The 115,343-nt window shown below is 73.2% G+C and carries 99 protein-coding genes and 4 pseudogenes (1 of these 103 running past the window's edge); 39 read left to right on the top strand and 64 right to left on the bottom strand.

Annotated elements, in window-relative coordinates:
- Window positions 1-438, bottom strand: the 5' portion of a protein-coding gene (locus ACPPVO_RS29435; protein WP_426514375.1) for a hypothetical protein. Its footprint begins 18 nt before the window's first position; the window shows 438 of its 456 coding nt (coding positions 1-438); the start codon lies at window positions 436-438; its stop codon lies off the left edge, out of view.
- Between the two features lie 99 nt (window positions 439-537).
- Between ACPPVO_RS29435 and ACPPVO_RS29430 the strand changes: the two genes are divergently transcribed.
- Both ACPPVO_RS29430 and ACPPVO_RS29425 read left to right on the top strand, forming a co-directional pair.
- Complete coding sequence (locus ACPPVO_RS29430) at window positions 538-948, top strand: YciI family protein (RefSeq protein WP_426514374.1); 411 nt, start codon at window positions 538-540, stop codon at window positions 946-948.
- A gap of 6 nt (window positions 949-954) precedes the next feature.
- On the top strand, window positions 955-2,097 hold the full coding sequence (locus tag ACPPVO_RS29425; protein WP_426514373.1) for an RNA polymerase sigma factor: 1,143 nt from the start codon (window positions 955-957) through the stop codon (window positions 2,095-2,097).
- Here the strand turns inward: ACPPVO_RS29425 and ACPPVO_RS29420 are convergent.
- Both ACPPVO_RS29420 and ACPPVO_RS29415 read right to left on the bottom strand, forming a co-directional pair.
- Complete coding sequence (locus tag ACPPVO_RS29420; RefSeq protein WP_360371408.1) at window positions 2,094-2,645, bottom strand: LuxR family transcriptional regulator; 552 nt, start codon at window positions 2,643-2,645, stop codon at window positions 2,094-2,096. The genes ACPPVO_RS29425 and ACPPVO_RS29420 overlap by 4 nt on opposite strands.
- Before the next feature lie 224 nt (window positions 2,646-2,869).
- A complete protein-coding gene (locus ACPPVO_RS29415; RefSeq protein WP_426514372.1) occupies window positions 2,870-5,398 on the bottom strand; it encodes a helix-turn-helix domain-containing protein in 2,529 nt (842 codons plus the stop codon).
- A gap of 227 nt (window positions 5,399-5,625) precedes the next feature.
- Here ACPPVO_RS29415 and ACPPVO_RS29410 point away from each other — a divergent pair, with 227 nt between their 5' ends.
- From ACPPVO_RS29410 to ACPPVO_RS29395, 4 genes are read left to right on the top strand one after another with little or no spacing between them, the layout of a single operon-like run.
- The gene (locus ACPPVO_RS29410) at window positions 5,626-7,140 is read left to right on the top strand and encodes a dynamin family protein (protein WP_360371402.1); all 1,515 of its coding nucleotides are present in this window, start codon (window positions 5,626-5,628) and stop codon (window positions 7,138-7,140) included.
- Between the two features lie 49 nt (window positions 7,141-7,189).
- Complete coding sequence (grpE, locus tag ACPPVO_RS29405; RefSeq protein ID WP_426514371.1) at window positions 7,190-8,023, top strand: nucleotide exchange factor GrpE; 834 nt, start codon at window positions 7,190-7,192, stop codon at window positions 8,021-8,023.
- Window positions 8,020-9,939, top strand: coding sequence for a dynamin family protein (locus ACPPVO_RS29400; protein ID WP_426514370.1), 1,920 nt, complete (start codon window positions 8,020-8,022; stop codon window positions 9,937-9,939). The genes grpE and ACPPVO_RS29400 overlap by 4 nt, the downstream gene beginning before the upstream one ends.
- Before the next feature lie 11 nt (window positions 9,940-9,950).
- On the top strand, window positions 9,951-10,745 hold the full coding sequence (locus ACPPVO_RS29395; protein WP_426514369.1) for a hypothetical protein: 795 nt from the start codon (window positions 9,951-9,953) through the stop codon (window positions 10,743-10,745).
- A 64-nt stretch (window positions 10,746-10,809) separates the two neighbouring features.
- Here the strand turns inward: ACPPVO_RS29395 and ACPPVO_RS29390 are convergent, their stop codons facing one another.
- On the bottom strand, window positions 10,810-12,339 hold the full coding sequence (locus ACPPVO_RS29390) for an Hsp70 family protein (protein ID WP_426514368.1): 1,530 nt from the start codon (window positions 12,337-12,339) through the stop codon (window positions 10,810-10,812).
- 104 nt (window positions 12,340-12,443) lie between these two features.
- Between ACPPVO_RS29390 and ACPPVO_RS29385 the strand changes: the two genes are divergently transcribed.
- The 4 genes from ACPPVO_RS29385 to ACPPVO_RS29370 are packed head-to-tail and all read left to right on the top strand — an operon-like array spanning window position 12,444 to window position 18,350.
- Window positions 12,444-13,208 carry a glycerophosphodiester phosphodiesterase family protein gene (locus tag ACPPVO_RS29385; RefSeq protein ID WP_426514367.1) on the top strand — a complete coding sequence of 255 codons (765 nt, stop codon included), beginning with the start codon at window positions 12,444-12,446 and terminating at the stop codon, window positions 13,206-13,208.
- 12 nt (window positions 13,209-13,220) lie between these two features.
- Complete coding sequence (locus tag ACPPVO_RS29380; protein WP_426514366.1) at window positions 13,221-14,570, top strand: MFS transporter; 1,350 nt, start codon at window positions 13,221-13,223, stop codon at window positions 14,568-14,570.
- A gap of 55 nt (window positions 14,571-14,625) precedes the next feature.
- Window positions 14,626-17,628, top strand: coding sequence for an AfsR/SARP family transcriptional regulator (locus ACPPVO_RS29375; RefSeq protein WP_426514365.1), 3,003 nt, complete (start codon window positions 14,626-14,628; stop codon window positions 17,626-17,628).
- 11 nt (window positions 17,629-17,639) lie between these two features.
- On the top strand, window positions 17,640-18,350 hold the full coding sequence (locus tag ACPPVO_RS29370; protein ID WP_426514364.1) for a thymidine kinase: 711 nt from the start codon (window positions 17,640-17,642) through the stop codon (window positions 18,348-18,350).
- Between the two features lie 281 nt (window positions 18,351-18,631).
- Here ACPPVO_RS29370 and ACPPVO_RS29365 read toward each other — a convergent pair whose 3' ends face one another.
- The 4 genes from ACPPVO_RS29365 to ACPPVO_RS29350 form a co-directional block, all read right to left on the bottom strand.
- Window positions 18,632-19,189, bottom strand: coding sequence for a TetR/AcrR family transcriptional regulator (locus ACPPVO_RS29365; protein WP_426514363.1), 558 nt, complete (start codon window positions 19,187-19,189; stop codon window positions 18,632-18,634).
- Between the two features lie 330 nt (window positions 19,190-19,519).
- Window positions 19,520-19,840 carry a DMT family transporter gene (locus tag ACPPVO_RS29360; RefSeq protein ID WP_426514362.1) on the bottom strand — a complete coding sequence of 107 codons (321 nt, stop codon included), beginning with the start codon at window positions 19,838-19,840 and terminating at the stop codon, window positions 19,520-19,522.
- Between the two features lie 127 nt (window positions 19,841-19,967).
- A complete protein-coding gene (locus tag ACPPVO_RS29355; RefSeq protein ID WP_426514361.1) occupies window positions 19,968-21,881 on the bottom strand; it encodes a hypothetical protein in 1,914 nt (637 codons plus the stop codon).
- Window positions 21,882-22,608: 727 nt separating this feature from the next.
- Window positions 22,609-24,099, bottom strand: a complete 1,491-nt coding sequence (locus tag ACPPVO_RS29350; RefSeq protein ID WP_426514360.1) for an MFS transporter — start codon at window positions 24,097-24,099, stop codon at window positions 22,609-22,611.
- Window positions 24,100-24,156: 57 nt separating this feature from the next.
- Here ACPPVO_RS29350 and ACPPVO_RS29345 point away from each other — a divergent pair, with 57 nt between their 5' ends.
- Entirely contained in the window at window positions 24,157-24,666 is a 510-nt protein-coding gene (locus ACPPVO_RS29345) for a DUF664 domain-containing protein (protein ID WP_426514359.1), read from the top strand.
- Window positions 24,667-24,792: 126 nt separating this feature from the next.
- Here ACPPVO_RS29345 and ACPPVO_RS29340 read toward each other — a convergent pair whose 3' ends face one another.
- A complete protein-coding gene (locus tag ACPPVO_RS29340; RefSeq protein WP_426514358.1) occupies window positions 24,793-25,257 on the bottom strand; it encodes a MarR family winged helix-turn-helix transcriptional regulator in 465 nt (154 codons plus the stop codon).
- A 341-nt stretch (window positions 25,258-25,598) separates the two neighbouring features.
- Between ACPPVO_RS29340 and ACPPVO_RS29335 the strand changes: the two genes are divergently transcribed.
- Window positions 25,599-27,938: a HelD family protein gene (locus ACPPVO_RS29335; RefSeq protein ID WP_426514357.1), complete on the top strand. Its 2,340-nt coding sequence runs from the start codon at window positions 25,599-25,601 to the stop codon at window positions 27,936-27,938.
- Window positions 27,939-28,005: 67 nt separating this feature from the next.
- On the opposite strand, the gene ACPPVO_RS29330 is transcribed toward ACPPVO_RS29335, so the two are convergent.
- Both ACPPVO_RS29330 and ACPPVO_RS29325 read right to left on the bottom strand, forming a co-directional pair.
- Window positions 28,006-28,674 carry a hypothetical protein gene (locus ACPPVO_RS29330; RefSeq protein WP_426514356.1) on the bottom strand — a complete coding sequence of 223 codons (669 nt, stop codon included), beginning with the start codon at window positions 28,672-28,674 and terminating at the stop codon, window positions 28,006-28,008.
- A complete protein-coding gene (locus ACPPVO_RS29325) occupies window positions 28,671-28,970 on the bottom strand; it encodes a hypothetical protein (protein ID WP_426514355.1) in 300 nt (99 codons plus the stop codon). Before ACPPVO_RS29325 ends, ACPPVO_RS29330 begins: the two co-directional genes overlap by 4 nt.
- Before the next feature lie 246 nt (window positions 28,971-29,216).
- On the opposite strand from ACPPVO_RS29325, the gene ACPPVO_RS29320 reads away from it, so the two are divergent.
- Window positions 29,217-29,852 (top strand): class I SAM-dependent methyltransferase, encoded by a 636-nt coding sequence (locus ACPPVO_RS29320; RefSeq protein ID WP_360371347.1) that lies wholly within the window; start codon window positions 29,217-29,219, stop codon window positions 29,850-29,852.
- Window positions 29,853-29,854: 2 nt separating this feature from the next.
- A complete protein-coding gene (locus tag ACPPVO_RS29315; RefSeq protein WP_426514354.1) occupies window positions 29,855-30,820 on the top strand; it encodes a tyrosine-type recombinase/integrase in 966 nt (321 codons plus the stop codon).
- 105 nt (window positions 30,821-30,925) lie between these two features.
- On the opposite strand, the gene ACPPVO_RS29310 is transcribed toward ACPPVO_RS29315, so the two are convergent.
- The 3 genes from ACPPVO_RS29310 to ACPPVO_RS29300 all read right to left on the bottom strand — a co-directional run bounded on the left by ACPPVO_RS29310 (window position 30,926) and on the right by ACPPVO_RS29300 (window position 33,865).
- On the bottom strand, window positions 30,926-31,666 hold the full coding sequence (locus ACPPVO_RS29310; protein WP_426514353.1) for a VOC family protein: 741 nt from the start codon (window positions 31,664-31,666) through the stop codon (window positions 30,926-30,928).
- Entirely contained in the window at window positions 31,666-32,592 is a 927-nt protein-coding gene (locus ACPPVO_RS29305; RefSeq protein ID WP_426514352.1) for an endonuclease/exonuclease/phosphatase family protein, read from the bottom strand. Before ACPPVO_RS29305 ends, ACPPVO_RS29310 begins: the two co-directional genes overlap by 1 nt.
- An 88-nt stretch (window positions 32,593-32,680) precedes the next feature.
- Complete coding sequence (locus tag ACPPVO_RS29300) at window positions 32,681-33,865, bottom strand: winged helix DNA-binding domain-containing protein (protein WP_426514351.1); 1,185 nt, start codon at window positions 33,863-33,865, stop codon at window positions 32,681-32,683.
- 43 nt (window positions 33,866-33,908) lie between these two features.
- On the opposite strand from ACPPVO_RS29300, the gene ACPPVO_RS29295 reads away from it, so the two are divergent.
- Window positions 33,909-35,594 (top strand): acyl-CoA dehydrogenase family protein, encoded by a 1,686-nt coding sequence (locus tag ACPPVO_RS29295; protein ID WP_426514350.1) that lies wholly within the window; start codon window positions 33,909-33,911, stop codon window positions 35,592-35,594.
- A 4-nt stretch (window positions 35,595-35,598) separates the two neighbouring features.
- Here ACPPVO_RS29295 and ACPPVO_RS29290 read toward each other — a convergent pair whose 3' ends face one another.
- The 5 genes from ACPPVO_RS29290 to ACPPVO_RS29270 all read right to left on the bottom strand — a co-directional run bounded on the left by ACPPVO_RS29290 (window position 35,599) and on the right by ACPPVO_RS29270 (window position 41,222).
- On the bottom strand, window positions 35,599-36,510 hold the full coding sequence (locus ACPPVO_RS29290) for an RNA polymerase sigma-70 factor (protein WP_426514349.1): 912 nt from the start codon (window positions 36,508-36,510) through the stop codon (window positions 35,599-35,601).
- A gap of 1 nt (window position 36,511) precedes the next feature.
- A complete protein-coding gene (locus tag ACPPVO_RS29285; protein ID WP_426514348.1) occupies window positions 36,512-36,859 on the bottom strand; it encodes a DoxX family protein in 348 nt (115 codons plus the stop codon).
- A 38-nt stretch (window positions 36,860-36,897) separates the two neighbouring features.
- Window positions 36,898-38,949 carry a 3-hydroxyacyl-CoA dehydrogenase NAD-binding domain-containing protein gene (locus tag ACPPVO_RS29280; protein WP_426514716.1) on the bottom strand — a complete coding sequence of 684 codons (2,052 nt, stop codon included), beginning with the start codon at window positions 38,947-38,949 and terminating at the stop codon, window positions 36,898-36,900.
- A gap of 65 nt (window positions 38,950-39,014) precedes the next feature.
- Window positions 39,015-40,226: an acetyl-CoA C-acetyltransferase gene (locus ACPPVO_RS29275; protein ID WP_426514347.1), complete on the bottom strand. Its 1,212-nt coding sequence runs from the start codon at window positions 40,224-40,226 to the stop codon at window positions 39,015-39,017.
- Between the two features lie 186 nt (window positions 40,227-40,412).
- On the bottom strand, window positions 40,413-41,222 hold the full coding sequence (locus ACPPVO_RS29270) for a class I SAM-dependent methyltransferase (RefSeq protein WP_426514346.1): 810 nt from the start codon (window positions 41,220-41,222) through the stop codon (window positions 40,413-40,415).
- 118 nt (window positions 41,223-41,340) lie between these two features.
- Here ACPPVO_RS29270 and ACPPVO_RS29265 point away from each other — a divergent pair, with 118 nt between their 5' ends.
- The gene (locus ACPPVO_RS29265) at window positions 41,341-42,033 is read left to right on the top strand and encodes a winged helix-turn-helix transcriptional regulator (protein ID WP_426514345.1); all 693 of its coding nucleotides are present in this window, start codon (window positions 41,341-41,343) and stop codon (window positions 42,031-42,033) included.
- Window positions 42,034-42,315: 282 nt separating this feature from the next.
- Here the strand turns inward: ACPPVO_RS29265 and ACPPVO_RS29260 are convergent, their stop codons facing one another.
- A complete protein-coding gene (locus tag ACPPVO_RS29260) occupies window positions 42,316-43,446 on the bottom strand; it encodes an acyltransferase family protein (RefSeq protein ID WP_426514344.1) in 1,131 nt (376 codons plus the stop codon).
- An 84-nt stretch (window positions 43,447-43,530) separates the two neighbouring features.
- On the opposite strand from ACPPVO_RS29260, the gene ACPPVO_RS29255 reads away from it, so the two are divergent.
- On the top strand, window positions 43,531-44,370 hold the full coding sequence (locus tag ACPPVO_RS29255) for an SDR family oxidoreductase (RefSeq protein WP_426514343.1): 840 nt from the start codon (window positions 43,531-43,533) through the stop codon (window positions 44,368-44,370).
- Between the two features lie 24 nt (window positions 44,371-44,394).
- Window positions 44,395-46,152, top strand: coding sequence for a cation:proton antiporter (locus ACPPVO_RS29250; protein ID WP_426514342.1), 1,758 nt, complete (start codon window positions 44,395-44,397; stop codon window positions 46,150-46,152).
- A gap of 57 nt (window positions 46,153-46,209) precedes the next feature.
- On the opposite strand, the pseudogene ACPPVO_RS29245 reads toward ACPPVO_RS29250, so the two are convergent.
- Window positions 46,210-46,572 (bottom strand): annotated as a pseudogene (locus ACPPVO_RS29245) (zinc-binding dehydrogenase); the annotation flags it as partial.
- A gap of 432 nt (window positions 46,573-47,004) precedes the next feature.
- On the opposite strand from ACPPVO_RS29245, the gene ACPPVO_RS29240 reads away from it, so the two are divergent.
- From ACPPVO_RS29240 to ACPPVO_RS29225, 4 genes and pseudogenes are all read left to right on the top strand, one after another.
- Window positions 47,005-47,433 carry a MarR family winged helix-turn-helix transcriptional regulator gene (locus ACPPVO_RS29240; RefSeq protein ID WP_426514341.1) on the top strand — a complete coding sequence of 143 codons (429 nt, stop codon included), beginning with the start codon at window positions 47,005-47,007 and terminating at the stop codon, window positions 47,431-47,433.
- A gap of 283 nt (window positions 47,434-47,716) precedes the next feature.
- Complete coding sequence (locus ACPPVO_RS29235) at window positions 47,717-48,472, top strand: SAM-dependent methyltransferase (RefSeq protein ID WP_426514340.1); 756 nt, start codon at window positions 47,717-47,719, stop codon at window positions 48,470-48,472.
- Window positions 48,473-48,693: 221 nt separating this feature from the next.
- Window positions 48,694-49,750: pseudogene (locus tag ACPPVO_RS29230) on the top strand (CaiB/BaiF CoA transferase family protein); the annotation flags it as partial.
- Between the two features lie 319 nt (window positions 49,751-50,069).
- Window positions 50,070-51,824: a hypothetical protein gene (locus ACPPVO_RS29225; protein WP_426514974.1), complete on the top strand. Its 1,755-nt coding sequence runs from the start codon at window positions 50,070-50,072 to the stop codon at window positions 51,822-51,824.
- Window positions 51,825-52,021: 197 nt separating this feature from the next.
- Here ACPPVO_RS29225 and ACPPVO_RS29220 read toward each other — a convergent pair whose 3' ends face one another.
- Entirely contained in the window at window positions 52,022-52,984 is a 963-nt protein-coding gene (locus ACPPVO_RS29220; RefSeq protein ID WP_426514339.1) for a LysR family transcriptional regulator, read from the bottom strand.
- Window positions 52,985-52,999: 15 nt separating this feature from the next.
- On the opposite strand from ACPPVO_RS29220, the gene ACPPVO_RS29215 reads away from it, so the two are divergent.
- Entirely contained in the window at window positions 53,000-54,418 is a 1,419-nt protein-coding gene (locus tag ACPPVO_RS29215; protein ID WP_426514338.1) for an MFS transporter, read from the top strand.
- Window positions 54,419-54,473: 55 nt separating this feature from the next.
- Here the strand turns inward: ACPPVO_RS29215 and ACPPVO_RS29210 are convergent, their stop codons facing one another.
- Window positions 54,474-55,070: a VanZ family protein gene (locus ACPPVO_RS29210; protein ID WP_426514337.1), complete on the bottom strand. Its 597-nt coding sequence runs from the start codon at window positions 55,068-55,070 to the stop codon at window positions 54,474-54,476.
- Between the two features lie 65 nt (window positions 55,071-55,135).
- Window positions 55,136-56,089, bottom strand: a complete 954-nt coding sequence (locus tag ACPPVO_RS29205; protein ID WP_426514715.1) for an NAD(P)-dependent alcohol dehydrogenase — start codon at window positions 56,087-56,089, stop codon at window positions 55,136-55,138.
- 482 nt (window positions 56,090-56,571) lie between these two features.
- Between ACPPVO_RS29205 and ACPPVO_RS29200 the strand changes: the two genes are divergently transcribed.
- From ACPPVO_RS29200 to ACPPVO_RS29190, 3 genes are all read left to right on the top strand, one after another.
- Window positions 56,572-57,987: a hypothetical protein gene (locus ACPPVO_RS29200; RefSeq protein ID WP_426514336.1), complete on the top strand. Its 1,416-nt coding sequence runs from the start codon at window positions 56,572-56,574 to the stop codon at window positions 57,985-57,987.
- A gap of 236 nt (window positions 57,988-58,223) precedes the next feature.
- The gene (locus ACPPVO_RS29195) at window positions 58,224-58,568 is read left to right on the top strand and encodes an RNA polymerase-binding protein RbpA (protein WP_360371282.1); all 345 of its coding nucleotides are present in this window, start codon (window positions 58,224-58,226) and stop codon (window positions 58,566-58,568) included.
- A 226-nt stretch (window positions 58,569-58,794) separates the two neighbouring features.
- On the top strand, window positions 58,795-59,913 hold the full coding sequence (locus ACPPVO_RS29190; RefSeq protein WP_426514335.1) for a pentapeptide repeat-containing protein: 1,119 nt from the start codon (window positions 58,795-58,797) through the stop codon (window positions 59,911-59,913).
- A 483-nt stretch (window positions 59,914-60,396) separates the two neighbouring features.
- Here ACPPVO_RS29190 and ACPPVO_RS29185 read toward each other — a convergent pair whose 3' ends face one another.
- The gene (locus tag ACPPVO_RS29185) at window positions 60,397-60,741 is read right to left on the bottom strand and encodes an STAS domain-containing protein (RefSeq protein ID WP_426514334.1); all 345 of its coding nucleotides are present in this window, start codon (window positions 60,739-60,741) and stop codon (window positions 60,397-60,399) included.
- 65 nt (window positions 60,742-60,806) lie between these two features.
- Here ACPPVO_RS29185 and ACPPVO_RS29180 point away from each other — a divergent pair, with 65 nt between their 5' ends.
- Window positions 60,807-62,519 carry an MFS transporter gene (locus ACPPVO_RS29180; RefSeq protein WP_426514333.1) on the top strand — a complete coding sequence of 571 codons (1,713 nt, stop codon included), beginning with the start codon at window positions 60,807-60,809 and terminating at the stop codon, window positions 62,517-62,519.
- A 522-nt stretch (window positions 62,520-63,041) separates the two neighbouring features.
- Here the strand turns inward: ACPPVO_RS29180 and ACPPVO_RS29175 are convergent.
- The 6 genes from ACPPVO_RS29175 to lnt form a co-directional block, all read right to left on the bottom strand.
- On the bottom strand, window positions 63,042-63,512 hold the full coding sequence (locus ACPPVO_RS29175; protein ID WP_426514332.1) for a GNAT family N-acetyltransferase: 471 nt from the start codon (window positions 63,510-63,512) through the stop codon (window positions 63,042-63,044).
- A gap of 56 nt (window positions 63,513-63,568) precedes the next feature.
- Complete coding sequence (locus ACPPVO_RS29170; RefSeq protein ID WP_360371269.1) at window positions 63,569-64,126, bottom strand: hypothetical protein; 558 nt, start codon at window positions 64,124-64,126, stop codon at window positions 63,569-63,571.
- A gap of 65 nt (window positions 64,127-64,191) precedes the next feature.
- A complete protein-coding gene (locus tag ACPPVO_RS29165) occupies window positions 64,192-64,821 on the bottom strand; it encodes a uridine kinase (RefSeq protein ID WP_426514331.1) in 630 nt (209 codons plus the stop codon).
- Window positions 64,818-65,324 (bottom strand): FxsA family protein, encoded by a 507-nt coding sequence (locus ACPPVO_RS29160; RefSeq protein ID WP_360371263.1) that lies wholly within the window; start codon window positions 65,322-65,324, stop codon window positions 64,818-64,820. Before ACPPVO_RS29160 ends, ACPPVO_RS29165 begins: the two co-directional genes overlap by 4 nt.
- A gap of 16 nt (window positions 65,325-65,340) precedes the next feature.
- Window positions 65,341-66,144 carry a polyprenol monophosphomannose synthase gene (locus ACPPVO_RS29155; protein WP_426514330.1) on the bottom strand — a complete coding sequence of 268 codons (804 nt, stop codon included), beginning with the start codon at window positions 66,142-66,144 and terminating at the stop codon, window positions 65,341-65,343.
- Window positions 66,141-67,724, bottom strand: a complete 1,584-nt coding sequence (gene lnt, locus ACPPVO_RS29150) for an apolipoprotein N-acyltransferase (protein WP_426514714.1) — start codon at window positions 67,722-67,724, stop codon at window positions 66,141-66,143. Before lnt ends, ACPPVO_RS29155 begins: the two co-directional genes overlap by 4 nt.
- A gap of 250 nt (window positions 67,725-67,974) precedes the next feature.
- On the opposite strand from lnt, the gene ACPPVO_RS29145 reads away from it, so the two are divergent.
- On the top strand, window positions 67,975-68,109 hold the full coding sequence (locus ACPPVO_RS29145; protein ID WP_426514329.1) for a hypothetical protein: 135 nt from the start codon (window positions 67,975-67,977) through the stop codon (window positions 68,107-68,109).
- A gap of 543 nt (window positions 68,110-68,652) precedes the next feature.
- Here the strand turns inward: ACPPVO_RS29145 and ACPPVO_RS29140 are convergent.
- From ACPPVO_RS29140 to ACPPVO_RS29100, 9 genes and pseudogenes are all read right to left on the bottom strand, one after another.
- Window positions 68,653-69,855 carry a glutamate mutase L gene (locus tag ACPPVO_RS29140; RefSeq protein ID WP_426514328.1) on the bottom strand — a complete coding sequence of 401 codons (1,203 nt, stop codon included), beginning with the start codon at window positions 69,853-69,855 and terminating at the stop codon, window positions 68,653-68,655.
- Window positions 69,852-70,232, bottom strand: a complete 381-nt coding sequence (locus ACPPVO_RS29135; RefSeq protein WP_360371252.1) for a hotdog domain-containing protein — start codon at window positions 70,230-70,232, stop codon at window positions 69,852-69,854. The genes ACPPVO_RS29140 and ACPPVO_RS29135 overlap by 4 nt, the downstream gene beginning before the upstream one ends.
- A 1-nt stretch (window position 70,233) precedes the next feature.
- On the bottom strand, window positions 70,234-70,926 hold the full coding sequence (locus ACPPVO_RS29130) for an OAM dimerization domain-containing protein (RefSeq protein WP_426514713.1): 693 nt from the start codon (window positions 70,924-70,926) through the stop codon (window positions 70,234-70,236).
- A 32-nt stretch (window positions 70,927-70,958) separates the two neighbouring features.
- The gene (locus ACPPVO_RS29125; protein ID WP_426514327.1) at window positions 70,959-72,500 is read right to left on the bottom strand and encodes a lysine 5,6-aminomutase subunit alpha TIM-barrel domain-containing protein; all 1,542 of its coding nucleotides are present in this window, start codon (window positions 72,498-72,500) and stop codon (window positions 70,959-70,961) included.
- A gap of 17 nt (window positions 72,501-72,517) precedes the next feature.
- Entirely contained in the window at window positions 72,518-74,023 is a 1,506-nt protein-coding gene (locus ACPPVO_RS29120) for an amidohydrolase (RefSeq protein WP_426514326.1), read from the bottom strand.
- Window positions 74,020-75,012 (bottom strand): hypothetical protein, encoded by a 993-nt coding sequence (locus ACPPVO_RS29115; protein ID WP_426514712.1) that lies wholly within the window; start codon window positions 75,010-75,012, stop codon window positions 74,020-74,022. Before ACPPVO_RS29115 ends, ACPPVO_RS29120 begins: the two co-directional genes overlap by 4 nt.
- 79 nt (window positions 75,013-75,091) lie before the next feature.
- Window positions 75,092-75,382, bottom strand: a pseudogene (locus tag ACPPVO_RS29110) (GTP-binding protein); the annotation flags it as partial.
- A gap of 124 nt (window positions 75,383-75,506) precedes the next feature.
- Window positions 75,507-75,743: pseudogene (locus tag ACPPVO_RS29105) on the bottom strand (ATP-binding protein); the annotation flags it as partial.
- Window positions 75,744-75,952: 209 nt separating this feature from the next.
- Window positions 75,953-76,198, bottom strand: a complete 246-nt coding sequence (locus ACPPVO_RS29100) for a nitrate- and nitrite sensing domain-containing protein (RefSeq protein ID WP_426514325.1) — start codon at window positions 76,196-76,198, stop codon at window positions 75,953-75,955.
- 209 nt (window positions 76,199-76,407) lie between these two features.
- Between ACPPVO_RS29100 and ACPPVO_RS29095 the strand changes: the two genes are divergently transcribed.
- On the top strand, window positions 76,408-77,781 hold the full coding sequence (locus ACPPVO_RS29095) for a KamA family radical SAM protein (RefSeq protein ID WP_426514711.1): 1,374 nt from the start codon (window positions 76,408-76,410) through the stop codon (window positions 77,779-77,781).
- Window positions 77,782-78,732: 951 nt separating this feature from the next.
- Here the strand turns inward: ACPPVO_RS29095 and ACPPVO_RS29090 are convergent.
- From ACPPVO_RS29090 to ACPPVO_RS29045, 10 genes are all read right to left on the bottom strand, one after another.
- Complete coding sequence (locus ACPPVO_RS29090) at window positions 78,733-79,032, bottom strand: cation:proton antiporter regulatory subunit (protein ID WP_426514324.1); 300 nt, start codon at window positions 79,030-79,032, stop codon at window positions 78,733-78,735.
- 495 nt (window positions 79,033-79,527) lie between these two features.
- Window positions 79,528-80,718: a DNA polymerase IV gene (dinB, locus tag ACPPVO_RS29085; RefSeq protein ID WP_426514323.1), complete on the bottom strand. Its 1,191-nt coding sequence runs from the start codon at window positions 80,716-80,718 to the stop codon at window positions 79,528-79,530.
- Window positions 80,719-80,758: 40 nt separating this feature from the next.
- A complete protein-coding gene (locus ACPPVO_RS29080) occupies window positions 80,759-82,153 on the bottom strand; it encodes a GH1 family beta-glucosidase (protein WP_426514322.1) in 1,395 nt (464 codons plus the stop codon).
- 46 nt (window positions 82,154-82,199) lie between these two features.
- Window positions 82,200-83,213: an ABC transporter ATP-binding protein gene (locus tag ACPPVO_RS29075; protein ID WP_426514321.1), complete on the bottom strand. Its 1,014-nt coding sequence runs from the start codon at window positions 83,211-83,213 to the stop codon at window positions 82,200-82,202.
- Window positions 83,210-84,253 (bottom strand): ABC transporter permease, encoded by a 1,044-nt coding sequence (locus tag ACPPVO_RS29070; protein WP_426514320.1) that lies wholly within the window; start codon window positions 84,251-84,253, stop codon window positions 83,210-83,212. Before ACPPVO_RS29070 ends, ACPPVO_RS29075 begins: the two co-directional genes overlap by 4 nt.
- 1 nt (window position 84,254) lies before the next feature.
- A complete protein-coding gene (locus ACPPVO_RS29065; protein ID WP_426514319.1) occupies window positions 84,255-85,235 on the bottom strand; it encodes an ABC transporter permease in 981 nt (326 codons plus the stop codon).
- On the bottom strand, window positions 85,232-86,359 hold the full coding sequence (locus tag ACPPVO_RS29060) for an ABC transporter ATP-binding protein (protein WP_426514318.1): 1,128 nt from the start codon (window positions 86,357-86,359) through the stop codon (window positions 85,232-85,234). Before ACPPVO_RS29060 ends, ACPPVO_RS29065 begins: the two co-directional genes overlap by 4 nt.
- A 102-nt stretch (window positions 86,360-86,461) precedes the next feature.
- Window positions 86,462-88,117, bottom strand: a complete 1,656-nt coding sequence (locus tag ACPPVO_RS29055) for an ABC transporter substrate-binding protein (RefSeq protein ID WP_426514710.1) — start codon at window positions 88,115-88,117, stop codon at window positions 86,462-86,464.
- A gap of 137 nt (window positions 88,118-88,254) precedes the next feature.
- Window positions 88,255-89,274, bottom strand: coding sequence for a LacI family DNA-binding transcriptional regulator (locus tag ACPPVO_RS29050; protein WP_426514317.1), 1,020 nt, complete (start codon window positions 89,272-89,274; stop codon window positions 88,255-88,257).
- 262 nt (window positions 89,275-89,536) lie between these two features.
- A complete protein-coding gene (locus tag ACPPVO_RS29045; RefSeq protein ID WP_426514316.1) occupies window positions 89,537-91,108 on the bottom strand; it encodes a serine/threonine-protein kinase in 1,572 nt (523 codons plus the stop codon).
- Window positions 91,109-91,184: 76 nt separating this feature from the next.
- On the opposite strand from ACPPVO_RS29045, the gene ACPPVO_RS29040 reads away from it, so the two are divergent.
- Complete coding sequence (locus tag ACPPVO_RS29040) at window positions 91,185-91,316, top strand: hypothetical protein (protein WP_426514315.1); 132 nt, start codon at window positions 91,185-91,187, stop codon at window positions 91,314-91,316.
- On the opposite strand, the gene ppgK is transcribed toward ACPPVO_RS29040, so the two are convergent.
- From ppgK to ACPPVO_RS28995, 9 genes are all read right to left on the bottom strand, one after another.
- Complete coding sequence (gene ppgK / locus ACPPVO_RS29035; RefSeq protein WP_426514314.1) at window positions 91,284-92,045, bottom strand: polyphosphate--glucose phosphotransferase; 762 nt, start codon at window positions 92,043-92,045, stop codon at window positions 91,284-91,286. The genes ACPPVO_RS29040 and ppgK overlap by 33 nt on opposite strands.
- Window positions 92,046-92,132: 87 nt before the next feature.
- The gene (locus ACPPVO_RS29030; protein ID WP_426514313.1) at window positions 92,133-92,393 is read right to left on the bottom strand and encodes a Prokaryotic metallothionein; all 261 of its coding nucleotides are present in this window, start codon (window positions 92,391-92,393) and stop codon (window positions 92,133-92,135) included.
- Window positions 92,394-92,460: 67 nt separating this feature from the next.
- Window positions 92,461-94,038 (bottom strand): SpoIIE family protein phosphatase, encoded by a 1,578-nt coding sequence (locus ACPPVO_RS29025; RefSeq protein WP_426514312.1) that lies wholly within the window; start codon window positions 94,036-94,038, stop codon window positions 92,461-92,463.
- Window positions 94,035-95,741, bottom strand: coding sequence for an ATP-binding response regulator (locus tag ACPPVO_RS29020; RefSeq protein ID WP_426514311.1), 1,707 nt, complete (start codon window positions 95,739-95,741; stop codon window positions 94,035-94,037). Before ACPPVO_RS29020 ends, ACPPVO_RS29025 begins: the two co-directional genes overlap by 4 nt.
- 31 nt (window positions 95,742-95,772) lie before the next feature.
- Complete coding sequence (locus tag ACPPVO_RS29015) at window positions 95,773-96,813, bottom strand: ATP-binding protein (protein ID WP_426514310.1); 1,041 nt, start codon at window positions 96,811-96,813, stop codon at window positions 95,773-95,775.
- Entirely contained in the window at window positions 96,801-97,220 is a 420-nt protein-coding gene (locus tag ACPPVO_RS29010) for an ATP-binding protein (protein ID WP_426514309.1), read from the bottom strand. The genes ACPPVO_RS29015 and ACPPVO_RS29010 overlap by 13 nt, the downstream gene beginning before the upstream one ends.
- On the bottom strand, window positions 97,213-97,614 hold the full coding sequence (locus ACPPVO_RS29005) for an STAS domain-containing protein (protein WP_426514308.1): 402 nt from the start codon (window positions 97,612-97,614) through the stop codon (window positions 97,213-97,215). Before ACPPVO_RS29005 ends, ACPPVO_RS29010 begins: the two co-directional genes overlap by 8 nt.
- A complete protein-coding gene (locus tag ACPPVO_RS29000) occupies window positions 97,614-98,471 on the bottom strand; it encodes an STAS domain-containing protein (RefSeq protein WP_426514307.1) in 858 nt (285 codons plus the stop codon). Before ACPPVO_RS29000 ends, ACPPVO_RS29005 begins: the two co-directional genes overlap by 1 nt.
- 261 nt (window positions 98,472-98,732) lie before the next feature.
- Window positions 98,733-98,978, bottom strand: a complete 246-nt coding sequence (locus tag ACPPVO_RS28995; RefSeq protein ID WP_426514306.1) for a hypothetical protein — start codon at window positions 98,976-98,978, stop codon at window positions 98,733-98,735.
- Window positions 98,979-99,013: 35 nt separating this feature from the next.
- On the opposite strand from ACPPVO_RS28995, the gene ACPPVO_RS28990 reads away from it, so the two are divergent.
- The 3 genes from ACPPVO_RS28990 (at window position 99,014) to nth (ending at window position 101,629) form a co-directional block, all read left to right on the top strand.
- A complete protein-coding gene (locus ACPPVO_RS28990; protein WP_426514305.1) occupies window positions 99,014-99,802 on the top strand; it encodes a class I SAM-dependent methyltransferase in 789 nt (262 codons plus the stop codon).
- Between the two features lie 69 nt (window positions 99,803-99,871).
- Entirely contained in the window at window positions 99,872-100,861 is a 990-nt protein-coding gene (locus ACPPVO_RS28985; protein ID WP_426514304.1) for a malate dehydrogenase, read from the top strand.
- 72 nt (window positions 100,862-100,933) lie between these two features.
- Window positions 100,934-101,629: an endonuclease III gene (nth, locus tag ACPPVO_RS28980; protein ID WP_426514303.1), complete on the top strand. Its 696-nt coding sequence runs from the start codon at window positions 100,934-100,936 to the stop codon at window positions 101,627-101,629.
- A gap of 2 nt (window positions 101,630-101,631) precedes the next feature.
- Here nth and ACPPVO_RS28975 read toward each other — a convergent pair whose 3' ends face one another.
- From ACPPVO_RS28975 to ACPPVO_RS28965, 3 genes are all read right to left on the bottom strand, one after another.
- Window positions 101,632-102,711: a DNA glycosylase AlkZ-like family protein gene (locus tag ACPPVO_RS28975; RefSeq protein ID WP_426514302.1), complete on the bottom strand. Its 1,080-nt coding sequence runs from the start codon at window positions 102,709-102,711 to the stop codon at window positions 101,632-101,634.
- A gap of 486 nt (window positions 102,712-103,197) precedes the next feature.
- Window positions 103,198-105,558: an endopeptidase La gene (gene lon / locus ACPPVO_RS28970; protein WP_426514301.1), complete on the bottom strand. Its 2,361-nt coding sequence runs from the start codon at window positions 105,556-105,558 to the stop codon at window positions 103,198-103,200.
- A 439-nt stretch (window positions 105,559-105,997) separates the two neighbouring features.
- Window positions 105,998-107,182 carry an FAD-dependent monooxygenase gene (locus tag ACPPVO_RS28965; protein WP_426514300.1) on the bottom strand — a complete coding sequence of 395 codons (1,185 nt, stop codon included), beginning with the start codon at window positions 107,180-107,182 and terminating at the stop codon, window positions 105,998-106,000.
- 90 nt (window positions 107,183-107,272) lie between these two features.
- On the opposite strand from ACPPVO_RS28965, the gene ACPPVO_RS28960 reads away from it, so the two are divergent.
- Both ACPPVO_RS28960 and ACPPVO_RS28955 read left to right on the top strand, forming a co-directional pair.
- Window positions 107,273-107,845: a TetR/AcrR family transcriptional regulator gene (locus tag ACPPVO_RS28960; protein ID WP_426514299.1), complete on the top strand. Its 573-nt coding sequence runs from the start codon at window positions 107,273-107,275 to the stop codon at window positions 107,843-107,845.
- A gap of 3 nt (window positions 107,846-107,848) precedes the next feature.
- Window positions 107,849-109,078, top strand: coding sequence for a CynX/NimT family MFS transporter (locus ACPPVO_RS28955; protein WP_426514298.1), 1,230 nt, complete (start codon window positions 107,849-107,851; stop codon window positions 109,076-109,078).
- A gap of 360 nt (window positions 109,079-109,438) precedes the next feature.
- Here ACPPVO_RS28955 and ACPPVO_RS28950 read toward each other — a convergent pair whose 3' ends face one another.
- Both ACPPVO_RS28950 and ACPPVO_RS28945 read right to left on the bottom strand, forming a co-directional pair.
- Window positions 109,439-110,194: a PP2C family protein-serine/threonine phosphatase gene (locus tag ACPPVO_RS28950; protein WP_426514297.1), complete on the bottom strand. Its 756-nt coding sequence runs from the start codon at window positions 110,192-110,194 to the stop codon at window positions 109,439-109,441.
- A gap of 87 nt (window positions 110,195-110,281) precedes the next feature.
- The gene (locus ACPPVO_RS28945) at window positions 110,282-110,578 is read right to left on the bottom strand and encodes a hypothetical protein (RefSeq protein ID WP_360371158.1); all 297 of its coding nucleotides are present in this window, start codon (window positions 110,576-110,578) and stop codon (window positions 110,282-110,284) included.
- Between the two features lie 49 nt (window positions 110,579-110,627).
- On the opposite strand from ACPPVO_RS28945, the gene ACPPVO_RS28940 reads away from it, so the two are divergent.
- The 4 genes from ACPPVO_RS28940 (at window position 110,628) to ACPPVO_RS28925 (ending at window position 114,836) form a co-directional block, all read left to right on the top strand.
- Window positions 110,628-112,736, top strand: a complete 2,109-nt coding sequence (locus tag ACPPVO_RS28940) for an ATP-binding protein (protein WP_426514296.1) — start codon at window positions 110,628-110,630, stop codon at window positions 112,734-112,736.
- Window positions 112,737-113,287: 551 nt separating this feature from the next.
- Entirely contained in the window at window positions 113,288-113,557 is a 270-nt protein-coding gene (locus ACPPVO_RS28935) for a hypothetical protein (RefSeq protein WP_426514295.1), read from the top strand.
- A 21-nt stretch (window positions 113,558-113,578) separates the two neighbouring features.
- Entirely contained in the window at window positions 113,579-114,082 is a 504-nt protein-coding gene (locus ACPPVO_RS28930; RefSeq protein ID WP_426514294.1) for a hypothetical protein, read from the top strand.
- An 82-nt stretch (window positions 114,083-114,164) separates the two neighbouring features.
- The gene (locus ACPPVO_RS28925; protein WP_426514293.1) at window positions 114,165-114,836 is read left to right on the top strand and encodes a CAP domain-containing protein; all 672 of its coding nucleotides are present in this window, start codon (window positions 114,165-114,167) and stop codon (window positions 114,834-114,836) included.
- Window positions 114,837-115,343 lie beyond the last annotated feature (507 nt).

The raw sequence follows: 115,343 nt of genomic DNA, 5'->3' as shown, positions 1-115,343 counted from the left end.
CCGGGGGTCCTGCATGGCCCGGGCGATCGCCGCCAGCAGGCCGCTGTCGCACAGGCGCGGCGCGCCGATCAGGAACTCCTCCCGGTCGTACCACTCGACCAGGTCCACCCCGGGCTGCGCGGCGATCGACCGGTCCAGGGGCAGTTCGGCGTCGTCGGCGTAGCAGCCGTAGATCTCGTCGGCCGCCCCCATCTGCCAGTGGATCGGGCCGAGGCGCGACTCGTGACCGTGCTCGTCGAACACGGGCATGAACCGTTCCTTCGGGTTGATCGGCCGGACCCCGAGGGACCCCGTGGCCAGCAGGTCCTCGAAGGTGGGGTCCTCGTCCCAGTCCTCGCTCGGGATGACCAGGGCCTGGACGTCCTCGAGGTGTTCGCGGCAGGCGCAGTCGGGGCGTTGCGGCGGCTGCCAGTCGTCGTCCGGGGCGGGGAACGTCATGCGGCGATCCTAGAGCCAGAGCAAACGGACGAGAATGTCGAGAACCGGGCGCCGGTTACGTCCCCGGGGCACGCGACGGCTGACGAAGGGGAACTGACCGTGAAGTACCTGCTGCTCAAGCATTATCGGGGCGGTCCGGCGCCGGTCGGGGGCGCCGAGCCGATGGACGAGTGGATTCCCGCGGAGGTCGACGCGCACGCGCAGTTCATGCGTGACTTCGCGGAGCGGCTGCAGGAGTCCGGGGAGTTCGTCGACACGCAGGCGCTGGCGGCGGGGGGTGCTTTCGTGCGGTACGACGGCGAAGGGAAACCGCCGGTGACGGACGGGCCGTTCGCGGAGACGAAGGACCTGATCGCCGGGTGGATGATGATCGACGTGGAGTCGTGGGAGCGGGCTCTGCAGCTGGCGGCGGAGCTGTCGTCGGCGCCGGGGGCGGGCGGGAAGCCGTTGTACGAGTGGCTCGAGGTGCGGCCGTTGCTGGCCGGGCACGTCGAGTGTGTCGCGGACTGAACCGGGGTGTGGGAGCGGGAGGGGCTGCTGCGGGAGCTGGTGCCGGCGGTGATCGGCGTGCTCGTGCGGCGCGGCGCCGACTTCGCCGATGCCGAGGACGCGGTGCAGGAGGCGCTGGTCCGGGCGTTGGGGACGTGGCCGGACGACCCGCCGCGGGACCCGAAGGGGTGGCTGGTGACGGTGGCGTGGCACCGGTTCCTCGACGCGGCGCGGGCCGAGGCGTCCCGCAGCCGGCGGGAGGCGGCGGTGGATGCGGAGCCGGCGGCCGGGCCGGTGCCGGGCACCGATGACACGCTGCGGCTGTACTTCCTGTGTGCGCACCCGTCGCTGCCGGCGGCCTCGGCGGTGGCGCTGACGCTGCGGGCGGTGGGCGGGCTGACGACGCGGCAGATCGCGGCGGCGTACCTGGTGCCGGAGGCGACGATGGCGCAGCGGATCAGCCGGGCCAAGCGGCGGCTGGCCGGGCTGGCGCTGGACCGGCCCGGGGACCCGGCGACGGTGTTGCGGGTGCTGTATCTGGTGTTCAACGAGGGGTACGGCGGGGACGTCGACCTGGCCGCGGAGGCGATCCGGCTGACCCGGCAGCTCGCGGCGCTGACGGACGAGCCGGAGGTGGCGGGGCTGCTGGCGCTGATGCTGCTGCATCACGCGCGGCGGGCCTCGCGGACGGGTCCGGGCGGGCGGCTGGTGCCGCTGGCGGAGCAGGACCGGTCGCGGTGGGACACGGCGCTGATCGGTGAGGGGGTGGCGGTGCTGCAGCGGGCGCTGGCCCGGGATCGGCTCGGGGAGTATCAGGCGCAGGCGGCGATCGCGGCGCTGCATGCGGACGCGCCGAGCGCGGCGGAGACGGACTGGGTGCAGATCGTGGAGTGGTACGACGAGCTGCTGGCGTTGCACGACAGTCCGGTGGTGCGGCTGAACCGGGCGGTGGCGGTCGGGGCGGCGGACGGGGCGCGGGCCGGGCTCAAGGCTCTCGACGGGGTCGACCCGCAGGTGCCGCGGTATACGGCGGTGCTGGCGTTTCTGCACGAGCGGGCCGGGGACCGGGATCGGGCCGCGCAGTTGTACGCGGCGGCGGCCCGGGAGGCGGTCAGTGTGCCGGAGCGGGACCATCTGACCCGCGAGGCGGCGCGGATGCGGGCCGGTTAGGCGCCTTCGCGGCGCATCCGCAGGTACGCCAGGACGGCCTCGCGGGTGGTGCGGACGCCGAGGACCTCGCGGGCCTCGGCGATGCGCCGGTTCGCGGTGCGCAGCGACAGGAACTCGGCCGCGGCGGCGGCGGCGATCGTCTCGCCGCCGGCGAGGCGTTCCAGCAGGGCCCGCTGTTCGGGGGCGAGGACGGGTCCGCCGCCGTCGTCGGCGGGGTCGGGGCCGAGCTCGGCGTCGGGGTCGGTGGTGACGGGGCCGATCCGGCCGAGGTCGGCGAGCAGGGCGCGGCCGATCTCGGCGGCGGTGTCGCTGATCGCGACGATCCCGGCGCCGCGGGCGGCGGCGAGGAGGGCGAGTTCGGCGGTGTCGTCGTCGGTGACCCGGCCGAACAGGGCGAGGCGGGCGTCGGAGACGTCCCAGGCCTGGTCGGTCAGGGCGAAGCCTTCGCGGGTGGTCCAGCCGGCCCGGGCGAGGCGGCGCAGCACGGCGGTGGCGTCGGCGCCGGATGCGACGACGTACCGGGGGGCGAGAGCCGGATCCCCCGCCATCAGCGGCCCGCGCCGGAAGCCGTGGACAAACCCGCCGAAGCGGCCACGGACCGGCCCGCAACGGAAGCCGCACGCCGGCCCGCAGGGATAGCCATGCGCCCACCATGCGATGAAGGGGCACTCCCGCACAAGACCACGACGTTACTCATCCACGTTCCTCGATGGCTGGAAGCCGGGGATCCACAATGCCCGCAATCGAGGCCCGTCAAACACACCCACGGGGCTCACTGGCCGAGCTCCTCGATGGCGAGGGCGGCGGCCTCGGTACGCGTGCGGGCGCCCAGCTTGCGCATGCCCGAGCGGATGTGCGTCTCCACCGTCTCGCGGGAGATGCCCAGCTGCCCGGCGATGCGGCGGGTCGGCTCGCCGTTGGCCACCAGCCGCAGCACGTCGCGCTCGCGGTCGGTGAGCTCGTCGCCGGCCCGGCGGCCGCGGGTGTCGCGGCGGATCGAGTGCCGCCGCAGCGCCCGGCGGGCCCGGCCCAGCAGCACCACGAGGCCGGCCTCCTCCGCCAGGCGCTCCGCCTCGAGCAGTGGCGGTACCGCCAGATCGGCGCCCTCCTCGAGCAACCCCTGGGCGAGCAGGCAGCGGACCTCCTCGCGGCGGGCGAGCTCGTGCCAGGCCGCGGCGGCCTCGGTGAAACGGACCGGGGCCTTCCACGCCTCCAGCGTCACCTGGACCGGGGCGAGGGGCATCGTGTCGTCGGCGGTGCTGAACGAGGCGCCGGCGTCGTAGGCGGCCCAGCGGGCGGTGATGCGGCGCAGCCCGTCGACGAGCGGGGTCGACACGGCCGCGTCGGCCGGTTCGAACGCCTGGTCGGGGCGGCCGTCGAGCCAGGCCGCCTCGCGGGTGACCCAGTCCAGGACGGGCCCGGCCGACGCGGGCCGGTTCTGCAGCGCCTCCAGCCGGGCCCGGGCCGGGGCGAGCAGGCCGCCGTCGGCCTCGGCGAGGCTCGCCGCGGCGACCGCGTAGCCGCGGGCCAGGGCGGGCAGGGTCCGGTCGGCGAGGTCCCCGGCGCGGCGCACGACCTCGTCGATGGCGTCGCCGCGCAGCACGTCACACCACAGCTGGGCGGCCAGGAACCGGGTTTGCCAGCTGTAGGCGAGGTCCCCGGCGCAGGCGGCGGCCGCTGCGGCGGCGGCCTGGGCGGCCTCGGCGAGGCGGGCGTCGGCGGTGAGGGTCTCCACGAGCAGCCACGCCGACCAGCGGGCGGCGAGGACGTCGCCGGCCTGCCCGGCGGCGGACGCGGCGGAGGCGAGGCCGTACTCCCAGCCGGGCTGGCGCGTCCCGGCCCGCACGGCGGCGATCGCGGCGCGCAGCCCCGGGTGGGCGGGCGCCTCCCCGTGGACCTGCAGCAACTCCTCGGCCCGGGCCAGGGCGCCGCCGGGGTCGGTGGTGAGCATGGACAGCAGCCGGATGCGGTCCCGGCCGCCGAGAACCTCGGCCGGGGCGTCGTCGCCGACCGCGGTGACGGCCGCGGCGGCGGGCACCGGGCTGCCCTGCTGCAGCAGGGCCTCGCCGCGCAGCACGGCCGCGACCGGGTCGGTGGTGGCCGCGTCGATGACCCGCAGGCACGAGCCGGGCCGGCCGGCGGCCAGAGCGGCCCGGGCCGCGGCGATGCGCACCTGCGGCTCGGCGTCGACGCCGGGCAGGTCGCAGGCGAGCAGCAGCAGCTCGGCGCGGTCGCCGGAGGACTCGGCGGCCGCGGCGGCGGTCACCGCGACCTGGTAGGCCTCCGCGCCGGCGCCGGCCGCGGCCAGGTGGCGGGCCGCCTCCCGGGGCGGCACGAGCGTGGCCAGGCGCCGGTGCAGGGCGGCGCGTTCGGTCGCGTCGAGCAGGCCCGCGGCGACCTCGGCGGTGTACGGGGAGACGGGCGCGGCGACACCGTCGGTGAGCTCGACCAGGCCGGTCTCGACCAGCTCGGTGAGGCCCTCGCCGAGGACGGTCGCGGTGACGGGCCGGCCGAGCAGGCCCAGCGCCGCCATCGCGGTGCGGGCCGGGCGGGACAGGTCGGCGAGGGCGCCGGCGACGGTGTAGGCGAGGCCCTTGTCGAGGCCGTCGCGGGGGGTGCCGCCCTGGGCGACGTGCTTGGCCAGGGCGACGACGGCGAGCGGGACGCCGCCGGCGCGGCGCACGAGGTCGGTCACGACCGCGGCCGACGCGGACGGGGCCAGCTGCCGCACGAGCGCGGCGGCGGCGTCGGCGGGCATCGGCGGCATCGACAGCCACGCCCCGGACTTCGCGGCCGCGGCCCGCAGTGCCCGTTCGGCGTCGCCCGGCAGGCGGTGCGGCGTGCGGAGGGTGACAACTATCCGACAGTGCTCGGCGATGGCCGGCAGCGCCGCGATCGTGAGCGGATCCGCCCACTGGAGGTCGTCGAGCAGCAACAGGCCGTGACGGACGCGGGAGCGGACGGCCTCGGCGAGCAGCGGCGCCTCATGTGACGGGAGTCGCACCCGGACCGCCCGCGACAGCGGCAGGGCCGGCACGCCGCGCAGCATCGCCAGGGCGCCCCCGCTGAACACGGCCCCGCGGAAGGACTCGGCGAGCCGCTTCAGGACCCCGGTGCGCCCGGTGCCGGCCGCCCCGGCGATGACGACCAGACCCGGGTTGTGCAGGGCTTCCACGGCCGTGGCGAGCAGGTCGGCGGGCGGCCACACGGCAGGAACGCTCGCCCGGCCCACGACCGCCGACACCAACGCCGGCCCGGCCGCCGGGCCGGCGACGGGCTCATCAGTCGGTGCCTCAGGCACGGGAAGCCTCCATTCCTGGCACGAACATGGGATCCTGCGCGCGCAGGATATTCGTAATGTGTGTGCCGTACGTGCGTGACATGACGGTACTGATTGCACCCAGGAGCGAATAATGAGCGAGGTCCACCCCTTGGACACCCGAGGGTACGTCGGCATTGTGGCTGAACCCACCGGCCTCGCGCAGTCGGTGATCAGTCTGTGCCCGACGTCGAAGCGGGGCTGACCCCGTGGCTCCAGGACCCCTGAGCTCCCGCGTGGGTGACCTGTGCGGCGAGGTCGGCAACCGGCTCGGCGGGGCCGCCCAGGCCCAGGTGGTCGACGTGCGCCGGCGGCTGGGCGAGCCGCTGCGCGTGGCGATCGCCGGCCGCCTGAAGTCCGGCAAGTCCACGCTCGTCAACGCGCTCATCGGCCGGCGGGTCGCGCCCACCGAGGTCGGCGAGTGCACCCGCATCGTCACGCAGTTCCGCTACGGCACCTCCGACCGGGTCGACGTCGTCAAGCGCAACGGGGCCCGGGTCAGCCTCCCCCTCGACGAGGCCGGCATGATCCCGCAGCGGCTCGGCGTGGCCCGCCACGAGGTCGCCTACGTCGACGTCACCCTCACCAGCGACCACCTGCGTGACCTGACCGTCGTCGACACGCCCGGCCTGTCCAGCGCCAACACGTCCGTGTCGGACCAGGCCCGCCGGTTCCTGTTCTCCGAGGCCCCGATCGACGACGACCTCGACTCCGACTCCGCCGGGGCGCTGTCCGGCGCCGAGGCGATCATCTACGTGTTCACGCAGTCCGTCCGCGAGGACGACGTGCAGGCGCTGGAGGCGTTCCGGTCCATCTCCGCCCGGCTGTCGAGCAACCCGATCAACTCGCTCGGGCTGTTCAACAAGGTGGACAAGCTCGCCGGCGGCGGGCAGGACCCGTGGCCGATCGTCGCGCCCCTCGCCAACGACCAGTCGAAGGTCCTGCGCCGGGTCGTTTCGGATGTGGTACCCGTCGTGGGCCTCCTCGCCGAGACGACCGAGGCCGGCCGGCTCACCGCCGCCGACTGCGAGGCCCTGCGCCAGCTCGCCGCCCTGCCCCAGGGCGAGCGGACCGTGCTGCTGGCCTCCGTCGACCTGTTCACCACCCGCGAGTGCCCGGTCACCCGGGAGTCGCGGGAACGGCTGCTGCGCCTGCTCGACCTGTACGGCATCAGCTTCGCCATCGCCCAGCTGGTCGCCAAGCCGACGCTGGCCACCGGCGAGCTCGTCCGGATGCTGTTCCAGGCCTCGGGCTTCCCGCGGCTGCGGCAGACCCTGGACCACGCGTTCCGGTGGCGCACCGACGCCATCAAGGCCGGTTGGGCGCTGTCGAGCCTCGAGAAGATCGCCAGCCACGCCGAGCGGCCGCACGACCGGGAGCTGCTGCGTGACGCCATCGAACGGGTACTGCAGCAGCCCGAGTCGCACCGGCTGCGCCTGCTGGAGGTCGCTCAGCTCGTCACGACCGGCGCGGTCGACCTGCCCGACCAGATGGAGGGCGAGCTGACCCGCCTGGCGCTGTCCAACGACCCGGGCTGGATTCTCAACCTGCCCAGCGCCGACCGCGACTCGATGGTCCGGGCCGCGCTGGACGCCGCGACCCGCTGGCGCGCCTACGCCGTCGCCGGCGCGAGCCCGTCGCAGTCGCGGGTTGCGCTCGTCGCGCACCGTGGCTTCTACCTGCTCTCCCAGCGCATCCGCGGTGGAGGGGCAAATGTCCGATAATCACCTTCGTACAGCCAATAGCCGAGGCCCCCACCCCCAGGAGCCGAGAATGTCCTCCAACAGCCTGCGTCTCGTCGCGGTCGCCGTCGCGCTCGTCATCGCGGTGCTCACCGGCGTGGCGACCGGCCTGCTCGGCGGCGCCCCGAACTGCCCCGCGCAGACGGTCAGCGCCTCCGCCCCGCCCGTCGAGGGCGGCGCCGCGGTCAGCGGCGCGGTCAAGGCCGGCGGCACCCCGGAGCAGCCGGACAACGCCGGCACGCAGGCCCAGACCGTTCAGGCGCAGAGCAAGGCCTGCACCGCCCAGGACTCCTTCGGCGTGAAGCCGGCCCTGGTGGCGTTCGTCGGCACCCTGTTCGTCGGCGCGGCCCTGCTGCTCCTGCTGCTGCTGGCCGCCCGCGGCGCCGGACGCGGCGCGACCGCCCCGGTGTCGGCGCCGCCCGGCCGCGGCGGGCAGTCCGACGCCGACCGGCGCGCGCTCGTGCAGGCCTCGATCTACGTGCGGGACCGGGTCACCAGCAAGGCCCTCGGCGACCGGCTCGCCGCCGCCCTGCACGAGGCCGGGGTCACCACCCTCGAACCGGCCGGGGTGCGCTTCGACCCGGCCCACCACGAGGCCGGCGGCACCACCCCGACCAACGACCCGAACCTCAACGGGCAGATCTCCGGCGTCGAGGTCCCCGGCTACGTCGACCGCGACGGGCGGGTCCTGCGGGCCCCGATCGTCACCGTGTTCCAGGCGGCCCGCAGCGCCGGCGGCGCCACCGGCGCCCACCCGACGGTCCAGCGCCCGGCCCAGCCCGGCGGGCCGACCGGCGCGCACCCGACCGTCCAGCCGCCCAGCCAGCACACCACGCAGCAGCCGCGCAGAGAGCAGCCACGATGACCACGACCCCCAACGCGCCCGCGGGAGCGGCGCCGAAGAAGCCCGCCGACGCCACCGCGGCGCTGGGCAAGCTGCTCAAGGCCGGCGTCGAGGGCAGCCTCGCCTACCTGCGCAAGATCGACCCGGACGCGGCGTCCGACATCGACACCGAGCGCCGCCGCGACGTCCAGCGGCCCAGCATCGTCGTGGTCGGCGAGACCAAGCGCGGCAAGAGCTCGCTGACGAACATGCTCATCGGCGTGCCGAACCTGTCGCCGGTCGACGCCGCCGTGGCCACCGCGTCGTACCTGGAGTTCAAGCACAACCCGCAGCACGGCGCCCGCGCCTACATCCCCGGCCGGGAGGACCCGGTCCCGATCGGGCTCGGCGACCTGCGCGACTGGGGCACCGTGCTGGGCCGGATCCCCGACGGGATGCGCCCGCCGCGGCGGATCGAGATCCACCACTCGGCGCCGCTGCTGCAGTACCTGACCCTCATCGACACGCCCGGCACCGGCGGCCTCGACTCGATGCACGCCGAGGTCGCCATGGACGCGGTCGAGAAGGCCACCGCGCTGCTGTTCGTCGTCGACGCCTCCAGCCCGTTCTCCAAGCCGGAGATGAACTTCCTCATCGAGGCCAGCAAGAAGGTCAACTTCGTGCTGTTCGCGCTGACGAAGGTCGACGCCTACCCGGGCTGGCGCAAGATCCTCGACGACAACAAGGGCCAGCTGCAGACCCACGCGCCCCGGTTCGCGTCCGCACCCTGGTACCCGGTGTCGGCCCGGCTCGCCGAGCTGGCCATGCAGATGCCCAAGGACGCCGCCGGGGAGCTGATCCGCGAGTCGCGGATCGCCGAGCTGCAGCACGCCCTCATCGACCTGGCCTCCAAGGGCCACCTGCTGCAGCAGGCCAACGTGCTGCGCAGCGTGCGGTCGGAGTACATCCGCGTCGACCAGGAGCTCGGCGACCGGATGAAGGCGACCGACCCGGACCCGGCCGACTTCGAGCGGGCCAAGGAGGAGCGCGCGCAGGTCGCCACCCGCAAGCGCACCGAGTCCCGGCAGTGGTCCCTGGCCCTGTCCACGGAGACCCAGCGGGCCCGCGTCGAGGCCACCTCCCGGCTGCGCAACTACATCACGCAGCTGCAGGAACAGTTCATGGAGAAGATCGACAAGGGCGGCCGCGGCGACATGCAGGAGCTGCCGGCCGAGCTGGACAAGGCGCTGTACGCGCTGAGCGTCCGGCTGTCGCACGACCTCGAGTTCCGCTTCCGCAAGGTCGGCGAGCGGGTCCTGGCCCAGGTGTTCCACCCCAACGAGCTGCAGCACGTGCTGCGCGGGCTCAACGCCCGGCTCCGCCACGCCCTGGGCACCAAGCCGCGCCGCGAGCAGGGCGGCGAGGGCGCGATGGTCGTCATGTCCTCGGCCGGTATGGCGATGATGGCCGCCCGCGTCCCCGGCATGATCGGCGGCGCGAGCGCGCTCGGCGCGATCGGCCTGGCCGGCGCCGGGCTCGTCCTGCCCGTCGTCGGGGTCGGCCTCGGCCTCGCCGCCGGCGCCTACATGATCTTCAAGCGCAAGAGCATGGCCGACAAGGTCCAGGCCCGCACCTGGCTGCGGGAGGTCCTCGGCGAGGCCCGCGCCGCCCTGTCGGACGAGATCATGAACCGGTTCACCGACCTGCAGTACGCGCTGACCCTGGCCCTCGACGAGGCGATCGAGCGGCGGCTCAAGCAGCTCGACGCCCACATCGCCAACATCGACAAGTCGCTGGCCGAGGACAAGGCCGAGCGCGGCAAGCGCAAGGCCGCGCTGAGCACCGAACGGGAAGGCCTCCGGTCCCGCATCAAGCAGGTCGACGAGGTGCTTGTGCGCATCCGCGCGCTCACCCCGTCCGCACCGGCCGATGCGGGCGCCGAGGCCGCCGAGGCGTAGGGGGCTGACCGATGGACGGGCACTGGGAATGGTCCGAGGGCGGCGACGACGCCGACACCGCTGACCTGGGCGGCGACGCCGGGCACGACCTGCACGGCGGGTACGGCGAGGACGGCGGCGCCGGGCACGGCGGGTACGGCGAGGACGGCGGCGCCGGGCACGACGACTACGCCGAGGACTACGGCGCCGGGCACGACTTCGGCTCGGGCGACGCCGGGCACGACTTCGGCGAGCCCGGCCAGCACCTCAGCGACGGCCACCTCGGCGCGGGCGGGCACGACGACCTCGAGGAGCCGCTCGGCACCGAACACGCCACGGCCGAGTACGACGAGTCCCTCCACGACGGCGACGCGGTCCACCACGACGGCGACACCGAGGGCCACGACGACGGCGGACAGGCCGGCCACGAGGACGACGGCGGGCAGCTCCACCTCAGCGACGGCCACATCGACGGGGCCGGCGACGACGGCCACGAGAGCACCTTCGGCACCGACCCCGACGTCGACGCCTCCGCCGACGACCCGGGCTGGCACGACGTGCAGTTCCCCGAGGAGCTGCACCTGCAGGACCCGCCCGAGCCCGCCGGCGGCTTCCCGTGGACCGACGCCGACGTGCTCGGCGGCCCGGACCACAGCCTGTCCGCGGCGTTCGACCCGGCCCTGGAGCACCACGGCCCGGCCGAGCCCGCCGGGCTGGCCGACTACGAGCACCTCGAGGTGCCGCCCGGCGCCGACCCGTGGAGCCTGCTGCTGGGCTCCGACGACCCGGCGACGAGCAGCCTGGCCACCTACTGGGCGCCGCAGTAGACGCCACGAACGCGACAAGGCCCGCACGGGTGCACCGTGCGGGCCTTTGTCGTGGTTCCGGCCGCTAGCTGAGCGCCGTCACGAGCAGGATCACGAACAGGACCGCCACCAGGACCAGCACCACCACGATCACGGCGATCCAGTTGCGCTCGGCCGCCTCCCCCTGCTGGGCCGGGGCCTGCCGGGCCGCCTGCGGCGGGAACGGGCCCGGGCGCTGCTGCACCACCGGCTGTTGCACGACCGGCTGCGGTGCGGGCTGCGGGCGGAACACCGGCGCCGGCGTCACCGGCTGCTGGATCACCGGCGGTCGCTGCACGACCGGCTGCGGCGCGACCACCGGCGGGCGCTGCTGCACCTGCGGTACCACCGGCGGGCGCTGCACGGCCGGCGACACCGGCACGCCCGACATCGGCGCGGCCGAGACCGGGGCGTGCTGCACCGGCGGCATCGGGCGCTGCTGGACCGGCGCCGGGCGCTGCTGCGGCGGCGGGGTCACCGTGCGCGGGGTGCCGGACGCGCGGACCGGGGTGACGGCGGCGCCGATGCACAGCGCGCCCTCCACCACGACAGTCTCCGGCTGCTCCAGGGTCGTCGGGGCCACCCCGAGCTCGGTGTGGATGAGGTGCGCCGCGAGGGGGATGCGGGAGGAGCCGCCGACGAGGAAGATGCCGACGAGGTCCTTGGGCTGCAGCCGCGCCGACTCGATGGCCCGGCGCAGGCACGCGACGGTGCGCTCCAGGTACGGCCGGACGAGGGTCTCGAGCTCCTCGCGGGTCAGGTGCGCGTCGATCTCCATCGACGGCAGGTGGATGTCGGTCGAGGCGGTCCGCGACAGCATCTCCTTCGCGCCGCGCACGTCCTCGTAGAGCATCCGCCGCAGCCGCCGGTCCGAGGCGTCGGTCGGGTTGGCCAGCGCCGCCCACTTCTCGGCGTGGCTCTCCTGGTAGGTCTTGCCCAGGTGCTCGACGATCGCGTGGTCGAAGTCGAGGCCGCCGACGTCGGCCAGGCCGTCCTCGGCGAGCACCTCGAACCCGGACTGGGTGCGGCGTACCACCGTCGCGTCGAACGTGCCGCCGCCGAGGTCGTAGATGGCCAGGCTGCGCCCGACCGGCACCGCCGAGCCGAGCACGGCGGTGAAGTACGACGCCGCGCCGACCGGCTCCGCGATCAGCCGGGGGTTGCCGAGGCCCGAGATCCGGCACGCCTCCATCAGCAGCGACCGGCGCCGCTCGCCCCACCGGGCCGGGTGGGTCAGGCGCACCTCCTCCGGGGCCCCGCCCAGCTGCCGGCGCGCCTCCGCGTTCACCTGCGACAACACGTGCGCGAACAGGCGCGGCACGGGCATCGACGTGTCGCCGATGAACACCTCGCCGTCGTCGATGCGCCGCTTCGGGTTGGGCTCGAAGCGGGCCGGGTCGAGCCGCGCATTGCGCTCGGCGTCCCGGCCGACGAGGACCTTCCCGTCGGTGTTGAAGTACAGGGCAGAGGGCAGCAAGGGGGAACCGTCGAACAGCAGCGGTCGCATCCGCGCGTCCGGAGTGCGGACCATCGCGACCGTGTTCGACGTGCCGAAGTCGATGCCGAGCACGCGCATGTGCGTCACCCTACCTTTGCCGTTCCGCGCTCTGCGTCGGCCGTCAAGCCTGCCGTAACCCGCCGTTGCACGAAGTTGACCCGAGATCGCTGCATACTGGCCGCGTGAAGCAGGTGCCCTACCTCGACGCCCCAGGACCGCTGGGCTTCGCCCACCGTGGCGGGGCGGCAGCCGGTGACGAGAACACGACAGCGGCGTTCGCCCGTGCCGTCGATCTCGGATACCGGTACATCGAGACCGACACGCACGCCACCGCCGACGGGGTCGCGGTCGTGTTCCACGATGACACGCTGCAGCGGCTCCTGGGGCGCCCGGGTCGGATGATCGACTTACGGTTCGCGGACCTGCAGAGCGAGCGCGTCGGCGGCGCGGCCGCGGTGCCCCGCCTCGACGAGGTGCTCGACGCCTACCCGGACATCCGGTTCAACATCGACGCGAAGACCGACCACGCGGTACAGCCGACGCTGGAGGTCGTGGAGCGGCTCAAGGCCCACGACCGGGTGCTGCTCGCCTCGTTCTCCTCGGCCCGGCTGCGGCGGATGCGGCGGCTCGCCGGGCCGGGCGTGGCCACGTCCATGGGCATGCGCGAGGTCGCCGGGCTGTTCGCCGCCTACCAGGTCGGGCGCCGCTACACCCCGGCCGGGAGCGTGGTGGCGGTGCAGATCCCGCCGCGGTACGGCCGCATCGCCCTGGCCACCGCCAAGTTCGTCGGCTACTGCCACCGCATGGGGCTGCAGGTGCACCTGTGGACGATCGACGAACCCGCCGAGATGGCCCACTTCCTCGACCTCGGCGTAGATGGCATCATGACCGATCACATCGAGGTGCTGCGCGACGTGTACCAGGAGCGCGGCATCTGGCCGGTCTAGAAAGGGTCCACAGTGGAGTACAGCTCTCGTCGTGAGCGCGTCGGCTGGTACTTCTACGACTGGGCCAACTCGGCGTTCCCGACCACCGTCGTGACCGTCTTCCTCGGCCCCTACCTGACGTCGATCGCCGAGACGGCGGCCAACTGCCCCGACGCCGGCTGCCCCGACGATGCCGCCATCCACCCGCTCGGCATCGCGATCGCCCCCGGCTCGCTGTTTCCGTACACGGTGTCGCTGTCGGTGTTCCTGACGGTGTTCGTGCTGCCGGTGGTAGGCGCGATCGCCGACCGGTCGCCGCGCAAGAAGCAGCTGATGGCGCTGTTCGCCTACATCGGCGCCACGGCCACGGTCGGGATGCTGTTCCTGACCGGCGACCGGTACCTGCTCGGCGCCGGGCTGTTCCTGCTGGCGAACATCACGTTCGGCGCGTCCGTGGTCGTGTACAACTCGTTCCTGCCGCAGATCGCCGACGAGCAGGACCGGGACAAGGTCTCCAGCTTCGGGTGGGCGTGGGGGTACCTCGGCGGCGGCACCCTGCTGCTGCTCAACGTGGCCGCGGTGCTGATGAAGGACTCGCTCGGGATGAGTACCGGGGAGGTGGCGCGGTACAGCCTCGTCTCCGCCGGTCTCTGGTGGGCCGGGTTCACCACCATCCCGCTGCTCACGCTGCGCAACCGGCCCGTCGCCGCCCTGGACGTCACCCAGCGCGGGAACCTGGTGACGGACGGGTTCCGGCAGCTGTGGAGCACGCTGAAGGGCCTGCGGGCGTTCCCGCTGACGCTGCTGTTCCTGGTCGCGTACCTCATCTACAACGACGGCATCCAGACCGTCATCTCCCTCGCGAGCCAGTACGGCACCGAGGAGCTGCAGCTCTCCGACGACGTGCTGGTGCCCACGATCCTGATGGTGCAGTTCCTGGCCTTCGCCGGGGCGCTGCTGCTGGGCCGGCTCGCCAAGTCCATCGGCGCCTGGAAGACGGTCCTGGTCAGCCTGGTGCTGTGGACCGTCGTCATCATCGTGGCGTTCTTCATGCCGGCCAAGCAGGCGGTGCTGTTCGTCATCCTCGGCGGCGGCATCGGCCTCGTCCTCGGCGGCAGCCAGGCCCTGTCCCGGTCGCTGTTCTCCCAGCTGATTCCCAAGGGCAAGGAGGGCGAGTACTTCGGGCTGTACGAGATCTCCGACAAGGGCACCAGCTGGCTCGGCCCGCTCGCGTTCGGCCTCGCCTACGACCTGACCCGCAGCTACCGCGTCGCGATCATCGTCCTGGTCGTGTTCTTCATTGCCGGGTTCGTCCTGCTGCTGTTCGTGCCGATGCGCCGCGCGATCGAGGCGGCCGGCAACACACCACCGGCCAAGCTCTGACGGGCTTGTGACTGGCGGGTGTCGTGTACGTGACACCCTGCGTTACTGTTCGGTCGTGCGTTACCGGCTGCTCGGTCCGCTGGAGGTCGACGTCGCCGGCCGGCGGCTGGAGATCTCCGCGACCCGCGACCGGGTCCTGCTGGTCATGCTGCTCCTCCAGCCCAACCGGGTGGTCACGCTCCCCCGCCTCGTCGACGCCGTGTGGGGCGACGCCGCCCCCGCCACCGCCCGCGCCCAGCTGCACACCTGCGTCTCCCGGCTGCGCCGCCAGCTGCCGGGCGCGATCCAGACCGACACCGCCGGGTACCGGGCCGTCGTCGCCGGCGACGAGCTCGACACGCTCGTCTTCGCGCAGCTCGTCGCCGACGGGCGGGCCGCGATGGCCGCCGGGGAGCTGCACACCGCCCGTAAGCACCTGCGCGACGCGCTGGACCTGTGGCGCGGCCCGGCCCTCGCCGGCGTCGACAGCCCCGGCGTCCAGGCCGCCGCCGTCGCCCTCGAGGAGCGGCACAACAGCGCCCTCGAGGACTGCCTCGACGTCGAGCTGCAGCTGGGCCTGCAGGCCGAACTGATCAGCCAGCTGACCGGCCTCGCCGAGCAGCACCCGCTGCGGGAGCGCCTGCACGGGCAGCTCATGACCGCCCTCGCGCGGGTCGGGCGCACCGCCGACGCGATCGCCGTCTACCTGCGCCTGGCCGAGGCCCTCGACGAGCAGCTGGGGCTCGCCCCAAGTGCGGCACTGCAGGAGTTGTACCGCGGGCTGCTGCAACCCCCGCCGCCGGCCGCCTCGTCGCCGCGGGCGGGTCCGCCGGCGATGCTCGGCATGGCCTCCGGCGCCCCGGCGGCCCGCGCGCTGCCGGTCCCGACCCCGTGGACGCTGCCCCGCGACATCGCCGACTTCTCCGGCCGCGACGACCTCGTCGCCCGCCTGGTCGCCGCGGCCCGGCCCGGCCGCGACGGCGTCCCGGTCGTGCTCACCGTCGACGGCATGGCCGGCGTCGGCAAGACCAGCCTCGCCGTGCACGTCGCGCACCTCGTCGCCGACCGCTACCCCGACGGGCGGCTCTTCGTCGACCTGCGCGCCCACGGCGAGCGGCCGCCGCTGGCCGCCCACGATGCCGTCGGGCTGCTGCTGCGCCACCTCGGCCTCGACCCGGAGCGGATCCCGGCCGACCCCGACGAGCGGGTCGCCCGCTGGCGCAGCGAGCTCGCCCAGCGGCGGATGCTCGTCGTGCTCGACAACGCCGCCGACCCGGCCCAGGTGACCCCGCTCTTACCCGGCGCGTCGGCGAGCCTGGTGCTCATCACCAGCCGCCGGCGCCTCGGCGGGCTCGACGGCGCGCACAGTGTCTCCCTGGACGTGCTCGACCACGACGACGCCGTCCGGTTCGTCACCACCGTCATCGGCGCGCGCGCCGATGACGACCCGCGGGCCGTCGCCGACGTCGTGCGCCTGTGCGGCGGGCTGCCCCTCGCGCTGCGGCTGGCCGCGGCCCGGCTCGCGCACCGCCCGTCGTGGAGCGTCGCCGACCTCGCCGACCGGCTGCGCCAGGCCAACCCGGCCCCGATCGACCTGACCGTCGACGGGCGGTCGCCGCACGCGGCGTTCGAGCTGTCGTACCGGGCCCTGGACGACTCGGCCCGCCGGCTGTTCCGCCTCACCGGCCTGCACCCGTCGGGCGAGTTCGCGGTCCGGGTCGCCGCGGCCCTGACCGACCTGCCGATCCGCGACGCCGACGAGCTCCTCGGCCGCCTCGTCGACGCGCACCTGCTCATCGAGCCCGTCGCCGGCCGGTTCCGGCTGCACGACCTGCTGCGGGAGTACGCCGCGCAGCTCGCCGCCGACGACCCGGAGCGGGACGCGGCCATTGACCGGATGCTCGACTTCTACCTGCAGGCCGCGGCCGCGGCGACCCGCTCCTGGGAGGGCGGCCGGGCCCGCGGCGCGATCGACGTCGGCGAGGTCCAGCCGTGGGTGCCGCGCTTCGCCGACCTCGCCGCCACCCGCCGCTGGCTCGACCTGGAGATCGGCAACGTGGTCGGCGTCACCCAGCTCGCCGACCGCCTCGGCCGGCACCGGCACACGTGCCTGCTGCCGAGGGCGGTGTGGGGGTACCTCTTCCGCAACTCGATGAACGACCTCTCCATCGACCTGCACCGCCGCGCCCTGGCCGCGGCCGAGGCGCTCGCCGACGACGACCTCGTCGCAATGACCCACAACTACCTCGCCTCCGCCTACGCCCGCGAGGGCGACCAGGGCAACGCGGCCCGGCACCTCAACGTCATCGCCGAGCACCCGAAGTGGGGCGGCCGGGCCCGTTCCAACCTCGCCGCCGTGTACCAGTTCGCCGGCCGCCTCACCGAGGCCCTCGAGCTGCTGGAGCAGTCGCTGCAGGCGATCTACCCGGCCGAGGTCACCGTGTACGGCGGGCAGTGGACCTGCCTCACCACGATCCTGCGGCTGCGGGGCCGCACCGGCGAGGCGCTCATCGCCGCCCGGCGCACCCTGGCCGCCGGCCGGGCCACCGGGGCGCAGCTGGCCATCAACGGCGCCATCGAGCTCGCCGTCATCCGCCAGACCCTCGGCCAGCACCGCCACGCCGAGCTGCTGCTGCGCTGGACCGTCGGGCGGATCCCGCCGGAGGCCGGGATGGCGGTGATCTGCGAGGCCCGCAGCTACCTCGGGATGAGCCTCGTCGCCCTCGGCCGCACCGGGGAGGGCCTGGCGCTGCTGGAGGTCGCCGCCCGCGACTCCGCGCACCTCGACCCGCACATCGCCTGCCTGGCCGCGAGCAACCACGGCGGCGGGCTGCTTGCCGCCGGCCGGCTCGACGAGGCCAAGGCCGAGTACGCGCGCGCCCTGGAACGCGCGATGCGGGCCGGGTACCGCTACGAGCAGGCCCGCGCCTACCACGGCCTGGGCCTGTGCACGAGCGACCCGCGCCTGTCGCGGCAGCGGCTGCAGACCGCCGCGGACCTGTACGAGGCGATGGGCGTCACGGAACACGCCGAGGTCAGCGCCCTCCTGCGGAGCATCGACGAGCAGGCCGCCAAGTAGGCTTCTGCGCCGTGACCCCAACCGACGACGACCCAACGGCGTGCGTGGCCGCCGGTGACTCCCGCACACGACGCGGGGGCCGGCTGAAGTTCTTCTACGGCCCGATGGACTGCGGCAAATCCACCCTCGCGCTGCAGATGGACTACAACCACGCCCGGCAGGGCCGCCACGGCGTGGTCCTGACCACCATCGACCGCGCCGGCCCGGGCCGCCTCTCCACGCGCATCGGCCTGGGCAAGGACGCCGTGGACGTGGCCGGGCTGGACCTGCGCGCCCTGGTCCGCGATCGCTGGGCCCGCGGCATCCGAGTCGACTACCTCATCTGCGACGAGGCCAGCTTCTACACGGTCGCGCAGATCGAGCAGCTGGCGGACCTCGTCGACAACTCCGACGTCGACGTGTACGCGTTCGGCCTCGCCACCGACTTCCGCACCGCCCTGTTCCCGGCCGCGCAACGCCTCTTCGAACTCGCCGACGAGGTCACGCGCGTGCAGGTCGAGGTGCTGTGCTGGTGCGGCCGGGCGGGCCTGCTCAACGCGCGCGTGGTCAACGGCGTGATCGCCCGCGAGGGCCTGCAGGTCGTGATCGGCGACACCACGGCGGACGGAGCGGACGAGCCGGCCCCGGCGGACGTGCACTACCAGGTACTGTGCCGCCGCCACCACCGCACGGGCGACTTGGGCCCGGCCGCGCGCGCCGAGGGCCAGCTGCGCCTGGTCTGACGCGCTTGCGTCGGCGGTGGCCCGCTTCGCCGGTTTCGCCCTGACCCACGGCGCGGGTCTTACCCATGGCCTATGGCGACCGGTTCCGCCCTGACCCACGGCGCGGGTCATGCCCGTGTCCCGCGGCGGCCGGTTCCTTCCCCCAAGGCGGCCAGCTCTTCGGGTCCTCGACGGCTGGTCCTTTGGGTCCACGGCGGCTGGTTCTTGGGTCCACGGCGGCCGGTCTCGCTTCGGTCTTACAGCGGGCCGGCTCATCCGTTCCCTTGCCGGCCTGTCACTCGTCAGCCCCCAAGCTGCCGGATAGCAACGGCAAGCGCCTCCCGCGGAACCGCTTCCCCGGTGACAACAGCCTGCAGCATCACCCCGTCGATCAGACCACTGATCGCCCGAGCAGCCGCCTCCCCGGTACGCGGCGCCAACATCAGATGCACCCCATCAAGCCAGGCCCGGGCCAGCGGCCGAAGCGCCGGCACCCGAGCAGCCGCCAGGTACAGCTCGTACTCGAGCAACGCCTTCGGCTGATCCGCCACATAATCGGCCACGAGCCGGCTCAACACCTCGGCCAGCTTGTCCGGCTCCCGCTCAACAGCGACCCGCCACCGCTCGAGCTCAACGCCAACCGAATCACTGACCAAAGCCAGCCCAGCCGCAACGAGATCCGCAAGCGTAGGAAAGTAGTACGTCGTGGCCCCGAGCGGCACCCCGGCCCGCCGAGCCACCATCCGATGCGTGGTCCGCCCAACCCCAACCTCGGCCACGACCTCGACAACGGCCTGGGCGAGCGCACGCTTACGCCCTTCAGGATCACGGCGTGCATTCATTGTCCGCAACTCCCCCACAGCCGAACCTCATCACGCCGCGCATCGACCGTCCATAGCGTCCGACCAACCGCCCGCACTGTCCACCGCACACCTCCCCACAGCCGCGCCTCCCCACAGCCGCGCCTCCCGACAGCCGCGCCTCCCCACAGCCGCACCTCCCGCCGCCCGCGCCTCCCCCAAAGCCGCACCTCCCACCGTCCGCAACCCCCACATCGCGGCCACCTCCCGCCGCCCGCGCCTCCCCAAAGCCGCACCTCCCACCGTCCGCAACCCCCACATCGCGGCCACCTCCCGCCGCCCACAACTCCAACTCCCACCGAGGCACCGCCGCACCGCCGCACCGCCGGTTCAGTGCGCCCCGCCGAGGTTCAGCACCACAACCCCGGCAATCACCAGCCCGACCCCAACCACCTTGATCAGGCTGAGCGGCTCCCCGAGGAACACCGCCCCGACCGCAACGATGGCGGCCGTCCCGAGCCCCGACCACATCGCGTACGCGACCCCAACCGGCACCACCTTCACCGCCTGCGCCATGAACAGAAACGCCAGCGCATACGCAACGAGCACACCCGTCGTGGGCCAGAGCTTCGTGAACCCCTCGGTGGCCTTGAGCAAGCTGGTACCGACCACTTCAACCGCGATGGCGAGCATCAGCATCACGTACGCCACGGCAACCCTCCCCGATCCCGAACTAGTACGATCGTACAAGTTCGCGGGAAGGTGCCTATCGCAGCCGACTTTGGGGATTGCCGAATTAATGGATTACCGGTAATCGCAATACCGTTAATCCCCGCCTTCAGGCCGACCCGGGACCCTCCGAGCCGCCCTGCTGGGGACGCTTCGACGACTTCCTGGCCTTGGCCGCCTTCGAAGGTACCGACGAACCGGCCCCCCTGGTCTGCGCCGGAGCCTGCGCCTCCTCGGCCGCCGGCCCACTACCGCGCTGCGCGCGAGCCGGGGCAGGCACGACGTCACCGACCGGAACGGCGGAATCCGACGCCCGAGCACCGGCGGTCACGTTCGGCGACGACTCGCCGCGGACCGACGCCTGCTCCTTGATCGACGGCCCGCCGACCGGTGACGCCACACCGCTCACGGGCGCCGGCACGGGCTCGGCGCCGGCTGGTGCGGCTCCCCCTACGCTCGGCGAGCCCGACGACGGCGCATCGAGGGACGGACCGTCCGAGCCGCGTGCCGCCGACGATGGCCCGCCGGAAGACCGTCCGTCCGACCCGGAGGCGTCGGAGAACTGCCGGCCCGCGACGGGACCACCCGAGGTCGGCGTGGCGGAGCCGGGCGACGCGGAGGAAGGTTCGCCGCCGGCCGGAAAGTCAGAGATCGGACCACCCGAGTTCCGCGCGTCCGAAGTGGATTCATCGGAACTCGACGCACCGGAATCCTGTGCGTCAGAGACTGGTGCACCGGACGTCGGCGCCCCGGACGTTGGCGCCCCGGAAGTAGACGCGCTCCCCGTCGCGGCGGCACCACCGACGAGCAACGCTCGACGACGCCGACGCGACCGGATAACCGCGAACACTCCGACGGCGATCATCAGCACGCCCACCAGCCCGAACCCGATAACGATCCGCGTCAGGTCCTGCAGCGACAAGCTGTCCAGGAACGACCGGTCAGCATTCTTCGGCGCCTGGGCCTGCACCGCCGGCGACGCGGACGGCGCGACCGCCGGGTGATACGGGGTGTACCGCAGGATCGGGCTCGCCTTCGGCTGATCCGACGTGGTCACGAACTCGGTGCCATCGCGGGTGTACGCGATGCCCTCGCCCTGCGGCTCGCTCGGCAGCGGCGTGATCCGCGGCGTCGACCCGCCCGTGATCGCATCGACGACGCTACCGTCCGTGACATCGAACTCGTACGCATCCGCCATCGTCCGCACCACCGCGCGCTTGCCGTCCGGGCTCAGCGCGGCGCCGGTGACGACCGAAGTGCCCAGGATGCCGTACGGGTTCGTGGTCCCCGTCGCCTGCGGCCGGAACCAGCCGGCCCGGGTCAGCGGCGCCGGATTGGCGTTGTTGGCCGGCAGCGGCTGCGTCATCGTGTAGACCTCACCGACCGGGTCCTTGGTGATGATCACCGGGTGGCCGTTGCCGTCGATGATCAGCGCCTCGGCGTCGCGGGCCTTGCCGTCCGGGTACGCCAGGCGGTGGATCACCGGCGTGTTCGCCCCCGGCGCCAGGCTCCACAGCGCGATCGACGAGCGCCGGTTGCCCGACCCGCCGGTCAGCGTCGTGTTATCCCCGACATCGGCGACCCACAGCGTCCCGTCCTTGGCAACCGCAAGGTCTTCCGGGTCAAAGGCGCTGCTGGGGTACCCCACGTTGCGCGTCACCCGGCATTGATCGTCCAGGAGGAAGATCTTCTCCCGCGACCGCTCCACGTTACTGTCGTTGATGACCGCGTAACCGTCCGCAGTCGCGACGATCCCCGAGATCTCGGTCAGCACCGGGTCACTCATCGTGCACACATTGCTACCCGGGATCGACGGGCCGAGGTTCGCGTTCGCGGAGCCAGTCGCGCTCGGCGTGGGACTCGGCGCCTTCTGCAGCAACGGCGACGTGAGCGGCGGCGCCAGCACGGGCCCGGTGAGCACCGACGATCCGAACGCCGCGGCCGGACTACCGAGCGCCACCACCAGCGGCGCGACCACCAACAACACGGACGCCCCGATCGCGCCCCCGACCCGCTGCAGCATGCGCGACAGTGTCGCAGACACCGCTGAGAAACCGGCCACAGCCCGCCCCGAATCCGATCATGCCCACCCGCCGCGTCACTCCCGGCGACGGTGCCCGCCAACGTCGTCCTGAGAGAGACGAGCCACGCGACCCCGGACGTTGCAGTTCGAACGGCAGCGATGCGTGGTAGTCGCAACTTCACTGGTGGTACGCGCCGATCCGCGCGCCGCGAACAGCGGATTCTCCATCGGAGCGTGACGCCTTGGGCACTGCCTGCCGAGCCCGCCCGCTGCCACGCGCCGGCCACACAGCACATCGGGCGAGGCGGTCCTCGACGCACGGAGGTTCTCCAGGCTCCATCGACCACGGAAGGACGGGAGTCGATCCGTCGACGGTCGTCCCGCCATGGCCGGCGCCTCAACCGGGGTGGCCAGAGCGGCCTCCCGCTCGGCGTCGATGACGGGGTGGCCAGAGCGGCCTCCCGCTCGGCGTCGATGACGGGGCGGCCAGAGCGGCCTCCCGCTCGGCGTCGATGACGGGGCGGCCAGAGCGGCCTCCCGCTCGGCGTCGATGACGGGGCGGCCAGAGCGGCCTCCCGCTCGGCGTCGATGACGGGGCGGACGCCTGGACGGGAGCCGGTGCCGGCGAGGGATGCGCCGCCCGGCGATGACGCACTGACGGACCCCGTCGGCCCCGGAGGATGGGGCCGCGGGGTCCGCGTGGCGATGCATCGAAGGCGGCTACGCCCTACGAAGACGCGGTGACTGACGGTGTCGCGCTGACGGACCCCTCGGAGCCGGAAGCCGCGGCAACGGAGGGTGACTCACCGCTCACGGCTGCGCTGGTGGAGGGCTCCTGCGGTACCGCCGCAGAAACGGAACGCAGCAGCAGCGCGGCGCCGACGATGGACAGGGCCAGCAAGGCGGCGCCGATGGTGAAGGCCAGCCGGTAGCCGTCGGTGAGGGCGGCCGCCTCCGAAGCGCCGGCGCGCAGGTGGGCGTCGGTGCGGGCGGCGGCCACAGTGGACAGTGCGGCCACGCCGAGCGCCATGCCGAGCTGCTGCGTCGTGTTGAACAGGCCCGACGCCAGGCCCGCGTCGTCCGGCCGGGCGCCCGACATGCCGAGGCCCGTGATCGCGGGCAGCACCAGTCCCCCGCCGGCGATCAGCACCATGACGGGAAGAAGATCCGTCGTGTACCGCGCGTCGACCGGCAGCCTCGTCAGCCACCCGAGCGCGACGGTGAGCAGGGCCAGGCCCGCGATCAGGATCGTGCGCTCGCCGAACCGGTGGATGAGCCGGGCCGACACGCCGAGTGACACGGCGGCGATGGCGAGCGCTGCCGGGAGCATCGCCAGGCCGGTCTGCAGCGCCGTGTAGTGGAGGACTCGCTGCATGTACAGGGCCATGAGAATCTGGAACGAGAACATCGCGCCGATCATGAGGATCTGCAGCGCGTTGGCCCCGGCGACCTGGCGGGAGCGCAGCACGCGCAGCGGCATCAGCGGGGTACGCGCCCGGGCCTGCCGCAGGACGAACGCCGCCAGGAGCAGCACGGCGACACCACCGGTCACGAAGCGGTTACCGCTCGTCTGGACCACGGCGTAGATGGCGGTCATGAGGCCGCCGGTCACGAAGAGTGCACCGAGCACATCCGCTCCGGCGCGCAGGCCGAGGCCGCGGTCGTTCGGCAGGTACGGCACGGCCAGCGCCAGCGTCGCCACGCCGATCGGCACGTTGATGAGGAAGATCCAGTGCCAGCTCAGGGCGTCGGTGAGCACGCCGCCGAGCACCTGGCCGATCGATGCGCCGGCCGCGCCGGTGAACGAGAACACGCCGATCGCGCGGGCCCGATCGCGCTGCTCGGGGAAGAGCGTGACGAGGATGCCGAGGCTGACGGCGCTGGCCATCGCGCTGCCGATGCCCTGCAGGAAGCGTGCCGCGATCAGCATGGCCGGGCTGGTGGCCAGGCCGGCGAGCACCGAGGCGACGACGAAGACCGCGGTGCCGGCGAGCAGTACCCGCTTGCGGCCGAGCAGGTCACCGATCCGGCCCGCGAGCAGCAGGAAACTGCCGAATGCGATGAGGTACGCGTTGACCACCCACGTCAGGCCCTCGGGCGTGAAGCCGAGATCGCGCTGCATGACGGGCATGGCGACCGTGACGATGCTGCCGTCCAGGATGACCATGAGCATGCCGGTCGCGAGTACCGCGAGTGCGAGCCATCGGTTCTGTTTCATAAGCCCGACCGTAACAGATGGTCTGCTACGGAACTATCTTCGACGGGATGAATAACTGTGACGAGGTTCCCAGAAGCCACCGAGCCGGCCGCCGACCGCGCCGAGGTGTTCCTGCGCTACCTGGACTTCTTCCGCAGCACCTTGCTGGAGCGCATCGCGTCGCTGCCCGCCGAGGCCGTCGGCCGCAGCGTTCTCCCATCCGGCTGGACGCCCCTCGGTCTGCTCAAGCATCTGCGGTACGTCGAGCTGCGCTGGCTCGTCTGGGGCTTCGAGGGCGGCGATGTCGCCGAACCATGGGGCGACCGCGGCGACGACGGCGCCTGGCACGTGGCTCCGGGCGAGTCCCGCGAGACGCTCAGTGACGACCTCCGTCACCAGGGCGAGACCACCCGCGCCATCATCCTGCGTAACGACCTCAACACCGTAGGTGTACCGGGCCCGAGGTGGGACGGAGCGGAGCCCGCGTCGCTCGAGCGGGTGCTCTTCCATCTGGTGCAGGAGTACGCCCGGCACGTCGGCCACCTCGACATCGTCGCCGAGCTCGAGGGCGGCGCCCGCGGCGAGTGACAGCCCCTGCGGCCCTCAAGGCCAGCAGCGGCCGCCGGCCTCCGGAGCGACGGGATGGCCGCGTCATCGACGCGGCGCAGCCGCACCCCTGCGCTTCGATGGATGCGGCGAGAGGACCCCCGGGCGTCACTGACGGGCGCGGCGAACGCCCTGGGCCTCGACGGGCGTGGCGAGATGACCCTGGGTCAGGCGGGTCAGGGCGCGGATCAGCACCGCGCGCTCGTCGTCCGGCAGGAAGTCGAGGACCGCGGCGTGCACCGAGTCGGCGATCTCCTGGCTGCGGGCCGCCATCTCGGCACCCTCCGGAGTGACGGCGATGATCCGGGCGCGCCGGTCGGTGCTCGACGGGCGGCGCTGGGCGTAGCCGGCCTTCTCCAGCGCGTCGACCGTTACCACCATCGTGGTCTTGTCCATGCCGCCGATCTCGGCCAGCTGGATCTGGGTGCGCTCTTCACCCAGCGCATGTGTGAGCACGCAGTGCATCCGCGGGGTCAGGCCGATCTCCGCGAGCGCCGCCGTCATCTGCGTGCGCAGCACGTGACTGGTGTGATCCAGCAGGAACGACAGATCAGGCGTGAGCGTGGCGGCCATGCCACCAAGCATAGATACCTCGTCCGCGTACCTCTTCCGGTCGATGACCTGACCGGCCGCTACGTCGTAGGGTGCGCGCATGATCACTGTCGGGTACCGCCTCGGCATCGACTACGGCAAGCGCGCTCGATCCGGGCACCGGAGACCGGGCCGAGGTCGAGATCTACCGTGAGCGCGGCGGGCACGGGAACACGCATCATCATGGGGTACGACCGCGAGCGGTTCCTGCAAACGATGATGTGCGGCGAAGCCGAGCAAAGGGCTAGACTACAGCGTTCACGCAACAAAAAAGACGCCGCAAGGGCGTCGAATGCTGCAATGATAGCCGACTGGAGAGCGGATTGTCAAACCCGTCCGACACAGCCGACATCGTCGAGGAACAGGGGCGCCTCGACACGCTCTACGAGCACCTGGACCGCCTGCGCGACGAGGCGTCGCAGCAACTGACGAACACGCTGCTGCAGACCGGGGGCACGCCCGCGGACCGCTCGCACCGCGACTCGCAGACCGCCCTGTACTCGGACCGGATCGCGCAGTACAGCGCGGTCGAGAACGGGCTGTGCTTCGGCCGGCTCGACTTCACCGGTGACGAGGTGCGCTACATCGGGCGGATCGGGATCTTCGACGAGGAGAACGACTACGAGCCGCTGCTGATCGACTGGCGGGCGCCGGCCAGCCGCCCGTTCTACCTGGCCACCGCGGCCGCGCCGGACGGGGTGCGCCGGCGCCGGCACATCCGGACCCAGCGGCGCACCGTCACCGGGCTCGACGACGAGGTGCTGGACCTCACCGAGGCCCACGCGACCGGGCGCGGCGCCCACGACGGGGTGACCGGCGAGGCGGCGCTGCTGTCCGCGCTCAACGCCACCCGTACCGGCCGCATGCGCGACATCGTCGAGACGATCCAGGCCGAGCAGGACCATGTCATCCGGGCCGACCTCGGCGGGGTGCTCGTGGTGCAGGGCGGCCCCGGCACCGGCAAGACCGCGGTGGCGCTGCACCGGGCCGCGTACCTGCTGTACACGCACCGCCAGATGCTGTCCTCCCGCGTCGTGCTCATCATCGGGCCCAACCCCACCTTCCTGCGGTACATCTCCCAGGTTCTGCCGTCGCTGGCCGAGACCGGCGTGCTACTGGGCACCATGGGTGACCTGTTCCCCGGGATCGTGGCGGACCGCGAGGAGCCGGCCGAGATCGCCGCGGTCAAGGGCCGCGCGGAGATGGCCGAGGTGCTGGCCGCGGCCGTGCGCGACCGGCAGCGGGTGCCCGACGAGCCGGTCACGCTGCACCTCGACCTGCTCGACGGCGGGCCGATCGTGCTCGACCCGGCCGTGATCGAGGACGCGCGCGACCGGGCGCGGCAGTCCGGCAAGCTGCACAACCTGGCCCGGCCGACGTTCGACACCGAGATCATCCACGCGTTGTCGCTGCTGGTGGCCGACACGATCGGCATCGACCCGTACGCCGACGACCCGCTCGGCGGCGACGACGCCCCCGGCGACCCGCAGCTGCTGGACGAGGCCGACCTGGCCGAGATCCGCCGCGAGCTGCGCGGCGAGGCCGAGGTGCTCGGCGCGCTGGACTGGCTGTGGCCGATCCTGACGCCGCAGCAGCTGCTCGCCGCGCTGTTCGCCTCCGACCAGCGACTGGCCGCGGCCGGGGCCGACCCGCGGCTCAAGCGCGCCCCGCGCCAGGGGTGGACGCCGGCCGACGTGCCGCTGCTGGACGAGGCCGCGGAGCTGCTCGGCGAGGACGAGACCGTCCTGGAGATCCTGGCCGACCGGCGCCGGCGGCAGCAGGTCGCGTACGCCGAGGGCGCCCTCGAGATCGCGTTCGGCTCGCGCTCGATCGACGTCGAGGACGAGGACGACCCCGAGCTGCTCTCGGTCACCGACCTGCTGGAGGCCGACCGGCTCGCCGAGCGGCAGGACGAGGGCGAGGCCCTCACCCCGGCCGAGCGGGCCGCCGCCGACCGCAAGTGGGCGTTCGGGCACGTGATCGTCGACGAGGCCCAGGAGCTCTCGGCGATGGCGTGGCGGCTGCTCATGCGCCGCTGCCCGAGCCGCTCGATGACGGTCGTCGGCGACGTGGCGCAGACCGGCGACCTCGGCGGCGCGTCGGCGTGGGGCGACGCGCTCGTGCCGTACGTCGGCGACCGCTGGCGGCTGCGCGAGCTCACCGTCAACTACCGCACCCCGGCCGAGATCATGTCGGTCGCGGCCGGTGTCCTCGCCGGCATCGACCCGGACCTCCGCCCGCCGCGCTCGGTGCGCGAGGCCGGCGTGGAGCCCTGGGTGCGCGGGGTCGCCGCGGCCCGCCTGGGCGACGCGCTCGCCGAGGCGGTCGAGCAGGAGGCCGAGGCGGCCGCGGAGGGCCGCCTGGGGGTCATCCTGCCGCAGGGGATTTTCGAGGATCTGGTACCGCACGTGCGCAAGGCGGCCCCCGACGCCGCCCTCGGCGAGGAGCCGGACCTCACCACGCGGGTCGTGGTGCTGACGGTCAAGCAGGCCAAGGGTCTGGAGTTCGACGGGGTGATCGTGGTCGACCCGGAGCGGATCGTGGAGGAGTCGCCGCGCGGCGCCAACGACCTCTACGTGGCGTTGACACGGGCCACCCAGCGGCTCGGCATCCTGCACCCGGGGTCGTTGCCGGACTCGCTGCACGCCGTGGTCGGCATGTAGTCGGAGCAGGGAAAAGTCGGGAGCGTGATGGGTCGGACTCCAGCACGCTCACCGAACCGACGTGAGCCTAGCAACCCCTTTCGGCGAGCTGCGCGAGGGTGGCCTGCTGGGCGCCGCGGAGCCGGTCGGCCTCCAGGGTCAGCGCCCGCATGAGGCCGGCCGACACGGTCAGGAACTGCTCGAGTGCGGCCAGGGCGGCCGCGGCGCCCGCGGCCGCGGTGGCCGGGTCGGCGGCCGCGGCAGCCGCGAGGCCGAGGTTGCCGGCGAGGGCGGACAGGGCCGAGCCGAGCGCGGTCCAGTACGCGACCAGGGCCGCGCCCGCCTCGCGCAGCGCGGCCGCCGTGCCGGTCGCGGCGGTCTCCAGCCGGTGCAGCGTCTCCTGCTGGGGGCCGGCGGTCGCCAGGTACGCCTCCGCGGCCGGCCCCTGCCAGTGGCTGTTGGACCGGGCGAGGCCGGCGGCGGCCGAGCGGGCCGGGGCCGCGATCGCGTCGCTCCAGCGGTTGGCGGCCTGCCACAGGGCGAGCGGGTCGGCGGGCCGGTCGAACATGGGGCGGACCTGGGCGTAGGCGTCGGCCGCGGCCCGTGCCACGGCGGCGATGAGCGGGCCGGTGAGGCCGGTGGCCGGGCCGATGACGCGGGCCCAGTGCCGGGTGTCGGCGACGACCGCGTCGGCGTGCCCGGCGGCCGTGTCGAGCAGGCGCTCCGCCACGTCGAGCAGGTGTCCGAAATCGTTCACCAGCGGTCACCGCGCTCGTAGGCGTCGGCGGCCTCGTCCAGGGCGGCGGCCGTGGTGGCGCCGGCGCGGGCCGCCCCGGCGAGCAGGTCCGCGGCGCGGGCGCGGACCTCGCCGTAGACCCGGGTGAGGCCGGCCAGCTCGGCCGCGGCGGACATCCGGCCCGCGTCGAGGGTCAGGCCGGCGGCGGCGTCGGCGGCCGTGCTCATCGCCGCGGCGGCGGCGAGCCAGGTGGCGGCGTCGGCGCGCAGGGCGTCGAGGGTGGCCGCGATGCCCGGTGGCAGGGGTGGAGGCACCATGTGCCCAAGCCCACCACGCCCGCCCGGCGGCGGGAAGCGGCGGTCCGCGCCTGTGGATAACTCAGGCGTCGTCCTTGCGGCGCCAGGAGTCGACGTACAGCGCGATCAGGACCAGCACGACCACCGACAGGCCGAGCATGATCCAGACGAATACGGCATCTCCCCCCATGCAGCGACGGTACCGGGGGCGGCCCGCGCGGGGCGTCGCACGCACGAGTGACAGCGAGCTTGGTACCGTCCGCAGCGATGATGGCGCAATTCGTGCTCGACAACACCCGCCTCGCCCCGGTCCCGCTCACCCCCGAGGTCCGGCTGCGGCTCGCCGACGAGGCCATCGAGCTCTGGGAGCGGACCGAAACCGATCAGGGCGGGCAGATGCCGCCGCCGTTCTGGGCGTTCGCGTGGGCGGGCGGTCAGGCGCTCGCGCGGTACACCCTCGACCACCCGGAGCTGCTCACCGGCCGGACCGTGCTCGACCTCGCGGCCGGCTCGGGGCTGGTCGCCATCGCCGCGATGAAGGCGGGCGCGGCCCGGGTCACCGCGGTCGAGATCGACGAGCTCGCGGTGGCCGCGATCGGGATCAACGCCGAGGCCAACGGGGTCGCGGTCACGCCGCTGCTCGCCGACGTGCTCGAGCAGGAGCCGGACGCCGACGTCGTGCTGGCCGGCGACGTGTTCTACAGCCGGGAGATGACCCGGCGGATGCTGGACTACCTGCGCCGGGCCGCGCGCGGCGGGTCGACCGTGCTCGTCGGCGACCCGGGCCGGGCCTACCTGCCGCGCGAGCACCTGACGCTGCTGGCCGAGTACGACGTGCCGGTACCGCAGACGCTGGAAGACGCCCCGGTCAAGCGCACCACCGTGTGGTCGGTCAACCCGTAGCCATGACCACCCCTGAGCGCCTCACCCCGCCCGGCCTGCCCGCGCCCGCCGACGGCTCGGCCGACTTCACCGAGGCGTGGCTGGCCAACCGGCGCCTGTCCGCGCACACCCGGGCCGCGTACCGCCGCGACGTCCACCAGTACCTGGCCTGGTGCGCGCAGCGCGGCCTGGACCCGTTGCGCGCCTCGTTCCTGCACGTCAACGCGTACGCGCGGGACCTCGAGTCGACGGTCGACGAGCGCAGCGGCCGCGTGCTGGCCCCGGCGAGCGTCGCCCGGAAGCTCTCGGCGCTGTCGAGCTGGTACGCGTTCCTGCTGCGGCTGGAGGCGGTCAAGGCCAACCCGGTCGGCGGCGCGGACCGGCCGCGGGTGAACCGGGACGTGTCCGCGACCGTCGGGCTGGCCGCGGCCGAGGTCGACGCGATGCTCGCCGCCGCCGAGCGGCTCGACGGCCCGACCGCGGCCCGCGACCGCGCGGTCCTGGCCCTGCTCGCCGACCTGGGCCTGCGCGTCGGCGAGGTCGTCGCCCTGGACGTCGAGGACCTGGGCGCCGAGCGCGGGCACCGCACCGTGCGGTTCACCGGCAAGGGCGGCAAGCCGCGCCGCCGCGCGCTGACGCCGGGCGTGGTGCGGGCCATCGACGAGTACCTGCCGCAGCGCGGCGAGACCCCGGGCCCGCTGTTCGCGACCGCGACGGGCGGGCGGGTCGACCGGCACGCCGTGTTCCGGCTGGTGCGGCGCCTGGCCCGGGACGCGGCCGTGCCCGCGTGGGAGCGGCTGAGCCCGCACTCGCTGCGGCACGCGTTCGCGACGACGGCCCGCGACGAGGGCGTGCCGCTCGAAGACGTGCAGGACGCCATGGGCCACGCGGATCCGCGCACGACGCGGCGGTACGACCGCGACCGCTACAACCTGGACCGCGACCCGGCCCACACCCTCGCCGCGGCGCGCGCGAGGAGAAGGGCGTAAAGGCGATGGCTCGGGTCCGCGGCACTTGCGGACCGTGCCTCCCGCGAGGCACCGTTCGGGCCTGGCGGCCCTCTCTGTCAGGCCCGTGGTGCCAAGAACAAAAGCTCAGCCCGGGGCGAGCACGCAGAAGTCGTTGCCCTCCGGGTCGGCCAGGACCACCCACGGGACGTCACCCGGATCGGCGTCGGAGGGCGTGACGCCGAGGGCCCGCAGCCGGGCCACCTCCGCCGCCTGCTCGTCCCCGGCGCACGGCACCACGTCGAGATGGGCCCGGTGCCACACGGTCGCCCCGCCGGGCGCCCGGATGAACTCCAGGAACGGCCCGTTCCCGGACGCCGAACGCAGCCGCGCGAAATCGCCGGTCACCTCGTGCGAGATCCAGCCCAGCGCCGGCCCCCAGAACCCGGCCAGGCCCCGCGGGTCCGCGCAGTCGACGACCACCGCGGCGATCGGCCCCGTGTCCCGGTACACCTCCCGCGGCTCCAGCACGCAGAACAGGTTGCCCTCCGGATCGGCCAGCACCGTCCACGGCACGTCGCCCTGCCCGATGTCGGCGGCCGTCGCCCCGAGCGACAGCAGCCGCGCGACCAGCTCCGCCTGATGCGCCGCCGAGGTGGTGGCCAGGTCGATGTGCATGCGGTACCGCACCGTTTCCGGGTCCGGCACGGCGATCACGTCGACGCAGACCGGGGCGTCGGGATCGGTCCAGTCGAAGCCGACCGGGGCCACGGGGGTCGCGCCGCGGCCCGACCCGGACGCGGTCCAGCCGAGCGCCGCCGCCCAGAACCGGCCCAGCGCCACGTCGTCGCGGGCCTTGAGGTTCACCTGCACCAGCCGCACCGCCATCAGGTTGCCGGCAGGACAAGCTCGGCGACGACCGGCCGGTGGTCGCTCTCCCCCGCCGCCCGGACCCCGAACTCCCGCACCCCGACGCGGCGGTCGACCAGCACGTGGTCGAGGGTGATCGGCGGCGTCCAGAAGGGCAGGGTCTCGGTCCGGCACGGCCAGGTCGGCAGCAGCCCCCGGCCCCGTTCGGCGGCGGCGTCGCGGTACCCGGCCCGCAGCAGCCGGCGCAGCGCGGCGTGGTCGAGGGTGGCGTTGAAGTCGCCGAGCAGGACCCGCGGCGGCCCGCCGGCGGCCGGTACGGCCTGCGTGGCGATCTGGTCCCGCCAGATCCGCACGCGGCGCTGCCGCGGCGGGTACGGGTGCGCGGACTCGACGAGCACCGGCCCGGCGCCGGGCACGTGGACCGTCGCCGCCGTCTGCCACATCGGGATCGCCTCGAGCGTGCGCGACACCGGCGCCGAGATCGGGTGGCGGCTGAACAGGCCCGAGCCGCCGCCGCCCGGGGCCGGGGCCACGACCCGGTACGGCAGCAGGGCGTCGATCCCGGCCTCGTCCAGCGCGGCCAGCCCGTCGGCGGTGAGCTCCTGCACCGCGAGCACATCGATGTCGTCGACCTTGAGCTGCTCGATGAACCCCGGGGTGGCGTTGCGCCCGTACAGCAGGTTCGCGCACATCACCCGCAGCCGCACCCCTTCCCGCGGCATCCGGCCCGGCACCAGCCGCGGTGCGACCAGCGCGGCCAGCACCAGCCCGGACGCGATGAGCACCAGCCCGGCCGGCGCCGAGACGAACAGGACCCCGCCGCCCGCGAGGAGCGAGCCCACGGCCGCGTACGGCGTGTAGGTGATCAGCTGCACCAGCGGCGTCCCGCGTTCGGCTCCGCACGCACGCACCAGCGTGTACAGCGCCGCCAGATACGCGAGCACCCAGCACACCGCCGTCACGCGGCCGCCTCCGGCTCGGCGGCCAGGCAGAACGGGTGACCCGCGGGGCCGAAGAAGCGTGCAACCACCGTCATGCGACGACCGTACCGGCGGCGTCGGACAATTTTCGCTCGAGTGGCGCCCGGAACCTGGGAGTCACCCGGGCGTCGCCCAGCCAACCCGCGAGTTCATCCGCCGCTCGCCGGACCGCGTTGCGCACGGCCGCGGGGACCTCCTCGACCAGTTCGGTCGCGACCCGGCCCGAGGCCTGCTGCGCCCATCCGCCGACGATCCGCCCGTCCGACCAGATCGTCGGCCCGGCGTTGCCGGTGCGGTCGAACAGCGCCGGCGCGTGCGGCCCGAGGTACCACTGCCGGCTCTGGAACCCCATGACCGTCGGGTCCAGTCCGGGCAGTAGCGCCACCCAGGGGCCGGGGTCGTCGACCGGTTCGGTGTCGCCGGGCAGGACGAAGCCGGTCTCGCCGCCGTCCAGCCCCACCTCGACGGCCTCCAGCGTGCGCAGGGCGGCGCGGGTCTGCGTCATCGTCCAGCCCGTCCACCACTTGAGATCGGCGGCGGTACCGGGGCCGAAGCGCGCCAGCCACGCCCGCGCGAGCTCGGCCCGCGCGTGGGCCGGGTCCAGGTCGGCCAGCGGCTCGGGCAGCCAGTCGGGCAGGCACGACCACGCGTACTGGCTGCTGATCCACGTGCCGAGCGGCCGCCCCCGCACGATCCGCCCGTCCGCGGCCAGCAGCAGCAGGACGCGGCTGGTCACGTACTGGTTGCCCTGCGGGAACACCATGAGGCTGCGCAGGCGCGGCTCGTCGGCGGCCAGCTGGGCGGCGGTCGCGCGGCCGCGGCGGCGCAGCGCCTCGTAGGTGGACTCGGCGACGTCCTCGAGCCAGGCCGCGTCGCCGACCCCGGTCTCGGTCAGGTGCTTGACGAGCAGCCGCCGCTGCTCGGCGGCGACCGCGCGGGCGGCGCCGGCCTGCACGACCGCGGCGAAGGCGGACGGGACCACGAACATCGTGCGGCGCATGCCGAGCATCCGCAGCAGCGTGCGCCGCTCGTACAGGGCGTCCTCGAGCGTCGCGACGAGGGGCCGGTGCAGGCGGGCGGCGACGGACAGGTGCACGGTCGCCGGGTCGGTGGCGTGCAGCGCGACGAGGTCGGCGGCGACGTCCTCGGGGGTCTTCCCGGCCGGTACCGCTCCGGCGAGCCCGTGCCGCACGGCGAGGCGGGCGCGGCGCTGGGCCGTGTCGATGTGCAGGGTCACGGCACCCAGTATCACCACCGTACCCGGCGGTAACCTGTGAGCCATGACGCGATTCGTGCAGACCGGGCCGTCGCTGCGTGACCCGTACACCGCCGACCCCCAGCTGCGCGGCTGGCTCGACCGGCTGCTGGGCGAGGACGGGCACGCCGCCGCCAAGCAGCGCCTGTCGGACCTGTCCGCCGAGGTCATCGGCCCGCTGCGGGCGGCGCACCACGACGCCGAGACCCACCCGCCGGCGCTGACCCGCTTCGACGCGTGGGGCGAGCGGATCGAGCGCGTCGACACGTCCGCCGGGTGGCAGGCCCAGCGCGCGGCGGCGGCCCGGCACGGCGTCGTCGCCCTGCCGTACCTGCCCGAGGCCCGCGACACCTGGGGCCCCGGCGCGCGGGTCGTGCAGCAGGCGCTGCTGCACCTGTGGGGCCCGGAGTCGGCGACGTTCTCGTGCCCGGTCGCGATGGCCGACGGCGCGGCCGCGCTGCTCACCCAGACCGGCGCGCAGCCCGGGTGGCTGGCCCGGCTCGTCGCCACCGACCCGGCGGTCGCGATCACGTCCGGGCAGTGGATGACCGAGTCGCAGGGCGGCTCCGACATCGGCCGCTCGACGACCGCGGCCCACCCCGACGGCGCCGGCGGCTGGGCGCTGACCGGCGACAAGTGGTTCTGCTCGGCGATCGACTCGGCGATGGCGGTGGCTCTGGCCCGGCCCGAGGGCGCCGGGCCGGGCAGCCGCCACCTGGTGCCGTTCCTCGTGCCGCGCTACGGCGCCGACGGCCGCTCGCCCGCGCCGGGCCTGCAGGTGCTGCGGCTCAAGGACAAGCTCGGCACCCGCGCGGTCCCGACGGGCGAGGTCCGCCTCGACGGGGTCCCCGCGTTCCCGCTCACCGACCCGGGGCAGCCCGGCCTGGCCGCGATGATGACGCTGGTCGTCGTCACGCGCCTGCACAACGCGGCCGCGGCCGCGGGCGGGATGCGCCGCGGCCTGGAGTACGCGCTCGCCTACGCGGCCGAGCGCACCGTCGCCGGCGGCCTGCTCGCCGACAACCCGCTGCACCGCGCCACCCTCGGCGCTCTCGCGGTCGACGCGGCCGGCGCGTTCGCGCTCGCCGCGCACTCGTTCGCGCTGCTGGGCCGGGCCGAGCACGGCGACGCCGCCGCGGCCGCGGAGCTGCGCCTGGCCGCGCCGCTGGCCAAGCTGACGACGGGCCGGCTGGCGGTCGCGTCGGCGAGCGAGTACCTGGAGTGCTTCGGCGGCGCCGGCTACGTCGAGGACACCGGCATCCCGCGGCTGCTGCGCGACGCCCAGGTGCTGCCGATCTGGGAGGGCACCACGAACGTGCTCTCCGTCGACGTCCTGCGCGCCCTCGGCTCCGGCGACGGCGCCCGGCCGCTGCTGCTGCGCCTCACCGCGGCCGCCGACGCGGCCACGCACCGGCTCCCGGGCGTCGCCGAGGCCCTGGCCGCCGCGACCGCCCGGCTCGCGGCCGACATCGCCACCGCGGCCGCCGACCCCCGTGACCCGCGGGTCGCGGCCGGCGCGCGGGAGCTGGCCCTGCGCCTGGGCCACGCGCTGACGGCGGCGCTGCTGCTGGAGCACGCGGCGTGGGCGGCCGAGCGCGGCGACGAACGGCCGGCGCTGCTGGCGTCGCTGTGGATTCTGCGCCGCCTGGGCCACGCGGACATCTCGGCCGACCTGCACGCCGGCTTCGACCAGCTCATCAACGCCGCGTAGGGGCCTACCGGTCGCGGCGCAGCTCCTCGTTGAGGGCCCACGCGTCCGCGACCGGCCCCACGTGCCGGAGCTTGTCGGGGTTGATGACGACCCGGATGGTCTGGACGCGGCCGTCGAGGATGTCGAGGGCCATCGTGTGCAGGACCCGGCCGTCGCGGTCCCGGGCGATCGCCCCCGGTTCGCCGTTGACCTCGTGCGGCTGCAGGGTCACGGCGGCCCGGGCCATCCGCGGGAACAGCGCGCCCAGCAGCCGGGCGATGTTGACGGCCCCGGCGATCGGCCGGGCCAGCTGCGGCGCCTTCCCGCCGCCGTCGCCGACCACTGTCGCGTCGGCGGCGAGCATCGACTGCAGCCCGGCGACGTCGCCTTCGCGCAGGGCGCCGAAGAAGCGGGCGGCGAGGGCCTCGCGTTCGCGGCGGTCGGCGGCGAACCGGGGCCGCCCCTCGGCCATGTGCCGGCGGGCCCGGACGACGAGCTGCCGGCACGCCGCCTCGGACCGCCCGACGGCCGCGGCGACCTCGGGGAAGCCGAAGTCGAACACCTCGCGCAGCACGAACACGGCCCGTTCCAGGGGGCTGAGCCGCTCCAGGAGCAGCAGCGCCGCCGTGGACACCGAGTCGGCGAGCTCCGCGGCCCGCGCCGGGTCCTCGTACGGGTCCGAGAGCAGCGGCTCGGGGATCCACGGCCCGACGTACGACTCCCGCCGCACCCGCGCCGAGCGCAGCACGTCGATCGCGATCCGGGTGACGGTCGTGGCCAGGAACGCGCGGACGTTGCGCGGTTCGGCGGGCGTCGCGGCGTACCGCAGCCAGGTCTCCTGCACCGCGTCCTCGGCCTCGCCGACGCTGCCGAGCACGCGGTACGCGATCGAGAACAGCAGCGGCCGCAGCGCCTCGAACTCCTCGCCGCGCCCCATGTCAGGCGACCCGCCCGGCGAGCACGAACGCGGCGAGGGCGAGGTACACGACGTTGACCGCCGCGAGCCAGCCCTCGCCGCGCCGCGCGTGCGTAACCGCCGCCCCGACCATGAGCAGGATCCAACACCCGGCGGTGACCGCCGCGAGCACCGGCGCGACGAGAAACCCGACGGCGGCGGCGACTTCGAGCACACCGAGCGTACGCACGAATCCGGCCCGGGCGTCGCGGGTCCACCCGGCGCCCCGCAGCCGGGTGAGCTTCTCCATGGGCACGAACGTTTTGGTGACGCCGCCGGCGAACGCGATGAGGGCGAGCACACCGGTGGCGATCCACAGCGCAAGGTTCATGCCCCTGGGACGAGACAGCCCGCCGCCCAGTGACACCGCTACACGAAGCTCGCGCCCTCCGCGGCCTTGGCGCGCAGCAGCGGCGGCGGGGTGAAGCGCTCGCCGTAGCGTTCGGCCAGCTCCTCGGCGCGGGCGATGAAGCCCGGAAGGCCGCCGTCGTACTGGTTGACGTACTGCAGCACACCGCCCGTCCAGGCCGGGAAGCCGATGCCCAGGATCGAGCCCACGTTCGCGTCGGCGACCGACGTGAGGACGCCCTCGTCGAGGCACTTGACGGACTCGAGCGCCTCGGCGAACAGCATCCGCTCCTGCATGTCCGCGAACGGCACCGCCGCCGCGGCGGACGCGAAGTGCTCGCGCAGGCCGGGCCACAGGCCGGTGCGCTTGCCGTCCGTGTACTCGTAGAAGCCCGCCCCGCCCGAGCGTCCCGGCCGGCCGAACTCGTCGACCATCCGGTCGATGAGCGCGTCGGCGGGGCTCGGCGTCCATGTGCCGCCTTCGGCGACGATCGCGGCCGCGGTCGTGTTGCGGATCTTCTGGGGCAGGGTGAGGGTGAGCTCGTCCATCAGCTGCAGTACCGGCGCGGGGTATCCGGCCTGGAGACTGGCCTGCTCGATCGACGGGGCCGGCACGCCCTCGGCGAGCATCCGCAGCCCCTCCATCGTGAACGTGCCGATGACGCGGCTGGTGAAGAAGCCGCGGCTGTCGTTGACGACGATCGGCGTCTTCTTCAGCAGCCGTACCACCGCCAGCGCCTTGTCCAGCGCGGCGTCGGACGTCTCGGCGCCGCGGATGACCTCGACGAGCGGCATCTTGTCGACGGGTGAGAAGAAGTGCAGGCCGATGAAGTCGGCGCGGCGGCGGACGCCCTCGGCGAGCAGGGAGATCGGCAGCGTCGAGGTGTTGGAGCACAGCAGCGCGTCGGGCGCGACGACGCCCTCGATCTCCGCGAACACCTTGTGCTTCAGGCCCGGGTCCTCGAACACGGCCTCGATGACGAGGTCGGCGCCGGCGAGGTCGGCGACGTCCGCGGTCGGGGTGATCCGGTCCAGGAGCGCCTGGTCGTGGCGGCGGCTCTCGGCGTACGCCTTGCCCTTCCGCGCCCCTTCGAGGGTGACGTCCTTCAGGACCACGTCGAGGCCCGACTTCGCGCACACGTACGCGATCGCGGCGCCCATCATCCCGGCCCCGAGGACGGCGACCTTGCGGAAGGCGACCTTGCCGCTGCCGCGCGAGTTCGCGGCCTGGAGGTCGAAGAACAGCGCCTTGATCATGTTCTTGGCGATCTGGCCGGTGGCGAGCTCGACGAAGTACCGGCCCTCGATCACGAACGCGGTGTCGAGGTCCACCTGGGCGCCCTCGACCGCGGCGGACAGGATGTTGCGCGGGGCCGGGTACGGAGCGCCCTTGAGCTCCTTGCGCAGCGTGGCCGGGAAGGCGGGGAGGTTCGCGGCGAACTTGGGGTTGCTGGGAGTGCCGCCCGGGATCTTGTACCCCGCGACGTCCCACGGCTGCACGGCGCCCGGGTTGGCGGCGATCCACGCCCGGGCCCGGTCGACGACGGCGTCGGCGGGCACGACCTCGTCGGCGAGCCCGACCTGCAGGGCCTTGGCCGGACGGTGCCGCTGCCCCTTCAGCAGTACCTGCATGAGCGCTTCGGTGATCCCGAGCATCCGCACCGTGCGGACCACGCCGCCGGCGCCGGGCAGCAGGCCCAGCGTCACCTCGGGGAACCCGATCTCGATGCGGGCGTCGTCGGCCACGATCCGCCGGTGGCAGGCGAGGGCCAGCTCCAGGCCGCCGCCGAGCGCGGAGCCGTTGATCGCGGCGACCACGGGCCGGCCGAGCTGCTCGAGCCGGCGCAGCAGGCTCTTCAGGTGCGTGGTCGACGCCATGATCTCGGCCGCCTGCTCGGGGCCGAGGCGGCCCAGCAGGTCCAGGTCGCCGCCCGCGAACCAGGTCTTCTTGGCCGAGGTCAGGATGACGCCGGTGATCTCGGCCCGCTCCGCGTACAGCCGTTCGACCACGGCGGTGAGGGCCGCGGTGAACGCGGCGTTCATGGTGTTCGCGGATCGGGCCGGGTCGTCCATCGTGAGCAGCACGACGCCGTCCTCGCCGCGCTCGTAACGGATGATCTCCACGTCGCTCCCCCGGTTCACAGTCGCTCGACGATCGTCGCGATGCCCATGCCGCCACCGACGCACATCGTGGCCAGTCCGTACCGCTCGCCGCGGCGCTCGAGCTCGTCGACGAGCGTGCCGAGCAGCATGCCACCGGTCGCGCCCAGGGGGTGACCCATCGCGATCGCCCCGCCGTTGACGTTGACCTGGTCCAGCGCGAAGCCCATGTCCTGGGCGAAGTGCATCACGACGGCGGCGAAGGCCTCGTTCATCTCGACCAGGGCGATGTCGTCGACGGTGAGCCCGGCCTTGGCCAGGGCCTTGCGGCTGGCCGGGGCGGGCCCGGTGAGCATGATGAGCGGGTCGGCGCCGCTCACGGCGGCCGAGACGATCCGCGCCCGCGGCGTGAGCCCGTGCTCGCGGCCCGCGGCCTCGCTGCCGACCAGCACCAGCGACGCCCCGTCGACGATCCCGGAGGAGTTGCCGGCGGTGTGCACGTGCTCGATGCGCTCCACCCAGTGGTACTTCTGCAGCGCCACGGCGTCGAACCCGCCCAGTTCGCCGATGGTCCCGAACGACGCGGGCAGCGCGCCGAGCCCGTCCATGGTCGAGGCGCGGATGTGCTCGTCACGGTCGAGCACGACGAGCCCGTTGCGGTCACGCACGGGCACGACGGAGCGCGCGAAGTACCCGCCGGCCCACGCCTTCGCGGCGCGGGTCTGCGACTCCAGCGCGTAGGCGTCGACGTCCTCGCGGCTGTAGCCGTCCATGGTCGCGATGAGGTCGGCGCCGATGCCCTGCGGGACGAACCCGGTGGCCAGGTTGGTCTCGGGGTCCATCGCCCACGCGCCGCCGTCGGAGCCCATGGCCACGCGGGACATCGACTCGACCCCGCCGGCGAGGACGATGTCCTCCCAGCCGGCCCGCACCTTCTGGGCGGCGATGTTCACCGCTTCCAGGCCGGAGGCGCAGAACCGGTTCAGCTGTACCCCGGCCGCGGTCTCCCCGAGCCCGGCCGCGATCGCGGCGATGCGGGCGATGTCGGACCCCTGGTCGCCGATGGGCGAGACGACCCCGAGCACGACGTCGTCGATGCGTTCGGGATCGAGCCCCGGATTGCGGCGGCGCACCTCGTCTATCAGCCCGACGACGAGCGAGATGGGTTTGACACCATGCAGCGAGCCGTTCTTCTTGCCCCGGCCGCGGGGTGTGCGAATGGCATCGAAAACGAAAGCCTCAGTGCTCACCTACCGAAGAGTAACTAACGCGCCGGGCAACACACCAGTGCATCCGGCCCCGGGCCCGCGCCAACCACCGGGCATGCCGCGCTCGCGGAGCATCCCCGGCGGTCAGGAGCCGGTTTTGCGGTACCGCACCCACACGGCGCCGCGGCGGCCCCCTCACCTTCCCGGCCACCCGCCGCCTGATGCCGCTCACGCTTCGACGCGGCCGGCGGTCAGCAGCAGGTACTCCCATTCCATCGAGCCGTCGGACGCCCGGAACCTGGCGGCGAGCGCGTCCAGGGCGGCATCCAGCTCGGCGGTGCGGGCAGGGTCCGCGGCCAGCGTCTGGTAGACCGCGAGCGTCGGCCCGTAGTTGCGCTTGAAGTACTCCCGGAACGCGTCCGGCTCGGCGAACACCTCGACCCGCACCGTCCGGATCTCGGCCCGTACGGACGTGACCCGGTCCCCGAGCAGGGCGCGGACGTGGCTCTCGTCGCCCCACAGCGGCGGCGGCTGCGCCCCGGCCGGCGGCGGCGCGGCGAACGGCTTCATCGCCCCGAACAGCTGCCCGACGAACCCGCCGGGCGTCCAGCTGATCAGCCCGATCGTCCCGCCGGGCCGGCAGACCCGGACCAGCTCGTCGGCGGCCGCCTGATGGAACGGCGCGAACATGACGCCGACGCAGGAGATCACGCAGTCGTACTCCCCGTCCCTGAACGGCAACGCCTCGGCGTCGGCCTCGGCCCAGGTCAGCTTGAGCCCCTGCTCCTCGGCCAGCCGCTGCCCGGTCTCCAGCAGCCGCGGCGTGAGATCGCTGGCCGTGACGTCGGCCCCGGCGAGCGCGGCGGGAACGGCGGCGTTGCCGGTACCGGCCGCGACATCGAGCACCCGCTGGCCGGGCCCGATGCCGCACGCCTCGACGAGTAACGGCCCCAGACTCGCAATGATGTCCGCGGCGACGGCCGCGTAGTCGCCGGAACCCCAAATCGCGCGGTGCTTGGCCTTCAAGGGAGTGGTCATGACGGCACGCTAAGTGCCCCCTCCCGGCCGCAACTAGTACACGATCTGTACCTCACCCGCTGCGACACCTTGAAGACAGACCGGCGGCCCGACGACCACACGGGCCTACGCTGCGGGCATGGGCGCCGGCTACTACCAGTTCTGCCCCGTCGCCAAGGCGATGGAGCTGCTCGACGAGCGCTGGACCATGCTCGTCCTGCGCGAGCTCATGACGGGCAGCGAGCGCTTCAGCGACCTGCGCCGCGGCCTGCCCCGGATTTCGCCGGCGCTGCTGTCGAAGCGGCTGCACAGCCTCGCCGTGGCCAGCCTGATCCGCCACGAGGACGGCCGGTACGTGCTCACCGACGCCGGCCTCGAGCTGGTCCCGATCGTGCAGGCGATCGCGGTGTGGGGCGTGCGCTGGATCGGCGAGCTCGGCGACGCCGACCTGGACCCGAAGCTGCTGCTGTGGGACATGCACCGCCAGGTCGACCACGACGCCGTGCCGCACGGCCGCTCGGTGGTGCACTTCGAGTTCACCGACGTGCCGGGCACGCTGCGGTACTGGTGGATGGTGATCGCCTCCCGCGAGGCCGACGTGTGCGACTACGACCCCGGCTTCCCCGTGACCGTGACCGTGGCCGGCTCCCTGCGCCGCCTGACCGAGGTGTGGCGCGGCGACGTGTCGTGGCAGCACGCCCAGCGCGACGGGGCCCTGCAGGTGCTGGGCCCGGAGCACGTACGCCGCGCGCTGCCGGCCTGGTTCACCCTCAACGCCTGGGCGACGGTGGCCCGCGCCCACGGCCCCGGAGTCACCACCGCCACGGATTGAGCCGATCCGACCGACGCTCCCGGACCTCGGGCCCGCGTCGTGTACCACCGTCCCGGCTGCCCGCCGATCGAGGGCGCCGGCGTGTTCGCCGCCGCACACTGAGCCGGCGTGTTCGCCGCCGCACACTGAGCCGGCGCGTTCGCCGCCGCACACTGAGCCGGCGCGTTCACCGCCGCACACTGAGCCGGCGCGACTCGCGGCTCACCGATGCCGGCCCATTTCGAGGCGGTGCTGAGCCGCATCGGCCAGCGCGGTGGCCTCCTCCGAAGTCGCGGGCCGGGCTCACCGGACCTGCGCCAGCTCCTCCTCCGCCGCCGTTGCCGGCGCGGCCGGGGACGCGGCCACGGAGCGCTGCCGCTCGTACCGATGGAACAGCCCCCAGCAGCCGGCCAGCACGAGCGCGAACCCGGGCAGCCACAGCACGCGCGCGAACAGCCACGACGCATCCGAGGGCGCGGTCTGCAGCCCGGCCCGCGGGCCCGGCACGAGCAGCGAGACCGCGAGCAGCGAGGTCTGGTGCCACAGGAAGATCGTCATCGCGGAGCGGTTCACCGCGCTCACCGTCCGCCACGGCCCGTCGTGCCGCATGACGCGGCGCAGGGCCGGCAGCAGCAGCAGCGCAAGGCCACACTGGGCGACACCGAACGTGACGGCCGCGAGGGTCGGCGGGTTCAGGTTGGAGATGCGCTGACCGGGCACGCCGACCATCGACACCGGGTACCCGAACCAGCGCACCAGCACCACGGTCGCGCCCGCGCCGCCGGCCAGCAGCGCCCAGGCGACGCCCCGGGACCGGAATGCGCCCCGGGACCAGGCCGCGCCCAGGCAGAACGGCACCAGCCAGCCGGCGGCCAGGTTGATCCAGCCGGTCCAGGCCGGCGCGCCGAGCGCGAACCGCCCGAGGTCCACGGCGGCGACGACGGCGAGCGGCCACCCGGGGTGCAGCCGCCCGACGAGCGGCTTGGCCATGGTGAGCGCGGCGAACACGAGCAGGAACCACAGCGGCGACGCGACAAGCTTCAGCACGGTGTGTGACCGCAGCGCGGTGGCGAGCCCGCCCGGCTCGACGTACGCCCAGAGTGTCGCCGCGATCACGATCGCGCTCCACACGGCGACGAGCACGATGACCGGCCGGAAGAGCCGCTGCAGCCGCGCCGAGACCCACTGCCGGTGCGCGGGCCGCCGGGCCGCGGAGGGCCGGCTGGCGACGAGGCCGCCGACGAAGAAGAACAGCGCCAGGGTCTGGAACAGCCACGACGCCGGGGCGAGGCCGGGCACGGCGCGCAGCGGACTGGCGACCCGGACCGCGTCGCCGTCCACGACCAGGGCGGTGACGAGCCAGTGGCCGAGCACCACCCCGAGGATGGCGACGACACGCAAGGCGTCGACGGCACGGTCACGTTCGGTTGTCATGGCGGGACCGTACGGGCGCGACACGACCCGTCACGTCGCGCCACGGAGCGATCTACGAGTAGCTCTCCGGTACTACTTATGCCCATGGCGCGAATCCTGATCACCGGCGCGACGGGCTCCCTCGGCCGCCGGGTCGCGGCCCTGGCCGTCGCCGCGGGCCACACCGTGCTCGGCACCCACGTCCGGCCATGGATCGAGGCGGTGGGCGGCGGCGTGAGCCCCGCGATCAGCCCGGTGCGGCTCGACATCCGCGACCGGGAGGCGGTGCAGGACGTGGTGGACGCCGCCGCGCCGGACCTGGTGATCCACGCGGCGGCCGGGCGGGACCGCAACGACTGGGTGACGAACGCGGACGGCGCCGCGAACGTGGCCCTGGCCTGCGGCGAACGCGTTCGTCTGGTGCACGTGTCCAGCGACGCGGTCTTCTCCGGCCGCGCCGGGCGCGAGTACACGGAGGCCGACCGGCCGGACCCGATCTACCCGTACGGCGCGGCGAAGGCGGCGGCCGAGACGGCGGTGCGGGCGATCGCGCCCGGGGCCGTGGTCGTGCGCACGTCGCTGATCCTCGGCGACGGCAACGGCGGCCACGAGCACCTCACGCACGACCTGGTGGCGGGGCGGGCCGACGGGGCGCTGTTCACGGACGAGATCCGCCGGCCGGTGCACGTCGACGATCTCGCCGACGCGCTGCTGGAGCTGGGGGCCGGCGACTTCCGCGGCGTCATCAACGTGGCCGGGGCCGACCCGGTCAGCCGGTACGACCTGGGCGTCCTCGTCGCCGAGCGCGACGGCCTCGACGTGGGGAAACTCCGCTCCGCCAGCGGCTCGGGACGCCCCGGTGACATCCGCCTCGATGTCGGTCTGGCGTCGGGGCTGCTGCACACCCGGTTGCGCGGCGCCTACGAGTTCATGCGTGCCGGCTGACGTACCACACTAGGGTGATCTTCCGTGAACGGTGTCCAGCTGCTGCTCATCATCGTCGGGGGCATCGCGGTGTCCGCGCTCGCGCACCGCAGGGGCGTGCAGCCGGGCCTGGTCGTGGTGATCCTGGCCGCGGCGGCGTCGTTCCTGCCCGGGGTACCGCGGCTGGAACTGGACAGTGAACTGATTCTGGCGGTCGTCGTCCCGCCGCTGCTCTACTCCGCGACCCGCAACGCATCGTTCTCGGGGTTCACGCAGAATCTGCGGCCGATCCTCACCCTGGGCGTGACCCTCGTCGTGCTCACCGCGGGCGTGGTCGGGCTGGTCGGGAACTGGTTGATGCCGGCGCTGGGGCTGCCGGCGGCGCTGCTGCTGGGGGCGGTGCTCGCGCCGCCGGACACGATCACCACGGTTTCGCACGGTGACGAGCTCGGCCTGCCGCGGCGGGTGTCGGCGATCCTGACCGGCGAGAGCCTGGTCAACGACGCGACGGCGCTGACGCTGTTCGGGCTCGCGGCGGCCGCGGCCGGGGCCGGGGAGACGCTGTTCGACAATGCGTTCGGCCTGTTCGCGTACACCGCGGTGACCGGCCTGATCATCGGCGGGCTGTTCGCGGCGCTCGCGCTGTGGCTGCGGCCGCGGCTGCACAACACGGTGCTGGAGACGTCGCTGGTCCTGCTGCTGCCGTTCACCGCGTTCCTGACCGCCGAGCAGATCCACGCCTCCGGCATCCTCGCCGTCGTGTGCTGCGCGTTTCTGTTCAGCGCGAACACGACCCTGGACCCGCAGCACCAGTACCCGGGCGCGTTCCGCACCCGCCTGCAGGAGGACGCGGTCTGGCCGGTGCTGGACTTCCTGCTGGAGACGTTCGTGTTCGCCTACATCGGGCTGCAGCTGCGGTTCGTCATCGCCGACCTCGCGCACGCCGCGGCGAAGCCGGGCCTGACGATCACGCTGGTCGCCACGGTGGTGCTGCTGGTGACCGTCATCGTGTTCCGGCTCGCCGCGGTGTGGGCGTCGTTCACGTGGTGGGACATGCGCCGCCGCGCGTTCGTGCGGCGGATGGAGACCGATGCGCGGTTCCGGGAGCGGGTCACCCGCCGTGCGCAGGCCCGGACGCAGGGTCGCCGCCGGGGCCAGTCGATGGGCGAGTGGCAGGGGCCGCTGGGCGCGCCGACGCCCCGGGAGTCGCTGATCGTCGGCTGGACCGGCATGCGCGGCATCCTGACCCTGGCCGCGGCGGCCGCGGTCCCGCACACCCTGCACAACGGCGAGGAGTTCCCGGGCCGCGACGCGATTCAGGCGATCGCCCTGTTCGTCACGCTCGGCACGCTGCTCATCCAGGGCACCACGATCCGGGCGCTGGCCCGCCGCCTGAAGATCGACACGCACGGTGAGCGCGAGCGCGCCGACGCGCTCCTGGAGCGCGGCCAGGCGATCATCTGGACAACGGTGACTCCGGGCGCCGAACCCACCACCGAGGGCTTCGACGCGCAGCGGTCGGCCGTGGTGAACGCGGTGATGCGCGGCGAGCTCGACGACGACACCGCGCGGATGCTGGTACACGAGATCGATCTGCACCAGGCGGCGGAGACGAACCTGTTCCGCCGGGAGGCCGCGGCCTCAGGGGACGAGCACGATGCGCCGGCCGGGCTCGACGGGCGCGGCCCAGGCGGCGGTGACGTCGGCGAGCGGGACGGCGACCGGGTTCACCGCGAACGCCCCGGCCGCGATCTGCGCCGCCAGCGCCGGCAGTTCGGCCACGATGCCGGCCGTGGGCACTGAGCCCTGCCCGCTGCCCATGATCGAGACGTTGGCCGCGCGGAGCAGGTACGACGGCAGCGCGACATCCGGCCCGGCGACCGACCCGATCTGCACCCAGGCGAGCGCCTTGGAGCGGTCGTCGCGGGCGGTGAGCAGGGCGGGCAGGGCGTGCTCGGCCGGCGGACCCCACAGGTAGTCGAGGACCACGTCGACGTCCGCGGCCTTGGCCACCTCGTCGAGGCCGATCGCCGCGTCGGCGCCGAGCGACGGCAGCAGGGCCAGCCGCCGTGGGTCCCGGCCGGCCCCGGTGACGTGCGCCGCACCGAGGTGCTTGGCCACCTGCACCGCGAGCAGGCCCGCATTCCCGGTGGCCCCGAACACGAGGACGTCCTTGCCGGCGACGTCGAAGCCGCGCCGGCGCAGGCCGATCCAGGAGGACATGCCGGGGTTCATCGCCGCCGCGACGGCCACCGGGTCGGTGCCGTCCGGAAGCGTCACGGTACGTCGGCGATCCGCCACAGCCCGCTCGGCCATCGAGCCCAGTGCCGTGTCGGGCCGGACGAAGTACAACAGCTCACCCTCCGCGGTGCGACCGACACCGTCGATGCCCGGAACGAGCGGCAGGGTGCCGTCGGACGTGTAGTGACTGCCGTCGGCGGAGGAGCGCACGCGCGGGTGCAGCCCCGCGGCTTCGACGGTGACGAGCACGTCGTGCGGCCCGCCCGGTTCCGGCGTCGCGAAGTCCCCGTAGGCGGGTGGGGTTCCGAAGGAGCGGACGACAGCGGCCTTCACGGCACACCTCCAAAGAAGTTCGTGTCACGTACTATCTCGAAGATAGTTTGTGCCACGTACTACGTCAAGTACGCTGTGCCGGTGGCCACCTCGCTGAACACCGTCGACGCCCTCGTGCAGCTGTCGTTCCAGATCCAGCGCATCCTGGCCGCGGTCGGCGCCCCGTACGACCTGTCGATCGTGCAGATCCGGCTCCTCGGCATCCTGCGGGACCGGCAGGCGGGGATGGTCGAGCTGGGCGGGCACCTCGGGCTCGACAAGTCCTCGATGACCGGGCTGGTGAGCCGCGCGGAGAAACGGGGCCTGGTGCAGCGCACACCGTCGCCGTACGACGGGCGGGCCGTCCTCGTCTCACTCACCGACGAGGGCCGGCGCGTGGCGGCGGAGGGCGGGGCGGAGATCGGCCGGCGCGTTCTGGCGCTGACGGAGCACCTGAGCCCGCAGGCCCGCGCGACGCTCACCGAACTGGCCGCGTCGCTGATCCACCCCCCGTCCGCCGACGACGCATAATGCGCTCTTCCTCGGCCCGGCCGCCCCATCCGCGCCGCCAACCCGTCCGCCGACGACGCATAATGCGCTCTTCCTCGGCCCGGCCGCCCCACCCGTGCCGCGTCGCCAACCCGCCCGCTGACGGCCGGAGCTGCACGTCCCGCACATCCCCGACTACCCACCGCTATCGGCGCCGGGAGCCCGTCGTCCAGCGCAGCCCATCACAGATCGTGCCCTCGTCGTTTCGGACGAGCTGGTAAAAACCCATGGACATCGGGTGTACCGTGCTGCAACGGTCACGCTCATGAATGTGCTGAACATGCACGAGATCGCCGAGGCCGGGCACCGGATCCTCAACCCGCTGACCGAGGACAAGCTGATGCTCCTCGGCGACATCTGCCGGCTGCGACCTGGGCTGCGAATGCTGGACCTGGCCAGCGGCAAGGGCGAGATGCTGTGCCGGTGGGCGGACGTGTACGGCATCGAGGGCCACGGCGTCGACGTCAGCACCGTGTTCGTTCCGGTCGCCCGCGAACGCGCGGCGGAGCTCGGCGTCGCCGACCGGGTCACGTTCGAGCTCAGCGACGCCGCGGACGCTGTGAAGTCGGGTGAGCACAGTGGGTACGACATCGTGGCCTGCATTGGTGCGACCTGGATCGGCGGCGGGCTGGCCGGGACCGCGGACCTGATGCTCCGGGCTCTTCGCCCCGGCGGCCTGGTGCTCATCGGCGAGCCGTACTGGGTCGACGACACCCCGGACGAGGCGTACGACGCGCTGCACACGCCGCGTGACGCCTTCACCACGCTCATCGGCACGCACGATCGCCTGGAGGCCGCGGGCCTGGAGCTGCTCGAGATGGTGCTTGCGGACGGTGACAGCTGGGACCGGTACGTGGCCGCGCAGTGGTGGACGGTGTCGGACTGGCTGCGCGGTAACGGTTCGCATCCGGACGCTGACGCAATGCGCGCCTACCTCGCCGATGCGCGGCGGACGCATCTGCAGTACCAGCGGCGGTACATGGGATGGGGCGTCTTCGTGTGCCGCGTCGCGGAGGACTGACACCGCCGCAATCCGGCCTGTTCGCCGCGCCGGAGGCCCACCCGGCGATCGGCGACAGCGGGGTTCACCGCGCCACGGAGTTCCTCGACACTGTGCGCATCAGGATCATAACGCGTAGTGACCGTGATGGTGGTGCGACCCGGGCCGTTCGTCGCGTTACGGAGCGCGATGACGTCGTGGCGCCCGCTCCGGCCGGATGATCGACCGGTACCTTGCTCGGCATGAGCGATGGACCGCTGCGGGACGTGCGGGTGGTCGAGCTGGCGGGGATCGGCCCCGGCCCGTTCGCCGCGATGCTGCTGGCCGATCTGGGCGCCGACGTCGTGCGCGTCGACCGGCTCGGACCGGTGTCGCCGATCGCCCCGCCGGCGGCCGGCGACCTCATCAACCGCGGGAAACGGTCGGTGGCCGCGGATCTGAAGACGGCCGAGGGTGTCGAGCTGGTCCTGGCGCTGGCCGAGCGGGCGCAGGTGCTCATCGAGGGTTTCCGGCCGGGGGTCGCCGAGCGGCTCGGGGTCGGCCCGGAGCAGGTCATGGCCCGCAACCCGGCGCTGGTGTACGGCCGGATGACCGGCTGGGGCCAGGACGGCCCGCTGGCCGCGTCGGCCGGCCACGACATCACGTACCTGGCGCGGACGGGCGCCCTGCACGCCATCGGCCGGGCCGGCGGGCCGCCGCAGGTGCCCGCGAACCTGCTCGGCGACTATGGCGGCGGCGCGCTGTACCTGGTCGTCGGCGTGCTGGCCGCCCTGCACGCCGCATCGTCGACGGGCCGCGGCCAGGTCGTGGACGCCGCGATCGTCGACGGCGCCGCACATCTGAGCACGATCCTGCACAGCCTCCTGGCCGCCGGCCTGTGGCGCGACCACCGCGGCGTGAACCTGCTCGACACCGGCGCCCCGTTCTACGACGTGTACGAGACCGCCGACGCGCGGCACGTCGCCGTCGGCGCCCTGGAGCCGCAGTTCTTCGCCGAGCTCATCGCCCGTCTGGGCCTGACCGACGCGCCGGACCAGTTCGACGTGGCCCGCTGGCCGGAGCTGCGCACGCTCCTGACGAACACGTTCGCGGAGAAGACCCGCGACGAGTGGGCCGCCGTGTTCGACGGCACCGACGCGTGTGTGGCCCCGGTCCTGTCCCTGTCGGAGGCCCCGGCGGACCCGCACCTGGCCGCGCGCGGCACGTTCATCGCGGTGGACGGCGTAACCCAGCCGGCGGCGGCCCCGCGCTTCACCTCACCCGCGGGCGAGCCACTTCCGTCATCGCCCATCCCCACATCACCAGCACCGGCGTCGCCGGCAGCGGCGTCGGAAGCACCCGCGTCGCCGGCAGCGGCGTCGGAAGCACCCGCGTTGCCGGCAGCGGCGTCGCCAACCGCAACAACGCCGGCCCCCGCACCGGCCTCTTCCACCTCGTCGCCGCCCCCGGATCTCCCCCGGTCCACAGCGCCATCCCCGCCGGCGCCATCCCCGCCGGCGCCATCCCCGCCGGCGCCATCCCCGCCGGCGCCATCCCCGCCGCCGGCATCCACGGCGCCGTCCGCCCCGCCGCTGCCGGGCCAGCACACCACCGAGGTGCTCCACGACTGGGGCATCGCGTGAGGTTGCGCCGCTGGTGGCCGCTGCTGGGAATCGTCCCCGCATTGGCCCTGTTCCTGGCGTACCTGCGGATGGCCCGCGCCGTGACGGTCAACAGCGACGGGGCGAGCAACGCCTTGCAGGCCTGGGACCTGTTCCACGGCAACGTCCTGCTGCGGGGCTGGACCCTGTCCGATGTCTCCTTCTTTCCGACGGAGCTCATCCAGTACGGCCTGATCCAGCTCGTCACCGGCGTGACCACGGATCAGATCCACATCGCCGCCGCGCTGTCCTGGACCCTGGTCGTCGCCCTGACCGCATGGCTCGCACGATCCGTCACCGTCACATCGCTGAACGCATCCAACTCAGCCCAACCCCTGCCCACCCCGACCGGAACCCACTCAGCCACCACCACATCACCAGCCGTCACGGACTCCGACGACCCGGACCATGACCCCTCGACCGCCACGGCGTCTCCGACCGCCGCACCACGCCGGAACCTCGCGGCAACGCTGACGCATGGCGGTTGGCTGGCCGCGGCCATCGCGGTCGCGATCGTCCTGGTCCCCGCGCCCGGCTACAGCTACCAGACCCTGCTGTCATCGCCGAACCACACCGGTTCGGCGGTCCCCCTCCTGATCGCGTGGCTGCTCATCGACCGGGCCCGTGACCGCAGGTGGCTGCCGTTCGCCGTCGCGCTCGTCCTGGCCTGGGGCGCCATGGGCGACCCCTTGATCACGTTCGTCGGCGCGGTCCCGCTGATCGTGGTCTGCGCCTACCGCGCGCTGCTCGCCCGCTCGGTGCGCGGCCTCGACGCCCGCCTGGCCTTGGCCGGCATCGCTTCGATCATCGTTTCGCACGGCGCCCTGTGGCTGATCGGGCGCGCCGGCGGCTTCCGCGCCCCGAAGCCGCCGATCGAGTTCTCGCCCACGTCGGCGTGGGCGGACCGCGCCCACGCCGTCACGCACATGATCGGCATCCTGTTCGGCACTGCCCGCCCCGGCATCCAGTCGCCCTGGGTGGAGACGACGCTACAACTGGTACGGCTTCCCGGTCTGCTGCTGGCGATCGCCGCCCTGCTACTCACGGCGATCGCCGCGCTGCGCGGCACCGCCGACCGTGTCGACGCGATCCTCGCCGCTGCCATCGTCTGCGACATCGCCGCCGAGATCGTCTCGAGCCTGCCGAGCGACCTCATGGCCACCCGCGAGGTGGTGCCGGCCCTGCCGATGGCCGCGGTTCTCGCCGCCCGGGTCGTCACTCGCTGGCTGCGCGACCCGACACCGGGTCCGCGGCGCAGTCCAGCCGGGGCGCAGCTCCGCACACGACTGGCCGTGCCGGTGCAGTCGCTGTTCGCCGTCGTACTGGTTGTGCTGCTGACTGCCCTCGCGGGATACGCGCCACCGCGGGCGGCCCCGGTCGAGGGCCAGGAGGCCGCGGACTGGCTCCGCAGCCGCGGACTGCGCTACGGCCTCGGCTCGTACTGGGTGTCGAACAACATCACCGTCGGCACCTCACGAAACGTGACGGTGGTTCCAACCCTGAGCGGCGACGGCCGGCTGCTGGGCATGTGCTGGCAGACGCACACCGACATGTACGACCCCGCGAAACACGACGCCCGGTTCGTCCTGCTGGAAAAGCAGCGTCCTTTCTACGGAACTCCCGCCGACGTGACGACCCAGTACGGCCAGCCGGTCGAACGCAAAGACTTCCCGCTGTACGTGATCCTCGTATACGACAAGAACCTCCTCGACGGCTTCGCCACGACCTGCTGACCCATACACCCGTGACACCGGAAGAGCCTGCGACCTGCGCCGACGCCGTCAACTGGCTCGTCTTTCCACACCGGCGGCGGCCGGCCCCGGCAACAAGTCGCGTACGCAGACTCATCGAACCCGCTCCAAATTATTGCTTTTCCTCCCTAAAAATCTAAATGCTTTTCGCTTTTGCCTTTTCGGCATTTGCAGCGTGCTCAAGGACGCGCGGCCGCGTACAGGATCTCGCGCATCCCGGGCTGCTGCTCCTGATCCTCACGCCAGACAAGCCGCAGGCTGAGCGCAGGCACCTCGAGCGGCAGCCGGACCAGGGTTCCGGCGGCAAGACTGTCGGTGACGGCGAACTCGGGCAGCAGCGTCACGCCGAGACCACGTTCGGCCCAGGCGCGCATGACCGGCACCCCACCGGCCTTCACCCGTTGCGGTGCGTCACCAAGCAGTCGCTGCCCGGCCAGCCAGAACGAACACGCGGGCACGTTGACCAGCAGTTTCCACCCCGACAGGTCAGCGCCGGCGATCCGGTCACGCCCGGCGAGCGGATGCCCCGGCGCGGCGACCAGAGCCAGCGGCACGGGTTCGAGGTCCAGGTACGTCAACGGCCCGACCGGCGCCGGGAACCCGAGCCCGCCGACGAAGTCCCCCGCGTCGAGCAGCAGCGCCGCGTCCAGTTGCCCTTCGAGCACCCCGCGTAACAGCCCGTCACGAGCCTGGTCCGCGTGCACCTCGACCTCGACGCCGGGCCGGAACCGCGCGAACCGCTCCAGCACACCCGGCACGTACACGGCGGCGAGCGTCTCGAGCGCCCCGAGCCGCAGCAGCCGCCGTTCGTCCCGTACGTCCCGTATCGCCGCGTCGGCCTGTTCGAGCAGCGTCCGCGCCCAGCCCTGCAGCCGTTTCCCGGCCGCGGTGAGCTCCATGCCCCGGGCCCCGCGCGCGAACAACGCCACCCCGAGCGCCGCCTCAAGGGTCCGGATCTGCTGCGACACCGACGACGGCGCCAGCCCGAGCGCGATCGCCGCGTCGGTGACGGTCCGATGCTGAATGACGGCTTCAAAGGTCCGCAGCTGGCGCAGTTCCACCGCCCCATTGTTCCGCGGCGCATTCGGTTTCCCCGAACGCTCCGTGCGTTCTTCCCGGTGGAGCTGTACCCGCCTCAGCACGCAGAGTAGCTCCCCATGACCACGGCAACGCTTCCCCGACCCCGCACACGTTCGGTACTGGCCGGCATCTCCCTCGGCTACTTCATGGTCCTGCTCGACATGACGGTCCTCGCGGTCGCGGAGCCGGACCTGGCCACGTCCCTGCACGCGTCGACGGCGGGCCTGCAGTGGGCGACCACGGCGTACACGGTCGTCTTCGCCGCGCTCCTCCTTTCCTCCGGTGCCCTGACCGACCGGTACGGCGCGTCCAGGCTCTTCCGTACCGGCGTCGCCGCCTTCACCGTCGCGTCACTGCTGAGCACCCTGGCCCCATCCCTGTCGGTGTTGATCGCACTACGAGCAGTCATGGGCATCGCGGCGGCGGCGTGCGTACCGGCTTCCATGGCCCTGATCGCCGCCCTGTACCCGGCCCCGGCCGCCCGAGCGAGAGCCATCGCAACCTGGGCCGCCACGAGCGGCGCCGCCGTCGCGACGGGCCCGATCGCCGGCGGCGCCCTGGTGGGCATCGCCGGCTGGCGCGCCGTCTTCCTGATCAACGTCCCGATCGGCCTGTTCGTGCTGTTCCTGACCCGCACCGCGGCCCTCTCACGGGCAACGACCACGGCGGCGACCCGCGGCCACGTTCCCGCCACCGCTGCCGAGCACCGCGACCGCAGCCCGGCACCGGCCCGTGACCGCGATTCGGCGCCGACCCGGATCGACTGGCCCGCACAACTGGCAGCCGCAGCGGTCCTGGCCTTCGCCACCGACGCGCTCATCGCCGCGGGCGCCAGCCAGTGGCACCACACCATCGCCGCCACGGCAGCGACCGCAGCCTCACTCACGGTGTTCATCGTCATCGAGCGCCGCAGCACCGCACCGGTCCTCAACCGAGCGCTCCTGCGCGTACGCAGGGTGCAGTCGGCCTTGCTGGCCGGCGCGGCCATCAACTTCGCCCTGTCCGGGCTGCTGTTCGTCCTGCCGCTGTATCTGCAGCGCCAGCACCACCTGACCGCCCTGCAGACCGGCCTGGCGTTTCTGCCGCTGACGATCCCGTTCGTCGCGAACCCGCCGCTCACCGGCCGCATCGTCGTGCGGTCCGGCCCACATCGCCCGATCGTCCTCGGCCTGACCCTGCTCGTCGCCGGCGGCGCCGGCCTGGCCGCCACCACGCACGCCGGCTCGAGCTACGCGTGGCTGGGCCTGGCCCTGCTCATCACCGGTCTCGGCGTCTCGTTCGCGCTGCCCGCCCTGGCCGCGGCGATCGTGGCCGCCGCCCCGCCCGGCACGACGGGCGCGGCGGCAGGTGTCCTGAACGCGGTCCGTCAGGCCGGGGCGACGGCCGGTGTCGCCGTGATGGGCGCGGCCATGTCCGGCGGCATCGGCTGGTCGCTGCTCCTGGTGTCCGCCGTGTCCGTCGTAGCCCTCGCCGTCGTCCTGCGAGCGGCACGCTGAGACCGTCGATCGGCCGTCGGGGCGTTCCACAGACGCCTCGGCCGCGGACCCCGGCTCAGGGTTGCGGCACTGACGCCGATCGCGGCCGATCCGGCACCGCGCCGGCCGTCGTGCGCCACCAGCGGCGCGACGCCAGCGCGGCCAGCCCGGCACCGGCGGCGTTGAGCAGCACGTCGTCCACGGAGGAGACCCGGTCCAGCCTCAGGACGTACTGTGCGACCTCGACCAGCACCGAGCACCCGGCGCCGAGCGCGAGGACCCGCGGCAACGAGGCGAGCGCCGTGAACCGCTGCGGGGCGAAGAACCCGAACGACGCGAACACGAGCAGGTTCCCGACGATCTGGCCTGTCGCCGTCATCGGCCCGGCGGCGGCGATCGTGAGCAGATCCCGCACCGGTACCAGGCTCACCCGCCCGGGCACGGCGCCGACCCGCGCGCCCGGCAGCAGGATCGTCCACACCCACGGCACCGTCCCGTAGACGATGCCGACCTCGGCCAGCGACTTCCGCCATGCCCACGCCGGCGGGGTACCGGTGGCGCCGCGACGGCGGGCCAGTACCGACACCGCCAGTGCCGCGAGCGGCAGTGCCACCACCGTGACGAGGACGACGCCGGTGATGGTGCCGAACCAGCCGTGCCACCCCTTGACCATGCCACCTTCGCTTCCGTTCGGGCCGGCCGTGACCATGCTCAGGCGACGTCCGCTGATTGTCCTGGTCAGTCCACGAGCACGACGACCTTGCCGAGGGCGCGTCCCTCGCCGACGTGGGCGAGCGCCTCGGGCACCTCGTCCAGGCTGAACGTACGGTCGATGCGGATCTCGAGTTCCCCCGCGACGCAGCGTTCCGTGACCGGCTCGAAGTGCGCCGGCCCCTCCCTGACCGCGAGGACGCCGATCCGGCGGCGGGTGAGCGGCCCGAGCACCGTCCCGACGGTCAGCACGCGCAGCAGCGCCGACATCGACCCGCCGACGCACCGGTACCGGCCGCCCGGTGCGAGCGCCCGCCGGTAGGCGAACACGGACCGGTGCGCGACCAGGTCGAGTACGAGGTCGTACGGTCCGGTGCGGGTGAAGTCCTCGCCCCGATAGTCGATCACCGCATCAGCGCCGAGTGAGCGCATGAAGTCGAGCTTGCCCGCGTTGTCGACCCCGGTCACCTCGGCGCCGAGCCGCTTGGCGAGCTGGATCGCGAACGCGCCCGAGCCGCCGCCGGCGCCGTTGATCAGGACGCGTTGACCGGGCTGCACGCCGGCGGTGCCCTGCCACGCGATCACGCCCGCCTGCGGGATCGTCGACGCCTCGGCGTACGTCAGCGCCTCGGGCTTGCGGCTCAGTGCCGACTCGGGCGCGATCGCGTACTGCGCGAAGCCGCCCTTGAGCACCAGGTTGTCGCCGTACACCTCGTCGCCGGGCTGGAACCGGGTGACGTCCGGCCCGACCGATTCGACGCGACCGGCGATGTCCGAGCCGAGCGTCGGCCGGGCCGGGGCGCGCAGCCCGCCGATGCGCGAGTACAGCGGCGTTCCGCGGAGGGTCTCCCAGTCGCTGAGGTTGACCGAGGTCGCCTCGACGCGGACCAGGATCTGCCGGGCGGCGGGGGTCGGCACGGGAACGTCCTCGATCCGGAGCACGTCGGGAGGTCCGTACCGGTCGTACACGGCCGCTCGCATCGTCACGTCACCACGGTGCCTGATCGCGTCAACTGCGCGGCGCCGCGGTGGAGCGCGGGATGAGCGTAATCGCCTATGACCTCGGCCCCATTCCGGCGAAGAGCGCGTCGACGACCCGGCTTCACGCTGATTCCTCCGCAAAGGGCGTCATCGAGGACGACGTCAGGAGCGGATGCCGCACGTATCACGCCAGCGCCGACGGACAGTGTCGCGGTGACGGCCCGATCGACGTGCCGGCCGGCCCCGTCCGGGATCCATCAGGCGCGCCGCGATCGCGCACCGTCCCGCCCGCCACCGTCCGGCGCAAGATCCCGCTCACCTCCACGGTACACCATAACAGTCATTATGGTGTATGCGCCCGACAGGGGATTTCGAGCGCTCGCCGGCCCGGCGGAGGGTAATTATCGAATTATTGGTAATAGCAATTCGATAATTCGGCGTGTCGGCTGAACTGCGACTCCGCGGTCCCCTACGCTGTGCCGGTGAGTGAGTCCCGGATCGATGTGCGGCTCGACGCCGAAGGTGGCGCGGTCCGCGAGTATGTCGTGGAGGAGCACGCCGGCGACGATCGGCCCTGTGCGTACTGCGGGCGGGCCGTCCCGCAGCGCAGTGCGGCGGGGCGGCCGTTCCGGTACTGCCGCGACAACGACGGCGAGTGTCAGCGCAACGCTCGCAACTCGCGGATGCGGCAGCGGACGTCGCCGGGGCTGACGGGGCAGGTCGCCCGCGCGTTCGAGATCGCCGAGCGGCTCGACCAGTCGCTGACCGATCTCGTCGAGGCGCTGCACGCGGAGATGTCGACGGCCGGGATCGAGCGGCAGGTCGCCGAGGCGCGGGCGGAGGCGGCCGCGGGGCTGGTCGCGGCGCACGCGGAGCGCGACGACGCGCGGGAGGAGACCCGCCGGGCGCGGCTGGCGTTGCAGGAGGCGCGGGCGGATGCGGCACGGCAGCGGGCCGAGGCGGACTCCTCGCACGAGTCGGCGATGGCCAAACACGGCGAGCTGCTCGAGGCGCAGGCGCTGCGGCAGGCCGCGGAGGACGAGGTCGAGTTCGTGCGCGGGGAGAGCATGGCGCGCATCGCGGAGGTACAACATCGTCTTGACGCCGCCGAGGCGCGGGCCCGGCGGGTCGCCGAGGAGGCCGCCGAGCACGGACGCCGGGTGTCGGCCGAGGCGGACGCGAAAGTCGCCGCGGCGCTGGAGGACGCCGGACGGCGGGTCGCCGACGCGCATGCGGCCACGGCCGCCCACGTGGCGGAGGTGAAGGCGTCCTCGGAACAGGCGATGGCGGAGGCGTACGCGGCCGCGGAGGCGACGGTGACCGAGGCGCGCGCGGCCATGGAACGCACCGTCGCCGACGTGCGGGCGACGGCCGAGCGGTCGATCGCCGCCGCGCGTGCGGAGGGTGACCAACGCGTCACGCAGGCGCAGGCTGCGGCGGCGGAGTCGATCACGGCAGCGCGGGAGGGGGCGGAGCGGTCGATCACGCAGTACCGTGAGGCGGCCGAAACGCTCGCGGCCGAGCGTGACGCGGCCCGGCGCGAAGCGGCGACCGAAGCGGCACTGCGAGCGGAGGCCTACCGGGAACGTGACGCGGCCCGCGACCTCGCCGGTAATGCACTGCGGGAACGAGACATCGCGCACACCGCAGTGGAGCGGGCCCTGCGTGAGGGATCGGAGACGGAGGGTCGCCTGCAGCGGCGCCTGGACGCGGAGGGCGGACGGGCGGCGGGGGCCGAGGCGGCGTTGATCGGCGCACGTGAGGAGCTCGTCCGGCTGCGGGCCGAGGCAGACCGGGCACACGCCTGGGCGGACGATCTCCGCGACCAGGTGACGCAGCTCACGGCGGCCCTGACCCGGCTCACCGTGTCGGGAAGTGTGCCACCAGCCCTGGGGTGAGAAGCGTCAACCATGGGGGTGACCTGCCGAAACTACGGCGGGTGAGGCGCGACACGAAACGAACGATGTGGTCGATTATTGAAACCCAACGTAAAATCAGGGTACCGACCCGGCGACGAACCTACCGCAGTCCCTGCCGGGTCGTGTAATCTGCCCGCCCGCGGTGGGAATCGTCAGACCACGTGGCGTCGTTGGTTACAGCGAAGCGCAACACGATTCGAAGGGGAAGACCAACCATGGGCGAGCGCATGCTGCGCGGCAGCCGTCTCGGAGCCGTCAGCTACGAGTCCGACCGCAACACCGAGCTGGCTCCGCGTCAGACCCGCGAATACCTGTGCGCGAAGGGGCACCAGTTCGAGGTGCCGTTCGCTGTCGACGCCGAGGTCCCGATGACCTGGGAGTGCAAGTTCGACGGGAGCGTGGCACGGCTGGTCGACGGCAGCGAGCCCGAGCAGAAGAAGGCGAAGCCGCCGCGCACCCACTGGGACATGCTGCTCGAGCGGCGTTCGATCGCCGAGCTCGAGGACATCCTCAACGAGCGTCTCGAAGAGGTTCGCCTGCGCCGCGGCCGCACCGCGTAACAGCCCGAACACTGTCGAAAGCCCCGGCCGGGTCGGTCGGGGCTTTTCGACGTCCTCGTACACCGCCCCGGCGCAGCTCCCTCGTGACCCCCGACTGGCCGTCGCCGGCACCCGCTGCACCACGGCACCGGACCGGCCCCCGTCCGTCGACGGGGGCCGCTGCGGCGGTAATGATGTTGCGGCGATCCGTACGCAAGGTACCGTCGGGCCCGGACGGGAAGGGACCATGAACGCAGAGCTACGCGCCGACTGCTCCAAGTGCTTCGGCCTGTGTTGCGTCGCCCCGGCGTTCGCCCGCTCGTCCGACTTCGCGATCGACAAGCCGGCCGGCCACGCCTGCCCGAACCTCGGCGACGACTTCCGCTGCGGCATCCACACCCGGCTGCGGGACCGCGGCTTCACCGGCTGCACGGTCTACGACTGCTTCGGCGCCGGCCAGCACGTCGCCCAGGTCGTCGCCGCCGGCCGCGACTGGCGCCACAACCCGGCGTCCGCACCACGGATGTTCGAGGTCTTCACCGCGGTCCGCATCCTGCATGAGCTGCTGTGGTACCTGACGGAAGCCCGCTCCCTCCCCCAGTCCACGCCGCTGACGGAAGCCCTCGATGACGCTCTGTCCACCACACGAGCACTCAGGGACGCCGCCGACGAGCTGACGCCCGACCTCGCCGAACGTCACCGCGAGCGGATCGCGCCCTTACTGCGCGAGGTGAGCCAGTTGGCGCGCACGGCCCGGCCCGGCTCCCCCGACCGCAGCGCGGCACATCCGGTTCCGCTCGACGGCACCGCGGCACAACCGGGTTCGACCCACCGCGTCGCGGACCAGCCGAGATCCCGCGACCGAGCCGCGGACCAACCGGATTCCCGCGACCGAGCGCCGGACCAATCGGGCTCCCGCGACCGAGCGGCGGACCAATCCGATTCCAGCGACCGTGCCGCGGACCGACCGGGTTCCCGTGACCGTGCCGCGGCACAGCCTGGTTCGCGAGCACAGCCGGGTTCTCGCGGCCGGGTTCGTGGGCGCAGCACGTCTCCGGGCACATCGGCCGGGCGGGCGAAGAGTCCGGCGCTGGGGCGGCAGCTCATCGGGGCGAAGCTTCGCGGTGCGGACCTGCGCAACGCCGACCTGCGCGGCGCGCTGCTGATCGGCGCCGACCTGCGGGGCGCGGACCTGGGCAACGCCGATGTGATCGGGGCTGATCTGCGCGGCGCGGATCTGTCCGGTGCGGATCTGCGCGGTGCGCTGTTCCTGATTCAGTCGCAGCTGGACGCGGCCGTCGGTGATGCCACGACAGGCCTACCGGACCGTCTACGCCGGCCGGCGCACTGGTCCACCGGCCGATGATCCCCGCCGCCGCACCGATAATGGTCGCTTCGCGTCCACGGCTCGCTGCCGGACGCTTTGCCAGCACGGCAATTGCGGCAGACCGAGGCGTCGTTGCGAGGCGTATGCAGACCGCACCGTCCGGCCCCGCCGATGGGCGTTGTGGCCTCGGCCGCGCCGGGGCGGTGCTGCCTCCGGCGTCGGGTGCGGCCCCGAATGGTGTAGATGGTGTAGGCCCAGTCGGCGCGGCCAAGTTCGTGCGGCCCGGTCAGCCCAGTCCAGCTCCTACGGTCCAGTTCGTACGTCCGCAGTCGCACGGCCAACTCGCGCGGCGCGGTTCGGTGCGGCCCAGCTCGTGTGGATCAGGTCGCGCGGCGCCATTCGGAGCGGCCAGCTCGTGTGGATCAGGTCGCGCGGCCCTGCTCGTGCGGCGCCAGTCGGAGCGGCCGGCGCGTGCGGCCCAGCTCGTGAGGCGCGGTTGGTGGCGCTCGCCCTCACCGGGGGTCAGACAGCAGGGGCGACGTTGAGGGCTTCAGCGACGGTGTCATGCACGGGGATTGGGCCGGTCAGACCAACAGTGCGTAATAAGCGGGCCACGAACGGTGTCGGGGCGGCGAGGCGCAGGAAGCCGCCGGCGGCGTGGCAGTGATTGCGGGTGTACGCGAAGGTGCCGAGGCCTATCGAGTCACAGAAGTCGACGCCGGCGAGGTCGACCACGACGCGTGTGTTTCCGCTTTCGAGGAGTTGATGCATCGTGTCGCGGAGGGCGACGGCGGTGTTGATGTCAATGGCACCGTGGATGCTCACGAGGACGATGCCGCCGTCACGGTTGGTCACTGCAACATGCATCACCAAATCCTGCCCGTGATCGTCACGTTCCGCAGCATGGTGGCCACCCGATCGGGTGATATCTCGTGAGTGCGGTCCGGCTGCTTGCCGCCGCGGCGCTGGCCCGCACTGCGGATGCCGGCGCCGGCGTGGTGATCGTGCTGGCGGCGGTGCGGCAGCTGGGCGGTCCGGCGCAGGGTTCGCTGGTACTCGCGGTGCTGCTCGTGCCGCACCTGGTCGCGGGCCCGCTGGTGGGTCTGGTCACCGACCGTGCGCGGCGTCCACGGCTCGTGCATTCGGGGTTCGTCGCCGGGTTCGGCATCGCAATGGGTGGCATTCTGTCGCTGCTTGGTCACGTACCGCAGCCGATTGTGCTGGTGCTGGCGGTCGTTGCCGGCTGCTGCGGCTCGATGGTCTTCGGTGGGCTCTCGAGCCGCCTCGATGATGTCGTCGCGGAGCCGGATCGGGCGCGGTTTCGCGGGCTGGATGCGGCGACGTACAACGTCGCGGACATTTTCGGGCCGGCGGCGGGGGCGGCGCTGGCGGTGTCGGTCGGGGTGGCGGCCGCGGCGGCCGTGATCGCGGCGGCGTGTCTGTCCGCGGCTGTGCTCCTGCTGACGGTGCGACCCCTGGCGGCGGTGGACTCCGGCGCTGGCCCGGTGCGCATCACCGGCTCCCCCGGCGCCGGGGCGGGGGCGACGTCCGCGGCGGGCAGGGTGAGGGCGGGGAACTTGGGCACGGACGGAGCGGGGGTGGATGGAGCGGGGACGGGCGGCGGAGCGGAGGTTGCGAGGGCGGGCGGAGCGGGGACCGGCGGCGGAGCGGAGGGTGCAAGGGCGGGCGGAGCGGGGACGGACGGCGCAAGAGCGGGCAGTGTCGGGGTGGACAGTGTGGCGGCCGGCCTCGGGGTGGAGCGTGTGCCGGGCGGTACGGAGACGAGCGGGGCAGCGGGCGGCGACGGGGCGAGCACCGTCGGCGTCGGCGGTGTGCCGGGCGGTACGGAGACGAGCGGGGCAGCGGGCGGCGAAGGGGCGAGCACCGTCGGCGTCGGCGGTGTGCCGGGCGGAACGGGGAGCGGCGGCGCGGCGGGCGGCGTTGGGGCGGCCGGCGTCGGGATGGGCAGTACGGCGGGCGGCGTTGGGGTGGGAAGTGCGGCCGGCGGCGAGGCAGGGTCGGACCCGCGGGTGTCGTTCGTGGAGGATCTGCGGGCCGGGTTTCGGGCGATTGTCGTTTCGCGGCCGCTGCTGGCCGTTACGGCGGCGTCCTGTGTCGGGGCGTTCGGGCACGGCATGATGCCGTCGATCGCGGTGCTGCTCGGGGTGGCGCATGGGCATCCGGCCGGGGGTGGGCTGCTGGTGACCGCGATCGGGCTCGGGGCGCTCGCGGGGTCGTTGCTCATGGCGCGCCGGCCGGTGGCGATCGCGCCGCACCGGGTGGTGGTCGGCTGTCTTGTGGTGACCGGGGTTGTCCTGGCCTCGGTGCCGCTGGTGTCGAGCTGGGCCGGGGTCGTCGGGTTGTTTGCGGTGGCGGGGTTGTTCGACGGGCCGTTGTTCACTTCCCTGTTGCAGGTGCGGGCCAGCGAGGCGCCGGCTCGGGCTCGGACGCAGGTGTTCACGCTCGGGGCCGGGGTGAAGCTGTCGGCGGCGGCGATCGGGGCGGCGGTGTTCGCCGGGGTGGGTGGGTGGCCGCTGTGGGTGCTTCTCGTGGGGCTTGGTGGGACGCAGGTGGTGGCGGCCGTGGTGGGTGTGGCGTTGCTGGCCGGGGGGCGGCGGCGGGAGAACGTCAGGCCACGGAGGTAGACCGCGGGGCGGGCGGGAGAACCGCGGCGCCGGGCGGGAGCGAACCGCGGCGCCGGGCGGGAGCGAACCGCGGGGCGGGCGGGAGAACCGCGGGGCCGGGCGGGAGCGAACCGCGGGGTAGGCGGGAGGGAACGCTGGGCCGCGGAGGTCGGATGCGGGAGCCGGGAGCGCCGGCCGGAGCCAGGGGTCCCGAGCGGCGAGCCGCTGAGGTTGAACGGGAACGAAAAAAGCGCATACACAGCCGCCCGGGCGGCCTCCCTGGTTGGGAGGCCGCCCGTACGGTGCGAAGGCGCTTCCTAGCGGTGACGGCGACCGTAGTCGCGGGCGATCAGCAGCCAGGAGTGGTGGCCGCGGTTGAACGCCGGGACGCACCGGCCGTCGTCGAAGCGGCCGCGGTGCTCGCCGACCCAGGCGAAGAACTCACACGTCTTCCGGCTGTCGTAGCGGCCGGCGATCCAGGTGCGGACGTGGTCGTGTGCGGGTGGGCGCGCGGTACAGAAAAGCGGTACAGAAAAACAGCGCTCAGGGCTTCACGGCGCGGACGAGCACGGTACCGCCGACGGTGAACGGCTCCCGGTCCGTCGGAGTGAAGCCGCACCGCAGATAGGCGTTCAACGCGGCCGTGTTCCCGCAGGCGAGCTCGAGCTCGACGGTGTCATGCCCCCGGTCGCGGGCCCAGCCGGTGACGGCGTCGGCGAGGTGGGTGGCGATCCCCCGGCCCCGGGCGGCGGGCTCCACCCACATGCTGATCAGATGCGTCGTGGCCGGGTCCGCGGCCGCGACCCACGCCCCGGCGATCCCCAGCGGGAGGGCCGGCCCGGCGAACGCGGCGAAGAACGCGCCACCCGCGGGCCAGGTCCGCCAGTCGGCCTCGCTGCGTCTGGCCTCGCGCGCGTACGTGCTGGCGAACGCGTGCGGGCTGTCCTGCAGGGCGCGCAGCCGCAGGTCGCGTTTCAGCTGCCATTCGTCGCGGGTGAGTGGGCGTACCTCCACGGGAGGAACCTTCCCAATTCGCCCGCGGAAGGGCAAGAGGGATTCCGCGCCCGCAATCAGGTGATGGCGCGGTCGGTGTCCAGCTGCTGCACGACGGGGCCGACGAGGTCGGTGAGGTCCCGCACGAGGACGGTGACGGCCCGCGCGGCGGTGGCCACGACGTCGTCGGGGCGGGCGTCGGGCTCCGGCGCCTCCGGCAGGCCGTCGAGGGGCAGCGGCGCCTCGATGAGCAGGGTGGTGCGCAGGTGCGGGTACCGGCTGAGGTCCCGGTCGCCGGGCTGGACGAACTGGCCGAACAGTTCGGGCCAGCCCCGCCAGCCGCGGTCGCGCCACCAGGCGCGGGTCGTGGTGAGCTCGGCCGGCAGCGGGGAGACGAGCTCGACGCGGGCGGTGAGGCCGCCGTCGAACGGGTTGCGGCCGCAGGTCGCGGACAGGACCCGCCGGTGCCAGCGCACGTAGCCGGGGTCGAGCAGCGGCGGGGTGGCGAACGTCCAGGCGGTGCAGGCGAACGCGACGGGGGCGATGTCGCCGAGGCTGTGGGCGAAGGCGGTCGGGGCGGAGCGGACGAGGCTCTCGTACCGGTCGTGGTCACGATCGACCCAGAACGTCTTCACGCCTCCGACGGTAGCCGCTGATCACGGCGCCGCCAGGCCCGTCCGCGCACAGCCGAACCCGCAGGTCAGAACGCGGTCACGAGGGCCGGATGGTGCGGGTCGTCGGCGCGGGCGACCAGATCGGCCTGGTACTCGGGCATGACCTCGTCGCGGTAGCGCCCGTAGGCGGGCAGGGTCCAGGCGAGGTCCGCCGGCAGCCGCCGGGCGAGGGCGGCGTCGCTCTGCAGCAGATGTACCGACACATCGAAATCCAGGCCGGCGCCCAGCAGGAACACGCCGGAGACGATCACGACGCCGTGCGGGGGCACCTGCGTGTAGCGGGCGCGGGTGGCCCGGTCGGTGCCGGGGTCCCACAGTGACGGCAGGACCCGGCCGGTCCCGCCGGGCCCGGCGGGGCCGAGGACCTCGCGGGTGAGGGCGCGCAGGTCGAGCCAGTCCTCGTAGTAGGCGTCGGGGTTGGTCCGGCCCCGTTCGAGGCGCAGGGACGCCGCCCGCAGGAACCCGCCGGCGGGCACGTGCAGGGCGAACACGCCGGCTTCGTGCAGTATCGCCGCCAGCGCTTCGGCCAGGTCGTGGACCCCTGCGGTGGGGGCCCCGTCGACGGCGACCCGGGCCGGGTGGGCTCCGGCGGCGGCGCGGGCCCGTTCGGCGGCGTCGGCGGCGAGGGCCGCGACGGTGACCGGGGTCGCCTTCACCGCGGGTCGATGACCTCGCCCTCGACGACCTCACCCTCGACGACGTCACCGGACGCCGGCGTGGGCGGCGGGGTGACGGGGCCGCGTTCGGCGCGCACGACCCGCGGCCCGAACAGGTCACCGGCGGCGGCCGGGGAGATCCGCCGTTCGGCGACGCGGCGGACCTGCCGGCCCGCGAACGCGCGGACCGGCGGGGCGAGCAGCAGCAGCCCGGCGGCGTCGGTGAGGAAGCCGGGCACGATGAGCAGCAGGGCGCCGATGAGGCCGGTGAGGCCGTCGGAGACCTCACCGCCGGCGGGCCGGCCCTCGCCGAGGGCGCCCCGGAACCGCCGCCACGCCCGGACGCCCTCGCGTTTGACCAGCATGAACCCGAGGGCCATGGTGGCCAGGCCGATGACCACGGCCCAGCCCCAGCCGATCGCCTGAGCGACCAGCACGAACACGGTGATCTCGGCGATCACCAGCAGGAACGCGCCGATTGCCGCCCAGCCGAGCCCTCGCATCTGCCCCGTCCTCTCCTCAGCGCCCCTGGCCGCCCTTGGCCGGCCCGTTCCCGGCGACGACCCGCTTCAGGGCGTTCCAGCGGGCGGCGGTGCCCCACACCGTCACCTTCCACAGTGCCTCACGAACGATCGAGGAGCTCATCTTCGACTGGCCCCGTTCGCGTTCGGTGAACGTGATCGGCACCTCGGCGACCCGGAACCCGTCCTTGTGGGAACGCCACGCGAGGTCGACCTGGAAGCAGTACCCGTGGGACGCGATCGTCTCCAGGTCGATCTTGCCGAGGACCGGGGTGCGGTACGCCCGGTAGCCGCCGGTCGCGTCGCGCAGCGGCATGCCGAGCGCGAGGCGCACGTACACGTTGCCGGTCCGCGAGATCGCCTGCCGGTGGAACGGCCAGTTGACGGTCCGGCCGCCCTTGACGTACCGGGAGCCGAGGACCACGTCGTTGTCGGCGAGCGCGTCGAGCAGCTTCGGCAGCTCCTCGGGCGCGTGGGACCCGTCGGCGTCCATCTCCACCACGGCGTCGTAGCCGCGTTCGGTGCCCCAGTGGAACCCGGCGATGTACGCGGCGCCGAGGCCCTGCTTGCCGGCCCGGTGCATGACCTGCACGGCCGGGTCGTCGGCGGCGAGCTCGTCGGCGATGGCGCCGGTGCCGTCGGGGCTGTTGTCATCGGCGATCAGGATGTCGACGGCGGGGGTGGCCTTACGGACCCGCTCGACGATGATCCTGATGTTGTCGGCCTCGTTGTACGTGGGGATGATGACGAGGACCCTGCCGACTCCGGGGTATTGGTTCACGCCTCGGTCGGGTGTGCTCACAGGTCCTCCTTGATGCCTGGGTCGGCGTCGTGGCTGATATCGGTGGTGGTGCGGCGCCGCCCGAACCGGGCGGCGGCGAGCAGTGCGACGGCGAGGGCGGCGATCACGTATTCGGGGATCGCTCCCAGCCTTGTCGCAAGCGTACGTTCTGTGCCGAGGTGCAGCTCGGCGAGGATGACCGCCGGCGTATTGAACCCGGTCTCGCCGCTGGTCGCGCCGGTGTGCGACGCGAACGCGGAGATCCCGACGGTGGAGGCCATGAGCGCGTCCCGGCCGTGTTCGACGGCCCGCAGCCGCACCATGGCCAGCTGCTGGCGGGCCTCGGCCTCGTCGAACGTGGCGTTGTTCGTCTGGACCGTCAGCAGCTGCCCGCCGCCGGTGACGGTGTCACGGACGAGCCCGTCGTAGGCGACCTCGAAGCAGATGACGTCACCGACGGTGGCCGGCCCGACCTGCAGCACGCCGGGGCTGGTCCCGGCGGTCATGTCGGTGACCCGGTCGACCTCTTTCGACACCATCCGGGCGATGCCGCGCAGCGGCATGGTCTCCGCGAACGGCACCGGGTGCCGTTTCACGTACTTCTGCACCGGGTCGCCGAGGTCCCGGCCGGGGTTGAACACCAGCCCGGCGTTCTCGACCCCGGTCTCGGGGCTGTACAGCACGGCCCCGACGAGGATCGGCGCGCCGACGGCGTTCGCGGCCTGGTCGATGAGCAGCCCGGCGTCGGTCTGGCGCAGCGGGTCGATGTCGCTGGCGTTCTCGGGCCACACGACGAGGTCGGGCCGCCGCGCCCCGGCCCGCACCTGGTCGCCGAGCTCGATCGTGGCCCGCACGTGGTTGTCGAGGACCGCCCGCCGCTGGGCGTTGAAGTCCAGCCCGAGCCGGGGCACGTTGCCCTGCACGACGGCGACGTAGACGCTGCGGCCGCCGGGCTGGGCCAGGGGTACCGCCTGGGCGGCCGCGGCCACGGCGCACCCGGCGACGACGGCCGCGAGGGGCGCCACGGCCCGCCGCGCGTCGGTCCCGGCGCCGATGCCGCGCAGCACGGCGTAGCCGGCGAGGCCGCCGATGAGCGCGACGGCGAACCCGACGAGCGGCGCCCCACCGGCGGCGGCCAGCCGCAGCAGCGGCGACGTGTCCTGGCTGAACGCGAGCCGCCCCCACGGGAACCCGCCGAACGGGGTCCGGTCCCGCAGCGCCTCCTGGGCGACCCACAGCGCGCCGACGGCGACGGGCCACGCCCAGCCGCCGCGGTTCCAGCGGTGCCGGCCGTGCAGCAGCGGGCTGATCCAGGCCCCGGCGGCGCCGACGAGCCCGATGTACAGCGTCTCCAGGACCGACAGCAGCAGCCACGGCACGAGGCCGGTGTGCAGGTTGGTCCAGGCCAGCAGCGGCGTGAAGAACAGCGCGCCGGTGACGGTGCCGAGCCAGAACCCGCTGCGCATCCGCCGCCCGTGCACGGCGACGGCGAGCAGCGCGACGGCGGCGGGCGCGGCCCACCACAGCCCGTACGGCGGGAACGCGACGAGCATGGCCCCACCGGCGGCCGCGGCGGCGAGCAGCGCGGCCCACGCCGGCAGCGCGGGCCCGGTCCCGGCCGGCGGGGCGGGCGGCGCCGAGGGTGCGGCGGCAGAGTCTGGTTCGACCAACGTCACCTGCGCCATCCCCGAGTCGTTCCGACCGTGCCCTTGCGGCGCCCATTATGCGGGGTAAGTCGCTCGAACGTGGAATCGCGGGGTGGGAGGCCCGGGAGACCCCTCATTCCGGGCGCGCGCGGTGACCGTCCGGTGATGTCCTGCACACATCACCGCACAGCCGTGCAGTCCGCCGATGTCCGATTTTTCGCCCGTGTACCCCACGAGCCCCGGCGGCCCCGCCCCGCCGGGCGGCCGCCGCCGCACCGCGCCCCCGCTGCCAGCCTCGTTCGTGACGAACACGTTCGCGCCAGTGCCGGACGGGCGGTGAGCGGAAGCGCCGGTGGGTGAACGTCCCGCGGCCGGCGGCATGTGGAAGTTCCGCAGCTGCCGGTGGCCGCAACCGCAGCGCGGTGTGTGCGAACGGCCGGGGCCGGGGCTGGAAGCTGAAATGGGGGCGCGACCGGAGTCGCGCCCCGCGCTCCCAGGCCCTGTGTCCGGCCGGTGCGGCAGTGACGTCGTGCGCGGCCTTCGTTCCGGCTCGGCACGGAGCTGGCTGCCCGTGCGCGTGCCGTTGTCTACTGGTCGCGTGATCCCCCCTGCCCTTACACCGGTGGATGCCCGTTCGCAGCCCCCGCCGACCCCCGCCCGCCGCACTCGGGGTCGTCCCGTCGGTTGACGAGGACGTCCGGCATGGCGGGCGTTGGAGAGTAGCGAACCGCGGTCATCCTTCCCGAGGTAGGACGCAAAGACGGTACGCGGCTGCGCGGGGTGCCTGTCAACCGCCCCGGCGGATGGATTTCACCTGGGCGGCGTGTCGCGTTGGCGTGTCGGCGCCGGTTCACCCGCACGCTCACGGCCCGTGACCGGGACATCACGATATGAGGCCGGCGCAGAGGGCGGCGGCAGCCGCCGGGAACGGCGTTGCCAGCAGGCCCGCGGAGGCGAGGATGTAGGCGCTGTCCACGGCGGTGCGGGGTGCCCGAGGCAGGGCCCAGCCACCGGCGTGGTCGTGCAGGGTCGGTACGAGCGCCGCGTGCGCGGCGGCCGGTTCAGCATGCCGGAAGACACCGCCGGACGCCACGACCGCCGCAACGTGTCGCAGGTCCCGTCCCGCCCTGGTGTGGCGGCGCACCGCGACCGTGACCGCGGCGGCGGCCAGGCCGAGCGGGCCCGGGCCGACGGTGAGCCGTTCCCGGGCGGCGGCCGCCACGATCCCGTCCACGTTCCACCGCACGCCCAGATCCCCCTCCACGGTCCGCTGCTCACCCAGCACCCCCGCCACCGCGTCAGGAGCCGTCTCACCGGGCTGCAGGGCCGAGTACACGTCGGTCGTCGCCCCGCCCACGTCCACGACGAGCAGGTCCCCGCCGGCGGCCCGGGCGAGGACCCCGACACCGGTCAGGACCGCGTCCGGGGTCGCGGCCGACACCAGCCCCGCGAACCGGGGGCCCCGCGACAGCCGTTTCCCGCCGATGACGTGCCGGATGAACAGGTCCCGGATCGCGGCCCGGGCCGGGCCGGGGTCGGTGACCCCGATGCGGGGCAGCACATTCCCGGCCGCGACGACCGGCAGCCCCCGCCCGGCCAGCAGGGCCACGATGCCGTCGGTGGTGTCGCGGTTCCCGGCCACGACGACCGGCACCCGCCACCGGGCCGCGGCGAGACGCCGCGCGTTGCCGGTGATCGTGTCCGTTTCGCCGCCGTCGGTACCGCCGCACAGCAGCAGCACGTCGGGCCGGGCCGCCCGCAGCGCCCGCACCCCGTCCCCCGTCAGCGGACCGGTCGTGGTGTGCACGACCCGCGCCCCGGCGCTCAACGCGACCCGGTACGCGGCGTCGGCGGACACCAGCGCCTCGAACCCGACCACGCCGAGGCGCAGCCCACCCCCGGCCGACGAGCAGCAGTACACGTGCCCGACCGGCCCGGCCGCCCGCAGCAGCGCGTCGACCCCGTCCAGGACGTCACCGCCGAGGGTCGTCGGATGCGACGCGGTGTGCAGCAGCGCCCCGCTGGACGTGTCGACGACGGCGAGTTTCGTGTCCGTCGAGCCGACGTCGACGCACGCGGCGATCACGGGACGACGACGGTCCCGGTCGCCGACACCGCAAGGACCGGCGGGTCCAGGACCGCGGCCGCCGACGGGCCCCGGCCCGGGTCGGCCCGGCACGTCACCCGGCAGGTGAAGTCGACGGTCCGGGACCGGTTCCCCTGCCGGGTCACGACCGCGGTCACCTCCACGACGTCACCGGCGTGGACCGGGGCGTGGAACGTGACACCGCTGTACCCGGCGAACAGGCCCTCGTCGCCGTCGGTGCGGATGCACAGCTCGGTCGCGGCGTCCCCGAACAGGGCGAGGCTGTAGGCGCCGTCGACGAGGTTCCCGCCGTAGTGCGCATGCCCGTACGGCACATACCGGCGGTGGGTGACCTGCACCCCGACCAGACTGCTCATGTCAGCGGCTCCGAACGGTGATGGTGTGCGCGAGGTAGGAGGCGACCTCCCGGGGCGTCGTACCGCGGCCGAAGATCCGGTCGACGCCGAGCTCGGCCGCCATCAGCTCGTCGAACCGGGGCCCGCCGGCCACCAGCAGCGGCCGCCGCGCGGCCGGGAACGCCTCCCGGAACGCCGCCGACATCGCCCGCACATTCTGCAGATGCGCATCACGCTGGGTGACGACCTGGGAGACGAGGACCGCGTCGGCCTTCTCCTGCCCGGCCGCCTCGACCAGGTCCGCGACCGACACCTGCGCACCCAGGTTCACGACCCGCAGCTCCCGGTAGTACTCCAGGCCCTTCTCCCCGGCGATGCCCTTCACGTTGAGGATCGCGTCGATCCCGACAGTGTGCGCGTCGGTGCCGATACACGCCCCGACGACGACGAGCTTGCGCCGCAGCCGCCCCCGGACCGCGGCGTTGACATCCTTCGGCGACAGCAGCGGATAGTCACGCTCGGCAACGACGACCCGGTCGGGTTCGACGAGATGACCGACCCGCCCGTACACGACGAAGAACGTGTGCTGCTCCCCGATCGGCCGGGCGTGCACGACCATCGCCGGGTCGACGCCCATCTTCCCGGCCAGCTGCAGCGCCGCCCCCTCGCCCCGTTTCCCGGCCGGCAGCGGCAGCGTGAACGACAGCTGCACCATCCCGTCGCCGGTCGTGTCCCCGTACGGCCGGATCACCTCGTGCACAGCAGCTCCTCGGCCGGGTTCCAGTAGTCCGCCGCCCGGGCCGCGACCCCGTCGAGGCCCTTGCCCCGGTCGGCGGGGCGCCGCATGATCCCGAACGTGCCCTCGCCGATCGCGGCGAGGAGCCCCTGCTCACCGATCCGCTCCAGCAGCTCGACCGCCTCAGCGAGTACCACCGCCGCCCGTCCTCGAATGAACGGGCCCGGCACGAAGTCCTCGTGGAGGTTCCCCGCGGCCCGCAGCACGTAGTCGACGTTCTGCAGCGCGATGTCCCGGTCCGACAGCCACGGCGTCACGACCGCCTCCGTCATCATCCCCACCAGCAGGATCCCCTGCCCGGTCAGGACCCCGGCGAGGTTGAAGAACCCGTCGAGGAGGTTCCCGCGGAACACGTCACCGGTCATGTGCCGGGTCGGCGGCATCCACTTCAGCGGCGCCCCCGGGAACAGCTCCCGGGCCAGCAGCGCATGCGCGAGCTCCAGCCGGAACGACTCCGGCAGCTCCGGGTTGATCTCGAACGCGTGGCCGAGGCCGAGCTGCCACGTCTGCAGCCCCGCCTCCGCCGCGAAGTACTCGTTCAGCAGCTGCGACACCGTCACCGTGTGCGCCGCCTCGACCGCGTCCGCGGTCGTCAGGTAGTTGTCCTCACCGGTGTTGATGATGATCCCGGCCCGGGCGTGGATCTGCCGCGAGAACCGCTGGTCGACGAACGTGCGGATCGGGTTGATGTCCCGGAACAGAATCCCGTACATCGAGTCGTTCAGCATCATGTCCAGCCGCTCCAGCCCGGCCAGGGCCGCGATCTCCGGCATGCACAGCCCCGACGCGTAGTTCGTCAGCCGCACGTACCGGCCGACCTCCTTCGACGTCTCGTCCAGCGCCGCCCGCATCAGCCGGAAGTTCTCCTGCGTCGCATACGTGCCCGCGAACCCCTCCCGGGTCGCGCCCTCCGGCACGTAGTCCAGCAGCGACTGCCCGGTGGAACGGATCACGGCGATGACGTCGGCGCCGGCCCGCGCCGCCGCCTGCGCCTGCGGAATGTCCTCGTAGATGTCGCCGGTCGCGACGATCAGGTAGATCCACGGCCGCCGCGGCGGGTCCCCGAGCCGCGCCACCAGCCGTTCCCGTTCCCGCCGCCGCCGGTCGATCCGGGCGACCCCCCGCCGCACCGCCGCCGTCGCCGGCCGCCGCGCCCGCCGCGACGCCGGCACCTCGAACCGGACACTGCCGGCCGCCGCCTTCTGCGCCAGCAGCGTCAGATCGCCGTGCCCGTCACGGATCAGCGCGTCGAACACCGGCAGCAGCACCCCGTGACCGAGCCCGACGTCGGCGACGACCGCGTCGACGAGCCGGTTCACCCACGGGATCCCGTCCGGGTCGGCGCCGCCGATCCCGGCCAGCCGCAGCGTCGCCCGCTCCACCGCGACCGTCGTGTGGGTCCGGGCCAGATCGACGACGGGCCGGCCCGCCGCCGCGGCGAGCCGCCGCGCGTGAGCGACCGTCGCCGGGTCCAGGCCGAGTTTCCCGGCCACCGGGGCCTCCTTCAGGGTCAGAGATTCCAGATGTCGGTACCCGCGAGCACCGTCGTGCGCGCCGCGGGCGTCTGCTCACCGCCGAGGACGGCGGTCAGCGGCAACGCCGTGTCCCACACGGTGAACGTCGCCGTCCCGCCCGGGTTCAGGACCCCCTCGTCGTCCTCGCCGACGGCCCGCCAGCCGCCCCGGGTGTGCGCGGCGAACGCGGCCTTCGCCCCGATCCGCTGCACCGGATTGTGGTGCCGCATCGCCGCCCGGCACGACCCCCACGGGTCCAGCGGCGTCACCGGGCTGTCCGACCCGAACGCCAGCAGCACCCCGACGCCGGCCATCGACCCGATCGGGTTCGCGGCCACCGCCCGCTGCGGGCCGAGCCGCTGCGCGTACATGCCGTGCTCCCCGCCCCACAGCCGGTCGAACGCCGGCTGCACCGACGCGACGATCCCGTACTCGACGAACTTCGCGATCGCCGCCTTGTCGAGGAGCTCCGCGTGTTCGATGCGGTGCCGGCCGGCCCGCAGCCGCTCCACCCCGACCGTCGCCGCGGCGAGCCCGAACCCGGCCAGGACGGTACCGATGGCGGCGTCCCCGATGGCGTGGAAACCGCCCTGCACCCCGTGCTCCGCGCAGCCGGCCAGATGCGCCCCGACCTGCTCCGCGCTCAGGTACCCGTGCCCGCACCCGCCGGCGCCGTCGTCGAGGTACGCGGCGCCGAGGTGCGCCGTGCGGGCGCCGAGGGCCCCGTCGGCGTACAGGTCCCCGGCCGCGCCCCGCGCCCCCAGCTCCCGCGCCTTCGCCGCCGCCCCGGCCTCGCCCCACAGCCCGAACACCCGCGGGAACCCGGGCCCGTGCCCGAGGGCGGTCGTGAAGTCCGCCTCCCCGGACGTGCCGGGCCCGCCGCACTCGTGCACCGCCGCGATCCCCAGCGACGCCGCATGCCGCAGAGCCGCCTCCTGCGCGGCGCGGGTCTGCGCGGCGCTGATCGACGCGTACGCCGCCTCCCGGACCACGTGGTGGGCGTCGCGGCGCAGCCACCCGCCGTCGTCGTACCCGGCCGCCGCCTTCGCCTCCGCCGACAGCAGCGCCGGCGACACCAGCGCCGCGTGCACACACGCCCGGGACAGGTACACCCGCCGGCCCCCGCCGGCCCGGTCCAGTTCGGCGGCCGACGGCGTCGTGTGGTCGTCCCACCCGGACTCGTCCCAGCCGTGCCCGATCACGACCGCGTCGCCCGGCAGCGCCGCCGCGTGCGCCGCGACCGCGTCCAGGACCTCGCCCGCGGACCGGGTCCCGGCCAGGTCCAGGCCCTGCCGGGTGAGACCGGTCGCGGTGGTGTGCACGTGCGCGTCGACGAACGCCGGCGTCACCAGGGACCCGGCCAGGTCCACGACCCGGTCCGCGCCGGCCGGGGCGTCCGCGTCGGGGCCGACCCACACGATCCGGTCGCCGTCGGTGAGCAGCGCGGTGGCGGAGGGGTCGGCCGGGGTATGGACGCGGCCACCGCGGTAGAGGGTTCTCATACCGCCAAGTCTGCCAACCGCGCCCGGAACAGCCGCCGCAGCGTCGGCTCGGACCGCAGCAGCCCGATCGCGTAGTCGGCGTGGCCGGGCACGTAGCCGTTGCCGATCAGCATCGTCACGTCCGCCGCGAGCCCCTCCGCGCCCAGCGCCGCGGCCGGGAACGACGTGGCCATGGAGAAGAAGATGACGGTACCGCCGGGCCGGGTCGCCAGGATCGCCGCGTGCTCACAGCCGGGCACGTCGACACACACCACGGTCAGGTCCGCGGGCGCGCCGACCGCCGCGGGCAGGCCCACCGCGTCGCGGGCGTCCGCGACCACCACCTCGCCGGCCAGGCCCGACTCCTCGAGCGCGGCCCGTTCCCGTTCGTCGCGCACGACCCCGACGGTGTGCCGGCCGCGGGCGGCGGCCAGGGCGAGACTCCCCGACTTCCCCGCCGCGCCCAGCACCAGGACCCGGTCGGCCAGGTGCCGCCGCACCAGCGCCGGCGCCCCGCACACGTCCAGCACCGCCAGGGCCAGCTCCGGCTCCAGGTCGGCGGGCAGCACCGCCGCCACCGACCGGGCGAACAGGATCGCATGCCCGTCGCACGGCACCTGCTCGCCGAGGCCGTCCCACCGGGCCAGCCCGTCGTACACCTGCAGCGGCGTCAGGGTCAGCGACACCAGCGTCGCGACCCGGTCCCCCGGCCGCAGTCCCAGCGGCGAGTCCGGCCCGGCCTCCTCGACGACGCCGATGAGCATCCCGCCCGACCCGGTCACCGGGTTGTGCATCTTGCCCCGCGCCGCGATGATCCCGGCGACCGCGGCCCGGATCGCCGGCCCGTCCCCGCCGTGCGCCCCGGCCAGCTGCCGGTACGAGGCGGCGTCGAGGTTGAGCCGCTCGACCCGCACCCGCACCTCGTCGGCCCCGACCGCCGGGGACGCGTCGAGGCGCTCCGCGGCCTGCGGCAGCACCCCGGCCGGCGCCAGAACCCGATGCAACCCGATCGGCGAACCCACTTTTCCCGCACCACCCCACCGTTGACCGAAGATTTTCCGGCACAGTAACGCGAACGCAGGATATTTTTCAAGACCGGGTCAGGGTGAGGACATGCTCCACCAGCCCGATCAACACCGCCTTCGACGACTCCCGATCCCGGGCGTCACACAACAGCAGCGGCACCCGCCCATCCAGATCCAGCGCCTCCCGCACCTCCGCCTCCGAATACGTCACCGCATCGTCGAAACAGTTCACCGCCACCACGAACGGCGTACCCCGCCGCTCGAAATAGTCGATCGACGGGAAGCAGTCCGCCAGCCGCCGCGTGTCCGCCAGGACCACCGCACCCAGCGCCCCCAGCGCCAGCTCGTCCCACACGGCCCGCCTCGAACGGCTCCGCCGCCACCGCCGCCTGCGCCTGCGCCTGCGCCACCACCAGATCCGCCGGCAGCAACGCCACCGCCGTCACACCCCCGTACGGCGACGCCCGCAACACCACCCACACCCGGTGCCGCGCCGCCAGCTGCGCCACCACGAACAACCCCAGCTGCGCACTGTTACCCGGGTCGAACTCCGGCGGCTCCGCCAGCCGCCGGTTCGCCGCCTCCAACGCCTCCGGCGACATACCCAGCCCCCGGTCCTCGACCTCCACCACGAACCCGTTCGGGACCGCCTGCCCCGTCACCTGCACCCGCGTGTGCGGCGGCGAATACGCCGTCGCGTTCTCCAGCAACTCCACCAGCAGGTGGATGACGTCACCGACAGCCGCCGACGCCACCGCCGTACGCTGCACCGAGTTGAACGCCTCCGCCACCTGCCCGATCTCGTCACCACCCAGCCGCAGCGGCGGCGCCTCCACCGCCACATCGACCGCATCACCCCGCCGCAGCCGCGACACCACCGCCGGCAGCCGCGAGCACGAACACCCCGCGGGCCTCCGCCGCCACGTCACCGTTCTGAGTCCGTCTGCTGCCGCGCCTGCACCATCTGCGCCTGGCCGCTCTTACGCCCCGACGCCAGATACGCCCCCGTCAGCTGCCGCTCCGACTGCAACGCCGACACCATCGTCTCCGCCGGCTCACCGACCCGGTCGGCGATCGTGGACGTGCCGCGCAGATCCAGCGCGGACGGCAGCGTGATACTCACCGCGAACAGCCACAACGCCACGAGCATGACCAGCGGCACGGTCATCATCGCGGTGATTTTGGCTCGGACGGACCAGCGACTTCTCATCGGACCTCGGTTGCGCGACAGGTGCGGGCAGGGTGCCACGCCTCGCCCCGAACCGTATGCATCACGCTGCGTGCCCACGTCGGGCCGCAAGACCACAAACTCGCCCGGTCAGCCGACAGACAGTAAACCTTCCGCAACAGGGATCGCCTGCCGAAGAATTTCCCGATAATCTGCCATCAAGACACAAAACCTTGAGGAGCGGGACCGTGCAGCCATATGCCTACCAGCGCCAAGCACTCACCGAGCCCGACTGGCGCCGCTACCCCGGCTGGGCCACCATCACCCGCGACCAATGGGAAAGCGCCCAATGGCAACGCGCCCACTGCGTCAAAACCATCCCCCAGCTCCGCGCCGTCCTCGGCACCACCGTCACCGACGCCTTCTACGACGACCTCGCCACCGACCAGGCCAACCACGCCACCATGTCGATGCTCATCCCACCCCAAATGATCAACACCATGAGCCCCGACACCCCACCCACCGACGACACCCTCCGCAACGACCCCATCCGCCGCTACATGCTCCCCATCGCCACCGACCGCCACCCCGACTTCCCCTCACACCCCTACGCCACCCGCGACTCCCTCCACGAACACGACATGTGGGTCGCCGAAGGCCTCACCCACCGCTACCCCACCAAAGTCCTCGCCGAACTCCTCCCCACCTGCCCCCAGTACTGCGGCCACTGCACCCGCATGGACCTCGTCGGCAACAACACCCCCACCGTCACCAAACTCAAACTCGCCGCCAAACCCGCCGACCGCCACACCGCCATGCTCGACTACCTCCGCACCCACCCCGGCGTCCGAGACGTCGTCGTCTCCGGCGGCGACGTCGCCAACCTCCCCTGGCACCAGCTCGAAACCTTCCTCATGTCACTGCTCGGCATCGACACCATCCGCGACATCCGCCTCGCCACCAAAGCCCTCGCCGGACTCCCCCAGCACTGGCTGCAACCCACAGTCGTCGAAGGCCTCGAACGCGTCGCCCGCACCGCCGCCCGCCGCGGCGTCAACCTCGCCATCCACACCCACGTCAACCACGCCCAATCCCTCACCCCCCTCGTCGCCAAGGCCGCCCACACCGCCCTCGAAGTCGGCGTCCGCGACGTACGCAACCAGGGCGTCCTCCTGCGCGGCGTCAACGCCACCGCCGAAGACCTCCTCGACCTCTGCTTCGGCCTCCAGGGCGAAGCCGGCATCCTGCCCTACTACTTCTACATGTGCGACATGATCCCCAACGCCGAACACTGGCGCGTCGCCGTCTGGCAGGCCCAGCAGCTCCAGCACGACATCATGGGCTACCTGCCGGGCTACGCCACCCCGCGCATCGTCTGCGACGTCCCCTACGTCGGCAAACGCTGGGTCCACATGGTCACCGAATACGACCGCGAACGCGGCATCAGCTACTGGACCAAGAACTACCGCACCAGCATCGAGGACGACGAAACCCAGCTCGACCGCACCTACCCCTACTACGACCCGATCGACACCCTCCCCCCGACCGGCGCCGACTGGTGGCGCAAGGAAGAGCACACCGCCTGACCCCCACCACCTGCGACAAAACCCCAGCCGACCCCACCCCGGAAGGCGCACCCTGAGAAAGTGCGCCGCAAAACCCTCCGCCTCCTGGGCATCGCCATCGCCGCCGCGCGGCACTCCTGACGTACGTCAACTGGGCCGGCGACCGCGACGCCGCCCGCTTCGACCCAGCCGCCCAGCTGCGCTGCGCCCGCGGCACCCAGATCGCCGGCGCCCAGGCGACCGCACCGCCCACGAGCCGCGAGACCCGCACCCCCGACGAGCTCGTCGACGCCTGGGCCAACGCCCGCAACCCGGATCTCGTCGCGGGCAAACGCCGCCTCTTCAACAGCGACGACCGCATCGACATCGGCTTCGACACCAAGGCCCAGACCGTCGCCGTGCTGACCTTCCACGCCGACAAGGCCCTCGGCTGGCACCTCGACGCCGTCGTGGCCTGCCAGTCCCAGGTACGGCAGTCGACCGCGCCCAAGGCCACCTAGCCACCGCAGGCAGCCGACGCCGCGAAACCGAAAAACCTAAGTCAGCCGCGCAGCGGCTAGGTAGTTGCTTTGTCAGGCGTGGCGTAGCCACGTCCCCTAAGGCTTCCTAGGATGCTAGGATTAGACATAACCGCAGGTCACTCCGGGCGGCGAGCGCGGATCCTCGCGGCCTTGCGTAGGGGATCGGCGCGGTGATCAGGGTGTTCGCCGACGAGCAGCGGGCGCGGCGGCGCTCGCCGGGACGGGTTGGCAGCGCTTGGCGCAAGAGCCTCATCTGTCGCCGTGACCGAGCGGTTGTCAGCGGCGACTCGCAGCCCCGCGGCCGTGGTCCCCGTCAGCCGGCCCGAAGCCGTGGTCACCGCGCCCGCTCCCCGGATTACCGCAATTGCGATTACCGGTAATCCGACAATCCAGTATTCGGCCGGCGAGGAGCGCCGCGCGCGTAGGGCATCCTAGGACACTAGGATCTGAATCAGCGCGGGAAGGCGCCGCGCTCGCCCAGGCGTTCGATCTTCTCCGTCGGGCCCGACACGATCAGCACGTCGCCGTCGCCGTCGCCGATCACCGTCTCCGCCACCGCCGTCTCCGCGTCGCGGCCCGGGCGCTTCACCGCCACCACCGTGATCCCGTGCCGGCTGCGCAGGCCCAGCTGCGCCAGCGTCGAGCCGACCAGGTCGTCGGGCGGGCACACCTTGGCGATCGCGTACCCGTCGTCGAGCTCGATGAAGTCCAGCAGCTTCCCCGTGACCAGGTGCGCCACCCGCGCGCCCATGTCGGCCTCCGGGAGCACCACGTGCCGGGCCCGCCGATCTGCACCAGGGCGAGGATGACGCCCTGGCCGAACGGCGACCAGTAGGTGGCCGTGTCCACGGTGCTCATGCCGGTGATGAACACCGACGACGCGGCCGTGAACAGCGCCGTCAGCGGCGGGGCCGACGTTCCGGCGGCGCGGGCCGCGGGGAGCAGCAGCAGCCCGGTGCCGGCCAGCAGCGCCACCACGAACGCCGTCGGCAGCAGCCGCGTGGGGTGGCGCAGGGCCCGGAGCATGCCGGGGATCCTAGGCCCTGTCCTGCCGATCATGCCGGCCTGCGCCGGGCCCAGACCCTCGCCCAGGCCGGCCCGGCGCGCTGCGCCAAGCCGGCCCGCCCAAGGCGCTGCGCGCACCCCGCGAAGGCCGGGTTACAACACCGGTAGCCAGGCCTCCGCGGGGCACACGCAGGCGAAATCTGGACCTCGTCTCGGCTCGACATGACCGACAGGACAGGGCCTAGTCGGGCAGCAACGGTACCGTCGGGCCTTGCCGGCGGCCCAGCAGCGACGCCCGGGTCAGGGCGGCCGAGCCGAACCGGTCGCGGACCTTGTCCATCGCCGTGTCCAGCTCGTCGCCCGAGGTCACGTCGAACGGCAGCTCGAGCTGGGCCGAGCCGTCGCCGTCGAGGTTCGACACGGCGATGCCGACCAGGGTCAGGCCGCGGTTGGCAATGTCGGACACGGCCGCGGCGTGCAGGCGCAGGACCGCGTCCAGGATCGTCTGGGTGTGCGAGGTCGCCCGGGGCAGGGTGTGCGAGCGGGTCACGCGCGTGAAGTCGGCGAAGCGCAGCCGCAGCACCACGGTGCGCCCGGCCCGCCCGGCCGCCCGCATCCGCCGGGTCACCCGGTCGGCGAGCTCGGCCAGGACGGCCTGCTGGAACGCGCCCGGGTGGGGGCCGCGGCCCAGGGCCCGCTGGGCGCCGACCGAGCGCCGCCGGCGGCCCACCACGACCGGCCGGGGGTCCCGGTTGTGGGCCAGGGCGTGCAGGTGCCGTCCGGTGCCCCCGCCGAGCATCGACACGAGCGTGGCCTCGCCGAGCCGGGCGACCTGCCCGACCGTCGTCACATGGTGCGCGTGGAGTTTGGCGGCGGTCACGGTACCGACACCCCACAGTCGTTCCACGGGGAGCTTGTGCAGGAACGTGAGCTCGTCGGCGGGCGGCACGAGCAGCAGCCCGTCGGGCTTGGCGACGCCGCTGGCCACCTTGGCCAGGAACTTGGTGCGGGCCACGCCGACGGTGATGGCCAGGCCGACCTCGGCGCGGACCCGGTCCCGCAGCCGCGCGGCGATGCCCATCGGCGCGCCGGCGATGCGGTACAGCCCGCCGACGTCCAGGAACGCCTCGTCGATGGAGAGGCCCTCGACGACCGGGGTGGTGTCGCGGAAGATCGTGAAGACGTCCTTGGAGGCCTGCGAGTAGGCGCCCATCCGCGGCGGCACCACGATCGCCTCCGGGCAGATCGCGCGCGCCTGCCGACCGCCCATCGCCGTGCGCACGCCGCGCCGTTTCGCCTCGTAGCTGCACGCCAGGACCACGCCGCCGCCGACGATCACCGGGCGTCCGCGCAGGCGGGGGTCGTCACGCTGCTCGACGGAGGCGTAGAACGCGTCGAGGTCGGCGTGCAGGATCGTAGCCCCGTCCGACACGAACATATGTTCGCACAGGACGGGGCCACCAGGGAATATGTCAGGCGCGAAGGGCCCGGATCGTGTCGCGGTACCAGTGCGCCGAGCGCTTCGGGGTGCGCTCCTGCGTGTCGTAGTCGACGCGGACGATGCCGAACCGCTTGTCGTAGCCGTACGCCCACTCGAAGTTGTCCATGAGCGACCACGCGAAGTACCCGCGGATGTCGGCGCCCTGCTGGCGGGCCAGCGCGACCGCGCCGATGTGCGAGTCGAAGTAGGCGACACGGTCGGCGTCGTCGACGTAGCCGGTCTCGTCGGGCACGTCGGCGAACGCGGAGCCGTTCTCGGTCACGAAGATCGGCAGCCGGTAGTCGGTGTACAGCCGCACCAGCAGCTGCGTGAAGCCCTCGGGGACGATCTCCCAGCCCATCGCCGTGATCGGCCGGCCGGTCGGGATGACCCGGCTCACCGGCAGCCCGTCGGCGTCGGTGTCGTTGCCGTCCTCGTCGACGCCGGAGACCGTCTCGGAGAAGTAGTAGTTGACGCCGAGGACCTCGATCGGGGTCTTGATGACCTCGAGGTCGCCGTCCTGCACCGGCAGGGTGATGCCGCGGCGGGCCAGGTCGTCGACGAGGTCCGCCGGGTAGCGGCCGTGCACAAGCGGGTCGAGGTAGATGCGGGTGCCGAGCGCGTCGGCGCGGCGGGCGGCGTCGCGGTCGGCCGCGGAGTCCGTCTGCGGCGTCGACACCCCCATGTTCAGCGTGATGCCGAACTCGTGGCGGCCGTCGGAGGCCTCCCGCATCCGCTGGGTGGCCAGGCCGTGGCCGAGCAGCAGGTGGTGTACCGCCGCCATGCTCGCGGCGAAGTCCCGCCGGCCCGGGGCGTGCGCGCCGTAGGCATACCCGAGCATCGCCGAGCACCACGGCTCGTTCAGCGTGGTCCAGGTGGTGATCCGGTCCTGCAGCGCGTCGAAGACCATCATGCTGTAGTCGGCGAAGCGGTAGGCGGTGTCGCGGTGGGGCCAGCCGCCGGCGTCCTCGAGCTCCTGCGGCAGGTCCCAGTGGTACAGCGTGACCCACGGGGTGACGCCGTTGGCCAGCAGCTCGTCGGTGAGCCGGTCGTAGAAGCCGATGCCCTCGGGGTTCACCGGGCCCCGGCCGCGCGGCTGGACGCGCGGCCAGGCCACGGAGAAGCGGTACAGGTCGACGCCGAGGTCGCGGATGAGCGCGACGTCCTGGGGCATGCGGTGGTAGTGGTCGCAGGCCACCTCGCCGGTGTCGCCCTTGTCGATCGCGTCGGGCACCTCGCAGAACGTGTCCCAGATGGACCGGGTGCGTCCGCCCTCGTCGACCGCGCCCTCGATCTGGTAGGCCGAGGTCGCCACGCCCCAGCGGAACGAGGGCGGAAGCGTGGCGATCGGGTTGGCTCGATCGAGGGGTGTCGCGGTCGTGTCCATGGTTCTCCTGGGTTGTTCAGCGAATGGAGTAGGGGCGGGTCCCCCGCTACCCGGCGGTGACCGGGTGCAGGTGACAGGCCACCGAGCGGGCCGCTCCGACGTGGTCGTCGGGCTTGCCCAGGATCGGGATCACCTTGTCGCACGGCTCGAACCGCTTCGGGCAGCGCGGGTGGAACGAGCAGCCCGGCGGCATGCCGCGCAGGTCCGGCGGGGAGCCGGGGATGCCCGTCAGCTCGCGCCGCTCGCCGCGCAGGGCGGGGAACGAGCGCAGCAGGCCGGTGCTGTACGGGTGCAGCGGCTCGCGGTAGATGTCGGCCGACGGGGCCTCCTCGACGATCCGCCCGCCGTACATGATCGCGATCCGGTCGCTGAACTCCACCAGCAGCGACAGGTCGTGGGTGATGAACAGCACCGAGAAGCCCAGCCGCTCGCGCAGCTCGACGAGCTGGCCGAGGATCTGCCGCTGCATGACCACGTCGAGGGCGGTCGTCGGCTCGTCCATGATGACCAGCTGCGGCCGCAGGGCCAGGGCCATGCCGATCATGACGCGCTGGCGCATGCCGCCGGAGAGCTGGTGCGGGTACGCCTCCATGCGGTCCTCGGCGATGCCGACCAGCCGCAGCATCTCCTTGGCCCGGTCCAGGCGGGCGGCGCGCGACAGCTTCGGCTCGTGCGCCTTGATCGCGTCCATCATCTGGATGTCGATCTTGTGTACCGGGTTGAGCGAGTTCATCGCGCCCTGGAACACGATCGACGTCTCGGCCCACCGGAACTTGCGCAGCTCGGCGTGGGACAGGGAGAGCACGTCGTACGGGTCGCCCGACGGCGGGTGGTAGGTGACCGTGCCGCCGGAGACCACACCGGGCGGCGGCAGCAGCCGGGTGACGCCGTAGGCCAGCGTCGACTTGCCGCTGCCGCTCTCCCCGGCGAGGCCGACGACCTCGCCGCGGTGGATGGTGAGGCTGACCTCGCGGACCGCGTGGACCGCGTCGTCGCCGAGGCCGTAGTCGACGTTGAGGTTCTTGATCTCCAGCAGCGGCCGGGTGAGGACCTGGGTCATCGCGTGGTTCCGTCCCTCATCTCGATGTTCCCGGCCGGCTCGACGGGGCGCACGACGGGGGTGAAGCCGACCCGCATCCGGACCCGCTCGCCGGTGCTGGTGCGCTTCGGGCCGTGGCCGGAGGTGCGCAGCCGCGGGCTGACGAACTCGTCGATGCCGAAGTTCACCAGGCTCAGCGCCGTGCCGAGGATGGCGATGGCCAGGCCGGCGGGGACGAACCACCACCAGGCGCCCTGGGCGAGGGCCTGCTGGCCCTGGGCCCAGAACAGGATGGTGCCCCAGTTCCAGGACGACACCGAGGAGATGCCGATGAACGCGAGTGTGATCTCCGAGAGCACCGCGAAGATGACGGTGCCGACGAAGCCGGAGGCGATGATCGCGGTCAGGTTGGGCAGGATCTCGAAGAAGATGATCCGCCAGGTCTTCTCGCCGGTGGCCCGGGCCGCGTCGACATAGTCGCGGCGGCGCAGCGACAGTGTCTGGGCCCGTAGGACCCGTGACCCCCACGACCAGCTGGTCAGGCCGATCACCAGCGCCACGGTGAGGTCGTTCACGTGCGGCAGCGAGGTGCAGATGATGATGACCAGCAGCAGGCCGGGGATCACCAGGAACACGTTGGACAGCACCGAGAGGATCTCGTCGGCGATGCCGCCGAGGTAGCCGGCGGTGACGCCGACGAGGATCGACAGGACCGTGGCGACGATCCCGGCGACCGCGCCGACGAACACGACACTGCGGGTGCCGGCCAGGATCTGGCTGAAGATGTCCTGGCCGAGGTGCGTGGTGCCGAACCAGTGCTTGGCCGACGGCGCCTGGATCGCGTCCGAGGTGATCTTGTCCGGGTCGTACGGCGCGACCCAGGGGCCGATGATCGCGAACAGCACGTAGATGCCGAGGATGAACAGGCCGGTGGCGGCCTTGCCGTTGGCGATGAAGCGGAACCGCCGGCGCTTGGCCTTCGTGGCCGTCACGGGGTCCGGCTGCGCCATGGCGCCCTGGCCGGGGATGACCTGCTCGATGCTGGAGGGCGTGACGGTCATGTCAGCCGGCCTTTCGGGTGCGCGGGTCGAGCAGCGTGTAGGCCACGTCCGCGAGCAGGTTGGCGACCAGCACCGAGATGGTGATGACCAGGAAGATGCCCTGCATCAGCGGGTAGTCGTGCGCGCCGACGGCCTGGAAGAGCTGGAAGCCCACCCCCGGGTAGGAGAAGACGATCTCCACCAGCAGGGTGCCGCCGACGATGAAGCCCAGCGACAGCGCGAACGCCGAGATGTTGGGCAGCAGCGCGTTGCGGGCGGCGTAGCTGAACGCGACCCGCCGCTCGGAGAGGCCCTTGGCGTGGGCGACGGTGATGTAGTCCTCGGCCGACACTGTCACCATCATGTTGCGCATGCCGAGGATCCAGCCGCTCATCGACGACAGCAGGATCGTGATCGCCGGCAGGACGCTGTGGTTGATGGCCGAGCCGATGAAGGTCCCGTCGAAGTACGGCACCAGGCCGGGCGTGTAGCCGCCGGAGGACGGGAAGTAGCTGCCGTTGCCGGTGAAGACGGCGATGAAGACCAGGCCGAGCCAGAAGTACGGCACCGACGACAGGAACGTCGTGGCCGGCAGCAGGCCGTCGATCCAGGTGCCCCGCCGCCAGCCGGCGCCGATGCCCAGCGTCGTGCCGATCACGAAGCTCAGGATCGTGGTGATGCCGACGAGGCCGATCGTCCACGGCAGGCTCGACCTGATGATCTCGCTGACCGTCGACGGGAAGAACGTGAACGACAGGCCGAGGTCGCCGTGGAACAGCTGGCCCCAGTAGTCGAGGTACTGCTGCCACAGGCTCTGCTGCTTGTCGAGCCCGAACAGCACCTCCAGCGAGTGGATCGAGTCCGACGACACCGCGCCCTGGTTGCGGGCCAGGAACGAGCTGATCGGGTCGCCGGGGATCATCCGGGGGATGAAGAAGTTGATGGTGATCGCGGCCCAGGCCGTGAACAGGTAGAAGGCGAGGCGTTGCAGCAGGAACTTCATCGTGCCTCCTCCGGCAGGTGCAGCGCCGGCGGCGTGGGGATGGACGGGTCGGCGACCGAGCCGACGCCCTCCTTGGCGACGGTCTCGGCGTCGTAGAGCCAGCAGGCGGCCCAGTGCCCGGGCTCGCCGCCGACGTCCAGGCGCGGCGGCAGGTCGACGGTGCAGCGCGGCATCGCGTGCGGGCAGCGCGGGTGGAACCGGCAGCCGGCCGGGGGCCGGATCAGGCTCGGCGGCTCGCCGTTGCCACGGTCCTTCGCGGTCGCGTCGGCGATGCCGGCGATGCGGTCCGGGTCGGGGGCCGACTCGATGAGCAGCCGGGTGTAGGGGTGCGCGGGGTTCTGCGTGACCGACTCGCTGTCGCCGCCCTCGACCATGCGCCCGGCGTACATCACCATCGTCTCGTCGGCGAAGTACCGCGCCGAGGCGATGTCGTGCGTGATGTACAGGATGGCGAGGTTGAGCCGCTCCTTGAGGTCGCGCAGCAGGTTGAGGATGCCGAGGCGGATCGACACGTCAAGCATCGACACCGGCTCGTCGGCGAGCAGGGCCTCCGGGTCGGCGCCCAGGGCGCGCGCGATCGCGACGCGCTGGCGCTGGCCCCCGGACAGCTCGTGCGGGAACTTGTCGATGTAGCGCTCGGGCGGGGTCAGCGCCACCCGCGTCAGCAGCCCGGCGAGGGCCGTCTCGAGCTCCTCGGCGTTGCGGCCGGCGTTGCCGTGGATCTTCAGCGCCCGGGTCAGGTGGTAGCGCACCGTGTGCACCGGGTTGAGGGAGCCGAACGGGTCCTGGAAGATGAGCTGCACCCGGCTGACGTAGTCGCGGAACCGGCGCCCGCCGTGCACCCGGGTCGTCTCGCCGTGCAGGCGCAGGTCGCCGGCGGTGCGGGGGTAGAGCTGCGCGAACAGCCGGGCGACGGTGGACTTGCCGGAGCCGGACTCGCCGACCAGTGCGGTGACCCTGCCGCGGCGCAGGGTGAGGGACACGTCGTCCACGGCGTGGACGACCGCCCGCTTGCCGGTGAAGATGTCGCTCAGCTTCCGCCGGACGGGGAAATGCTTGGTCAGGCCCTCGGCCTCAAGCACCACCTCGCCGACCGGCGCCGCCGGGCTCTCGCTCAACGTCATTGCCGTTGGTCCTGTCTCGGGGGGTGTCTCGTCATGGGATACCGCTCCCCGGGCGACCCGCGCAAGGGCCGCCCGGGGAGCGGTGTCAGTACGATCCGGTCGTCAGGAGCCGGCCGGCTTGAGGTGCAGGATGACGTCCAGGGCGTTGGCCTGGGTCGGCTGCGCGGCACCGTACGGGTTGGCGTCGTCCGGCCAGCCCGTCCAGTTCTTGGCGCTGTACGCCGCGCCGATGTTGTCGGCACCGACCGGGATCATCGGGGCCTGCTCGACGAAGACCTTCTGCAGCGTGGCGAGCGCGGTCTTGCGGGCCGCGTCGTCGGTGGCGGCGGCGTAGGCGCGCAGGGCGGCCGTGGCCTCCGGGCTGTTGAAGCGGCCGAAGTTCGCGGCCGGGGACGCGGTGCCGATCGGCTTGAGCTGGTCGCCGTCCATCACCGTGCGGTAGATGTCGTACGGGGTCGAGCCACCGTCGGTCCAGCGGAACGCGGCGTCGAACTGGCCGGCCTCGATGTTCTTGAACCAGGCGTCCTGGTTGGCCTTGTCGATCGTGGCCGCGATGCCGATCTGGGCCAGGTTGGCCTTCACGATCTCCAGCGAGGTCTGGTAGTCCGACCAACCGGCCGGGTCGCTCAGCGTCAGGGCGACCGGCTTGCCGGACGGGTCCTTCAGCGTGGTGCCGTCGAGCTTGTAGCCGGCGCCGGTGAGCAGCGCCTTGGCGCCCTCGACGTCGACCTTGTAGTCCTTGCCCTTGTACTCGTCGGAGATGTAGGCGTCACCGGCGGGCGACGGCAGACCCGTCACGCTCTTGACCAGCGGGTGGAAGTAGCCGGCCTCGGCGGTGTTGAAGATGTCGTCGCGGTTGATGACCATGCCCATCGCGACGCGCAGCTTCGGGTCGTTGAACGGCGCCTTGGTGGTGTTGATGTACAGGCCGTGGATGCCCAGGACCGGCGGGGCCCAGATCTTGTGGCTGGCCGCGTCCTTGTCGATGAAGACGGTCTTCACGTTGGGGATGAAGACGAAGCTCCACTCGCACTCGCCGTTGGCCAGGGCCGTGGTCTGCGCGTTGTTGTCGTTGTAGGACGTGTACCGCAGCTCCTTGACCTGCGGCAGCGCCTGCCAGTAGCCCTTGTCGCGGGCCGTGAGGGTCGTGGTCTGCGGGGTGAAGGACTTCAGGGTGTACGGCCCGGAGCCGATCGGGTTCTTGTTGGCCTCGGCCTTCGGGTCGGCCACCTTCTCCCAGACGTGCTTGGGCACGATCGGGATCTGGGCGATCGCCTTCTGCTGGCTGACGAACTGCGACTGCTTGAACGTGATGGTCACGTCGGCGCCGCTCGCGACCGCGTCCGCGATCGCGACACCGCCGCCGTTCAGCGCCTCGTTGTCCCGCACCAGCTTGTAGGTGAACGCGACGTCGTCGGCGGTGACCTTCTCGCCGTCGGACCAGGTGGCGTTGTCGCGGATGTTCACCTTGACCGAGGTGTAGTCCTTGTTCCACTCGGCCTTGGTGGCCAGCCACGGCTTCATCGGGTCCGCCGGCTTGACCGGGTTCCACATCATGAGCGGCTCGTAGATCACCCAGCGGTAGCCGTCCTTGGCCCCGGCCGAGGTGGTCAGGAACGGGTTCTCGTTCTCGGTCAGCGGGCCGTTCGGCATGCCGACGGTCAGGACCGTGGTCTTGGCGCCACTGCCCTTGTTCGGGTCGTTCGGCGAACTGCCGCACGCGGCCAAGGCGGTCGACGTGGCCAGCAGACCGGCCATGCCGAGCAGTACGGAGCGTCTGGTCAACACGGGGGTGTCTCCTTTGGTACCTGGATCGACAGGTGGGGCGGACGGTTACATTCGGGGTATCTCGACGGCGCCTCGAGGTGCGGTGCCGCCCGTGGTGCTTTGAGGCGTCAGGTGGTGCGCTCGGGCTGCGCCGCGACGGTGGACCCGCGCACGACGAGCGTGGTGGACAGGATGTTCGGCTCGGCCGTCAACGGCGTGCCGTCGAAATGCGCGATGAGCCGCCGGGCCGCCATCTCGCCCATCTGGCGCATGGGCTGGCGGACGGTGGTCAGCGGCGGCTCGGTGTGGGCCGCGTGCAGGATGTCGTCGAAGCCGACCAGGGCGACGTCCTGCGGCACGGCCTTGCCGGCCATCCGCAGCGCCTGGAGGGCGCCGGAGGCCGACAGGTCGTTGTGCGCGAACACGGCGTCGAACTCGAGGCCCTCGGCGAGGGCCCGGTGGATCGACACCATGCCGCACTCGTAGGTGAAGTCCCCCTCCACGACGAGGCGGGGGTCGATCGGGGCGCCGGCCGCGGCGAAGACGTCGGCGAAGCCGCCGAGGCGGTCCTGCGTGCAGCCGAACTTCTCGGAGCCGGTGATGACGAGGGGGCGCCGCCGGCCGATCTCGACGAGGTGCCGGGCGGCGAGCGAGCCGCCGGCCCGGTTGGTGGTGGCCACCGACGGCATGAGCGGCTTGTCGCCGCGGTCGTCGATGAGGACCACCGGCAGGCCGCCCGCGTACAGGTCGGCGAGGTAGTCCAGGGTGCCCTCGGGCTCGATGGCCAGCAGCCCGTCGAAGGACTTGCCGGACACCTGGGCGGAGAACTGCCGCATGGACTCGGCGCCGCGGTTGCACGTGAACAGCAGCAACCCGTACCCCTCCGACTCCACGACGTCGACCGCGCCCTGCACGACCTCACCCATCCACGGCCACGTCAGCGACGGGACGAGCATCCCGATCACCCGGGTGTGACCCCGGGCCAGGTTGACCGCCCGCGCGCTGGGCACGTAGCCCAGCTCGTCGATGACCGTGCGTACCCGTGCCGCGGTCGCCTCGTCGACCTCTCCTTTGCCGTTGAGCACCCGCGAGACGGTGGTCTTGCTGACCCCCGCCCGCGCCGCGACATCGGCGATGGTGATCGGCACGCCGCGATCCTTCCGGTGAGAGCGCTTTCTGGCAAGAGAGCGTGTTCTGGAACCGGTTCCGCAACCGGTTCCGGCACACTAAATCCGATTGCGGACTGTGGTGTCAATAACACGCTGGTAACGAAAGTTCACGAGCCGGCAACCCTTGCCAAGCGGCTGCGCATGGTGTTTGCTCGGGACCACCGTCGATGCGAACGCGGGCGCACGGCAATCCCGGCACCGCCCGCTCGGAACCGCTCCCATGGAGCGCTCTCACGCTTTTTCAGCGGAGTTTGATCGCGCTGCCGTCGCCGCCCACGAGCCCCGACTTGACCCGCAGCTCCGTGAACGTGACCCCGTCGGGCACGTCGAAGACGAGCGTGCCGGTCACCGCGTCGCCGGCCGCGATCTCGCCGAACAGCGGCCGCGACGGCTCGTAGTACACCCACGAGAACTCGTCGGGCCCGTACTCCTTGCCGTCGCCGTCGCGCAGCTTCTGGTTGCCGGCCCAGATCCGGCCCTTGCTGTCGCTGGTGTTCTCCACCTTGAGCGCGGCCAGGCAGTACTGCCCGGCGGGCTTGCGGGTCAGCGGCCAGTCCCCGAGCTCCTTCTTGCCGCACTCGAACTTCGCCAGGGTGAAGCGCATCTTGCCGTCGGAGGCGACGGGGGACCGCTTCGGCGTCGGCGAGGGCGTCGGCGGCTTCGCCGGCTGCCCCGGCTGGGCGCCCGCCCCGCCGCCCTTGCCCGCCGACTCGGCCAGCTTCAGCCCGCCGAGCAGGCACGCGAGCAGGGCCACGAGCGCGACCACGGCGCCGATGCCGCGCCCGGCCCGGCGCGGCCGCCGGCGCGGCGGTGGCGGGGGCGGCGGCAGCGGCGGCGACCAGCGCCCGCCGGCCGGGTCGAGCCGGGTCCCGGAGCCGCCCGGCGCCGCGGAGCCGCCCGGCGCCACCGGGACCGGCTTCGTCGGCGGCGACACCGCCGCGGCGCCCTTGACGAACGTGGCCGTCCGCGACGACGGCCGGGGCCGCGCCGAGCCGGACGCGCGCACGGTCGCGGCCACCTGCGCCGCGGCCGGGTCGTCCTGCCCGACGAGCGCGAGCAGCACCTGCCGCGCCGTGGGGCGCGCGGCGGGGTCGGCCTTGAGGGCCTGCCGCACCACCTTGGCCAGGCCCGCGTCGAGCCCGGCGAGGTCCGGCTCGGCACCGGGGTCGGCCCCCACGGGCATGCGCCCGGTCCCGGCCCAGGCGACGAGCAGGCCCCACGCATACACATCGGAGGCCTGCGACGGCGGCCATCCGCGCACCTGCTCCGGGGCCAGCCAGCCGGGGGTGCCGAAGGCGGGCCCGTGCGCGGCGGTCTGCCCGAGCAGCCGCGCCACCCCGAAGTCGATGACCTTCGGCCCGAACGGCGAGAGCAGCACGTTGCGCGGGCTCAGGTCGGCGTGCACGAGCCCGACGGCGTGGATCGCGGTCAGCGCCGCCACCACCCCGACCGCGACCGCCTCGACCTGCCCGGCGAGGGGCCCGTGGGCGGTGGCGTAGTCGTGCAGCGACGGCCCCGCCACGTACTCGGTCACGAGGTGCGGCACGTCCCCGTCGAGGGCCACGTCGAGGACCCGCGCCGTGCAGAAGCCGGCGACCCGCGACGCCGCGGCGGCCTCGGCCGCGAACCGGTGCCGGAACATCGGGTCGTGGTAGAACGCCGCGTTGATGACCTTGAGCGCGACCTTCCGGCCGTCGGGCCCCTCGGCCAGGTACACGGTGCCCATCCCGCCGACGCCCAGCAGCCCGCGCAGCCGGTAGGACCCGACCGACGCCGGGTCACCGGCACGCAGCGGCGCGGGCGAGTCCCCCATGCCCGCAATGGTGCCTCACCCGCGCACCCGGCCGGAAATCGGCCAAATGCGAAAATCACCCGATATGGTACCCATTATGCGCATGCATCGCCTCGGCTGGCTCGCCGCCACCGCCGTCCTGGCCGCCGGATGCGGCTCCAGGACCGAGGACACCGGCACCACCGCGGACCGCAGCTCAGGCGACGCCGGCGTTGCGGGCGGCCATTAGCGCCGCGCCCGCGATCCCCGCGTTGTTCTGCAGGGTCGCCGGGACCACCTTCGTCGGCACGTCGACGAGGTGCAGCCACCTGTCAGTCTTCTTGCTCACGCCACCGCCGACGATGATGAGGTCCGGCCACAGCAGGGCGTGCAGGTGCCGCAGGTACGTCTGGACCCGCTCGGCCCAGTCCGGCCACGCGAGCTCCTCCGCCTCCCGGATGCGGTCCGACGCGTAGTCCTCCGCGTCGCCGCCGTGCAGGTGCAGCCCGCTCATCTGCAGGTGCCCGAACTCGGTGTTCGGCACCAGCTTGCCGTCGATGAACAGCGCCGTGCCGATCCCCGTGCCGAACGTGACCATCACGACGAGCCCGGGCACGCCCCGGCCCGCCCCGTACTCCAGCTCCGCCACCCCGGCCGCGTCGGCGTCGTTCAGCACCGTCACCGGCCGGCCGAGGGCCTCGGAGAACAGCTGCTCGGCGGACGCGTCGACCCACGACTGGTCCACGTTCGCCGCGGTCTTGGTGACCCCGTGCTGTACCACCGCCGGAAAGGTGATCCCGATGCTCTGCGCGGCCTCGAAGGAGCCGGCCACGGCCACCACGGTCTTCACCACGCTGGCCACGTCGGCCGGCTGCGGCGTCTCGATGCGGACCCGGTCGCTCGTGAACGCCCCGGTGGCCAGGTCGACCGGGGCCCCCTTGATGCCAGATCCGCCAATGTCGATTCCCAGGACGACCACAGCTGCTCCTCACGCGCGCGGGGGCTCCACAATGCCTGCGTAACCCAATCATGGCGGGGAAGTGCAATGATCACCGGGGGAACGGGCTCAGCCCGGGTACGCCCCCACCGAGTCGCGCACCTCGAAACCGGTCGGCGCGTCCGCGGTACGGGCGCAATGGGCGCAGCAGTAGAACCGCCCGGACACCTCCGCGCCGTGGCCCACGATCCGGGTCCCGCAGTGCTCGCACACCGGCGCCAGCTTCTGGATCGCGCACTCGAAGGAGTCGAACGTGTACGTCCCGCCCCCGACGGTGCGCACCTCGAACGCCATGTAGTAATCGTTGCCGCACGTCACGCAGACGGCCATGTCAATACCCCCCGTTGGATGCGTCTCCCCCCGAAGGTCCCCGCGCCGGCGGCCCGGCGCAACCGGTTCAGGCAGAAATCCCCCGCCGGATCACCAGCATCGCCTGGTCGTCGTCGGACTCGTCGCCCAGGCCCAGCAGCAGCCGGTCGCAGACCGCCTCGAGGTCGCCGCCGCCGCCGTCCGCGCCCAGATCCGCCGCCAGCGCCGCCTGCAGCCGCTCCAGGCCCTCGTTGAACGACGACCCGCGCCGCTCGATCAGCCCGTCGGTCACCAGCACCAGCGACTCGCCCGGGTCCAGGGTGAACACCGTCTCGGCGTCGTGGACGGTCGGCACACCCAGCAGCGCCACCCGGCCCTCCACCGGCGTCGCCCGCCCGCCGGCGACCCGCAGCGGCGGCGGGTGCCCGGCGTTGGCCATCCGGATCTCCCCCGACGCGAGCTCGATGCGCAACAGGCACATCGTCACGATCTCCTCCGGCAGGAACCGCAGCATCATCCGGTTCAGCCGCTCCAGCGTCAGCCCCGGCGCGTGGTCCTCGGCCAGGTACGCCCGCAGCGCGTGCCGCACCTCCGCCATGATCGTCGCCGCGCGCAGCGAGTGGCCGGCCACGTCGCCGATCGCCGCCACGATGTGCCCCTCCACGGCCACGACCTCGTAGAAGTCGCCACCCACGTACGCGTGGTCGCTCGCCGGGCGGTACCGCACCGCGATGTCGTAGCCCGGCACCGGCGGCAGCGACGCCGGCAGCATGCTCTGCTGCAGCGTCAGCGCCGTGCGCCGCTCCTCGTCGTAGGAGCGCAACGCCTCCACCGCCAGCGAGATCGCCTGGCCGAGCTGGCGCAGCACGTCGTGGTCGTCGTCGGTGAACCCGCTCGCCGGCACCGCGATGTGCAGCGGCTCCCGCCCGACCTTGGCCCGCGCCACGACCCGGAACGCCGGCCCGTCCCACCACGGGCCCTCGTCCTGCCCGAACAGCTCCGCCCCGGCCGCCCCGCCCAGCGGGTCGGCGTCGAACTGCTCCCGGTACGCCCCCCGCACCACCGGCACCGCCCCGGCCGCGTCCACCTGCACCGCGAGCGCCCCGGTCTCGGGCGAGGCCGCGGCGACGGCCGCCGCGCTGCCGAAGACCCGCGACGCGCCGACCGCGGCCAGGCGTAACAGCTCCGGCAGGGTCGTGGCCGCGTTGATCGCCGCCGTCGTCTCCACCAGCCGGGTCAGCCGCTCCGCGAGCCGCTCGGCCCGCTGGCGGGCGCGGGAGTACCGCAGCAGCGCCCCCACCGTCGCCAGCAGCTCGTCGGGGTCGATCGGCTCGGCCAGATAGGCGTCCGCGCCCCGGATCAGCCCCTGGGTGCGGTCCACGGCGTGCACCGCCGTCGCCGAGATGTGGATGACCGGCACCGCCGCCGTGCGCGGGTCCTCCTTGATCCGCTCCGCGACCTCGAACCCGTCGATGTCGGGCAGCCGCACGTCGAGCACCACCAGCTCGGTCCCCGACGCCCCGTCGTGCAGCAGCGCCAGGGCCTCCTCGCCGGTCGCCGCCTCGACCACCCGGTGACCCTCGCGCCGAAGCCAGCTGGTGATGACGTACCGCTTCGACGGGCTGTCGTCGACCACCAGGATGTCGGCCGCCGGGACGGGGGTCACGAACCCAGCCCCGCGACGAGGTCGACGACGGTCCGGCGGGTCAGATCCTCCTTGGTCACCACCGAACGGGCGTGCGCCAGCTCGTGCGGCCCGAAGTCGGACAGGTCCGCCGCGGTCACCACGAACACCGGAATCCCGGCCACCTCCGGCAGCGCGGCCAGGTCCGCCAGCAGCAGCGTGCCGTCCCCGCCGGGCATCCGCAGATCCAGGAAGATCACCGACGGCCGCTCCCGGACCGCGATCGCCAGCCCCGAGCGCACGTCCGCGGCCTCGCTGACCTGGTCGGCGATGCCGGCCAGCAGCTGGCGCAGCAGGTGCCGGGCGGCCGGGTCGTCGTCGACCACCAGCGCCCGGTCCACGTGCGGCAGCGGCCCCTCCCCGTCGTGGCCGTCCGCGGGCACCGCCGGGCGCAGCGGCAGCGACAACGTGAACGTGCTGCCCTCCCCCGGCTCGCTCACCATCGTCAGCGCCCCGCCCAGCAGCGTGGCCAGCCGCCGCGCGTACGGCAGCCCGAGCCCGGTCCCGCCGGTCTGCAGCGCCCCGCGCACCTGGTGGAACTCCTCGAACACCCGGGACTGCTCCGCGAACGGGATCCCGGTGCCGGTGTCGGCCACCGCGATGTACAGCCGCTCCCCGTCGACCCACGCCCCCATCCCGACCGTGCCCCGGCCGGTGAACTTCAGCGCGTTGGTGAGCAGGTTGCGCAGAATCTGGGTCAGCAGCAGCTCGTCGCTGACCAGCCCCTTCGCCGGCGGCTCGTCGACGGCCAGCTCCACCTCGGGGCGGGCCAGCGGCCGCAGCGTCCCGCGCAGCTGCCCGAACACCGCCGCCAGGTCGATCGGGCCCCAGTTCGGCTCGATCCGCCCCGACTCGGCCTTGGCCAGGTCCAGCAGGTCGTTGACCCGGGCCAGCAGATCCGCCGCCGAGCCCTGCACCAGCTCCAGCTGGTGGGTCTGCTCCGAGGTCAGCGGCTCCGAGCGCGGGTCCAGCAGCAGCCGGGTCAGCCCGATGATCGCCGTCACCGGCGCGCGCAGCTCGTGCGAGACGTTGGCCAGGAACCGGCTCTTGGCCTCGTTGGCCTCCCGCAGCTGCGCCGAGCGCTCGTCCAGCTCCGCATACAGCGCGACCACGCCCTGGTTGGTCTGCTCGAGCTCCTCCGACAGCTGCGTGTACAGGGCCATGACGCCCTTGTTCGTCTCCTCCAGCTCGGCGTTGAGCTGCAGCAGCTCGTCCCGGTGCGCCTGCACCTGCTCCAGCGCCGTGACCAGCTGCCGGTTCTGCACGCTCAGCTCGTCCAGCGCCGTCGTGGGCATGCTCGCGGCGAGCTCGTCGCGCGCCTGCTCGAGCCGCTCCGGGTCGACCTGCGCGGGCAGCCGCCGCGTCAGTACGATCCGCTCGTCCTCCACCCGCACCTCATCCATCAGCCGCCCGGCCGCCCGGACTCCCTCGAGCATGTGGTTACCCACGGCCGCTGACGAAAGAACAATGACGAGGTGGGGATACGGCTCCGTGGCCGCCGCGAACGTCACCTCGGCGCGGGAGACCTCCCGGCCGACCTCGCTCAGGGCGGTGGCCACCCGCACCTGGTCCTGGTGCTCCATGCCCAGCGCCGCCGCCACCTCCCGGCCCCGCTGGCGCAGCACGAACACGTCGTGCTCCTCACGGAGCAGCATCCGCAACAGCGGCACCGGCTCCCCGGTCACGCCGGCACCTCCTGCGGACCCCGCCCGCCGGTCACGCCGGGTCCCCGCCCAGGGCCACGGCCACGCACGCGTCGTCGCGGCGCACCCCGGCGTCGCGCAGCAGCGTCGCCGCGACCAGCAGCGGCTCCTGCCGCACCAGCCCGGGGTAGTCGCGCAGGCTCCACCGGTCCGACACCCCGTCGGAGTGCAGCACCACGATCCCCTCCGGCGGCAGTTCGTAGCTGAACTCCCGGATCGTGCGGGCCTGATGCCCCACGATGCCCGGCATGCTCACCATGCCCCGCCGGTTCCCGTCCGGAAACGCGATCGTCCCCGCGACGTTGCCCAGCCCCGCGAACACCACCGACTCTCCGGCGATCCGGGCCACCGACACCGCCGCCCCGCGCGTGTGCGACACCGTGCGGTGCAGCTGCTCCAGGATCGCCCCCGGCGCTTCGACCTCCGAGGCCAGGAACCCGTCGGTGATCGCCGCCGCGGCCGCCGCGGCCAGCGACCCGTGCCCGAGCCCGTCCGCGACCAGCACCAGCAGCGCCCCGGCGTTCGAACGGCGGGCCGCGTACCGGTCCCCGCACACCTTCTCCCCGGTGATCGGCCGGGTGAGCCCCGCCACCCGCGACGGCTCCGCCCGCCGCCGGTCCCCGGGCCACAGCTGCGCGATGAGCACCGTGCCCCGTCCCGGCAGCGAGTAGCCGCCCGCCCGGTCCGACAGCCGCCGGACCGCGCCGAGGCCGATGCCGAGGGTACCGGCGGTCGAGTGGCCGTCCACCGAGCTGAACGGCAGGTCCCGCATGCCCGGCCCCGAGTCGACCGCGACGAGCTCGATCCCGCCCGTGGTCCCGCGGCGCAGGCACCGCACCGACAGCGCTCCCCCGTCGGCGTGCCGGTGCAGGTTGGACGCCAGCTCGGCGGCGACGATCGCCACCTCGCCGGCCCGCTGCTCGCTGAACCCGAGCCGGTGGGCGCAGTCGACCGCGACCCTGCGGGCGATCCCCGCCGCCCCCGGCTCGTCGACCATGAGCCAGCCAAGTTCCTCAACCGTCGGTGGTACCGCGACCGCCGTCACCGCGCCCACTTCGTCACCGAGATTCGCGTGCCGCTGCCGGGCGTGGAGTCGATCTCGAACTCGTCGACCAGGCGCCGCGAGCCCGACAGGCCCAGGCCCAGCCCGCTGCCGGTGGTGTACCCGTCCGTGAACGCCAGCCCCAGGTCGGCGATCCCCGGCCCGGTGTCGACGAACTCGGCCCGCACCCCGGCCCGCCGGCCGTTGTGCACCCCGGCGATCGTCGCGAACCCGCCCCCGCCGTGGATGAGCGTGTTGCGCGCGAGCTCGCTGGCCGCGGTCACCAGCTTCGTCTGGTCCACCAGCGGCAGCTTGGCCTCGACCGCCGCGACACGCACCGCCTGGCGGACCCGCACGACGTCCTTGTCGTCGACGATGTCCAGCCGCTGCGGTTCCTGCCCGGGCGTGAAGTCAGGCACCGTCGTCCTCGGCCGCGGTGAGCAGCCCGACGCCCTGGATGCGCCGGTCCGCGGCCAGGATCCCCAGGGCCTTGTCGACGTTGAGCGCGGTCCGCACGCCGTTGAGGGACAGGCCCAGCTCCACCAGCGTGATCGCCACCGCGGGCCGCATCCCGACCACGACCGTCTCGGCGTCGAGCACCCGCGACACGGCCGCGATCGTCGACAGCATCCGGCCGATGAACGAGTCGACGATCTCCAGCGCCGAGATGTCGATCACCACGCCGTGCGCGCCGGTCTCCACGATCCGGTCCGACAGGTCCTCCTGCAGCTGCAGGGCGGTCTGGTCGTCGAGATCGATCTGGATCGACACGAGCAGGATGTCGCCGATCTTCAGAACCGGCACCCGGTCCATCAGAGCGACCGGTTCCGCTTGCTGAACTCCACACCGCTGGCCCGCAGCGCGTGCACGAGCGCGTCGGCGAGGCTCGCCTTGGTCGCGATGTCACCGAACTCGATGCCCAGCGCGACCACCGTCTGGGCGATCTGCGGCCGGATGCCCGAGATGATGCACTCCGCGCCCATGAGCCGCGCCGCCACCACGGTCTTGAGGATGTGCTGCGCGACCTGGGTGTCCACCGCCGGTACCCCGGTGATGTCGACGATCGCGTAGGCCGACCCGGTGTCGACGAGCGTCTGCAGCAGCTTCTCCATGACGACCTGGGCGCGGGCCGAGTCCAGGGTGCCGACCAGCGGTACCGCCACCACGCCGTCCCACAGCTTTACCACCGGCGTGGAGAGCTCCAGCAGCTGCTCGGTCTGGTCCGCGATGATGGACTCGCGGGCCTTGGTGTAGGTGTCGAACGTATACAGGCCCATCTCGTCCACGACCAGCGACAGCACGAGGAAGTCGACCGGCACCTGGTCGGAGTCGTCGGACTCCGACAGGCTGAGCATGACCTCCTTGATGGTGAACACCAGGTTCGCCGTCTCGGTCGGGGTGAAGCCCTGCCGCGCCCACGAGCGCGAGAGCTCCCCGAGCGCCGCCCGGGACTCGCTGGAGCCGGCCCCGGCGAGCTCGCCGTCGCCCGCGCCCTCGAGCATGCCCATCAGCGCGACGTACACCTCACGGACCTGCCGGACCAGCTCGGCCTCGGTGAGCCGGCCCCGCAGCGACCGGGCCGCGATCTCCGCCCAGCGCTGCAGGACGTCGTTCTCGTGCGACCGCAGGAGCGCACTGAGCCGCTGCCTCGCCTCGGCGTTCACCTTCACCGGTCCACTCCCCAAACGTCGTTTCGCGATTCGGAGAGGACGGTACCGCCCGCGGCTCACCCCGGCGAGCGCGGACACCTGTTTGCCGCAGAACAAATTTCTGCAGGGGCGCACAGTGCGTAGAGCATCCTAGGAACCTAGGTGTTCAGACCTCGATAGGGACCTCTTACACCTCGCGCCCCGCACATCGCCCCGAAGACGGTCGCGGCGCACGTCGAGCCCATCCCGGGCAAGCTCGGCGTGCGCAGCCGGGTGGCCGCTTTATAGCGTTGCGAGCCGGGACTCCCGGTGGGCAGACTCGATCGCCTCGCCGCGAGTGTCGCCCAGCCACACCACGGGGCTGACCGGGTGCCCGACCCGGGACAGCTGGCCGGTCTCGTCCGTCCACGCCACCAGCGGCACCGGCTGCACGTGCTCGGTCTGCCAGCCGATCACCCGGCCGGCGTGGATCTCGTTCTCGGCCGTGGTGGCGAGCCACAGCGGCGCGTTCTGCGGAATGATCGTCATGCCTGGGTGATGCCCCGGCAACGGAGGGTACAACCATGAACAACCTGGCTGACCTGCTCGACGAGGCGGAAGCGGCGCCGGTCGACGGGTGGGACTTCGCGTGGTTCGACGGGCGCGCCACCGAGGAGCGGCCGCCGTGGGGCTACGCGCGGCTCCTCGGCGAGCGCCTGCGCACCGCCGCGGCCGCCCTGGACGTGCAGACCGGTGGCGGTGAGGTCTTCCGCGAGGCCCTCTCTTCAGCGGGTACCGCCGCCGCCTGCCCTTCCGCGGTGGCGGCGACCGAGTCGTGGCCGCCCAACGCCGCCCTCGCCCGCGCCGCCCTCGCGCCCTTCGGGGCGCAGGTCGAGCTGGTCGCCGACGACGCGCCGCTGCCCTTCGCCGACGGCGCCTTCGACCTGGTGAGCAGCCGGCACCCGACCGTCGTCGGCTGGCCGGAGATCGGGCGGGTGCTGGCCCCGGGCGGCACGTACCTCGCCCAGCACGTCGGGGTCGGCACCGCGGCGCGGGTCACCGACTTCATGATGGGCCCGCAGCCGGTCGGCGACGGGCGCAGCGTGACCCGGGCCCGCGCCGGTGCGGCCGCGGCCGGCCTCGAGGTCGTCGACGTCCGCGAGGCGACGCTGCGCCTGGAGTTCCTCGACGTGGCGGCGGTCGCGGTGTACCTGCGCAAGGTGATCTGGATCGTGCCGGGCTTCACCATCGCGGGGTACCGCCGCCGCCTGGAGGAGATGCACGAGCTGATCGGGCGGGAGGGCTCGTTCACCGCGACGACGACGCGGTACCTGATCGAGTGCCGTAAGCCACACGGAGTGGACGGAAGGTGAACGGCCAGTCGGCGGCAAGGATAGTTTGAGGGCAGAAGCACACCCGCCGTTGCTGCCAGGAGACTTCTCATGAGCGACTCGTCCGTCAACGTCACCGTGACCGGCGCGGCCGGCCAGATCGGCTACGCGCTGCTGTTCCGCATCGCCTCCGGGCAGCTGCTCGGCGCGAACACGCGGGTCAAGCTGCGGCTGCTGGAGATCCCGCAGGCCGTGCGCGCCGCCGAGGGCACGGCCCTGGAGCTGGAGGACTGCGCGTTCCCGCTGCTCGCCGGCGTCGACGTGTTCGACGACCCGAAGGGCGCCTTCTCCGGCACCAACGTGGCCCTGCTCGTCGGCGCCCGCCCGCGCACGAAGGGCATGGAGCGCGGCGACCTGCTCGAGGCCAACGGCGGCATCTTCAAGCCGCAGGGCGAGGCGATCAACGCGGGCGCGGCCGACGACATCAAGGTCCTCGTCGTGGGCAACCCGGCCAACACCAACGCCCTCATCGCCCAGCGCCACGCCCCGGACGTGCCGGCCGAGCGCTTCACCGCGATGACCCGCCTCGACCACAACCGCGCGATCTCCCAGCTGTCCCGCAAGCTCTCCGTGCCGGTCACCGAGATCCGCAAGGTCACCATCTGGGGCAACCACTCCGCCACGCAGTACCCGGACCTCTTCCACGCCGAGGTCTCCGGCCGCAACGCCGCCGAGGCGGTCGGCGACCAGCAGTGGCTGGAGAACGAGTTCATCCCGCGCGTGGCCAAGCGCGGCGCCGAGATCATCGAGGTCCGCGGCGCCTCCTCGGCCGCGTCGGCCGCCTCGGCCGCGATCGACCACGTCCACGACTGGGTCAACGGCACCGCCGCGGGCGACTGGACCTCGGCCGCGATCGTGTCCGACGGCTCCTACGGCGTCCCCGCCGGCCTGATCTCCTCCTTCCCGGTCACCTCCTCGGGCGGCCGGTGGGAGATCGTCCAGGGCCTGGACATCGACGCGTTCTCCCGCGCCCGCATCGACGCGTCGGTGGCGGAGCTGGAGGAGGAGCGTCAGGCGGTCGAGCGCCTCGGGCTCATCTGACCTTTACTACCGACGGTGGGGACGGTTCCTTCGGGGCCGTCCCCACCGGCGTTCACGCAGTACGCTTCGACGGTGACTTCGGCGACCACGGCCCTGCCCATCGCGGAGACCCGGCGGGCGCGGCGGATCCTCAAGCTCCTGCTCGCCCGCTACCCCGACCACCGCCTCGAGCTCGACTTCGCCTCGCCGCTGCAGCTGCTGGTCGCGGCGACCCTGGCCGCCCAGACCCTGGACGAGCGCGTCAACGCGGTGACGCCGGTGCTGTTCGAGCGCTACCCGGCCGCCGCCGACCTGGCCGCCGCCGAGCAGGAGGAGATGGAGCAGATCCTCGTGCCGGTCGGGTACTACCGGCAGAAGACCCGCAACGTCATCAAGCTCGCCGCGGTCCTGGTCGAACGCCACGGCGGCGAGGTGCCCGAGAGCCTCGACGAGCTCGTCGCGCTGCCGTGGGTCGGGCGCAAGACCGCGAACATGGTCCTGGGCAACGCGTTCGGCGTCCCCGCGATCTCGGTCGACACGCACGTGGGCCGGGTCGGGCACCGCCTGGGCTGGGCGCCGGAGAAGGACGTGGCCGCGGCCGAGGCGGCGATCCAGGCCCGGTACGACAAGAAGGACTGGGTCGCGGTCAACCAGCTGCTGATCCTGCACGGCCGGCGCACCTGCCACTCGCGCAAGCCGGCGTGCGGCGCCTGCCCGCTGGCCGCGGAGTGCCCGTCGTCGGCGCTGGGCGAGCAGGACCCCGAGAAGGCCCGCGCCCTGCTCAAGTAGCTCTACCTGGTGGCGATGCGGCGTCGCTCCGCCGCGATGCCCGCCGCCGGGACGCCGTCGTCGAACAGGGTCTCCCCGTCGCCGTCCCAGACTCCCGCGACCCGGCCGCGGAAGGCGACGACCGGCGAGATCCACCCGGCCGCGCGGCTGACCTCGGCCCGTCGCTCCGGCGGCACCAACCGGGCGTCGGCGGTACCGGGGCCGAGGACGAACTGATCGAAGGCGGGCAGCAGCCGTACCTCCGCGAAGTCCGCGACATCGGCGAGCGACCCGAGGTCGCCGGCGCGGGCGAAGAGCCGCTCCCCCTCGACCTCGACCTCGGCGATCACCCCGTCGTCGAGCAGATCCCGGAACCACTGCCGCAGCGCCGCCTTCTTCGACGCCCCGCGGCACAGCCACTGGTCGAACGTCGCGGGCGAGGCCGGCCCGTACGCCCCGAGGTACGCCGGCACCACCATCCGCGCCGCCGCGCCCGGATCGGGCAGCCCCGTCCAGCCCGGCACGAAGGTGTCCGGCCGCGTGAAGGTCACCCGGTTCTCGTCGTCGCTGTTCGGCCCGTAGACGAGCAGCCCCTGCCATGCGAGCGGCTTGAGCACCGCGCCCCAGCCCGACCCGATGTGCGCGGCGAGCGACGGGTCGCCGGCGTGCTCGACGATCGCCGCCGTCAGCTGTTCGCGGGTGAGCACCCGGCCGTCGAGCGCCTCGTACGCGGCCGCGGCCATCCGCTCCAGCTGCGCCACGGTCACGAACGTCTTCTGCCACGCCCCCTTCTCCCACGTACGCGCGGCCGCGAGCAACGCCAGGTGCGCGGGGGCCTGGCGCGCCTCGAGCAGGTGCAGGGTCCCGCGCGCCGCCCACGTCTTCACAAGCCGCTTCGCCGCGACGGCCGCCCGCACCGACGCCGGGTCGGGCTCGGCCTGCCGGGCGGCGACGGCCTGCTCCGCGGCCGACGTGACCTGCGCCTGTACCCCGGCCAGCCGCTCGACCACGGCGACCGGGTCGGCGGCCTCGGCGGGCCGGTGGAGCCACTGCCGGCGGCACCGCCACATGAGCACGGAGTCCCAGGTCAACGAGAGCGTCACGGCGCCACGCTACCGAAGGCGACCTCTCCACCGGCCTTGCGCCTCCGGGCCGCTCTTTGCGCACCCGCCTCGCGCGTCTCCTTGCGCACCCACCCCGCGCCTGGGCGTCTCTCTGCGCACCCAGCGCTCGGGTCTGTCTTCTTGCGCACCGCACTCTCGGCCGGCCCTTGCGCACCGCACTCTCGGGCCGGCTTCTTGCGCATCCCGCTGTCGGGCGTTTCCTTGCACACCTATCCCGCTCGCGGGCGTTTCTTTTGCCCACCCACCCAGCTCTCTCGGGGCCCGGCCTTGCGCATCCCGCTCCCGGGCCCGTCTCCGTGCACCCGGCCAACGCGACGCGGCGCCGCACCCCTGTTCGGGTCCGGCGCCGCGTCTCCCCTTATCCACCCCCACGCCACGGTGCCCGGCCGCACCCCGCCAGGTGCGTTTCGCCGAGCCCGCAGTGCGGTCTCAGTCCCCCGCGCCCGATCCCGGGCGCGGGGTAGATCAGATGCCGGCCGCCGCGAACTCCGGCACCGCCGGCCCGTCGCTGCCCTCGCCGTCCGCGGCCACGTCACCCGCCGGGCGCAGCGCCAGGGCGAGCACGTCGGCGACGTCGGCCAGGGCGTGCACGGTCAGCTGTTCGCGCACCTCCGCGGGCAGGTCGTCCAGGTCGGGCTCGTTGCGCTTCGGGATGATGACCTCGGTCAGGCCGGCCCGGTGCGCGGCGAGCAGCTTCTGCTTCACGCCGCCGATCGGCAGGACCCGGCCCGCGAGCGTGACCTCGCCGGTCATCCCGAACTCGGGTCGCACCGGCCGCCCGGTGGCCAGCGACGCCAGCGCCGTGACCATCGTGATGCCGGCACTCGGCCCGTCCTTGGGCACCGCACCCGCGGGAACGTGCAGGTGGATGCGCTTCCCGGCGAGCTCGTTGGGGTCGATGCCGAGCCGGCGCCCGTTCGAGCGCAGGTACGACAGCGCGATGTGCGCCGACTCCTTCATCACGTCGCCGAGCTGGCCGGTCAGGGTCAGGCCGGGCTCGCCCTCCATCGAGGTCGCCTCGATGAACAGCACGTCGCCGCCCGCCCCGGTCACCGCGAGCCCGGTCGCCACGCCGGGCACGGCCGTGCGCTCGGCGGACTCGGGCGTGAAGCGCGCCCGCCCCAGGTACTTCGCGACCTCGTCCACCCCGACCCGCACCGGCGCCGGGTCGGTCGCGAGCGCGACGGCGACCTTGCGCAGGATCTTCGCGAGGGCCCGCTCCAGCTGCCGGACGCCGGCCTCGCGGGTGTGCTCCCCGGCGATGCGGCCGAGCGCCTCATCGGTGATCGTGAAGTCCGCCGCGTCCAGCCCGGCCCGCTCCAGCTGCCGGGGCAGCAGGTGGTCCCGGCCGATGGCGATTTTTTCCTGCTCCGTGTACCCGTCCAGCGCGACCAGCTCCATACGGTCCAGCAGCGGGCCGGGGATGGTCTCGACCACGTTCGCGGTGGCCAGGAAGAGCACGTCGGACAGGTCGAGGTCGACCTCGAGGTAGTGGTCGCGGAACGTGTGGTTCTGCGCCGGGTCGAGCACCTCGAGCAGGGCCGCCGCCGGGTCACCGGCGTAGCCGGCGGCCAGCTTGTCGACCTCGTCGAGCAGCACGACCGGGTTCATCGAGCCGGCCTCGCGCAGGGCGCGCACGATACGGCCCGGCAGCGCGCCGACGTACGTGCGCCGGTGCCCCCGAACCTCGGCCTCGTCCCGCACCCCGCCCAGCGACACCCGCACGAACTTGCGACCGAGCGCCCGGGCGACCGACTCGCCGAGGCTGGTCTTGCCGACCCCGGGAGGGCCCGCGAGGGCCAGCACGGCGCCGGAGCCCCGACCGCCGACGACCTGCAGGTTCTTCTCGGCGCGCCGGTTACGCACGGCGAGGTACTCCAGGATCCGGTCCTTCACGTCCGCCAGCCCGGCGTGGTCGGCGTCGAGCACCGCCCGCGCGGCGGCGAGGTCCGTGTTGTCCTCGGTCCGCTCGTTCCACGGCATCTCCAGCACGGTGTCGAGCCACGTGCGGATCCAGCCCGCCTCGGGCGACTGGTCGCTGGCCCGCTCGAGCCGGCCGACCTCGCGCAGCGCCGCCTCCTTGACCTTCTCGGGCAGCTCGGCGGCCTCGACGCGGGCCCGGTAGTCGGCGGACCCGTCGGGCTCATCCTCGCCGAGCTCCTTGCGGATCGCGGCGAGCTGCTGACGCAGGAGGAACTCGCGCTGCGTCTTCTCCAGCCCTTCCCGCACGTCGTGGTTGATCTTCTCGTTGACCTGCTGCTCGGCCGCGTGCGCCCGCGCCCACTCCACGAGCAGCTCCAGCCGCGCGGTGACATCGGGCGCCTCGAGCAGCTCGACCTTCTGCTCGAGCGTCAGCCACGGCGCGTACCCGGCCGAGTCCGCCAGCTCCGACAGATCCGCGATCTTCTCGACGGTGTCGATGACCTGCCACGCGCCGCGCTCCTGCAGCACGCCGATCACCAGCGCCTTGTACTCGCGCGCCAGCTCCCGGGCCTTCCCGGCCGGCACCGCCTCGTTCACGAGGGTCGCCTCGACCCAGAGCGCCGCCCCCGGCCCGGGCACCCCGGCCCCGATGCGGGCCCGGTCGACGCCCCGGATGACGGCCGCGGGCTCCCCGCTGGGCAGCCGCCCAACCTTCTCGAGCACGGCAATGACACCGAACGAACCATAAGCTCCGTCAACCCGCGGGACGGCCAGCACCCGCTGGTCACCGGCAGCGCGAGCAGCGTCGACCGCCGCCTGCGTGGAGGCGTCGAGCGTAACGGGAATGACCATGCCAGGAAGCAGGACGTCGTCGTTGAGTGGAAGAACAGGAAGCGTTGCCATCAGGACACACCTGCCATCAGTAGGTTGAGCGTGTCAGGCTTAAGTTACAAACCATGCCCCTTGTTCCCGCCGGTACCCGCCATGTGACCCAGGCCACTCGCCGCCCTTCGCAGCCCAGCCGCTCGCCACCGAGAACTCCCTCAGCCACGCACGACGAGGCCCAGAAGACCTGCACCGCGAGGCGGACGTCGAGGCCGCGCACCGAGCGGCAGGCTCCCTGAATTCACGCTCCGGCCCAAGCTGCCGCGCGCAGTCAGCTCCCACCGAGCGCCCGCCCAACCCTCAGCCACCAGCCGCCGACCTCCGGCCACCGGCCACCGACCCGATGCCATCCCCGACCGCCAGCCCAGCGGCCCCGGGGCGCCTGCCGGCCAAGCCGACAGCCACCCACCCGACCTCGACCTCGGCGCCGACGTCCGAGGGTCCGAGGGTCCGGGTGTCAGACCAGAGCCGGCAGGTCGTACGCGGGCAGTTCGAACGCCGTAGCCGTCTTCGTCGCGAAGTGCTTGATGAGCCGGGGCGCCACCGGGAGATACCGCATCATCCTGAAGAACCGGTTCCGCTGCCCGATCTTCTTCCAGGTCGTCGGCACCAGGAAGTCGGGGCTCCCGCCGCTCTGCTTCTGGCAGGTCGCCACGTAGGGCCGCATCAGCTCCTCGTAGCGGCGGAACGCCACCCGATGGTCACCCCGCGCCCTGTCCAGCTCGCCCGCCAGCACGTGCGCCCCGACGACCGCCAGCCCGGTGCCGTTGCCGCCGGGCCCGCCCGCGAACCCGGCGTCGCCGAGCAGCACGACCCGCCCCTGCGACCAGCGGTCGAGGTGGATCTGCGTCGTGGAGTCGAACCAGAAGTCCTCGGCGCGCTCCATCGCCTCGAGCAGCTCCGGCACCCGCCAGCCCACGCCGGCGAACCGCTCCGCCACGATCCGCCGCTGCTGCGCGACGTCGCGGTAGTCGAACTCGAGGCCGGGCTCGTACACGCTCATCGACACGATCTGGTTGCCGCCGTGCGGGGACATCACCGTGACCGCGCGGCCCGGCTCGTTGTACATGACGCCGCTGCGGTGCAGCCCGAGCGTGCCCGGCATGGTGAAGATGCCGCCGTACACGCCGAGCGGTTTCTTGTGCGCGGGATCGTCGCCGAACACCAGCCGCCGCACCGCCGAGTGCACCCCGTCGCAGCCGACCACGAGGTCGAAGCGCTGCGGCGGGCCGCCGGCGAAGGTGACGTCGACGCCGTGCTCGTCCTGGCTGATCGCGGTGATCTGGTCGCCGAAGCGGTACCGCACCCGCCGGCTCGTCGCCGCGTACAGCACCTCGGCGAGATCGCCGCGCAGCACCTCCAGATCGCCGCTGAAGACCGCCGACGGCAGCCCGGCCAGCCGCTCCCCGGCCCCGTCGACGATGGCGATCTCTCCCATGTGTGTGGCGCGCGCCTCGATGGCGGCGCGCAGACCCATGCGCTCCAGGGTCTGCAGGTGTACCGATCCGCGGAAGTCGACCGCGTAGCCACCGCCCCGCAGCGCGGGTGCCTTTTCGATGACGGTGACGTCGTGCCCGTACCGCTGAAGGCACAACGCCAGTGCAGGCCCCGCGACGCTGGCGCCCGAGATGAGGATGTCCATGCCGACGACCATACACTCGTGCTACACATTTGTATAGCACGTCCGTGTAGTACGTCCGTATAGGACGGGCGTATAGTATGGTCATGACTCATGGGACATCGCGAAGACCTGCTCGAAGGGGCGGTTCGCTGCATCTACGAGAAGGGCTACTCCCGGACCACCGCGCGCGACATCGTCGAGGCGTCCGGGACGAACCTCGGCTCGATCGGCTACCACTACGGCGGCATGGCCAACCTCATGACCGCGGCTCTGGAGCGGGCGGTCGAGAACTGGGGCCTGTCGCTGGCGGAGGCGATCACGTCGGCCGACGCCGAGGGGCTGACCGGGGCGGAGCGCTTCGAGAAGTACTGGGAGTTCATGATCGAGAGCGTGAAGAGCCAGCGCCCCCTGATGATGGCGACGTTCGACGCGTTCCTGCAGATGGACAAGTCGGAGGAGGTCCGCCGGCTGCTCGTCAACGGGATGCGCGACGCGCGCGGCCTATGGGCGCAGGTGTTCCACGGCATCGACCCCGAGCTCGAGCCGACCCGCGCGGATCAGGTCGGCTCGTTCTACCAGGCGCTCATCAGCGGGGTGCTGACCCAGGTGCTGATCGACGAGGAAGACGCGCCGACGGCGCAGGACCTGAGCGCGGCCGTCCGCCTGGTCGCCGCGGCCCTGTAGCCGATGCCGGCCCGGGCGAACCGCAACCTCCTGATCATCGCCGGCGTGCTGCTCATCGGAGCCGTCGGCCGGGCCCCGATCACATCCGTCGGGCCGCTCGTCGCCGACATCCGGCACGACCTCGGCCTCTCCTCCGCCGCCAGCGGGCTGCTCACCACGCTGCCGCTCCTGGCGTTCTCGGTCTTCTCGCTCATCGCGCCGCGGATCGCCGGGCGGATCGGGCTCGAGCGCAGCCTCGGACTGGCACTGGTGCTCCTGGCCGGCGGCATCGCCGTACGCTCCCTGCCCACCCAGCTGTGGACCGGCACCCTCGCCGTCGGTGCCGCGATCGCCTGCTTCAACGTGCTGCTGCCCGGCGTCGTCAAGCGCGACTTCCCCGACCGGGTCGCCCAGCTGACGGGTGGGTATTCCGCCACCCAGAGCGTGGTCGCCGCGGTCGCCTCCGGCACCGCGGTGCCCCTCGCGGCGATGGCGGCCGGCTGGCGGTACGCACTCGGCAGCTGGGCCCTGCTCGTCCTCGTCGCGGTGGCCGTGTGGGTGCCGCAGCTGCGCCACGGCCCGGTCAGTGCCGCTCGCCCCGCGGTCCGGCGGGCGCCGCTACCGTGGCGCAGCCCCCTCGCGTGGCAGGTCACGGCGTTCATGGGGATGCAGTCGCTGTGCTTCTACGTGCTCGTCGCCTGGCTGCCGACCCTGGAGCGCGAGCACGGGATCGCCGCGGCCGTCGCGGGATGGCACCTGTTCGCGAGCCTGGCCGCCTCGGTGGTGGCCAACCTGACCGTGCCGGTGCTGATCCGCCGGCTTCCCGACCAGCGGCTCATCGGCGCGGGGTGCGCGGCCTGCATCGGGCTCGGCATCGCCGGGCTGCAGTGGCTGCCGTGGACGGCCGGGTACGCCCTGGCCGCCATCCTGGTGACCGGCTTCGGCGCCGGCATGGCCCTGGTGGTGTGCCTGTCGCTGTTCAGCCTGCGCACCCGGGACGACTCGCAGACCGCGGCGCTCTCGGCCATGGCGCAGGCGGTCGGATACCTGCTGGCAGCCTCCGGCCCGGTGCTCATCGGGGCGCTGCGGGACCTGAGCGGCTCGTGGACGGTGCCCGTCGCGGCGCTGTGCGCCGTGGCCGGGCTGATGGCCGTGGCGGCGTTCCTCGCGGGCCGGTCCGCGACGGTGACCGTTGCCGCCTGGGCGCCGTTACCGGAAACCAGCAGGCGACTGCGAAGCAGCGAGCGGCCGTGAAGCAGCTAGCTGGCCGTGGACCAGCGGGCGGCCCCGAACCAGCAGGCGACTGTGAAGCAGCAGGCGACTGTGAAGTAGCGGGCAGCCGACCGCCACCAGCACCTGCGGAGCGGACAGTAGAGAGGTGTCGACGGGGGTGGGAAGCGTCCGCTCCACGGGCCGGTCGTCGCCGGGGTGTGCGACGCGGGCGGCACAAGGGCTGATCGCCGCCGACACGCCCCGAAGCGGCCGATCCGCGATCCGATCGCCGTCGGCGCACCCCGACGTGGCCGGTCACCTCACGAAGCGGTCAATCCGCGGGACGAGCAGAGCCGAATTCGCCACGCCAGGGCAGGGCGCCGTTGCGAGACCGCGCGGCGGTCAGGCGACCTTGACCACGACCGTCGTGGCGTTGTCGCGCCCGCCCGCTTCCAGGGACGCGGCGACCAGCGCCGACGCCATCACGTCGGGCGGGGCGCCGGAGCCGAGGGTGCGCTCCATGAGCTGGTACGGGACCTGCTCGGCGATGCCGTCGGTGCACAGGCAGTACACGTCGCCGGGGAACATCGTCACGCTCAGCACGTCGGGCTCGGGCAGCCCGGGGTGCCCGATGAAACGGTGAAGCTGGTAGCGGGCGGCCGCCGCCTGCGGGGAGTCGGCCGGGTACCACCCGTGCACGGCGCCCAGCCACGCCGCGGTGTGGTCGACGGTGAGCAGCTCGAGGAGGCCGCCGCGGAGACGGTACACGCGGCTGTCGCCGATCTGGGTCACCCAGGCGCCGGTCGCGTCGGCGACGAGGGCGGTCAGCGTGCAGCCGGTGAGCTCTCGCAGCTCCTGCCCGGCGGCGCGGACTCGGCGCTGGGCGTCGGCGATCGCGGCGAACAGGGGCGTGGGCTCGAAGGGGCCGCGGTGCTGCTGGACGGCGGCGGTGAACACGTCGACGGCCATGCGCCCGGCGGTGCGGCTGCCCTCGCCGGCGCCCATCCCGTCGGCGACGACGGCGCACAGACCCGGACGCCGCTGCAGCTCGGCCGCGTGCAGCACGTCGAAGTTGGCCGGGTAGCGCCGGCCGACATCCGTGGCGGCCCCGACGCTGAGCTGCCGCCCCGCGCCCTGGACCTCGATCGTCATCGCCATCGACGGAAAGCGTAACGGGTGCCCGGCCGACCGGGTGGCCCCGTGTTCATCCTCCGTTCAGCCGAAACGAGTGACGTTCGTCGCTCCCTAGGACTCCAACGGAGGAGGTTGGGCGAGCACTTCCCAGGTCCCGTCCTCGCGCCGCGACCACCCGTCGATCTCTCCGCCGAGTTCGGCGAACATGACCACGCGGTCGTAGAGCCAGTCGGCGAAGTCGTCCTGCTCGGCCTCGCTGAGGCCGGTGCGCACGACGGCGCCGAACGTGATGAGGCCGGTGCCCTCCAGCGGCGACGCGCCGAGCACGCCGATGGCGCCGGCCGTGACGTCGTCGCGCTCCTCGACCTGCAGGTATCCACCGTCGGGCATCTCTACCAGAAACGCCACGAAACCCTACCGCCGAAGTTGTTCATGAATGCAACGGTACAGTCTCCGGATGGATCCGGCGGCGAGCCTTCCGGCCCCGCTCACCTCGCTGGTGGGACGGGACGCCGAGGTGCGCCTCGCCGGTCGCCTCCTGGCCGGCGACGACGGCCGCCTGCTGACCCTCGTGGGCGCCGCCGGCAGCGGCAAGACCCGCCTCGCGATCGCCCTGGCCGCCGCCGCGCCCGGCCCGGTGCGGTTCGTGGACGTGTCCACGATGGACAGTCGCGACCCGGCCGGGTTCGTGCTCGACGCGCTCGGCGTGGCCCGCCGCCCGGACCTGAGCGGGTTCGACACGCTGCTGGAGGCCCTCGACGCGGCGGCGCTTCCGGGTGTACCGCTGGTGCTGCTGCTCGACAACTGTGAGCACGCGGCGGCCGAGGTCGCGGCGCTGGCGGGACGGCTGCTGGAGGTACGACCGCTGCTTCGTGTCCTTTCGACGAGCCGGCAGCCGCTCGGTCTGCCGGCGGAGACGGTGCTCGGGGTGCATCCCCTCGATCCCGACACGGCGCTGCGGCTATTCGAAACGCGCATGTTCGAGCGCACCGGCCGGCCGCTGCCACCGCCGCACCGCCCCGCGGCGGCCGCGATCTGCGCGGCGCTCGACGGGCTGCCCCTGGCCGTCGAGCTGGCCGCGGCGCGGGCCGCGCTGCTGTCGGTACCGGAGGTGAACCGCCTCCTCGCCGACCGCTTCCGGGTCCTGGCCGACGCGAAGGCGCCCGGCCCCGAGCACCACCGCACGCTGCGGGCCGCACTGGACTGGTCGTACCAGCTGTTGTCGCCGGACAAGCAGGCCCTGCTGCGCCAGCTCGCCGTCTTCCAGGGCGGCTGGAGCGAGGCGGCGGTGTCGACGCTGCCCGGGTACCGGCCGGATCTGCTCGCCGCCCTCGCCGAGCGCTCGCTGCTGACCGGCGGCCCCGGCCGGGGCCAGATGCTGCAGACCATCGCCGCCTACGCCGCCGCGCGCCTGGCCGAGCACCCGGCCGAGGCGGCCGCCGCCCAGTCCGCGCACGCCGCCTTCTACCTGGGCCTGGCCGAGCGCGCCGCGGCGGGCATCCGCGGCCCCGAGCAGCGCGACTGGCTGCGCACCCTCACCCTGGAACAGGACAACCTGCGCGCCGCCCTGACGAGCCTGGCCGCCCGCCCCGGCCCCGGCGCCGACGCCGACCTGCGCATGGCCGCCGCCATGGCGCCATTCCAGCACTTCATCGGGGGGTACTCGCTGGGCCGCCTCTGGCTCGCCGAAGCCCTCGCCCGCCGCCCGGACGCCCCGCCCGCCGCCCGGCTCACAGCGTCGTCGGCCGCCGCCACCCTCGCCATGCTCGCCTGCGACTACCCGGCCGCCGCGGCCCTGGCCCACCAGGCCCTCCCCCTGACCGCCGACGACGACGCGGCGGCGCGCGGCCCGCTGCTGACCCTCCTGGGCAGCGTCGAGCGCGAACGCGCCCGCTACGACGAGTCCCGCGCCCACCTGGAGGAGGCCCGCCGCCTGTACCGCAAGGCCGCCGACGCCTGGGGCGAGGGTCGCGCGACCCAGCTGGCGGGCGCGACCGCCTGGCTCTCGGGCGACCTGGACGCGGCCGCGGACCTGCTGGCCGCGAGCCTGACCGCGTTCCGTGACCTGGCCGACGCCGAGTCCGCCGCGTCCTCCCTGACCCACCTGGGCGCGGTCGCCCACTACCGCGGCGACCAGCCGACGGCCCGCCACCATCTGGTCGACGCGCTGGACCGCTTCACCGAGCTCGCCTTCCCGGAGGGCGTGGCGTGGGCCCAGGACATGCTGGCCCGGGTGGATCTGGCCGACGACCGCCTGGCGTCCGCGACGGAACGCCTGCGCGAGAGCCTGGCCCTGCACCGGAGGGTGGGCGACCGCTGGCGCACGGCGAGCGTCCTGGAGGCCTTGGCCGAGTGCCACCGCCGCGCATCGGACCCGATGCACGCGGTGGCCTTGCTGGGCGCCGCGGATGTGGTACGCCGGGAAATAGCCGCCCCCACCCCCACCTGCGAACAGCCGGCGAGAACGACAACGGAGACCGCCCTGCGCGCAACGTTGCCGAATCCGGACTACGTCCGCGCCTACCGCTCCGGCACGCGAACTCCCGTGGACGATCTGCTCCCGTGACCGCGGGTTCGACATCTCCACCGCACCACGACGGGTACACACCCAAACTCAAAGAGTGACCGCGCTAGGCCCCGCGACGGCGTCCCCGGACCCAACACCGCTCCGTAGCCTCCCGACCACGCCAAGCCCAGCACCGGCGCCACCACCGTCCACACCGCAACTCCCGACAGGCGACGGCTTCCGCGCGCGCACCGCAACCCCAGCCGCAGCGCTGCAGCCCTCGGCGTCCCACCCCAGCGCCTGGACGCCCTGGCGATCCTGCTGATCGACGCCCTTCGGGCCAACCCACCCGCGCCCCGCTGCGCGCCGACGAGGAAGCGGCACTGCGCGACACGGGCCGGCTCCTCGCCCGCTGGACGGAGGGCGGCGCGGCCGGCTCGGCACACGAACCGGCGCACTGGAGCGCCGAGGTGATCGGGCACGACCGCCGCCGCGCCGACCTGGCCGTACTGCGGCTGCGGCCCCGTCTGCCGTATCCGTATCCGTGTCCGCCCGGCATACGCGCCGTAGCCGAGGTCCCCCGCCTTCCCTGCCGCCCGAGGGAATGCTGGGTGGGTAACCTCCCGAACACGGACCGCACGGTAGAACTGCACGTCCCGCTCCACCGCGACGACCCGGTCGGCGCCGAGCTGGTCAAACGCACCGCCCCGGGCGAGCGCATCCGGCTGCACCTCTTGACGGGCGATCCGGTCCCCGTGGACGCCAACCGTCCGCTATTGCTCGTCGCCGACCGTGACGCCGTCGCCCCGATCCTGGCCACATTCGCGGCATTGCGCTCCGCCAATGACCGCGCCACCGAATGCAATGTCACCGTCTACTAGCCGACGCCGATCGAGCGCGACGTGTACCGCCCGGCCGACCTCGCCCCGGCCGGCACCCTCGTGATCCGCGACCGCTGGCCGACGCCGATCGAGCGCGACGTGTACCGCCCGGCCGACCTCGCCCCGGCCGGCACCCTCGTGATCCGCGACCGCTGGCCGACGCCGATCGAGCGCGACGTGTACCGCCCGGCCGACCTCGCCCCGGCCGGCACCCTCGTGATCCGCGACCGCTGGCCGACGCCGATCGAGCGCGACGTGTACCGCCCGGCCGACCTCGCCCCGGCCGGCACCCTCGTGATCCGCGACCGCTGGCCGACGCCGATCGAGCGCGACGTGTACCGCCTGGCCGACCTCGCCCCGGCCGGCGCCCTCGTGATCCGCGACCGCTTCAGCACCGACGGCCGCGACTGGTCGGAGCACGCCGCGTTCGTGGCGGGAACGGCGGCGTCGACCGCACGGGACGCCGAGAATCTCCGCCAGGCCGGCGTGCCGCCCGAACACCTCGTGATCGCGAGCATCGGCTGACTTGCCCGGACGCGAACCCACCTTCCTCGGCGACCGAGTGTTCAAGATCCCGCACCGGCCGTGCCTCGCGGTCCCGCCTGGCATGGCGGCCGCCGTCGTTACAGATCGTCATAGTGCTGTCACTCTCGCGGGTGAAATCCCACAGGTCGGCGCGGGCCTCCTGAGCGGCCCCGTAGCCCATCCCCGGTGCGAGCGCCGGGTTTCGGCGACATTCCGCACGGACGTCGGACACCTGCCTACTTTCAGGCCATCTGCCCTACTTCGTGGAGGTGAGATGGGATTCCGGAAGGGTGTCGCCGTAACGCTCGTCGCGGGTGCGGTCTCGGCGGGTGCGGCGGTCCAGAGCGGGCCGGCGTTCGCGTCCGACTTCGCCATGGCCCGTGGAGTCGTCGGCCTGACCAACAGCGTGCGGGCGCGGGCCGGCTGCGGGCCGGTGACAGCTAGCTCACGCCTCAGTTTCGCTGCGTGGCAGCACTCGCGGGAGATGGCCGGGCGCGGTTACTTCTCGCACGGGTCGCCGAGTGGCGGCTCACCCGGCAGCCGGGTCAGGGCCGCCGGGTACCGCTGGTCCACCTACGGCGAGAACATCGCCTGGGGCCAGCCGGACGCGGGAACCGTCATGAACGCGTGGATGAACAGCCCCGGCCACCGGGCGAACATCCTCAACTGCCGGTTCCGCAACGTGGGTGTCGCCGTGGCGTACAACTCGCGCGGCGTGCCCTTCTGGACCCAGGACTTCGCCAGTCCGTGGTAGCACCGCACGGGCCCGGCTCCGCGCATGCCAGCACGGAGCCGGGCACGGGCGAAATTTCCGCGCTCAGGATGTTCGACAGAGGGTGGCCCGGGAAGTACCCGCCGGAACACACCGGCGAAATACTGGGTGATCAAATCTGAACACGACCAGTAGTTTTTTGACTACTCCATGATGCCGAATTCATGAGCGGCGCCGCGCACGAAAGCCGCCCGGCAATCGGGCTGGCGGCGCCGCCGCGAACTGCACGCGCCACCTCCCGGGCGACGCCGGGTCACCGCGCGAATGCACGAACGTCCACAACAGAGGTTGGCGCCGCTTCCACTCCAGCGCCTCGCATCGAGCAGGCGATTCGGCGCCGTGACGGACGGCGAACACCAGTCCGCCCCAGCGCCCACCACACGGAGCGCGCACAGCACCTCGCGCCACACGAACATCGCCAGGCCGGGCCGCCGTAACCCGCCCGCCGCAGCCCGCTCCGCCGCAGCCCGCTCCGCCGTAACCCGCTCC

This window comes from Dactylosporangium sp. McL0621, from assembly GCF_049995355.1.
Lineage (GTDB): Bacteria > Actinomycetota > Actinomycetes > Mycobacteriales > Micromonosporaceae > Dactylosporangium.
Note: the sequence above shows the minus strand (reverse complement) of the source record. Positions and strands in the feature narration are given on the sequence as shown.

What these genes read in the sequence shown, in the direction of transcription:
- ACPPVO_RS29420 (WP_360371408.1), bottom strand. Translation starts at nt 2,645, where the DNA reads ATGGCGGGGGATCCGGCTCTCGCCCCCCGGTACGTCGTCGCATCCGGC.
- grpE (WP_426514371.1), top strand. Translation starts at nt 7,190, where the DNA reads ATGTCCTCCAACAGCCTGCGTCTCGTCGCGGTCGCCGTCGCGCTCGTC.
- ACPPVO_RS29400 (WP_426514370.1), top strand. Translation starts at nt 8,020, where the DNA reads ATGACCACGACCCCCAACGCGCCCGCGGGAGCGGCGCCGAAGAAGCCC.
- ACPPVO_RS29395 (WP_426514369.1), top strand. Translation starts at nt 9,951, where the DNA reads ATGGACGGGCACTGGGAATGGTCCGAGGGCGGCGACGACGCCGACACC.
- ACPPVO_RS29390 (WP_426514368.1), bottom strand. Translation starts at nt 12,339, where the DNA reads ATGCGCGTGCTCGGCATCGACTTCGGCACGTCGAACACGGTCGCGATG.
- ACPPVO_RS29355 (WP_426514361.1), bottom strand. Translation starts at nt 21,881, where the DNA reads ATGCTGCAGCGGGTCGGGGGCGCGATCGGGGCGTCCGTGTTGTTGGTG.
- ACPPVO_RS29350 (WP_426514360.1), bottom strand. Translation starts at nt 24,099, where the DNA reads ATGAAACAGAACCGATGGCTCGCACTCGCGGTACTCGCGACCGGCATG.
- ACPPVO_RS29340 (WP_426514358.1), bottom strand. Translation starts at nt 25,257, where the DNA reads ATGGCCGCCACGCTCACGCCTGATCTGTCGTTCCTGCTGGATCACACC.
- ACPPVO_RS29325 (WP_426514355.1), bottom strand. Translation starts at nt 28,970, where the DNA reads ATGGTGCCTCCACCCCTGCCACCGGGCATCGCGGCCACCCTCGACGCC.
- ACPPVO_RS29320 (WP_360371347.1), top strand. Translation starts at nt 29,217, where the DNA reads ATGATGGCGCAATTCGTGCTCGACAACACCCGCCTCGCCCCGGTCCCG.
- ACPPVO_RS29315 (WP_426514354.1), top strand. Translation starts at nt 29,855, where the DNA reads ATGACCACCCCTGAGCGCCTCACCCCGCCCGGCCTGCCCGCGCCCGCC.
- ACPPVO_RS29310 (WP_426514353.1), bottom strand. Translation starts at nt 31,666, where the DNA reads ATGGCGGTGCGGCTGGTGCAGGTGAACCTCAAGGCCCGCGACGACGTG.
- ACPPVO_RS29295 (WP_426514350.1), top strand. Translation starts at nt 33,909, where the DNA reads ATGACGCGATTCGTGCAGACCGGGCCGTCGCTGCGTGACCCGTACACC.
- ACPPVO_RS29290 (WP_426514349.1), bottom strand. Translation starts at nt 36,510, where the DNA reads ATGGGGCGCGGCGAGGAGTTCGAGGCGCTGCGGCCGCTGCTGTTCTCG.
- ACPPVO_RS29285 (WP_426514348.1), bottom strand. Translation starts at nt 36,859, where the DNA reads ATGAACCTTGCGCTGTGGATCGCCACCGGTGTGCTCGCCCTCATCGCG.
- ACPPVO_RS29280 (WP_426514716.1), bottom strand. Translation starts at nt 38,949, where the DNA reads ATGGACGACCCGGCCCGATCCGCGAACACCATGAACGCCGCGTTCACC.
- ACPPVO_RS29270 (WP_426514346.1), bottom strand. Translation starts at nt 41,222, where the DNA reads ATGACCACTCCCTTGAAGGCCAAGCACCGCGCGATTTGGGGTTCCGGC.
- ACPPVO_RS29265 (WP_426514345.1), top strand. Translation starts at nt 41,341, where the DNA reads ATGGGCGCCGGCTACTACCAGTTCTGCCCCGTCGCCAAGGCGATGGAG.
- ACPPVO_RS29260 (WP_426514344.1), bottom strand. Translation starts at nt 43,446, where the DNA reads ATGACAACCGAACGTGACCGTGCCGTCGACGCCTTGCGTGTCGTCGCC.
- ACPPVO_RS29255 (WP_426514343.1), top strand. Translation starts at nt 43,531, where the DNA reads ATGGCGCGAATCCTGATCACCGGCGCGACGGGCTCCCTCGGCCGCCGG.
- ACPPVO_RS29235 (WP_426514340.1), top strand. Translation starts at nt 47,717, where the DNA reads ATGAATGTGCTGAACATGCACGAGATCGCCGAGGCCGGGCACCGGATC.
- ACPPVO_RS29215 (WP_426514338.1), top strand. Translation starts at nt 53,000, where the DNA reads ATGACCACGGCAACGCTTCCCCGACCCCGCACACGTTCGGTACTGGCC.
- ACPPVO_RS29210 (WP_426514337.1), bottom strand. Translation starts at nt 55,070, where the DNA reads ATGGTCAAGGGGTGGCACGGCTGGTTCGGCACCATCACCGGCGTCGTC.
- ACPPVO_RS29205 (WP_426514715.1), bottom strand. Translation starts at nt 56,089, where the DNA reads ATGCGAGCGGCCGTGTACGACCGGTACGGACCTCCCGACGTGCTCCGG.
- ACPPVO_RS29195 (WP_360371282.1), top strand. Translation starts at nt 58,224, where the DNA reads ATGGGCGAGCGCATGCTGCGCGGCAGCCGTCTCGGAGCCGTCAGCTAC.
- ACPPVO_RS29190 (WP_426514335.1), top strand. Translation starts at nt 58,795, where the DNA reads ATGAACGCAGAGCTACGCGCCGACTGCTCCAAGTGCTTCGGCCTGTGT.
- ACPPVO_RS29185 (WP_426514334.1), bottom strand. Translation starts at nt 60,741, where the DNA reads ATGCATGTTGCAGTGACCAACCGTGACGGCGGCATCGTCCTCGTGAGC.
- ACPPVO_RS29160 (WP_360371263.1), bottom strand. Translation starts at nt 65,324, where the DNA reads ATGCGAGGGCTCGGCTGGGCGGCAATCGGCGCGTTCCTGCTGGTGATC.
- ACPPVO_RS29145 (WP_426514329.1), top strand. Translation starts at nt 67,975, where the DNA reads ATGTCCGATTTTTCGCCCGTGTACCCCACGAGCCCCGGCGGCCCCGCC.
- ACPPVO_RS29135 (WP_360371252.1), bottom strand. Translation starts at nt 70,232, where the DNA reads ATGAGCAGTCTGGTCGGGGTGCAGGTCACCCACCGCCGGTATGTGCCG.
- ACPPVO_RS29130 (WP_426514713.1), bottom strand. Translation starts at nt 70,926, where the DNA reads ATGGTGCAGCTGTCGTTCACGCTGCCGCTGCCGGCCGGGAAACGGGGC.
- ACPPVO_RS29120 (WP_426514326.1), bottom strand. Translation starts at nt 74,023, where the DNA reads ATGAGAACCCTCTACCGCGGTGGCCGCGTCCATACCCCGGCCGACCCC.
- ACPPVO_RS29100 (WP_426514325.1), bottom strand. Translation starts at nt 76,198, where the DNA reads ATGATGACCGTGCCGCTGGTCATGCTCGTGGCGTTGTGGCTGTTCGCG.
- ACPPVO_RS29090 (WP_426514324.1), bottom strand. Translation starts at nt 79,032, where the DNA reads ATGGGCGCGCGGGTGGCGCACCTGGTCACGGGGAAGCTGCTGGACTTC.
- ACPPVO_RS29080 (WP_426514322.1), bottom strand. Translation starts at nt 82,153, where the DNA reads ATGGACACGACCGCGACACCCCTCGATCGAGCCAACCCGATCGCCACG.
- ACPPVO_RS29075 (WP_426514321.1), bottom strand. Translation starts at nt 83,213, where the DNA reads ATGACCCAGGTCCTCACCCGGCCGCTGCTGGAGATCAAGAACCTCAAC.
- ACPPVO_RS29070 (WP_426514320.1), bottom strand. Translation starts at nt 84,253, where the DNA reads ATGACCGTCACGCCCTCCAGCATCGAGCAGGTCATCCCCGGCCAGGGC.
- ACPPVO_RS29065 (WP_426514319.1), bottom strand. Translation starts at nt 85,235, where the DNA reads ATGAAGTTCCTGCTGCAACGCCTCGCCTTCTACCTGTTCACGGCCTGG.
- ACPPVO_RS29060 (WP_426514318.1), bottom strand. Translation starts at nt 86,359, where the DNA reads ATGACGTTGAGCGAGAGCCCGGCGGCGCCGGTCGGCGAGGTGGTGCTT.
- ACPPVO_RS29055 (WP_426514710.1), bottom strand. Translation starts at nt 88,117, where the DNA reads ATGGCCGGTCTGCTGGCCACGTCGACCGCCTTGGCCGCGTGCGGCAGT.
- ACPPVO_RS29045 (WP_426514316.1), bottom strand. Translation starts at nt 91,108, where the DNA reads ATGGGGGACTCGCCCGCGCCGCTGCGTGCCGGTGACCCGGCGTCGGTC.
- ACPPVO_RS29040 (WP_426514315.1), top strand. Translation starts at nt 91,185, where the DNA reads ATGCGCATGCATCGCCTCGGCTGGCTCGCCGCCACCGCCGTCCTGGCC.
- ACPPVO_RS29030 (WP_426514313.1), bottom strand. Translation starts at nt 92,393, where the DNA reads ATGGCCGTCTGCGTGACGTGCGGCAACGATTACTACATGGCGTTCGAG.
- ACPPVO_RS29005 (WP_426514308.1), bottom strand. Translation starts at nt 97,614, where the DNA reads ATGGACCGGGTGCCGGTTCTGAAGATCGGCGACATCCTGCTCGTGTCG.
- ACPPVO_RS28995 (WP_426514306.1), bottom strand. Translation starts at nt 98,978, where the DNA reads ATGACGATCATTCCGCAGAACGCGCCGCTGTGGCTCGCCACCACGGCC.
- ACPPVO_RS28990 (WP_426514305.1), top strand. Translation starts at nt 99,014, where the DNA reads ATGAACAACCTGGCTGACCTGCTCGACGAGGCGGAAGCGGCGCCGGTC.
- ACPPVO_RS28985 (WP_426514304.1), top strand. Translation starts at nt 99,872, where the DNA reads ATGAGCGACTCGTCCGTCAACGTCACCGTGACCGGCGCGGCCGGCCAG.
- lon (WP_426514301.1), bottom strand. Translation starts at nt 105,558, where the DNA reads ATGGCAACGCTTCCTGTTCTTCCACTCAACGACGACGTCCTGCTTCCT.
- ACPPVO_RS28965 (WP_426514300.1), bottom strand. Translation starts at nt 107,182, where the DNA reads ATGGACATCCTCATCTCGGGCGCCAGCGTCGCGGGGCCTGCACTGGCG.
- ACPPVO_RS28960 (WP_426514299.1), top strand. Translation starts at nt 107,273, where the DNA reads ATGGGACATCGCGAAGACCTGCTCGAAGGGGCGGTTCGCTGCATCTAC.
- ACPPVO_RS28955 (WP_426514298.1), top strand. Translation starts at nt 107,849, where the DNA reads ATGCCGGCCCGGGCGAACCGCAACCTCCTGATCATCGCCGGCGTGCTG.
- ACPPVO_RS28950 (WP_426514297.1), bottom strand. Translation starts at nt 110,194, where the DNA reads ATGGCGATGACGATCGAGGTCCAGGGCGCGGGGCGGCAGCTCAGCGTC.
- ACPPVO_RS28940 (WP_426514296.1), top strand. Translation starts at nt 110,628, where the DNA reads ATGGATCCGGCGGCGAGCCTTCCGGCCCCGCTCACCTCGCTGGTGGGA.
- ACPPVO_RS28925 (WP_426514293.1), top strand. Translation starts at nt 114,165, where the DNA reads ATGGCGGCCGCCGTCGTTACAGATCGTCATAGTGCTGTCACTCTCGCG.